The organism is Saccharopolyspora erythraea NRRL 2338, from assembly GCF_000062885.1.
GTDB classification, from domain to species: domain Bacteria; phylum Actinomycetota; class Actinomycetes; order Mycobacteriales; family Pseudonocardiaceae; genus Saccharopolyspora_D; species Saccharopolyspora_D erythraea.
The window spans coordinates 1089708-1205050 of record NC_009142.1 but is presented as its reverse complement, the minus strand read 5'-3'; the positions used below and the strand labels follow the sequence as shown (position 1 = coordinate 1205050).

Annotated in this window: 108 protein-coding genes, 2 pseudogenes and 1 riboswitch (1 of these 111 only partly in view); of the genes and pseudogenes, 45 read left to right on the top strand and 65 right to left on the bottom strand. The window is 72.4% G+C overall.

What is annotated here, in order from left to right; all coding sequences use genetic code 11:
* From SACE_RS05300 to SACE_RS05290, 3 genes are all read right to left on the bottom strand, one after another.
* Positions 1-137: the start of a DUF3558 domain-containing protein gene (locus tag SACE_RS05300; RefSeq protein WP_011873250.1), read on the bottom strand. Its footprint begins 367 nt before the window's first position; 137 of the gene's 504 nt are visible here — the first part of the coding sequence; its start codon is at positions 135-137; its stop codon lies off the left edge, out of view.
* A 26-nt stretch (positions 138-163) separates the two neighbouring features.
* Entirely contained in the window at positions 164-577 is a 414-nt protein-coding gene (locus SACE_RS05295; protein ID WP_009946594.1) for a hypothetical protein, read from the bottom strand.
* 279 nt (positions 578-856) lie between these two features.
* Positions 857-2515 carry a DUF2207 family protein gene (locus SACE_RS05290; RefSeq protein ID WP_231849928.1) on the bottom strand — a complete coding sequence of 553 codons (1659 nt, stop codon included), beginning with the start codon at positions 2513-2515 and terminating at the stop codon, positions 857-859.
* Between the two features lie 432 nt (positions 2516-2947).
* On the opposite strand from SACE_RS05290, the gene SACE_RS05285 reads away from it, so the two are divergent.
* A complete protein-coding gene (locus tag SACE_RS05285) occupies positions 2948-4000 on the top strand; it encodes a neutral zinc metallopeptidase (protein ID WP_009946596.1) in 1053 nt (350 codons plus the stop codon).
* A 5-nt stretch (positions 4001-4005) separates the two neighbouring features.
* Here the strand turns inward: SACE_RS05285 and SACE_RS05280 are convergent, their stop codons facing one another.
* Positions 4006-4458: a hypothetical protein gene (locus SACE_RS05280; RefSeq protein ID WP_009946597.1), complete on the bottom strand. Its 453-nt coding sequence runs from the start codon at positions 4456-4458 to the stop codon at positions 4006-4008.
* Positions 4459-4501: 43 nt separating this feature from the next.
* Entirely contained in the window at positions 4502-5593 is a 1092-nt protein-coding gene (locus SACE_RS05275; protein WP_009946598.1) for a potassium channel family protein, read from the bottom strand.
* 183 nt (positions 5594-5776) lie between these two features.
* Between SACE_RS05275 and SACE_RS05270 the strand changes: the two genes are divergently transcribed.
* Positions 5777-6313, top strand: coding sequence for a hypothetical protein (locus SACE_RS05270; RefSeq protein ID WP_009946599.1), 537 nt, complete (start codon positions 5777-5779; stop codon positions 6311-6313).
* A gap of 159 nt (positions 6314-6472) precedes the next feature.
* Here SACE_RS05270 and SACE_RS05265 read toward each other — a convergent pair whose 3' ends face one another.
* From SACE_RS05265 to SACE_RS05255, 3 genes are all read right to left on the bottom strand, one after another.
* Positions 6473-7084, bottom strand: a complete 612-nt coding sequence (locus SACE_RS05265) for a hypothetical protein (RefSeq protein ID WP_009946600.1) — start codon at positions 7082-7084, stop codon at positions 6473-6475.
* Positions 7085-7217: 133 nt separating this feature from the next.
* Complete coding sequence (locus tag SACE_RS05260; protein WP_009946601.1) at positions 7218-10454, bottom strand: ATP-dependent helicase; 3237 nt, start codon at positions 10452-10454, stop codon at positions 7218-7220.
* Entirely contained in the window at positions 10451-13627 is a 3177-nt protein-coding gene (locus tag SACE_RS05255) for an ATP-dependent helicase (RefSeq protein ID WP_009946602.1), read from the bottom strand. The genes SACE_RS05260 and SACE_RS05255 overlap by 4 nt, the downstream gene beginning before the upstream one ends.
* A gap of 196 nt (positions 13628-13823) precedes the next feature.
* Here SACE_RS05255 and SACE_RS05250 point away from each other — a divergent pair, with 196 nt between their 5' ends.
* Complete coding sequence (locus tag SACE_RS05250) at positions 13824-14804, top strand: chitinase (protein ID WP_009946603.1); 981 nt, start codon at positions 13824-13826, stop codon at positions 14802-14804.
* A gap of 48 nt (positions 14805-14852) precedes the next feature.
* On the opposite strand, the gene SACE_RS05245 is transcribed toward SACE_RS05250, so the two are convergent.
* The 7 genes from SACE_RS05245 to SACE_RS05215 all read right to left on the bottom strand — a co-directional run bounded on the left by SACE_RS05245 (position 14853) and on the right by SACE_RS05215 (position 21612).
* Entirely contained in the window at positions 14853-15140 is a 288-nt protein-coding gene (locus SACE_RS05245; RefSeq protein ID WP_009946604.1) for an MGMT family protein, read from the bottom strand.
* 52 nt (positions 15141-15192) lie between these two features.
* Entirely contained in the window at positions 15193-16020 is an 828-nt protein-coding gene (locus SACE_RS05240) for a uroporphyrinogen-III synthase (protein ID WP_009946606.1), read from the bottom strand.
* A 31-nt stretch (positions 16021-16051) separates the two neighbouring features.
* Complete coding sequence (locus SACE_RS05235) at positions 16052-17731, bottom strand: M48 family metallopeptidase (RefSeq protein WP_009946607.1); 1680 nt, start codon at positions 17729-17731, stop codon at positions 16052-16054.
* Positions 17718-18227: a hypothetical protein gene (locus SACE_RS05230; RefSeq protein ID WP_009946608.1), complete on the bottom strand. Its 510-nt coding sequence runs from the start codon at positions 18225-18227 to the stop codon at positions 17718-17720. The genes SACE_RS05235 and SACE_RS05230 overlap by 14 nt, the downstream gene beginning before the upstream one ends.
* An 81-nt stretch (positions 18228-18308) precedes the next feature.
* A complete protein-coding gene (locus SACE_RS05225; protein ID WP_011873245.1) occupies positions 18309-19106 on the bottom strand; it encodes a TIGR02569 family protein in 798 nt (265 codons plus the stop codon).
* Between the two features lie 115 nt (positions 19107-19221).
* Positions 19222-20394 (bottom strand): adenylyltransferase/sulfurtransferase MoeZ, encoded by a 1173-nt coding sequence (moeZ, locus tag SACE_RS05220; protein ID WP_009946610.1) that lies wholly within the window; start codon positions 20392-20394, stop codon positions 19222-19224.
* A 228-nt stretch (positions 20395-20622) separates the two neighbouring features.
* Positions 20623-21612 carry a DUF3152 domain-containing protein gene (locus SACE_RS05215; RefSeq protein ID WP_009946611.1) on the bottom strand — a complete coding sequence of 330 codons (990 nt, stop codon included), beginning with the start codon at positions 21610-21612 and terminating at the stop codon, positions 20623-20625.
* Positions 21613-22076: 464 nt separating this feature from the next.
* Here SACE_RS05215 and SACE_RS05210 point away from each other — a divergent pair, with 464 nt between their 5' ends.
* The gene (locus SACE_RS05210) at positions 22077-22697 is read left to right on the top strand and encodes a TetR/AcrR family transcriptional regulator (RefSeq protein WP_009946612.1); all 621 of its coding nucleotides are present in this window, start codon (positions 22077-22079) and stop codon (positions 22695-22697) included.
* Positions 22698-22983: 286 nt separating this feature from the next.
* Here SACE_RS05210 and SACE_RS05205 read toward each other — a convergent pair whose 3' ends face one another.
* Together SACE_RS05205 and SACE_RS05200 are read right to left on the bottom strand one after the other, a co-directional pair.
* Positions 22984-23982: an alpha/beta fold hydrolase gene (locus SACE_RS05205; protein ID WP_009946613.1), complete on the bottom strand. Its 999-nt coding sequence runs from the start codon at positions 23980-23982 to the stop codon at positions 22984-22986.
* 17 nt (positions 23983-23999) lie between these two features.
* Positions 24000-24899 (bottom strand): AurF N-oxygenase family protein, encoded by a 900-nt coding sequence (locus SACE_RS05200; protein WP_009946614.1) that lies wholly within the window; start codon positions 24897-24899, stop codon positions 24000-24002.
* A gap of 75 nt (positions 24900-24974) precedes the next feature.
* On the opposite strand from SACE_RS05200, the gene SACE_RS05195 reads away from it, so the two are divergent.
* Both SACE_RS05195 and SACE_RS05190 read left to right on the top strand, forming a co-directional pair.
* A complete protein-coding gene (locus SACE_RS05195; protein WP_009946615.1) occupies positions 24975-25742 on the top strand; it encodes a TetR/AcrR family transcriptional regulator in 768 nt (255 codons plus the stop codon).
* 70 nt (positions 25743-25812) lie between these two features.
* Positions 25813-26127, top strand: a complete 315-nt coding sequence (locus SACE_RS05190; protein WP_011873243.1) for a DUF4873 domain-containing protein — start codon at positions 25813-25815, stop codon at positions 26125-26127.
* A gap of 79 nt (positions 26128-26206) precedes the next feature.
* On the opposite strand, the gene SACE_RS05185 is transcribed toward SACE_RS05190, so the two are convergent.
* Together SACE_RS05185 and SACE_RS05180 are read right to left on the bottom strand one after the other, a co-directional pair.
* Positions 26207-26434, bottom strand: coding sequence for a DUF3107 domain-containing protein (locus SACE_RS05185; protein WP_009946618.1), 228 nt, complete (start codon positions 26432-26434; stop codon positions 26207-26209).
* A 163-nt stretch (positions 26435-26597) separates the two neighbouring features.
* Complete coding sequence (locus tag SACE_RS05180; RefSeq protein ID WP_011873242.1) at positions 26598-27299, bottom strand: ferritin-like domain-containing protein; 702 nt, start codon at positions 27297-27299, stop codon at positions 26598-26600.
* Between the two features lie 457 nt (positions 27300-27756).
* On the opposite strand from SACE_RS05180, the gene SACE_RS05175 reads away from it, so the two are divergent.
* The gene (locus tag SACE_RS05175; RefSeq protein WP_044547794.1) at positions 27757-29469 is read left to right on the top strand and encodes a DEAD/DEAH box helicase; all 1713 of its coding nucleotides are present in this window, start codon (positions 27757-27759) and stop codon (positions 29467-29469) included.
* Between the two features lie 203 nt (positions 29470-29672).
* Positions 29673-30884: an Rv3212 family protein gene (locus tag SACE_RS05170; protein WP_011873240.1), complete on the top strand. Its 1212-nt coding sequence runs from the start codon at positions 29673-29675 to the stop codon at positions 30882-30884.
* A gap of 103 nt (positions 30885-30987) precedes the next feature.
* On the opposite strand, the gene SACE_RS05165 is transcribed toward SACE_RS05170, so the two are convergent.
* The 6 genes from SACE_RS05165 to SACE_RS38140 all read right to left on the bottom strand — a co-directional run bounded on the left by SACE_RS05165 (position 30988) and on the right by SACE_RS38140 (position 34763).
* Positions 30988-31626 carry a TetR/AcrR family transcriptional regulator gene (locus SACE_RS05165; protein ID WP_009949755.1) on the bottom strand — a complete coding sequence of 213 codons (639 nt, stop codon included), beginning with the start codon at positions 31624-31626 and terminating at the stop codon, positions 30988-30990.
* Between the two features lie 92 nt (positions 31627-31718).
* Positions 31719-32093 (bottom strand): hypothetical protein, encoded by a 375-nt coding sequence (locus SACE_RS05160; RefSeq protein WP_009949756.1) that lies wholly within the window; start codon positions 32091-32093, stop codon positions 31719-31721.
* Between the two features lie 86 nt (positions 32094-32179).
* A complete protein-coding gene (locus tag SACE_RS05155; RefSeq protein WP_011873239.1) occupies positions 32180-33010 on the bottom strand; it encodes a RecB family exonuclease in 831 nt (276 codons plus the stop codon).
* Positions 33011-33068: 58 nt separating this feature from the next.
* Entirely contained in the window at positions 33069-33947 is an 879-nt protein-coding gene (locus SACE_RS05150; RefSeq protein WP_011873238.1) for a PHP domain-containing protein, read from the bottom strand.
* Between the two features lie 70 nt (positions 33948-34017).
* Complete coding sequence (locus tag SACE_RS05145; protein ID WP_009949760.1) at positions 34018-34581, bottom strand: PH domain-containing protein; 564 nt, start codon at positions 34579-34581, stop codon at positions 34018-34020.
* Positions 34582-34607: 26 nt separating this feature from the next.
* Positions 34608-34763: a hypothetical protein gene (locus tag SACE_RS38140; protein WP_162131611.1), complete on the bottom strand. Its 156-nt coding sequence runs from the start codon at positions 34761-34763 to the stop codon at positions 34608-34610.
* Between the two features lie 173 nt (positions 34764-34936).
* On the opposite strand from SACE_RS38140, the gene SACE_RS05140 reads away from it, so the two are divergent.
* The 4 genes from SACE_RS05140 to SACE_RS05125 all read left to right on the top strand — a co-directional run bounded on the left by SACE_RS05140 (position 34937) and on the right by SACE_RS05125 (position 38042).
* Positions 34937-35350: an NUDIX domain-containing protein gene (locus SACE_RS05140; RefSeq protein ID WP_009949764.1), complete on the top strand. Its 414-nt coding sequence runs from the start codon at positions 34937-34939 to the stop codon at positions 35348-35350.
* Between the two features lie 411 nt (positions 35351-35761).
* Positions 35762-36841 carry a magnesium and cobalt transport protein CorA gene (locus tag SACE_RS05135; protein WP_009949765.1) on the top strand — a complete coding sequence of 360 codons (1080 nt, stop codon included), beginning with the start codon at positions 35762-35764 and terminating at the stop codon, positions 36839-36841.
* A gap of 146 nt (positions 36842-36987) precedes the next feature.
* Positions 36988-37188 carry a hypothetical protein gene (locus tag SACE_RS05130; protein ID WP_009949766.1) on the top strand — a complete coding sequence of 67 codons (201 nt, stop codon included), beginning with the start codon at positions 36988-36990 and terminating at the stop codon, positions 37186-37188.
* A 332-nt stretch (positions 37189-37520) separates the two neighbouring features.
* Positions 37521-38042, top strand: a complete 522-nt coding sequence (locus SACE_RS05125) for a CAP domain-containing protein (RefSeq protein ID WP_009949768.1) — start codon at positions 37521-37523, stop codon at positions 38040-38042.
* Positions 38043-38126: 84 nt separating this feature from the next.
* On the opposite strand, the gene SACE_RS05120 is transcribed toward SACE_RS05125, so the two are convergent.
* The 9 genes from SACE_RS05120 to SACE_RS05080 all read right to left on the bottom strand — a co-directional run bounded on the left by SACE_RS05120 (position 38127) and on the right by SACE_RS05080 (position 49569).
* Entirely contained in the window at positions 38127-39299 is a 1173-nt protein-coding gene (locus SACE_RS05120; RefSeq protein WP_009949769.1) for an ABC transporter ATP-binding protein, read from the bottom strand.
* 5 nt (positions 39300-39304) lie between these two features.
* Positions 39305-40150: a carbohydrate ABC transporter permease gene (locus tag SACE_RS05115; protein WP_009949770.1), complete on the bottom strand. Its 846-nt coding sequence runs from the start codon at positions 40148-40150 to the stop codon at positions 39305-39307.
* Positions 40150-41088, bottom strand: coding sequence for a carbohydrate ABC transporter permease (locus SACE_RS05110; RefSeq protein ID WP_011873237.1), 939 nt, complete (start codon positions 41086-41088; stop codon positions 40150-40152). Before SACE_RS05110 ends, SACE_RS05115 begins: the two co-directional genes overlap by 1 nt.
* A complete protein-coding gene (locus tag SACE_RS05105) occupies positions 41088-42362 on the bottom strand; it encodes an ABC transporter substrate-binding protein (protein WP_193755453.1) in 1275 nt (424 codons plus the stop codon). Before SACE_RS05105 ends, SACE_RS05110 begins: the two co-directional genes overlap by 1 nt.
* Positions 42363-42962: 600 nt before the next feature.
* Positions 42963-43484 carry a YflT domain-containing protein gene (locus SACE_RS05100; RefSeq protein ID WP_009949774.1) on the bottom strand — a complete coding sequence of 174 codons (522 nt, stop codon included), beginning with the start codon at positions 43482-43484 and terminating at the stop codon, positions 42963-42965.
* Positions 43485-43765: 281 nt separating this feature from the next.
* Positions 43766-47218 (bottom strand): patatin-like protein, encoded by a 3453-nt coding sequence (locus SACE_RS05095; protein ID WP_011873236.1) that lies wholly within the window; start codon positions 47216-47218, stop codon positions 43766-43768.
* Positions 47219-47520: 302 nt separating this feature from the next.
* Entirely contained in the window at positions 47521-48483 is a 963-nt protein-coding gene (locus tag SACE_RS05090; RefSeq protein WP_009949776.1) for an HpcH/HpaI aldolase/citrate lyase family protein, read from the bottom strand.
* 161 nt (positions 48484-48644) lie between these two features.
* Positions 48645-49055 carry an NUDIX hydrolase gene (locus SACE_RS05085; protein ID WP_009949777.1) on the bottom strand — a complete coding sequence of 137 codons (411 nt, stop codon included), beginning with the start codon at positions 49053-49055 and terminating at the stop codon, positions 48645-48647.
* Between the two features lie 22 nt (positions 49056-49077).
* Positions 49078-49569, bottom strand: coding sequence for a MarR family winged helix-turn-helix transcriptional regulator (locus SACE_RS05080; RefSeq protein WP_011873234.1), 492 nt, complete (start codon positions 49567-49569; stop codon positions 49078-49080).
* Between the two features lie 168 nt (positions 49570-49737).
* On the opposite strand from SACE_RS05080, the gene SACE_RS05075 reads away from it, so the two are divergent.
* Complete coding sequence (locus tag SACE_RS05075; protein WP_009949779.1) at positions 49738-50877, top strand: Mrp/NBP35 family ATP-binding protein; 1140 nt, start codon at positions 49738-49740, stop codon at positions 50875-50877.
* 277 nt (positions 50878-51154) lie between these two features.
* Here the strand turns inward: SACE_RS05075 and SACE_RS05070 are convergent, their stop codons facing one another.
* Positions 51155-51700: an O-methyltransferase gene (locus SACE_RS05070; protein ID WP_009949781.1), complete on the bottom strand. Its 546-nt coding sequence runs from the start codon at positions 51698-51700 to the stop codon at positions 51155-51157.
* A gap of 417 nt (positions 51701-52117) precedes the next feature.
* Between SACE_RS05070 and sigE the strand changes: the two genes are divergently transcribed.
* The 5 genes from sigE to tatB all read left to right on the top strand — a co-directional run bounded on the left by sigE (position 52118) and on the right by tatB (position 56919).
* A complete protein-coding gene (sigE, locus tag SACE_RS05065) occupies positions 52118-52693 on the top strand; it encodes an RNA polymerase sigma factor SigE (RefSeq protein WP_009949782.1) in 576 nt (191 codons plus the stop codon).
* Positions 52690-53442 (top strand): zf-HC2 domain-containing protein, encoded by a 753-nt coding sequence (locus SACE_RS05060; protein ID WP_029622011.1) that lies wholly within the window; start codon positions 52690-52692, stop codon positions 53440-53442. The genes sigE and SACE_RS05060 overlap by 4 nt, the downstream gene beginning before the upstream one ends.
* A 69-nt stretch (positions 53443-53511) precedes the next feature.
* Positions 53512-54240, top strand: coding sequence for a nucleoside/nucleotide kinase family protein (locus SACE_RS05055; protein ID WP_009949784.1), 729 nt, complete (start codon positions 53512-53514; stop codon positions 54238-54240).
* 182 nt (positions 54241-54422) lie between these two features.
* A complete protein-coding gene (locus SACE_RS05050) occupies positions 54423-56414 on the top strand; it encodes a trypsin-like peptidase domain-containing protein (RefSeq protein WP_081494993.1) in 1992 nt (663 codons plus the stop codon).
* 109 nt (positions 56415-56523) lie between these two features.
* Positions 56524-56919 (top strand): Sec-independent protein translocase protein TatB, encoded by a 396-nt coding sequence (gene tatB, locus SACE_RS05045; protein ID WP_009949788.1) that lies wholly within the window; start codon positions 56524-56526, stop codon positions 56917-56919.
* Here tatB and SACE_RS05040 read toward each other — a convergent pair.
* Positions 56898-58103, bottom strand: a complete 1206-nt coding sequence (locus SACE_RS05040; RefSeq protein ID WP_009949790.1) for an MFS transporter — start codon at positions 58101-58103, stop codon at positions 56898-56900. The genes tatB and SACE_RS05040 overlap by 22 nt on opposite strands.
* Positions 58104-58166: 63 nt before the next feature.
* Between SACE_RS05040 and SACE_RS05035 the strand changes: the two genes are divergently transcribed.
* Complete coding sequence (locus tag SACE_RS05035; protein ID WP_009949792.1) at positions 58167-59093, top strand: LysR family transcriptional regulator; 927 nt, start codon at positions 58167-58169, stop codon at positions 59091-59093.
* 90 nt (positions 59094-59183) lie between these two features.
* Here the strand turns inward: SACE_RS05035 and SACE_RS05030 are convergent, their stop codons facing one another.
* On the bottom strand, positions 59184-60695 hold the full coding sequence (locus SACE_RS05030; RefSeq protein ID WP_009949793.1) for a leucyl aminopeptidase: 1512 nt from the start codon (positions 60693-60695) through the stop codon (positions 59184-59186).
* A gap of 257 nt (positions 60696-60952) precedes the next feature.
* The gene (locus tag SACE_RS36130; RefSeq protein WP_009949794.1) at positions 60953-61120 is read right to left on the bottom strand and encodes a DUF3117 domain-containing protein; all 168 of its coding nucleotides are present in this window, start codon (positions 61118-61120) and stop codon (positions 60953-60955) included.
* Between the two features lie 378 nt (positions 61121-61498).
* Between SACE_RS36130 and SACE_RS05025 the strand changes: the two genes are divergently transcribed.
* Entirely contained in the window at positions 61499-62287 is a 789-nt protein-coding gene (locus SACE_RS05025; protein ID WP_009949795.1) for an enoyl-CoA hydratase-related protein, read from the top strand.
* 271 nt (positions 62288-62558) lie between these two features.
* Here the strand turns inward: SACE_RS05025 and SACE_RS05020 are convergent, their stop codons facing one another.
* From SACE_RS05020 to SACE_RS05010, 3 genes are all read right to left on the bottom strand, one after another.
* The gene (locus tag SACE_RS05020; protein WP_009951433.1) at positions 62559-63140 is read right to left on the bottom strand and encodes a DNA-3-methyladenine glycosylase I; all 582 of its coding nucleotides are present in this window, start codon (positions 63138-63140) and stop codon (positions 62559-62561) included.
* Positions 63137-63484, bottom strand: a complete 348-nt coding sequence (locus SACE_RS05015) for a DivIVA domain-containing protein (RefSeq protein ID WP_009951434.1) — start codon at positions 63482-63484, stop codon at positions 63137-63139. The genes SACE_RS05020 and SACE_RS05015 overlap by 4 nt, the downstream gene beginning before the upstream one ends.
* Positions 63485-63565: 81 nt before the next feature.
* On the bottom strand, positions 63566-63907 hold the full coding sequence (locus SACE_RS05010; protein ID WP_009951435.1) for a PadR family transcriptional regulator: 342 nt from the start codon (positions 63905-63907) through the stop codon (positions 63566-63568).
* A 228-nt stretch (positions 63908-64135) separates the two neighbouring features.
* Between SACE_RS05010 and SACE_RS05005 the strand changes: the two genes are divergently transcribed.
* Complete coding sequence (locus SACE_RS05005; protein WP_009951436.1) at positions 64136-64465, top strand: hypothetical protein; 330 nt, start codon at positions 64136-64138, stop codon at positions 64463-64465.
* 117 nt (positions 64466-64582) lie between these two features.
* Here SACE_RS05005 and folP read toward each other — a convergent pair whose 3' ends face one another.
* On the bottom strand, positions 64583-65452 hold the full coding sequence (folP, locus tag SACE_RS05000) for a dihydropteroate synthase (RefSeq protein ID WP_009951437.1): 870 nt from the start codon (positions 65450-65452) through the stop codon (positions 64583-64585).
* Positions 65453-65603: 151 nt separating this feature from the next.
* On the opposite strand from folP, the gene SACE_RS04995 reads away from it, so the two are divergent.
* Positions 65604-67199 (top strand): CocE/NonD family hydrolase, encoded by a 1596-nt coding sequence (locus SACE_RS04995; RefSeq protein WP_009951438.1) that lies wholly within the window; start codon positions 65604-65606, stop codon positions 67197-67199.
* Between the two features lie 79 nt (positions 67200-67278).
* On the opposite strand, the gene SACE_RS04990 is transcribed toward SACE_RS04995, so the two are convergent.
* Together SACE_RS04990 and SACE_RS04985 are read right to left on the bottom strand one after the other, a co-directional pair.
* Entirely contained in the window at positions 67279-67830 is a 552-nt protein-coding gene (locus tag SACE_RS04990) for an LOG family protein (protein ID WP_009951439.1), read from the bottom strand.
* On the bottom strand, positions 67827-68612 hold the full coding sequence (locus SACE_RS04985) for an LOG family protein (protein WP_009951440.1): 786 nt from the start codon (positions 68610-68612) through the stop codon (positions 67827-67829). Before SACE_RS04985 ends, SACE_RS04990 begins: the two co-directional genes overlap by 4 nt.
* 250 nt (positions 68613-68862) lie before the next feature.
* On the opposite strand from SACE_RS04985, the pseudogene SACE_RS37125 reads away from it, so the two are divergent.
* Positions 68863-69684: pseudogene (locus SACE_RS37125) on the top strand (slipin family protein); the annotation flags it as partial.
* A gap of 753 nt (positions 69685-70437) precedes the next feature.
* On the opposite strand, the gene dapE reads toward SACE_RS37125, so the two are convergent.
* A complete protein-coding gene (dapE, locus tag SACE_RS04975) occupies positions 70438-71523 on the bottom strand; it encodes a succinyl-diaminopimelate desuccinylase (RefSeq protein ID WP_009949317.1) in 1086 nt (361 codons plus the stop codon).
* 80 nt (positions 71524-71603) lie between these two features.
* Here dapE and SACE_RS04970 point away from each other — a divergent pair, with 80 nt between their 5' ends.
* The 7 genes and pseudogenes from SACE_RS04970 to SACE_RS04950 all read left to right on the top strand — a co-directional run bounded on the left by SACE_RS04970 (position 71604) and on the right by SACE_RS04950 (position 76869).
* Entirely contained in the window at positions 71604-71918 is a 315-nt protein-coding gene (locus tag SACE_RS04970; RefSeq protein ID WP_009949318.1) for a hypothetical protein, read from the top strand.
* Positions 71918-73618, top strand: coding sequence for an alpha/beta hydrolase (locus SACE_RS04965; RefSeq protein WP_009949320.1), 1701 nt, complete (start codon positions 71918-71920; stop codon positions 73616-73618). Before SACE_RS04970 ends, SACE_RS04965 begins: the two co-directional genes overlap by 1 nt.
* A complete protein-coding gene (locus tag SACE_RS04960; RefSeq protein ID WP_021341957.1) occupies positions 73618-74130 on the top strand; it encodes an LppA family lipoprotein in 513 nt (170 codons plus the stop codon). The genes SACE_RS04965 and SACE_RS04960 overlap by 1 nt, the downstream gene beginning before the upstream one ends.
* Positions 74106-74369, top strand: a pseudogene (locus SACE_RS40045) (LppA family lipoprotein); the annotation flags it as partial. The gene SACE_RS04960 and the pseudogene SACE_RS40045, both read left to right, overlap by 25 nt.
* Before the next feature lie 43 nt (positions 74370-74412).
* Positions 74413-74676: an LppA family lipoprotein gene (locus SACE_RS39015; RefSeq protein ID WP_081468376.1), complete on the top strand. Its 264-nt coding sequence runs from the start codon at positions 74413-74415 to the stop codon at positions 74674-74676.
* A gap of 185 nt (positions 74677-74861) precedes the next feature.
* Positions 74862-75851 (top strand): 2,3,4,5-tetrahydropyridine-2,6-dicarboxylate N-succinyltransferase, encoded by a 990-nt coding sequence (dapD, locus tag SACE_RS04955; RefSeq protein WP_009949324.1) that lies wholly within the window; start codon positions 74862-74864, stop codon positions 75849-75851.
* 88 nt (positions 75852-75939) lie between these two features.
* Positions 75940-76869 (top strand): CHAD domain-containing protein, encoded by a 930-nt coding sequence (locus SACE_RS04950; protein ID WP_009949325.1) that lies wholly within the window; start codon positions 75940-75942, stop codon positions 76867-76869.
* Positions 76870-77129: 260 nt separating this feature from the next.
* Here SACE_RS04950 and dapC read toward each other — a convergent pair whose 3' ends face one another.
* From dapC to typA, 7 genes are all read right to left on the bottom strand, one after another.
* Positions 77130-78263: a succinyldiaminopimelate transaminase gene (gene dapC / locus SACE_RS04945; protein WP_009949326.1), complete on the bottom strand. Its 1134-nt coding sequence runs from the start codon at positions 78261-78263 to the stop codon at positions 77130-77132.
* Positions 78260-78580: a ferredoxin gene (gene fdxA, locus SACE_RS04940; RefSeq protein WP_009949328.1), complete on the bottom strand. Its 321-nt coding sequence runs from the start codon at positions 78578-78580 to the stop codon at positions 78260-78262. Before fdxA ends, dapC begins: the two co-directional genes overlap by 4 nt.
* 230 nt (positions 78581-78810) lie before the next feature.
* The gene (locus tag SACE_RS04935; protein ID WP_009949330.1) at positions 78811-79191 is read right to left on the bottom strand and encodes a hypothetical protein; all 381 of its coding nucleotides are present in this window, start codon (positions 79189-79191) and stop codon (positions 78811-78813) included.
* The gene (mshB, locus tag SACE_RS04930) at positions 79188-80099 is read right to left on the bottom strand and encodes an N-acetyl-1-D-myo-inositol-2-amino-2-deoxy-alpha-D-glucopyranoside deacetylase (protein WP_009949331.1); all 912 of its coding nucleotides are present in this window, start codon (positions 80097-80099) and stop codon (positions 79188-79190) included. Before mshB ends, SACE_RS04935 begins: the two co-directional genes overlap by 4 nt.
* A 124-nt stretch (positions 80100-80223) precedes the next feature.
* The gene (locus SACE_RS04925; RefSeq protein WP_009949332.1) at positions 80224-81363 is read right to left on the bottom strand and encodes a threonine synthase; all 1140 of its coding nucleotides are present in this window, start codon (positions 81361-81363) and stop codon (positions 80224-80226) included.
* A gap of 48 nt (positions 81364-81411) precedes the next feature.
* A complete protein-coding gene (locus tag SACE_RS04920; RefSeq protein ID WP_011873227.1) occupies positions 81412-83160 on the bottom strand; it encodes an ABC transporter family substrate-binding protein in 1749 nt (582 codons plus the stop codon).
* A gap of 321 nt (positions 83161-83481) precedes the next feature.
* Entirely contained in the window at positions 83482-85407 is a 1926-nt protein-coding gene (gene typA, locus SACE_RS04915; protein WP_009949333.1) for a translational GTPase TypA, read from the bottom strand.
* Positions 85408-85723: 316 nt separating this feature from the next.
* Between typA and SACE_RS04910 the strand changes: the two genes are divergently transcribed.
* Positions 85724-86107, top strand: coding sequence for a hypothetical protein (locus tag SACE_RS04910; protein WP_009949334.1), 384 nt, complete (start codon positions 85724-85726; stop codon positions 86105-86107).
* A gap of 256 nt (positions 86108-86363) precedes the next feature.
* Here the strand turns inward: SACE_RS04910 and SACE_RS04905 are convergent, their stop codons facing one another.
* Entirely contained in the window at positions 86364-86672 is a 309-nt protein-coding gene (locus SACE_RS04905; protein WP_009949336.1) for a YciI family protein, read from the bottom strand.
* 434 nt (positions 86673-87106) lie between these two features.
* Here SACE_RS04905 and trpS point away from each other — a divergent pair, with 434 nt between their 5' ends.
* From trpS to SACE_RS04890, 3 genes are all read left to right on the top strand, one after another.
* The gene (gene trpS / locus SACE_RS04900; protein WP_009949337.1) at positions 87107-88072 is read left to right on the top strand and encodes a tryptophan--tRNA ligase; all 966 of its coding nucleotides are present in this window, start codon (positions 87107-87109) and stop codon (positions 88070-88072) included.
* Positions 88073-88259: 187 nt separating this feature from the next.
* The gene (locus SACE_RS04895) at positions 88260-88865 is read left to right on the top strand and encodes a Uma2 family endonuclease (RefSeq protein WP_009949338.1); all 606 of its coding nucleotides are present in this window, start codon (positions 88260-88262) and stop codon (positions 88863-88865) included.
* 469 nt (positions 88866-89334) lie between these two features.
* Complete coding sequence (locus SACE_RS04890) at positions 89335-89637, top strand: DUF3224 domain-containing protein (RefSeq protein WP_009949339.1); 303 nt, start codon at positions 89335-89337, stop codon at positions 89635-89637.
* A 147-nt stretch (positions 89638-89784) separates the two neighbouring features.
* On the opposite strand, the gene SACE_RS04885 is transcribed toward SACE_RS04890, so the two are convergent.
* The 3 genes from SACE_RS04885 to SACE_RS04875 form a co-directional block, all read right to left on the bottom strand.
* Positions 89785-90633, bottom strand: a complete 849-nt coding sequence (locus tag SACE_RS04885; RefSeq protein WP_231849927.1) for an NUDIX domain-containing protein — start codon at positions 90631-90633, stop codon at positions 89785-89787.
* A gap of 637 nt (positions 90634-91270) precedes the next feature.
* Positions 91271-92659 carry a sensor histidine kinase gene (locus SACE_RS04880; protein WP_009949341.1) on the bottom strand — a complete coding sequence of 463 codons (1389 nt, stop codon included), beginning with the start codon at positions 92657-92659 and terminating at the stop codon, positions 91271-91273.
* On the bottom strand, positions 92656-93339 hold the full coding sequence (locus SACE_RS04875) for a response regulator transcription factor (RefSeq protein ID WP_009949345.1): 684 nt from the start codon (positions 93337-93339) through the stop codon (positions 92656-92658). Before SACE_RS04875 ends, SACE_RS04880 begins: the two co-directional genes overlap by 4 nt.
* A 163-nt stretch (positions 93340-93502) precedes the next feature.
* Between SACE_RS04875 and SACE_RS04870 the strand changes: the two genes are divergently transcribed.
* From SACE_RS04870 to SACE_RS04830, 9 genes are all read left to right on the top strand, one after another.
* The gene (locus SACE_RS04870) at positions 93503-94540 is read left to right on the top strand and encodes a LolA family protein (protein ID WP_009949346.1); all 1038 of its coding nucleotides are present in this window, start codon (positions 93503-93505) and stop codon (positions 94538-94540) included.
* Entirely contained in the window at positions 94537-95499 is a 963-nt protein-coding gene (locus SACE_RS04865) for an ABC transporter ATP-binding protein (protein WP_009949347.1), read from the top strand. Before SACE_RS04870 ends, SACE_RS04865 begins: the two co-directional genes overlap by 4 nt.
* A complete protein-coding gene (locus tag SACE_RS04860; RefSeq protein WP_009949348.1) occupies positions 95496-96335 on the top strand; it encodes an ABC transporter permease subunit in 840 nt (279 codons plus the stop codon). The genes SACE_RS04865 and SACE_RS04860 overlap by 4 nt, the downstream gene beginning before the upstream one ends.
* 405 nt (positions 96336-96740) lie before the next feature.
* Complete coding sequence (locus SACE_RS04855) at positions 96741-98330, top strand: ABC transporter substrate-binding protein (RefSeq protein WP_009949349.1); 1590 nt, start codon at positions 96741-96743, stop codon at positions 98328-98330.
* A gap of 13 nt (positions 98331-98343) precedes the next feature.
* Positions 98344-99294 (top strand): ABC transporter permease, encoded by a 951-nt coding sequence (locus SACE_RS04850; RefSeq protein ID WP_021341970.1) that lies wholly within the window; start codon positions 98344-98346, stop codon positions 99292-99294.
* Complete coding sequence (locus tag SACE_RS04845; protein WP_009949351.1) at positions 99291-100193, top strand: ABC transporter permease; 903 nt, start codon at positions 99291-99293, stop codon at positions 100191-100193. The genes SACE_RS04850 and SACE_RS04845 overlap by 4 nt, the downstream gene beginning before the upstream one ends.
* A complete protein-coding gene (locus SACE_RS04840; protein ID WP_009949352.1) occupies positions 100193-101956 on the top strand; it encodes an ABC transporter ATP-binding protein in 1764 nt (587 codons plus the stop codon). The genes SACE_RS04845 and SACE_RS04840 overlap by 1 nt, the downstream gene beginning before the upstream one ends.
* Positions 101956-103086 carry a serine hydrolase domain-containing protein gene (locus tag SACE_RS04835; RefSeq protein ID WP_009949353.1) on the top strand — a complete coding sequence of 377 codons (1131 nt, stop codon included), beginning with the start codon at positions 101956-101958 and terminating at the stop codon, positions 103084-103086. Before SACE_RS04840 ends, SACE_RS04835 begins: the two co-directional genes overlap by 1 nt.
* A 60-nt stretch (positions 103087-103146) precedes the next feature.
* Positions 103147-103593: a GNAT family N-acetyltransferase gene (locus SACE_RS04830; RefSeq protein WP_009949354.1), complete on the top strand. Its 447-nt coding sequence runs from the start codon at positions 103147-103149 to the stop codon at positions 103591-103593.
* 277 nt (positions 103594-103870) lie between these two features.
* Here SACE_RS04830 and SACE_RS04825 read toward each other — a convergent pair whose 3' ends face one another.
* The 7 genes from SACE_RS04825 to SACE_RS04795 form a co-directional block, all read right to left on the bottom strand.
* Complete coding sequence (locus SACE_RS04825) at positions 103871-104656, bottom strand: ESX secretion-associated protein EspG (RefSeq protein WP_009949356.1); 786 nt, start codon at positions 104654-104656, stop codon at positions 103871-103873.
* A 185-nt stretch (positions 104657-104841) separates the two neighbouring features.
* Complete coding sequence (locus SACE_RS04820) at positions 104842-106383, bottom strand: hypothetical protein (protein WP_009949357.1); 1542 nt, start codon at positions 106381-106383, stop codon at positions 104842-104844.
* A 31-nt stretch (positions 106384-106414) separates the two neighbouring features.
* Entirely contained in the window at positions 106415-106969 is a 555-nt protein-coding gene (locus SACE_RS36110; protein ID WP_231849926.1) for a DUF3558 family protein, read from the bottom strand.
* Positions 106966-107361 (bottom strand): hypothetical protein, encoded by a 396-nt coding sequence (locus tag SACE_RS04810; RefSeq protein WP_009949359.1) that lies wholly within the window; start codon positions 107359-107361, stop codon positions 106966-106968. Before SACE_RS04810 ends, SACE_RS36110 begins: the two co-directional genes overlap by 4 nt.
* 169 nt (positions 107362-107530) lie before the next feature.
* Entirely contained in the window at positions 107531-108748 is a 1218-nt protein-coding gene (locus tag SACE_RS04805) for an ABC transporter ATP-binding protein (protein ID WP_011873225.1), read from the bottom strand.
* 58 nt (positions 108749-108806) lie between these two features.
* A complete protein-coding gene (locus SACE_RS04800; protein ID WP_009950223.1) occupies positions 108807-110444 on the bottom strand; it encodes an ABC transporter permease in 1638 nt (545 codons plus the stop codon).
* Positions 110420-111466, bottom strand: coding sequence for a thiamine ABC transporter substrate-binding protein (locus tag SACE_RS04795; protein WP_009950225.1), 1047 nt, complete (start codon positions 111464-111466; stop codon positions 110420-110422). Before SACE_RS04795 ends, SACE_RS04800 begins: the two co-directional genes overlap by 25 nt.
* A gap of 39 nt (positions 111467-111505) precedes the next feature.
* Positions 111506-111594: riboswitch (TPP riboswitch) on the bottom strand.
* Between the two features lie 147 nt (positions 111595-111741).
* On the opposite strand from SACE_RS04795, the gene SACE_RS04790 reads away from it, so the two are divergent.
* Positions 111742-112041 carry a 4a-hydroxytetrahydrobiopterin dehydratase gene (locus SACE_RS04790; protein ID WP_029622068.1) on the top strand — a complete coding sequence of 100 codons (300 nt, stop codon included), beginning with the start codon at positions 111742-111744 and terminating at the stop codon, positions 112039-112041.
* Positions 112042-112110: 69 nt separating this feature from the next.
* Here the strand turns inward: SACE_RS04790 and SACE_RS04785 are convergent, their stop codons facing one another.
* Together SACE_RS04785 and bioD are read right to left on the bottom strand one after the other, a co-directional pair.
* A complete protein-coding gene (locus tag SACE_RS04785) occupies positions 112111-113064 on the bottom strand; it encodes an FAD-dependent oxidoreductase (RefSeq protein ID WP_031334323.1) in 954 nt (317 codons plus the stop codon).
* Between the two features lie 79 nt (positions 113065-113143).
* Complete coding sequence (bioD, locus tag SACE_RS04780; protein WP_009950229.1) at positions 113144-113818, bottom strand: dethiobiotin synthase; 675 nt, start codon at positions 113816-113818, stop codon at positions 113144-113146.
* 196 nt (positions 113819-114014) lie between these two features.
* On the opposite strand from bioD, the gene SACE_RS04775 reads away from it, so the two are divergent.
* Entirely contained in the window at positions 114015-115178 is a 1164-nt protein-coding gene (locus SACE_RS04775; protein ID WP_009950230.1) for an 8-amino-7-oxononanoate synthase, read from the top strand.
* The last annotated feature ends 165 nt before the right edge of the window (positions 115179-115343 follow it).

Sequence of the window (115343 nt, the reverse complement as noted above, 5' to 3'; positions counted from 1 at the left end):
GGGGTGAAGAATGTGCACGGGTCGAAGGCGGCCAGGCCGGAACCTGGTGTCGCAGAGCTGGACGATTCCGCGTCCTCGTGTCCCGAGGACTGGCCGGTGCACGCGCTCAGTCCCACCAACGCGAAGCCGAGACTCACGGCTACCAGGGACCGGGAAAACACAATCACTTGATACCTCGCTGCATGTCCTGAGAGATCTGCTCGTCGGTGGCACGGTAATCCTTGGCCGCCTCGCGGAAGGCGTCCGCTTGTTTCTGCAGCTCTTCCTGCATCAGACGGATCAACTCGAGCGCGCCTGCGTCCGTGTCGATCGCCTTGTCCTTGAAGCGCCGCGTCAACGACGTTCCGTCCGGGTAGTCCCCCAAGCCGGTGACAGTTCGAATCAGCTGGGCCTCTCGGTGGAGGTCCTGCAGCGCCTCGATCTCCTCCTCGCAGTGCTTGGCGGCCTTCTCGGCCGCCTCGGGGTCGAGGGCGAGCCTGCCCGCGGCGGACTGCTCCTTGATCCAGGCCGTCTGCTTGCCGATCGCGGCCAGCCCCTCTTTCGCGGCCACGAAGCCGACCTGCTCTGCGCTTGTCATCCCCAGCCCCCTCGGACTGTCCTGATCTCCCCAGCAACCTAGGACACATTAGCCTGACGGTGAAGGCGCGGGAACGGTTCCCGTCAAACCGTTACCGCTGGTCAAGGCGCCGCGGGGGCGGACTGGCGGGAAATCGGCGGGTTCTTGTCACACGGGTGGACGAACGCGTAACGAAAAAGGCGACAACGGCGATCAACCGTTATTACCCGTAGTCGATTTTTCGCGTGACGCAAGATTCCGGGACGGCATATCAAGATCAGAAGAATGTGCCGCTACCCGCTACCGGCCGAACGCGGCGTTGAGGGCGGCGACGAAGCGCGGGAACCCGGACCGGAAGCGCCGCAGGTTGGGCACGACGTGGCCGTCCTCGGCGAACTCCCCGTACCAGTACAGGCCAGGCGTGCCGTCGGCGCCCGGGTCGAGCTCGGCGAACTCCTCCAGCCAGCGCTCGGCTTCGCCGAGCACGACGGCGTAGGGCAGCGAGCGGGAGAACACCGTTTCCCGGTCGGTGACCGGCAGCGACTCCGCCGACACGCCGTGCAGGTAGTCGCGCAGCCCGCGCACCTGCGCCACCAGCGCGCTGCCGCGCTCGGTGCGCGCGGGCATCAGCGGCGCACCGAAGGTCATCGCGACGCCGCCGAGCACGACGCCGACTCCCAGCAGCGCCAGGGAACTCGTCAGGGCCAGCACCGCCGTCAGCGCCACGCCACCCGCGGTGAGGCCGATTCCGCCCCACCAGAACAGGTTCCGCTCGCTGTCGGGCCGCCGCGCGAACCAGCCCTTGTCGACGACGTCGGTGTAGAGGTGCTCGCGCACCGCGGTCAGCCGAAGTCCGCGCAGTTGCGAGAGGCGTACTTCGCCGCGTCCGTGCGGCAGGACCAGTTCGTGCACCGCGCGTTCGTACGGACGCAGCGAGTCGTCGGGGGCGTTGACGGCGACGATCCGCCAGTCGCCGCCGTCGACCGCCTGCTCCTCGATCCACAGGTAGTTGCGCACCGCCAGGTCGACGACCGTCGAGGTGACGTCGACGACGTCCACGCGTTCGTCGATCACGGTGCCGATCTGGCCCGGCAGCACCCCGTCGGGCGAGGCGAAGGTGACACCGCCGCGCGAGTCGGTCATCAGCACCTCGACCGGTCCCGCGTCGCCCGCCAGCAGACGCGCGTCACGGCCCCTCGTGTACCAGAGCAGCCCGAACGCGCCGACGAGCAGGAGCCCGATGCCGGTCAGGCCGGCGCCGGTGGCCGGGGTCAGCGAGAACGCGTGCGCGAAGCTGAAACCCTCCTCCACCACCGCGTTCGCCGGCACCGTGCCCGCGGGCAGCTTCAGCAGCAGGTCGACGCGTTCTCCCGGCGCCAGGCCGAAGGTGAGCGCGCGGACCGACTGGGTGTGGCCGATCTCGAAGCGGTCGCACTGGTCGGTGGTGCCGACCTCGCCCGCCAGGCACTCGATGCCGCGCGGCACCTTCGGCGCCAGGAACGACGAAACCTCGACCCGGTCGACCGGGACGTCCCAGCCGCCGGAGACCTGCCACCGCACGTCCTGCACGTCACCGGCGTCGGCGACCGCACCGCCGACGACGTAGGTGAGGGTGGACACGCCGGGGCGCAGGGTGACCGCCAAATCGCGGTCGACGCCGTCGACGGTGCCAGGGCCGTCGACGCGGGCGTCGCTCACGGTGAAGACGCGCTCACTGCCGCTGCCCGCGGGCTGGCGCAACGGGATCCTGCGGTGCACGGGAGCGCCCTCGGGGACGTTGATCCGCTCGGTGACCGAGAGCCTCCCGTCGCGCTCCAGCTTCATGTCGACCTCGCTGGAGACCGTGCCGGGCAGCTCCTCCACCGGTTGTTCCTGCGCGAACGCGGTTCCCGGCAGCAGGCCGAGCAGAGTCGCGGTCAGTGCCGCGGCGAAGGACGTCAGCCCCCGTTTTCTGAACACGGCCCGCACGATAGCGCTCCACGGCTAAGCTCGGCGGCGCAATCGGCGCAACAGGCAAGGGGTACTTCGGGCGATGACGGACCCACGAGCGCTGATCGGCACGCGCCAAATCGTCCACATCAGACACTTTCCTCGCCCGCGCGCCGGGCTCGGGTGTTCGGGGGTCGACCGCCCATGACGCAGCCTCCGTGGCCTCCGCAGCGACCCGGTCCCCAGCAATGGCCCGGCCCGCACCAGCAAGCCGGTCCGCAACAGCAAGCCGGTCCGCAACAGCAAGCCGGTCCGCAACAGCAAGGCGGTCCACAACAGCAAGGCGGTTCGCACCAGCCCGGTCCCCGGCAGCAACCGCCGCAGGGTGCTGCGCCGCCGCGGCGTCCGGTCGCGCCGCCGCCTGCGCGGCGGCCTCTCCCGCCGCCGTCCGCGACCCAGCCGATGTCCAGGCCCTACGCGCCGCAGCAGCAGCCGGGTGCGCCGATGATGCCGCCGTCGGGCGGCCCGCCGCAGTTCCCGCCGCAGCACTTCGGTCCGCGCCCGCCGAAGAAGAACACCGGCGCCATCGTCGCGATCGTGCTCGCCGCGGTCTTCCTGCTCGGCGTGGGAACGATCGGGATGGTCGCGGTGTCCTACAGCTCCTCCAGCAGCGCCTCGGACTACGACGCCACCAGCTCCAGCGAGGCCACCAGCTCCGAGACCTCCTCGTCGGAGACATCGACGACCGGCAGCAGCGAGACCGAGTCACCGACCAGTGACGGGTTCGACACCGACAGCGGCCCGCGGCCGGTCTCCGCGCTCGGCGACAACCCGCTCAACCTCGAGGGCAACGGCGCCGTGAACACCTCGTGCGACCTGCCCTCCTTCTCCACCGACGTGGCGTCGCAGGACGCCTTCTACCAGGCGGCGCTGCCGTGCCTGATGGCCGCGTGGACACCCGCGCTGGAAGCGGCGAACCTGCCGGTGCAGACGCCGACGGTCGTCACGACCGACTCGGACATCGACAGCCCGTGCGGTACGCGGTCGTGGAACCAGACCGCGATGTACTGCCCCGGAAACCACACGATCTACATGACCGCCCGGTACTACTCCGAGGTCGAGGAACGCGTCGACGCCGGCGTCTACCTGGGGCAGTTCGCCCACGAGTTCGGCCACGCCATCCAGGGGATGAGCGGGATCAACAGCGCCTACGGTGACGCGACCTACAACGCAGGCGGCTACGAGACGGCCGCCGGGCTGGAGCTGACGCGGCGTTCGGAGCTGCAGGCGACGTGCTTCGAGGGGATGACGCTGGCCGCGCTGCAGAACGGCGGGGTCAGCAACGACTACATCTTCCCGGCGCTGGAGGACTCGTCCAACCGCGGCGACGAGTACAACCAGCAGCCCGACCACGGCAGCACCGCGACCAACAAGGTGTGGGTCGAGCAGGGCTTCAGCAAGAACCGCGTCACCGAGTGCAACACCTGGCTGGCCGCGCCCTCCGACGTCGACTGACGGTGCTAGCCCGCGACGGCTGAGCGGGGGCGCACGAGGAGTCCGTAGCCGCCGCCCGCGACGCCCGCCAGGGTCGCCAGCACCCAGACCAGCCGCTGGGCGGCCGCCGTGTCGCCGGAGCCCGAGTCGCCTTCGGCGGCCGGGCGGACCACGAAGTCGCTGCCCGGGTCGACCGGGACCCGCACGTCCAGCTGCTGCCCCGCGGTGTGCCCGCAGCCGTCGAGGCGCGCCCGCGTGGTCCGGCCGTCGACGGTGACCTCGACGACGTCACCGGAGGTGCGGGCGCCGCACGGCTCCGAGCTGATCACGGTGGCCTTGACCGGCCGCGTCCGCACGGCCGCCTCGCTCGCGACCGGCACCGACGCGGGCCACCCGGTGAGCACGACCACCGCCAGCCCGAGCACGCCCAGGACGAGCAGGATCAGCGCAACCGATGCCGAACCTCGTCGCCTACCCACAACACCGATATTCCCAGATCTGGGCGCCCGCGCGCCGTCGTCGTCAGCGATCGGCCGGGCTTACCTTCTTCACGTAGAGCAGGCGGTCGCCCTGCTCGATGGCATCGGCCTCCGGCGCGTCCACGCGGTAGAGCCGCCCTTCGCGCACGACCCCGAGCACGATGTCGGGGAGGTGCCGCGGCGAACCGCCGACCTCGCCCTGCTCGACGTCGCGCTCGGCGATCGCCAGCCCGACGTCCGGGGTGAGCAGGTCCTCGAACATCTCCACCACCGACGGCGTCGTGGTGGCCATGCCGAGCAGCCGGCCCGCGGTCTCGCTGGACACCACGACCGAGTCCGCGCCCGACTGCCGCAGCAGGTGCACGTTCTCGGCCTCCCGCACCGCCGCCACCAGCTGCGCCTTCGGCGCCAGCTCGCGGGCGGTCAGCGTCACCAGCACCGCGGTGTCGTCGCGGGCGGGCGCGACGACGATGGCCCGCGCCCGCGGGATGCCCGCCACGCGCAGCACGTCGGAGCGGGTGCCCGACCCGTTGACGGTGACCAGCCCGAGCGAGGACGCCGCCTCCAGCGCGGTGTGGTCGGTGTCGACCACCACGATGCGGCCCGGTTCCAGGTCGTCGCCGAGCAGCGCCTTGACCGCGGAACGGCCCTTGGTTCCGTATCCGATGACGACCACGTGGTCGCGCACCTTGGACCTCCAGCGTTGGATCTTGAACGCCTGCCGGGAGCGCTCGGTGAGCACCTCCAGCGTGGTGCCGACCAGCACGATCAGGAAAAGCACCCGCAGCGGCGTGATGATCAGGACGTTGACCAGCCGCGCCTCCGGGCTGACCGGGGTGATGTCACCGTAGCCGGTCGTGGACAGCGACACCGTGGCGTAGTAGACGCAGTCGAGCAGGCTCAGCTCGCCGCCCGCGGCGTCCCGGTAGCCGTCGCGGTCGAGGTAGACGATCAGCACGCTGGCGGCCAGCGCGAGCATCGCCCCGATGACGCGCCGGACGATCGACTGCACCGGGCTGCTGGTGGCCTCCGGCATCCGGATCACGCCGACCAGCGCGTGGTCGGGCCTGCTGGTCAGCCGGTCGACGGCGGACTCGTCGTCGGACCGCCCGACGATGAACGGGTGGGCCCGCATCCCGCGGCCGCGTGGGCTCATGACCCGTGCTCCGGGAGGCGGTTTCGGTGGTCGGTCACGCCGCGACAGTAACTTCCCGGACCCCGGCCGGTGCAGCGGGAGCGCACTTCTCCACCGACGCCTTCCGCACCCCGGAACGACCGGACTTGTATACGAAGGTGTCCTGCGGATTACCATGCCTGCGTGCAGCACCTGGAGCACGCGGCTACCGCCCTCGGGTGGGAAGGGCATCTCATCCCGGACGTCGAAGTGCTCGGCGCCCGGTTCGCAGCGGTGGCCCGGATCCGCCCGGACGTCCACCGGTGGCGCACCGACAACGGCTGGGAGCCCGAGCTCAACCCCACCTGGTTCCGCTCCTGGTCGGAGCCGAGCATGCACGACCACCTGCCGCTCGCGGCGGTGGACCTGCTCGGGATCATGGTGCCGGTCGCCAAGGCCCGGCACGCGGTGCGCGCCTGCGGCACGCTGATGACGCTCGCGCCCTGCGCGGTGGTGCTCCCCCACGACCACCCGTACAAGCCGTGGCGGATGGTCGAGCTGGACTACTACGGGATCGGCGCCGTGAACGCCGGGCCGGTCGGCCCGGCCGAGCTGGTGCTGCGACCGGAGGACCGGTCGCGGGAGTTCGGTTCGTCGCTTTTCGGCCGCTGGCTGCTGGAAGTCCTGTACTCCAGGGTGCTGGAGCGGCACCAGCACCCGGCGGAGAACACCGGCTGCTGACGGGCTGAGCACCGTCCGAAGCCTGGCCGTGAGCCGGCGCAGCGCCCGCGAACTGCGGAACGGGCCGGCAGGAGCGGCAGCCGGACCCGCCTTTCCCGCAACGGGAAACGAAGACCGCGGTGGAGGGACCCCGCCGTGCCGGGGTCCCCGACGTTCCCGCTAGGCGATCACGTACTCGTGCCAGGCCATGCCCTCGGCGTTCCACCGCATGCCGCGCCCCTCGTTGAGCGCGCGCAGCGCGTGCATCGTGTGCGGCCAGCGGCGGATGACGTTGGCCACCGCGACCGGGGTCATCCGGTCGCTGGTCCGCCGGTGGTCGCCGGGGCCGAGCAGGGCGATGCCGCCCTCGGTGGAGATGATGTCGGCGAGCACGACCTGACCGGACAGCGCCGTCTGCTCCACGCTGACGATGTGGTGCGGGTGCAGATCCGACGGCCACGTCTTGCGGTCCAGGTCGGCCGCGACCGGCTGCTGGCACTCGCCGCACCTGCACTCGAACTCGCCCGTCCAGCCGTGCTGGGTCCACGACCACACCGCGACCGAGCCCGCCTCCAGGTCGGCCAGCGCGCTGACGTGCGGCCACGCCCCGACCACGGCGCTGAGGACGGTCCGCTTGGTGGGGCCTTCCTCGTCGCCCGGGCCGAAGAAGGACCAGCCGCCACCGCCGTCGCGGCGCACCCGGACCAGCGGCACGCGCATGCCGAGGACGTCCTCGGCCACGGCCACTTCGGTGTCCGGCGGAGTCTTCAGCTTCCACTCTTTGTTCTGCACGGCGCGAATGTTGGTCTTCCGCGACAGGCGATCTCAAGCCGCGCCACACGAACGTGTACTCATTTCCCTGTTTTCGCCTGTCCGGGAAAGCGATTCGAACGATTCACGGCCCGATTCCCGGTCAGCCACCGCCCTATTCCGCCGCCGGCACCGAGCGGAGCAGCTCGCGCAGCCCCTCCGCGTCGAGGAGGTCGGCCGGGCGCAACGTGCGGTCGTGGCGCACGTAGTGGAAGGCGGCCCGGACTTTTTCCAGCGGTGCGCCGGAAAGCGCCGACCACGCCAGCCGGTAGGCGGCGAGCTGGACCGACAGCGCGCGCACCTGGTCGCCGGCGGGCACCGCACCGGTCTTCCAGTCGACGACGGTCCAGCCGCCGTCGGAGTCGGCGAACACCGCGTCCATCCGGCCGCGGACCACGACTCCCTCGACCTGCGTCTCGAACGGCACCTCGACGCGGTGCGGGGTGCGTTCGGCCCACGAACCGGCCAGGAACGCCTGTTGCAGCATCTCGAGGTCGTCGTGCGGGGTCGCCGACTCGTCGGCGGCGCCCGGGAGCTCGTCGAAGTCCAGCAGCGCGGTGGAGGTGAAGCGGTGCTCCAGCCAGGAGTGGAAAGCCGTGCCGCGCCGGGTCATCGGGTTCGGCGGGTACGGCAGGGGCCTGCGCAGCCTTCTGGCCAGCGCGTCGGCGTCGTCGGCGAGCTCGACGAGCTGGCTCACCGACAGGTGCTCGGGCAGCCGGACCTGGTCGCGGCGGCGCGCGGCGGCGGCGCGTTCGGCGAGCAGCACGTCGACGTCGCGGGCCCAGCCGTCCTCGTCCTCCTCGTCGGGCGCCGCGGAGTCCACGGCGTCCAGCGCCGCGAGCACCAGGTTCGCGCCTTCCGCGACGGCATCCCGCCGGGTGCCCAGCGGATCCACCGGCCACTCCGCGCTGCGCACGGCCTCGGCGAGCGGGTTCGGCGCGTCTTCCGGCGGCTGCGGCGACCACTGCTCCACGACGCCGACGTCGGGCGACTTGACGACTTCGGCCAGCTGCAACAGGAAGTCCGACGGCCCCTTGGGCTTGTCCCCGCCTTCGGCCCACCAGTGACCGGAGAGCAGCAGCGACCGTTCCGAGCGCGTCACCGCGACGTAGAGGAGCCTGCGCTCCTCGGTGAGCCTTCGGTCCTCGAACTCGTCGTCGTGGGCCTCCAGCGCCTCGACGATCTCCTTGCGGTCCATGCCCTGCAACCGGTCGAGGTCCAGACGCGGCAGGTCCTGGGCGTCCCCGCGCAGCCGCGCGGGCAGCTCGGTGACGGCACGCAGCCACGAGGAAGCCTTGCGCTTGCCGGGGAAGACGTCGCGAACCAGGTGCGGGAGGGCGACGACCTCCCACTCCAGGCCCTTCGCGGCGTGCACCGTCAGGACCTGGACGCGGTCGTCGGCGACCTCCACCTCGCCCGGTTCCAGGCCGTCCTCGGCGCGTTCGGCGGCGGCGAGGTAGTCCAGCAGCGCGGGCAGCGTCGCCGACGGACTCGCGGTGGCGAAGTCGGTCACGACATCGGCGAAGGCGTCGAGGTGGATGCGGCCCGCACCGCCCGGACGGGACAGGCTCTCGATGTCCAGCAGCAGGGTGCGTTCGACGTCTGCCACCAGCTCCGGCAGCGGCTGCTCCAGCCTGCGGCGCAGGTTGGCCAGTTCCCGGCCCAGCCGCCGGATGCGCTGGTAGCCCGGCTCGGAGTACCGCTCGGCGTTGCCCGGGTCGTCGAGCGCGTCGACCAGACCGGCCTGCTCGGCATGTTCGCCCGGCAGCGCCGCGGCCACCGCGGCGGTGGGGTCTTCGGACTCCGGCGCGCCGAAGGCCCGCTCGCCCAGCTCCCTCGCCCGGTCCCACAGCGCGGCGATGTCGGCGGCGCCGAGCCGCCACCGCGACCCGGTCAGCAGGCGCATCGCGGCCGTTCCCGCCAGCGGGTCGACCAGCATGCGCAGCGCGCTGACCAGGTCTCGGACCTCGGCCTCGTCGAGCAGGCCGCCCAGCCCGACCACCTCGACCGGAAGTCCGCGATCCCGCAACGCGGCCGCCAGGTCCGCCATGTCGGCGCGCCGTCGCACCAGCACCGCCGCGGTCGGCGGGCGGCCGTTCTCGTCGAGGGCGGCGTGCCACTGCGCAGCGATCCGGTCGGCGACCCAGTCCCGCTCCTGGCGGACGTCGTCGGCCAGCGCGACGCGGATGTCACCGGCCTCCGCACCGTCCTTGGCGCGCAGCTCCTCGACCTCCAGTCCGGCTTCGCGCAGCGGCGCGGAGACGGCGTTGGCGACCCGCAGCACCTCGGGCGGGTTGCGGAAGCTGGTCAGCAGCCCGTAGCGCCGCGCCGGGGCCATCGAGTCCTTCGGGAAGTCGGTGGTGAAGCGGGGCAGGTTGGCCGCGCTCGCGCCGCGCCAGCCGTAGATGGCCTGCGCGGGGTCGCCCACCGACGTCACCGGCATCGTCCTGCCCTGCCCGAACAGGGAGCGCAGCAGCACGCGCTGGGCATGTCCGGTGTCCTGGTACTCGTCGAGCAGCACCGCGCCGAAGCGCTCGCGCTCCCCCGCCACGACCTCCGGGTGCTCGGCGGCGAGCCCGGCGGCCAGCGACATCTGGTCGGCGAAGTCCATCGCGGCCTCCCGCCGCTTGCGCTGCGCGTACTCGGCCAGCAGCGGCAGCAGCGCGACGCGCAGGCGCTGGGTCGCGACGACCTTCTGCAGGTCCTTGGGCAGCTCGGCCTTCTGCCGCTTGGCCCTCGGCGCGTTCTCGATCGTCCGGCACAGCGCTTCGGCGTGGGCGCGCAGGTCGTCCGGCCGCACCAGGTGCTCGGCCAGTTCTCCGGCCAGCGAGAGCAGGTAGCCGGTCACCGTGGAGGGGACCTTGTCGGTGTCGAGGTCCTCGGTCCAGGTCGACACCACGCGGTGCGCGAGCTGCCACGCCGCGGTCTCGGTGAGCAGCCGCGCGCCCGGCTCGACCGGCACGCGCAGCCCGTGCTCGCCGACGAGCCTGCCCGCGTAAGCGTGGTAGGTCAGCACCGTCGGTTCCCCGGCCAGCACGGTCGACCGCAGCTCACCGCTCGGGTCGACCTCGTCGAGCAGACCGGAACCGGCCAGCCTGCGCAGCCGCGCCCGCACCCGGTCCGCGAGCTGCCTGGCGGCCTTGCGGGTGAAGGTCAGGCCGAGCACCCGCTCCGGGGTGACCAGCCGGTTGGCCACCAGCCACACCACGCGGGCGGCCATCGTCTCGGTCTTGCCCGCGCCGGCTCCCGCGACGACCAGCGCCGGTTCCGGCGGTGCCGCGATGACCTCGGCCTGCTCCGGCGTCGGCGGATGCAGCCCGAGGGCGTGCGCGATCCGCTGCGGTGCGATCACTGGCCGACCTGCCTTCCGGCCGGGTGCACCGGGCAGCAGGTCCGCGCCGGGCAGCGCGGGCAGTCGGCGTTCTCGCTGGCGACGTAGGCGGGGCCGACGCTGGAGGCGGCCGCGTCGTGGACGACGTCGAGCCAGACCTGGACGCGGTCGCGGTCCAGCCCCCGCTGGACCCGCTCGGTCGCGGCACCGGTGCGCGCCTCGGGCTTGGCCACGTAGAGCAGCCGCGCGCCGCCGGGTTCGGTCCAGGCGCCGTCGTTGAAGGCGCCCAGCGCCGCGGCGAGCTGGTATACCGCGAGCTGCGGGTGCTCCTCCGCGTCGTTCTTGCTCACGGGGGTCTTGCCGGTCTTGACGTCGACGACCACGGGACGGCCTTCGCCGTCGGCCTCCAGGCGGTCCACCCGCCCGCGCAGCCGGAGCGACGGCCCGCCGTCGCGTCCCTCGATGGTCAGGTCCAGGTCCCTCTCGACCCCGACCTGGGTCAGCTCGGCGCGCGAGGCGACCAGCCACGCCTGGAAGGACTCGATCATCCGCTCGACCCGGGCGCGCTCCTTGCGCGAGAACCACGGCGCCCCGGCGTCGACCGACTCCCACGCCTCGTCCAGCGCGCGGTGGAGCTGCTCCTCGGTGGCGCCGTCGGCGGCGGCCTGCACCAGCGCGTGCACCAGGGTGCCGGTCACCGACGCCAGTTCCGCGGTGTCCTGGCCGCCGTGGCGCTCGGCCATCCAGCGCAACGGGCACTTCGACAGCGTGTCCACAGTGGATGGCGACACCCGCACCGGCTCGTCGCCTTCCACCAGCGGGCTCTGGCAGGAACTCGGGGGCAGGCCGTACCAGGTGTCCGGGTGCGCGCCGGGCACACCGGCGTCGGCCAGCCGCGCGAGCTGCGCCGCCGCGCGCTCCCTCCGGCGGGCCGGGGCCTGCACGTCGCAGACCACCTGCCGCAGCTCGCCGACCAGCTCGGCCAGCACCAGGCCGCGCTCGGGCCGGGCGATCGGCCGCTCGGCGGAGTCCGGGTCGCTGACCACGCCCTCAAGCTCGTCGAGGAACCGGGACGGCTGCTCGTCCTCCCCGCGCACCGCGCTGACCAGCAGACCGCTGCGCGCGCGGCTGGCCGCCACCAGCAGCAGCCTGCGCTCCTCGGCCAGCAGCGGCGCGGTCGCCGAGACCCGGTCGGCGGCGTCCACTCCGGACAGCACGTCGACCAGCCGCTCCACGCCCAGCAGCGAACCGCGCAACCGCAGGTCGGGCCAGGTGCCCTCCTGCACGCCGGGGATCGCCACGACCTCCCACTCCTGGCCGGCGGCCGCGTGCGCGGTGAGCACCGAGACCGCGTTCTCCTTCGGGGCCGACGGCGCCAGCGAGCTGCCGGCGATCTGCTGGCCGGTCAGGTAGTCGGCGAAGCCCGCCACGTCGGCGCCGGGGAGCCGGTCGACGTACTGCGCCGCGGCCTCGAACAGCGAGACCACGGCGTCGAGGTCGCGGTCGGCCTGCGCTCCGGTGATGCCACCGCGCTCGGCGACGGTCAGCCAGCGCTGCTGCAGGCCGCTGGCCTGCCAGACGCGCCACAGCACCTCCTCGACCGACCTGCCGTCGTCGACCGCCTCCCGCGCGACCTTGAGCAGGTGCGCGACCTTGCGGGCCGGTCCGGCCGAGGAGTCGTCGAGAGCTGCCAGCGCGTCGTCGCCGCGCAGCACCTCCACCAGCAGGTCACCGCTGGAGCGGCTGCCGCCCGCGGCCAGCTCCAGGCGGCGCAGGCCGCGGCGCAGCCTGCGCAGCGCGAGCGGGTCGGCGCCGCCGAGCGACGACGCCAGCAGCTCGGCGGCGGAGTCCGGGTCGAGCGCCTGCGGGCGACCCGCGCAGCGCAACAGCGTCAGCAGCGGTCGGACCGCGGTGCGCTGCGCCAGCGGCACGTCGTCCACCGGCAGCACCAGCGGCACGCTCGCCGCCAGCAAAGCCCTGCGCAGCACCGGCAACGAGAGCCCGGTGGAGCGCACCACCACCGCCATGTCCGACCACGGCACGCCGTCCAGCAGGTGCGCGCGGCGGAGCTGGTCGGCGACCCACGCCGCTTCCTGGGCCTCGGACGCGTGCAGCCGGACCTGCACCGAGCCCCCGGGGCAGTCCTCGGGCTCGGCGAGCCTGCGCTGCGGCCCGGCGCCGGGCAACCGCTCCGCCAGCCGCTGCACGGCGGCGCGGACCGCCTTGGACATCCGGTGGTCGACGGTGAGCACGACGGTGTTGCCGCCGTCGGGGTCGGCGTCGCGCACGCTGCCCGGATCGGCGCCGCGGAAGGTGAAGACGGCCTGGTCGGGATCGCCGGCCAGCACGAACTCGGCCGCCGTCGAGCCGAGGCGCTGGAGCAGCCAGTACTGCTGCGGGTCGAGGTGCTGGGCGTCGTCGACGAGCAGGTGGCGCACCCGCTGCCGTTCGACGTGCAGCAGGTCGGGGTCGGTGTCGAAGGCCAGCAGCGCCGACGAGACCAGCTCGGCGGCGTCCATGCCCGCCGCGTCACCGCCGCCGCGCAACAGCGTGACCTGCTCGTACTGCCTCGCGAAACGTCCGGCGGCGACCCACTCCGGCCGGTCGTGGCGGCGGCCGAGCTCGACCAGTCCGTCCGGCCCCACACCGCGTTCGGCGGCGCGCAGCAGCAGGTCGCGCAGCTCCTCGGCGAATCCGGGGACGCTCAACGCCGGGCGCAACCGCTCCGGCCAGTCCGGCGCGCCCTCTTCCAGGTCGCCCTGCAGGAGATCGCGCACCAGCGCGTCCTGGTCGGGACCGTTGAGCAACCGGGGCGCGGGCATCTGCTCGCGCACGGCCTGCAACCGCAGCACGGCGAACGCGTAGGAGTGCACGGTGCGCACCAGCGGCTCGGGCGCGGTGCGCAGGCCGTCGTCGGAGGCGGTCAGACGACGGGTGATCTCGGCGCGCATCCGCGCGGCGGCCCGCCGGCTCGCGCACAGCACGAGCACGTTCTCCGGCGCGACTCCGCCGTGGCGGATCCGGTCGGCGGCGACCTCGGCGATCAGCGTGCTCTTGCCCGTCCCCGGACCTCCCAGCACCCGCAGGAATCCGCCGTCGCTGTCCAGGACCCGCCTGCCGGCGGAGTCCCAGACCGGCCGCGGCCGGTCGGAGCCGGCGCGGCGCACGAGCACGGGTGCGGACGCGGGAGGCACGGGCCGATCGAATCATGCCGCCCCGACAGGACGGTGAACGGGCACGTCAGACGCGCCGGACTAGATCTTCCTCAGGTGAGTCTTAAGTACGGCTTTTGGTGGTACAAACCAATTTGGACCCGTGCCAGCGTCCATGGTCATCACGGAACCCCCGTCCCGTGACGCCCCGAACAAGTGCGACCCCGTAGGAGGACACGTGGGCAAGCTCAGGAAGAACCTGCTGGCATGGGCCGGAACCGGCGTGGCGGCGGCGTGCGCGGTCACCATGACCGCCGTCCCCGCGCTCAGCACCCCCGAACCCGAAGCCGCGGGCGTGGTCAGCGCCTCGCCGTACCTCTACAACGGCTGGGGCAACCCGCCGAGCCCGACCGAGGTGATGAACGCGTCCGGCATCAAGAACTTCACCCTCGCCTTCATCCTGGCCGACGGCACCTGCAACCCCGCCTGGGACGGCAACCGCCCGCTGGACGGGCAGGACAAGGCCACCATCGACGCGATCCGCGGCGCGGGCGGCGACGTCATCCCGTCCATCGGCGGCTACTCCGGCAGCAAGCTCGGCGAGGTCTGCCAGGACTCGCAGTCGCTGGCCGGGGCCTACCAGAAGGTCATCGACGCCTACGGGCTCAAGGCCATCGACGTCGACATCGAGGCGACCGAGTTCGAGAACGACGCGTCGCAGACCCGGGTCCTGGAGGCGCTGAAGATCGTCAAGGAGGCCAATCCCGGCCTGCGGACCGTCGTGACGTTCCCGACGCTGGTCAACGGCCCCAACGACGTCGGGAAGCGGATGATCGACAAGGCCGCACGGATCGGCTCGGACGTCGACGTCTGGACGCAGATGCCGTTCAACTTCGGCGGCGGGGACATGGCGGCCGACACCATCACCTCCACCGAGGGGCTGGTCGCCCACCTCAAGAGCGCGTTCGGCTACGACGACGCGACCGCCTACGCGCACGCGGGGATCTCGTCGATGAACGGCAAGAGCGACACCGGTGAGACCGTCGACCAGGCCGCGTTCCAGAAGATGGCCGACTACGCCGGGGAGAAGGGCCTCGGCCGGCTGAGCTTCTGGTCGGTCAACCGCGACCGCCCGTGCGACGGCGCCCCCGACGCCTGCGGCGGCATCGACCAGCAGCCGTGGGACTTCACCAAGATCGTGGCGGGCTTGCAGAGCTGACGCCGCACCGGGCTCTCCGGCGGTCGCGCCACCGCCGGAGGGCCCGCTTCAGCCGCCCCAGCGGTACTGGCGCATGTCGATGCGCGCGCCGTCGGCCAGCACTCCCTCGGCGCGCAACAGCTCGAGCTGCCTGCTGCGCAGGTGCTCGGCGACCGTGCCGTTGGCCCGCAGCACCCGGTGCCACGGCAGGTCGGCGGAGTCCTCGGCCATGATCCGGCCCACCAGCCTGGCCGAGCGCAGCCCGGCGAGCTCGGCGACGTCGCCGTAGGAGAGCACCTTCCCCGGCGGGATGGCGGCGACGACGGACCGGACCTGCTCCAGGGTTTCCTCGTCCACGAGCCGAAGGTACCGGCGGCGACCGACCGGGGCAGCCGAGGGCCGAGGTCGGTCAGCGGCCCAGCTTCGGCAGTTCCTCGGCGACCAGCCGCACCAGTGCCCCGGTGCGCGCCCGGTCGGGCATCACGTAGGGCAGGCCCGCGGCAGCGATCGGGGCCGCGGTCACCGGACCGACGCAGGCGATGAGCACCTTCTCCCGCAGCAGCTCGCGGAACCGCCCGCCGCGCCCGGTGCGGTCGGCCCGGTTGAGCAGGTTCGTCGCGGCCGGGGCGCTGGTGAACGGCAGCGCGTCGACCTCGCCCGCCAGCACCGCGTCGATCAGGTCGTCCAGCGCGGGCAGGTCGAGCGGGTCGGTCCAGCGGTACACGGTGACCGGTACGACCTCCGCGCCCGCGTCGCGCAGCTCCGACTGGAAGCGCAGCATCGGGTCGCCGTGGACCTGCAGGACGATCCGGGCGCCCGAGACGCCCCGGGCCAGCAGGTGGTCGAGCACCTCGGCCGACTCCTCCGCCGGGGACGTCCACTCCTCGAGCAGCCCGGCGCCGCGGATCGCGCCCTTGGCCTTGGCCCCGCGCGCCAGCAGCGTCGCCGACCGCAGGTGCTCGACGAGCCGGTCGCGCACGCCGTTGGCCTCGGCGGCCTCCAGCCAGCCCCGGAAACCGACGCCGGTGATGGCGATCGCGATGTCGACCGGCGCCGACAGCACCTCGCTGGTGGCCGAGGCGAGCTCGCCGTCCTCGGGCAGCGGCACCGTGTGCATGGCGGCCCCGTACAGGACGCGGGCACCGCGGCGGGACAGCAGCCCGCCGATCTCCTCGGCCTTGCGTTCCGCGGTGACCCCCACGGTGAAGCCGGTCAGGGGTTGTTGCTCGTCATGCACCCCGACATCGTCACACACCGGTGCCCGCGGTTCACCGGTTCCTCGCCGCCGCCCGGAGCCCCAGGCCGGTCACGAACCCCAGCAGCGGGAACCCCACAACGATCACCGAGGCGGCGAGCAGATACCGCCCGAGAGCGGTGGCCGGATCGAGCAGCGCGCCAAGGTCCACGAGCGCCCGGTGCACCAGCGCCGGCGCAGGGGTCTCGGCGGTCTGGAGCGGAAGCCGCGCACGCAGCAACGGCGCCAGCCAGCTCGTCAGCAGGGCGGCTCCGAACGCGGCGCCGAGCACTGCGGCCACCGGGGCCAGTGGTGCCCGCGTGACCCTCGCCCACGCCGCCGCGGTCAGCGCGATCCACCCCGTCGTCAGCCAGCATCCGCCGACCACCGCGAAGCACCACAGCAGTTCCAGCTCCCATTCCAGGGCCAACGGGAAGATGCCGAGCGCCGAGTGCACCGGTGTGACCACGACACCGAGAACCAGCCCCGCCGCGAACGCCGTGCCGAGCGCGGTGCCCCGGCTCCTCCCGCGACTCATCCGGGCGAACAGCACCGACCGCCACACGGCGAACGCGAGCACGAGGCCGACGGGGACGGTGAGCGCGGCGAGCTGCCAGCCCGCGTACCGCACCTCCTCGGCCAACAGCTCCGGCAGGGCGAGCTGCTGGAGCACGGTCGGCCAGCCCAGCCCCGCGACCAGTCCGAGCGCCAGGAACTCGCCCGCGGTGGACCTCAGCAGCGGATGCCATCCGTTGACCGCGTCCCTGCGCTGGGCCGGGCTCGGGTGCAGGCGCAGCCACCGGTGCGCCCACCGGTCGTGGTCCTTGCGATCGAGCACACCGAGCAGTCCGGCCGCGCTGCCCGCCCAGTGCACCGAACGCAGGTCCGCGTGGTGTTCGCGGCTGCGGAGCACGGAGTTGCGCACGAGCAGGGCGATTCCCGAGGTCAGCACAAGCTGCCAGACGGTGAGCCACGGGTCGTAGCCGTCTGCGAAGTCGTCGTCGAACAGCAGCAGCACCCCGACCGGCACCAGCACGCCGAAGACGAACGACCGCCACACGGCGAGGGTCAGCGTGGTGAGGTCGATGTCGCGGTTGCGGACGTGGGCGAGCTCGTGGAGCACGATCGCGCGGAAGGACTCCGGATCATTACCGGCGAGCACCAGCAGGCCGCGGTTGAGCGCCACGTACCGGCGTCCGGGCAGGCCGAAGGCGACGCCGCCGACGCGCGGATTCAGCACGTCCAGCAGGAAGACGACCCGCACACCGGCCAGCGCGCAGCACTCCCGCAGCGTTCGGTCCAGGCCGGGGATCGAATCCAGCCGCAGGCGCACCAGCCGGCGGCGGCGGATCCGCAGCACCGGGGCGAGGAAATACTGGACGAGCACCAGAACCAGGAGGATCAGCAGCACGAACAGCGGAGTCGGCAGCGGCAGCGGGTTCGGCGCGAAGAAGCACCCGAAGTGCCCGTCCAAGAGCTCCCGGACCGTGGCACCCTCCACTCCCCAGATGGCCCGGCTGTACTGCCACCAGACCTGGAGACAGCCCGGTCCGCCGCCGCCCCATTCGCGGGCCAGCTTGGCCAGGACGTAGGAGTCGGCGGTCCGGGTCGTCGTCGTGATGACGCACAGCAGCAACACGACGAACCGCAGCAACGTGCCCGAGGGCAGCAGGAAAGCCAGCGACCTCTCGTCGCCCCGGCTACTCGGCCCCATCGGGCAGACTGAGGCGGCCCACGATGGCGTCCGCCATGATCCCCGCCTCCCGGCGCGGCACGTGGAACGCCCGCGCCTGCTCGTAGGCGCGTTCCCGCACCCTGCGCAACTGCTCGGGAGTCAGGGCCGGCACCTCGACCTCCACGGACTCCTGCTGGCCCGCGGAGTCGTCCGGTGGTTGCAGCCGCCGGAAGAACCGCTTCGTCCAGGCCCGGATCGTCGACGAGGACTCCTCGCGCACCGACGACCGGACCTCCAGCGCGACGAAGACCGCGGCCGACTGCGCGGCCGCGAGCGCGCCGAAGGTGAGCACCGACAGCGCGGTGTCGAGCCCGAACCCCAGCGGGTCGTCGAAGCCGCGGTCGCCGCGCGCCGGCCGCCGCAGGTACTCGTCGCAGGTCTCCTCGAAAAGCGGCAGCTCGTCGGGCGCGGCCGCCTCCACCGCGCTCCTGCCCAACGCCGCGACCAGCCGCTGCTCCGGTGTGCGTGTCCCCACCCTGCCTCCTCCGCTCGACCCCCGGAGCGAATTATCGGCCACCACAACGACATTCCGTGCCGTTGCGCGACGGGAAAGGGATCAGAGCACTTCGAGGACCATCTGGGAGGCGTGCTCGAGACCGCCGAGCGAAGCCGTCGTGGACCGCGGGTGCAGCGCGTGGACGGCCAGCCGGAACAGCAGGGCGCGCAGCAGCGCCTGCGGCCACTCCGAGAGGTGCGACCAGCGCTCGACGATCGCCGGGTCCGAGCCGCCCCAGGCCAGGGCGTCGATCACCACGACCGCCGAGGCCCACTCGGCGGGACGCCAGTACGGGGAGAAGTCGATGATGCCGGGCGGCGCGTTGCCCGCGAAGAGCACGTTGCCGAACAGGTCGCCGTGCACCACCTGCGGGCGCAGCTCCACCTTGCGGCGGGACGCCGCGAGCACGTCGTAGAGCCTGCCGCCCTTGTCGGACTGCAGCGGGTACTCCTCCTCGCCCCAGGCCATCCGGTCGGCCAGCGCGTAGATGTCCTGGCGCGTGGCCAGGAACCGCGGCCTGGCGAGGAACCGGCTCGCCGCGTGCAGCCGCAGCGACATCGCCACGACCTCGTCGTGGCGGGGCTCCGGGCGGCCCGCAAGGTCCCGGCTCGCCGACCAGCCCGCGACGACCCAACGGCCGTCGGTGGAGCGGACGGGGCGGGAAACCCGGACGTCGTCGGCTTCCAGCACGTCGAGGGTCTGGGCGACCCACGCGGCCTCGGCGGTGTTCGCGGCGGGCTTGAGCACGACGTCGCCGCAACGCCAGGCGACCGCTCCGTCGAGCAGCTCGGGTTCCTCGACGCGCGCACCGAACGCCGCGCGCACGTGCGGCGGGGGCGGCTCCGGCGTAGCAGTCACGGGCGAGACGCTACCTCGACCGAACGCTTTTCCACAGCGGACGCTCCGAGAAGCGCCGCGTGGCCGGGCGATGGATGTCACATCGCCCGGCCACGCGTGGAAAGACCTGCCTCGGTCAGTAGGTCGGCAGGCTGGTGTCGACCTGGTTCGCCCAGCCGAGCACACCGCCGCCGACGTGCACCGCGTCGGAGAAGCCCGCCTTGTGCAGCGCTGCCAGCGCCTCCGCGGACCGGCCACCGGACTTGCAGTGCAGCACGATCTTGCGGTCCTGCGGCAGCTCCGACAGCGCCTCCCCGGACAGGATGCGGTCCTTGGGGATCAGCTTCGAGCCCTCGATCTTGACGATCTCGTACTCGTGCGGCTCGCGGACGTCGATCAGCTCGAACTTCTCGCCGCGGTCGAACATGTCCTTGAGCTCGCGCGGGGTGATGGTGCTGTTAACCGCCGCCTGCTGCGCCTCGTCGGAGACCACGCCGCAGAACGCCTCGTAGTCGATCAGCTCGGTGATCGGCTCGGCTTCGGGGTCCTTGCGGATCTTGACGGTGCGGTAGCTCATCTCCAGCGCGTCGTAGATCATCAGGCGGCCCAGCAGCGTCTCACCGATGCCGGTGATGAGCTTGATCGCCTCGTTGACCATGATCGAGCCGATCGACGCGCACAGCACGCCGAGCACGCCGCCCTCGGCGCACGACGGCACCATGCCGGGAGGCGGCGGCTCGGGGTAGAGGTCGCGGTAGTTCGGGCCGTGCTCGGCCCAGAACACGCTGGCCTGGCCCTCGAAGCGGAAGATCGAGCCCCACACGTAGGGCTTGCCGAGCAGCACGGCCGCGTCGTTGACCAGGTAGCGGGTGGCGAAGTTGTCCGTGCCGTCCAGGATCAGGTCGTAGTCCCGGAAGATGTCGAGCGCGTTCTCCGAGGACAGGTGCGTCTGGTGCAGGTTGACCTTGACGAACGGGTTGACCTCGGCGATGGAGTCGCGCGCCGACTCCGCCTTCGGCCTGCCCAGGTCGGACTGGCCGTGGATGACCTGCCGGTGCAGGTTGGACTCGTCCACCTCGTCGAACTCGACGATGCCGAGCGTGCCGACACCGGCCGCCGCCAGGTACAGCAGCGCGGGGCTGCCGAGCCCGCCGGCGCCGACGACGAGCACCTTGGCGTTCTTCAGCCGCTTCTGGCCGTCCATCCCGACGTCCGGGATGATCAGGTGGCGGCTGTAGCGCGCGACCTCTTCCTTGGTCAACTCCGCCGCGGGCTCGACCAGCGGCGGCAGTGACGTTGCGCCGGACATCTCCCAGCTCCTCCTCCATGGTCGGTGACCCGCGGCCACGTGCGTGCACGCGTCACAGGCACCACAAGCGTTCGCGAAGGCGCCGAAAGCACCTCACGAAATCTGCAACGCCAGCCTGGCGGATCGTCTTCCGAGACCCAAAATACTCCCACCATCCGGGACGGATCCCGGGTCGCGGACGCCCGGAGGGCGGCGTGGGTCACTCCGCACGGCCGGGCGGGGCACCGGTCAGGGGCCGCCGTTGCCGCCGACCGGGAAGGGCCAGGCGTTGTACTTGCACACGAAGCCGTTCGCCGGGATGAACGTGCCCTGGTCGGCGACCTTGTTCAGCTCGTGCAGCTCGTTGTTGGAGACGCTGAAGGTCTGCTGCATCATCACCGGCGCCAGCCCGCCCTGCGCGGGGCACCCGATGTGCCCGTTGCCGAAGACGTGGCCGACCTCGTGGTTGATCGCGTAGCGCCGGTAGCTGCCGGAGTCGCCCTCGAACGACACCGCGCCCCGCACCCAGCGCGCGGCGTTGATGTAGACCATGTCGCCCTTGCGGCACGAGCTGTCGAACGGCACGCCGTTGGAGAAGTCGCAGGCCTCGCGGGCCGTCTGCTGGCTGACCAGGATGACGCGGAAGTCCGGGCGCTGGCCGGTGCGGTCGACCCGCTCCAGCGCGATGCCGCCCGCCTGCGGGTTGGTCCAGCTCCGCGGGTCCGACAGCGTCTCCTGCACGAGGTTGCCGAAGCTGTCGTTGCCCTCGGAGAGCTTGACCCCGACCTCGACCTCGACGGTGTAGCGGTACAGGTCGCCCTGGCCGATCCGCGGCGACGTGCCGGGCAGCACCTCGAAGGTCCGGGCGCCGAACTCCGGCACCGGCGCCCCGGGAGGAAGCTCGGCCGAGAACATCTCCGGCGCGAAGGTCTGCCCCGGCGGCGCCTCGGTCACTATCGGCGCCGCGGGCCCGGTGTCGTCGTTCGGCGGGTTCATCTCGATCGCCCGGCCCCCTTCGGGCGGCCGGACGGCCTGGAACACCGCCAGCGCGCTGACCACGACCAGCAGCGGCACCGCGTAGATCCGCCAGCCGTAGCGCCCCAGAACGCGCCTGCGGCGCGAGGGCTTCGGTGACTCGTCGCCGGCGTCGCCGTCGTGCTCCGCGGTGGGGTGCCAGGAGGCGGCCAGCGGCTCGGCGCTGCGTTGCGAGCGGTGGCCTTCCGTCCGGTTGGAGACCACGCGGCCGCCTCCTCTGCCCGACGACGGCTTGCGGGGTTCGGAGGCGCGCGGTCGGTGGGGCGGGCGGGTCACGGTCATAAGAGTGCCACAGCGCGGGAGGCGTCCCGCCCGAGGCGCTGGGCACTCCGGGTGATCGAATTCCCCCAGATCACACGATATGGCGCAGTTCGGTCATGATCTTCGGCTATCGGGCCGGAGCAGGGCGGGTGAGTTGTCACACCCACCACTTCCGGCACGCCGGTAGCGTCCGGAACGAGTGAGATCGATCCTTCGCGCGAGCGCCGGCGACCATCGCTAACCTCATGCGATCACGGTGCGGAACCGGTCGGCTGCGCCGAGGGCGTCCCGGCTCCACCAGGTCGGGCGATGCGACCTCGGTATCGGGGACTACCGACGAGTAAAGTCAGGACCCGGGGGCCGGGTGGTCACCGGCGAACCACTGAAGGAACCGGGTGGAGGCAAGGATGACGGAAACCGCGCAGCCGACCCGAGGCGTCCGGTTGCCCCGCGACGCGCGCCGGGCCCAGCTTCTCGACGCCGCCCAGCACGTCTTCGTGCACAACGGCTACCACGCCGCCGCGATGGACGACATCGCCGAGCGCGCCGGCGTCAGCAAGCCGGTCCTCTACCAGCACTTCCCGGGCAAGCTCGAGCTCTACCTGGCGCTGCTGGAGACCCACGGCGGCGAGTTGGTCCGCCGTGTGCGCCAGGCCATCGAGTCCACCCCGGACAACAAGCACCGGGTGCGCGCGGCCGTCGCTGCGCTCTACGAGTTCGTCGACACCGAGGGGCAGGCGTTCCGCCTGGTCTTCGAGTCCGACCTGCGCAGCGAGCCGTCGGTGGAGCAGGCGGTGCAGAACGCGCTGTCCGGCTGCATCGACGCGGTGGCCGAGGCGGTGACCGCCGACGCCGGGCTCGACCACGAGCGCGCCCGGCTGCTGGCGGTCGGCCTGGTCGGGCTCAGCCAGGTCACGGCCAGGTACTGGCTCGACGCCTCGCAGACCGTCTCGCGCGACGAGGCGGTGACCCTGATGTCCACCCTCGCGTGGAAGGGCATCTCGGGCTTCCCGCTCCAGGCGGGCTGACCGCCCCCGGAGAGCTCCGGAGGTCGCCCGGAACGACGACGCGGCGCCCGGCGGGCTTGCCGGACACCGCGCTCCGTCCCGGCGGTCTGGGTTCTGTTCACAAGCGGCGGAGCCGCGTGCGGTGTGGGACTCAGCTGGACCACCCGCGGGTCCTCAGCCGTCTTCTCGCGAGGACGTCTTCGACGCCGCGTTCGGACATACGTCAGTCGGAGATCTCGGAGCGAGAAGGCGGCCGAGGTTCCGCCAAGCGACCCACTACGCAAGCCACATCCGAAACATGTCCCAGCTAGGCGCTGCCGGCCTCGGCAGCGCTCGCGGCCTTGGCGGTCTTGGGCCGAGGCTCGGCCTTGGAGCCGCCCCTGCCCTCCGATGCGGAGCCGGTCGCCGCCCGCACCACACCGGCGATGCGGGCCGTGACCTCCACGTCCCGTTCGAGCGGCAGCATGTGCCCCGCCCCCGCGTAGACCGTGAACCTGGCGTGGGGCAGCGCTTCGGCGAGCCGGACGGCGTGCGCGTACGGCGTCAGCCGGTCCGCCAGGCCCACGAGCACCACCGCGGGCACCGACCGGAAGTCGTCCAGCGCGGCGAGCCGGTCGTGCTCGGCGAGCGAGTCGCGGAAGGACGCCATGTTCGACGGGTTGCACCCCGCGACCCAGTCCGCGGCGGACGCGACGTCGGCGGCGGTGGGCCGCTGCCCGAACAGCAGCCAGCGCAGTCCCGGCCGCAGGGCGGCCGACCGCTTGCTGAGAACGCGTCCGCGGGCCGCGGCCAGCCGGACGCGGACCCGGCGCTCCAGGCGGTTGGCGACCGCGGCGACCGGACCGGGCAGGCCGAGGGCCGGCGCCACCAGGTCACCGCAGGACGTCCCGACCAGGGCCACTCCGGCGGCCCGCTCCTCGAACACCGCGCGGTGCCGCTCGGCGAAGGCCATCAGGGTCATGCCGCCCATGGAGTGGCCGACGAACACGATCGGCCCCTCCGGGACGCGTTCGCGCACCACGTCGGCCAGGTCGTCGGCGCACTGCTCGATCGTCGCGCTGCCCGGCGGCGCGGGGTCGCTCTCGCCGTGGCCGCGCAGGTCGTAGCGCACGATGCGGACCGGCGCGCCCACGGCGGCGGGCAGCCCGGCCACCACCCGGTCCCAGGTGTGCTTGGAGAGGGTCCAGCCGTGCACCAGCACCACCGTCACCGGCGCGTCGCGGTCGCCCTCCTCCAGCACCCGCAACCGGGTGCCGTCGCAGGTGGTGAACATGCCCGGCGCGGTGGCGGGCAGCGTCGCGGTCATCGAACTCCCCCGGGTCGTCATCGGATCAGGTTCGCCTTCTTCCAGAACCGCATGCCGGGCTTGCCGACCAGACCCGCCTCGTCGAGGAAGGCCATGATCTTCTCGCCGCCCCAGTGCAGCGTGTCGAGGAAGTGCGGGTTCCGCCACGCCGCCCGGTGGGCGTCGCGGGGGCGCAGGCCGACCGCCTTGTAGACGTTGGGGTTGATGAGGCTGAAGCAGATCGCCCAGGACACCAGCGCGGTCCAGTACTGGTGGTAGGCGCGCTCGGCGGGATTGCACTCGGCCATCCGGCGCACGACCTCCTCGCGGGCGAAGGTGACGTGCCTGGCCTCCTCCAGCACGTGGATGCGGTTGACCATCCGGACCAGCGGCTGGACGTCCTCGTCGTTCATCTGGTCGCGCTGGAACCGGTCGAGGATCTCCTCGGCGACCAGGATCGAGGCGTAGGCCGACGGCCCCTTCAGCACCGCGGGCAGCACGCGTCCTCCGAGGTGCAGCAGCGGGAGCGGGCCGTAGGCCGGGGCGCCGACCCGGTCGACGGCCTTGGCGAACATCGTCGAGTGCCTGCACTCGTCGGCGATCTCGGTCAGGGCGTACTGGGCGTGGTTGGTGCGGGGGTCGCTGACGTAGAACTCCTTGAGCAGCATCTGCATGAGCAGCACCTCGAACCACAGGCCGTTGGAGGCGATGCTGGCGAACTCGTGCTTGGTCAGCTCGATGCGCTGCTCGTCGCTGAGCCCGTCCCACATCGGCGTGCCGTACAGCGAGCTGCGGTGGAACGGGATGTAGGGCTTGCCCTCGGCCAGCGGCGCGTCCCAGTCGATGTCGACCTCGGGGTCGTAGCTTTTCTTCGCCGACGACCTCAGCAGTCTGGCCGCTGTCCTCTCCCGGTCGTTGACCTGCAAGGTCCTGCTCATCTCGAGTGCTCACCTCTCCCTGTCCGGAGGACACGCCGTTGCATGTTACTTCCGGTAACAGTTACCTTGGGTAGCGTGAGCCACATCTCCCGACCTGTCAAGGCCGCCGGCGAGGGGCGCGGGGACGCCCGCCGCGAGCGCTGGCGCGAGCACCGCCAGGCGCGCCGCGCCGAGTTCGTCGAGGCCGCGGTGCGGGCCATCCGCGAGCACGGCGCCGACGTCGGCATGGACGAGATCGCCGCCACGGCGGGGGTCAGCAAGCCGGTCCTCTACCGGCACTTCAGCGACAAGAGCGACCTCTACGTGGCGGTCGGCGAGTGGGGCGCCGAGCTGCTGATGAACCGGCTGCGGCCGGCGCTGGGCGGGCAGGGCAGCCCGAACGAGCGCATCCGCCGCATCATCGGGGTGTACCTGGGGGTCATCGAGGAGTTCCCCGACCTCTACCGCTTCGTGGTGCGGCGCAACTTCACCGACCGGCCGGTGACCCAGGACCCGGTCGTGGCCGAGAAGACCGTGATCGCCAACTCGCTGTCCCGGCTGCTCGGCGAGTACATGCGGGCGCTGGGCCTGGACTCGGGCGGGGTCGAGGCGTGGAGCCACGGCCTGGTCGGCATGGTGCAGGCCAGCGGCGACTGGTGGCTGGACCGCCAGTCGATGAGCAGGGAGAACCTGACCGACTACCTCGCCCAGATCATCTGGTACGGCATCGACGGCGTGCTGCGCTCGGCCGGGATCGTGCTCGACCCCGACGAGCCGCTCGAGCTGGACGCCGTGCTGCGGGTCGTGCCCGACGGGGAGGACGACTCACCCGACGACCCGCCCGGACTGGCACTGCACCGCTGACCGGCGGATGCACAGGACCGGACAGCACCGGACCGGCGGGAACGGCAGCGACGTGGAGAAAGGTGGCGACGTGCGGGAACACGATCACGACGAGGACGACTACCGGGGCCCGGCCACGGTCTTCGACGAGAGCCGGGAGATCGGCGTCCAGGTGGTGCTGCGCGGGCACTTCGAGCCCATCGACGGGCGGTTCCACTGGTACGGCCGCGTCGCCGCGAGCGAGGCGGTCGACGAGCTGACCGGAGGCCGAAAGGCGCAGGTCGTGCTTCGCACCCCGGACGGCGATGCGGTGGGCACGCTCGCGGACCCCGACCCTTGGGGCCGCTACCGGATCACGGGAGTCGGCCGCCCGCCGTTCGCGGTCGAGACCAGCCTCGCCGACTGAACCGGCCAGGCGAAGGCTCCGGGCATGCGAAAGCGGCTTTGGGCTGTGACGTCACAGCCCAAAGCCGCCTGGGCCCGCGTCAGCGGACGCCGAAACCGACCCGGGTCGTCTCGGTCGGACCGATCTCGACGTAGGCGACCTTGGCCGAGGGGACGATGACGCGCTTCCCCTTCTCGTCGGTCAGCGCCAGCACGCCGTCAGCGTTCTTCAGCGCGTCGGCGACCAGCGCTTCGACCTCGTCCTGGGACTGACCGCTGGCCACCGTGAGCTCGCGCGGGCTGTCCACGACGCCGATCTTGACCTCCACGCCGAACCTCCAGTTGGCACTCGTATCCGATGGGCACGGTCAGGCTATCCCAGCTCCGCGCCACCGGGCCGTCCGCGCACCGCGAACACCGGCCGGCGCGACGGACCCCCGCGCCGCCGGCCCTCCGCTCCGCGGCGACGGGCCCTGCGCGGCGCGCGCCCGCTCAGCCCAGGCCCAGCCGGGCCATCCGCTTGGTGTGGTTGTTCTGCAGCCTGCGGAACATCGCCGCGATGCCGGTCAGGTCGCCGGAGCCCTTGATGATCAGCTCCGCCAGCGCGTCGCGCTCGGCGACCACCCGCTGGGCCTGGGTCACCGCCTCGCCGAGCAGGCGGCGGCCCCACAGCGTCAGCTTGTCCTTCAGCGTCCGGTCGCCCGCGCAGGCCGCCTGGACCTCCCGCTCGGCGAACGCCGAGTGCCCGGTGTCGTCGAGCACGGTGAGCACCAGCTCCCGGGTCGCCGGGTCGAGCCACTCGGCGACCTCCCGGTAGAAGTCGGCCGCCAGCCCGTCCCCCACGTACGCCTTGACCAGTGATTCCAGCCACGAATGCGGGGCCGTCGAGGCGTTGAAGTCGTCGAACGGAGCGACGAAGGGCCGCATGACCTCCTCGACCGCGACCCCGCGGCCCGCGAGCTGGTCCTCGAGCATGCGGTAGTGGCCGATCTCGGCCGCGGCCATGCTCGCCAGGGCCGCGCGGCCGGTCAGCGTGGGCGCGGTGCGCGCGTCCTCGGCGAGACGGTCGAAGGCGGACAGCTCCCCGTAGGCGAGCGCCGCGAGCAGGTCGACGACACCTTCGTCGTAGCGGTCCTCCTCGTCGCGCTGGTCGGTTCCCGATGGCGCCCCGGCGCCCTGCTCAGCCTCACTCATGACCGCGAGCGTAACCGGCTGCACCACACATCAGCATGAACTGTGGCGCGAGCAGGTATCCTGGGACCGCATGGTGTCATGCGGTGCGGTTCCTCCCGCGATCCCGCTTCGGGGGCCGGGGCCCGCCAGACCCGCGGTCCAGGCGTCCGGCCTGACCTCCAAGACGGTCCGGGAACCACCGCTGCCAGCGCGTACGCAGCCCGAGTGCGGGGCGGCCGGTGAGCCCGGCGGGCCCGCCGACTCGCAGGTTCCCGCGCTGTGACGCCTGGCTGGAGAAACCTGACAGCGGATCACGCCGCTGATCGAACGAAGGCGCGCACCATCACGTCAGTGAGCACGAGCCGGAAGGGCACAGCCCCGCCAGACGCAGGTCTGGTGGACACGGGCGGTGCGACCACGGCTCAGAGCACGGCCCCGGACATCCGGCGGTCGCCGGGCCGGGAGGCCGTCACGACGGATCGGCCCGAGGCGGGGCGCAGGCGCGCAGGTACCGAGAGAGGCGATCACACTGACGCTCAGCAATGAACGGGCCACCGACGGCCCCGAGGAAAAATCGAAGACAGCTCACGATTTCGAGCACAGCACCACCGCGGCGTCCGACTTCGACGTCGACACCGCGCCGCCGCTGCACGCCGAGGCCCCGGCCACGCCGGACACGCCGACCTTCGCCGAACTGGACGTGAACCCGGAGATCGTCCGGGCGCTGGGCGAGGCGGGCATCGAGCACACCTTCGCCATCCAGGAGCTGACCCTGCCGCTGGCGTTGCGCGGGGAGGACCTGATCGGCCAGGCCCGCACCGGCACCGGCAAGACGCTCGGCTTCGGCGTGCCGGTGCTGCACCGCCTCCAGGTGCCCGGTGACGGCACCCCGCAGGCGCTGGTGGTCGTGCCCACCCGCGAACTGTGCGTGCAGGTCGCGCGCGACCTCACCGACGCGGGCAAGCACCTGGGCATCCGCACCCTCGCCGTCTACGGCGGCCGCCCCTACGAGCAGCAGATCGAGGCGCTGCGCAGCGGCGTCGACCTGGTGATCGGCACCCCGGGCCGGCTGCTCGACCTGGCCGAGCAGCAGCACCTGGTGCTGGGCAAGGTCCGCGCGCTGGTGCTCGACGAGGCCGACGAGATGCTCGACCTGGGCTTCCTGCCCGACATCGAGCGCATCCTGCACATGGTCCCCGAGCAGCGCCAGACGATGCTGTTCTCGGCCACCATGCCCGGCCCGATCATCACGCTGGCCAGGACGTTCCTGCGCCAGCCGACCCACATCCGCGCCGAGCAGGCCGACGCCGGTGCCATCCACGAGCGCACCAAGCAGTTCGTCTACCGCGCGCACGCGATGGACAAGACCGAGCTGATCGCGCGGGCGATGCAGGCCAACGGCCGCGGCCTGTCGATGATCTTCACCCGGACCAAGCGCACCGCGCAGAAGCTCTCCGACGAGCTCACCGAGCGCGGCTTCGCCGCCGCCGCGGTGCACGGCGACCTCGGCCAGGGCGCCCGCGAGCAGGCACTGCGCGCGTTCCGCTCCGGCAAGGTCGACATCCTGGTCGCCACCGACGTCGCCGCCCGCGGCATCGACGTCGGCGGCGTCACGCACGTGGTCAACCTGCAGTGCCCGGACGACGAGAAGACCTACGTGCACCGCATCGGCCGCACCGGTCGCGCGGGCCGGGAAGGCGTGGCGATCACGCTCGTCGACTGGGACGAGGAACCGCGCTGGAAGATGATCAGCGACACGCTCGGCCTGGACAAGCCCGAGCCGGTCGAGACCTACTCGACCTCGGCGCACCTGTTCGCCGACCTCGACATCCCGTCCGACGCCACCGGCAGGCTGCCGCTGTCCAAGCGGACCCGCGCCGGGCTGGCCGCCGAACCGGACGAGGACGCCAAGCGCAAGCCGCGCAGCAAGCCGCGCCGCCGCACCCGCGGCGGAGGCGAAGGCAAGAGCGCCGAGGGCGACGGCGAGACCCGTCCGGCGGGCAGGCGCCAGCGCCGCCGGACCCGCGGCGGCGTGGACGCCGCGGCGCAGCCTGCGGAGGCGAAGGCCGACGCGACCGCGCCGGCCGCCGGTGACGGCGGCGCGGACGGCGGCGGCGAGCGGCCGCGCCGGCGCCGCCGCAGGCGGCGTTCCGGCGAGGGCGCCGGCGAAGCCGGGGCCGCCGAGGCGTGAGGTGGCGGGGTCGGCCCGGAGGGCCGGCCCGCGTCCCGGGTCGGTTCCGGAGGAGCCGGCCCGTCTCGGGCCGGGGCGGCGCGGACGCCCCGCCCACCGGCCGAGCAGCCCTGCCGACGGCGGCGGGCGGGGAGACCGGGCGTCGCCCGATCGGCGGCTAAGCTCGAGAGCGCCAGAGTCAGCGGACTGAGCGGGGAGTCGCAGTGGTACGGCCGGAACGGCGGACGAAAGCCGACCTCGCCGCAGTCGTGCTGATCGCCGTGGCCGTGCTGGCGGCCTCCGTCGTGGTGTGGGCGGGAAGCGACGCCCGCGCCACCATCTCCGAACCCGCCGCCCAGTCCGCCCCGGACCTGCCCGACCCGGAGTCGGTGCGGGTACCCGAGTCGCTGCGCGAGGCGTGGCGGGAGCCGAGCCCGGCCACCCCGGTGCCCGTGGTGGCGGGACCGGCCGTCGTGACCGCCGGGGGCAACGAGGTCGTCGGCCGCGATCCGGCCACCGGCCAGGTCCGCTGGCGCTACGCCAGGGACATCCCGCTGTGCACGGTCGGCGAGTCGTGGAAGCGGGCGATCGCGGTCTACCGCAAGGACCACAACTGCAGCGAAGTGACGTCGCTGCGCGGCTCGAACGGCGTGCGCGGGCCGCAGCGCAACGGCGACGCCGAGTTCGGCACCCGGCTGCTCTCCGACGGAACCTACGTCACCGCGAGCGGCCGCAGGGCCGTGGAGAGCTGGCGCTCGGACCTGGTCCGCACCCAGCAGTACGGCATCCCGCCCGCGATGAAGAACCCGGACAACAACCTCAAGCGCCCGGACTGCCAGTACGGTTCGGTCGCCGTCGGAGACCAGCGGTTCGGCCTGGTCGAGGAGTGCCCCGGCGAACCCGGCGGCCGGATCACGCTGCTCAAGACCAAGCCGGAGGACGACGAGAAGCCCGAGGAGCTGTTCAGCACCGGCCTGGGCCTGCCCGGCGCGAGCGTGGTCGCCGTCTCCAAGGACCACGCCGCCGTGCTCGCGCCCGACCGCTCGCAACTGCTCGTCTACGACGGCAACGCCGCCGTGGTCGGGTCCTTCCCGGTCCGGATCGGACCGCGGGACACCACCGCGAACTCGCGGATCGAAGCCACCACCCGCGACGGCCAGGTCTACTGGTTCACCGGCACCGACACCGTCGCACTGCACCCGGACGACCTCACCCCGCTGTGGACCGCGCCGGACACCCTCGGGCCGGGCACCGTCGTCGGCGGCAAGCTGCTGGTGCCGGTGCGGGACGGGCTCGCCGTGCTCGACCCGGCGACCGGCGCGCGGGAGCGGGTCATCCCCGTCGACCGGCAGGGCTACGCCGGTCCGGTGGGGCTCGACTCGGCGGGTGACGTGCTCGTCGAGCAGCGCGGCGAGACGCTGGTCGCGCTGCGCTGACCGGACCGCGGTCGACTGTGTTCTGTCCACATCGGACTATCGTCCGCCGAGCGGCCGGCCCCGCTCGACCCTCGACACGGCCGGGCTCAGCGCCAGCCCCGGCTCAGTCCGTCCTCGGCGGCGCCGCACTGCTGGCAGACGGATCAGGAAGACCAGCGGCTATCTGGTCCAATGCGTTGCTGAGCAGCGGTTCCAGCAGGCCGGGCGGGTTCACGCTCAGCCAGCGGTGGATCGCCACCCGGCCCGCCGCGCCCACGGCGGCCGCAACCAGCCGCGGGTAGAGGTCCCACCCGGGGTCGGTGCCGGTCCGTTCCCCGACCACCTCCGCGAACTCCTCCTCGGCCAGCGTCTCGGCGCGCAGGAACTCCCCGCGCAGCGCGGGTTCGCTGATCATCAGCCGGACCCCGGCGACCCAGTCCGGTGTCGAACCGGAGGGGTCGCCGGCGTACTGCGAGAGCACCGCGTGGCTGATCGCCGTCCACAGCGCCTCTTCCCGGGGCCTGGCGCGGAACTCCGCGACCGCCCGCCGCGACCGGTCCAGGTGCCGTGCCGCGATCGCCTCCGCCTTGCTGGAGAAGTAGTTGTTGAACGTACGAGCCGAAACCCCTGCCGCCGCCGCGATGTCGTCAACCAGCACGTTCTCCAGCCCGCGCTCCACCGCGAGCCGTACCGCGGCCCAGCTCAGGGCCTGGCGCGTGTGCAGCTTCTTGCGCTCCCGGAGCCCCGGGGCACGGGTGACCATGTGATCGAGAATACCGAAACTTCGCGCCGCGAAAGCGCTGTTGAGCAACGTTTGCGCGGGTCAGCGCATCCGGGCCCGCGGCAGCGACCCGGTCAGACCCACCACCAGAACCACAGCGCGCCGAGCGCGACGACATAGGCGCCCGCGGTCGCCAGACCTCCGGTCAGATCACGCCGCCGGTCCGCGACGGCCTGCAACACCAGCGCCAGCGCCGATGCCACGAAGTGCCCGACCACCACGCCGACGCCCGGTCCCTGCTGGCCGATGCTGGTCGCCCAGTACTGCACGCCTACCAGGAACAGCGACAGCACGAGCAGACCCGTTGCCAGCGCACCGGAAACGCCGCGCGCGGCGGTGCCCGACCGCGTCGGCCGCGACCTGCGCGCGTGCCGTCCGCCGGAACGCGCGGCGTGGTCGCGCCAGGCCCGCAGCTCCTCGGCCTCCTGCTCGGGCAGCGGAGGGCGCATCCGCGGCTTCGTCCGGGCATCGGTGCGGCGCGGAGGGGGCGGCATCGGTGGACGGGCGTCGCGCCTCGGTTCGTTCGGTCGCACGGTCACTCCCCCAGCGACGCCCACGGCGCGACGTCGGGAGCCGCCTGCTTGCCTTCCGGGCAGTGCGCGCGGAAGTCGCACCACGAGCAGTGCCTGCCGGTCACCGCCGGGAAGGCCGCGTCGTCGCCGCCGGCGACGAACGCGTCGGTCGCGTCCTGCAGGCCGGCGGCCAGGGATTCGGCGCGGTCGAGGTGCGCGCGCAGCGTGCCTTCGGTGTGCTCCCAGCCCGCGACCTGCCCGGTGGGCAGGTGGTGCAGCTCGACGCGGCGGCACGGCCGGTGCAGGCTCTTGCGCGCCGCCAGCGCGTAGAGCGCGAGCGCGAGGGAGTCGCGGGCGTCGTCGACGCCGAGGGCGTGCCGCCCGGTCTTGTAGTCGACCACGACGAGCTCGCCGCCGCGCTCGTCGAGCCGGTCCACCCGGCCCTCCGCGATGATCGAGCCCATCGGCGCCGAGACCCACCGCTCCACCGCGACCGGGGCGGCGTCGGGATCGAGCCCCTCGACGTAGGAGGTCAGCCACTCCTGCGCCCGGCGGCGGTGGCGCGCGACCTGCTCGGCGTCGGCGAAGCCGTCGCTCTTCCAGTAGCGGCGCAGCAGGACGGGAACCTGCTCCGGGGTGCGCTTGCCCGGACGCAGCTCGAAGAACGCGCGGAGCACGTTGTGCACGACCGCGCCCAGGGTGCTGTGCGCCCAGGCCCCGGCACGCGGAGGCGTCGGCCGGTCGAGGTAGGTCATGCGGTACTTGCGCGGGCACTGCGCCCAGTTCGCCAACCGAGCCGGCGTGACGCGCACCAGCTTGGTGGGGATGCCTTCAAGTCCGAGCTGCCCCTGCACGCTCACCACAGTACGCAGTTCGCGGCCATTGCCGGGAACTGGCCCGCCGACCGGCGGATCACCCGATGATCTTGCTCCCGGTGCACCGCTGCGCCAGTCGGTCCAGCGACTCCGGCGCGGTGGTCTCCTGGCCGATCGCGATCGTCTTGTTGGTGCCGTGGTAGTCGCTGCTGCCGGTCGGCACCAGGTCCAGCTCGGCGGCCAGCGCCCGCAGCCGGTCCCGCACCTGGGGATCGTGGTCGGGATGGTCGATCTCGACGCCGCCGAGCCCGTGTCCGGCCAGCTCCGCGATGACCTCGGCGGACACCATCGGTCCCCGCGCGGCGGCGAACGGGTGCGCCAGCACGGTCACGCCGCCGGCTTCGGTGATCATGTCGATCGCGCGGTGCACCGGTGTGTCGGTGCGCGGGAGGTAGTAGCTGCCCCGGCCGCCCAGGTACCGGGCGAACGCCTCGTCGACGCTGGCGACGGTGCCCGCGCGGACCAGCGCCCTGGCCAGGTGCGGGCGCCCGCCCGGTGAGTCCGGCGGCAGACCCGCCATCAGCTCGTCGGGATCGACGGGGAAGCCGTCGTCGGCCATCCGCTGCGCCATCGCGCGCAGCCGCACCCGCCGCTCGGCGCGCAGCCGCGACTGCTCCTCCGCCAGCGCGGTGGAGCGCGGGTCGAAGAGGTAGGCGAGCAGGTGCACGGTGATGGTGCGCCCGTTGCCGTCCGGGCAGGCGCAGGAGAGCTCGGCGCCGGGAACGACCCGCAGACGGCCCGGCCCGCGGTGCTCCCGCACCGCCCGCTCCGCCTCGGCCCACCCCGCGGTGGTGTCGTGATCGGTGAGGGCGATGACGTCGAGCCCGGCGGCGATCGCCGTGGCGACCAGTTCCGACGGCGTGTCGGTGCCGTCGGACTCGGTTGAATGCGTGTGCAGGTCGATTCGCACACCCATCAGTGTGGCCGATGGCCCCGGAGCGCCGCGCACCCCTGCCGGGCGGGGCCGTTGTCCCGCCCGCGGGACTCTAGAGCTTGGCCTTGCGCCTGCCGACGGCGGCGCGCCTGGCCTTTAGCATCGAGAACCGGTCCTGCTGGGCCTTCTTGTCGCCGAAGACCAGGCCGGAGATGGCCTCCTCGACGCGGTCCGGGTTCGGCACGTACTCGATGCGGTTGAGCGCCTGGATCTGACCGGCGGACTCGACGATCAGGGTGCCGTAGCCGAGCATGCGGCCCAGCAGCGTCCGCCGGAACGTGAGGTCGGTGACCTTGGTGATCGGCATCATCGCCACGTTGATGTCGAAGACACCGGTGGTGATGAGGAACCTCTTGTCGGTCACGACGATGCGCTCCACGTACCAGCTGAGGATCTGGTACGTGAAGCGCAGCAGCACGATCAGACCCGCGTACCACAGGACGTTCACCGGCAGCGTGCTGCCGCCCGGTAGCAGGTACGAGACCATCACCAGTCCGGCGAGCAGCCCGAACGCCTCGAAGAGGTCCCACACCAGGAACGCCCAATGACGGCGAACCCGGATGACCCGTCGCTCGGACTCGAGCAGGTACTCGTCGGGATCCTTCGGAGCGAACACGGCAACCGCCTCCCGCGGCTCGCGGTTTACTGGAAGAGGTTCTGCATGAACGTGATGACCGACTCCGCAGCCCCGCGAAGGCTGTCGAGGATTCCGGTTACGGTCGCGCTGGCCTGAGCCGGCGCTGAGATCAAGAAGAACAGGAGGAACGCGATCCCGGCCCAGGTCAGGATTTTCTTCATGTTCACTGTGACGCACCCCGTCCGAAATGCCCGTTAGTAGCCGATGGCGCCTGCTGATCCGTTGTACCGCACGCGGCCGTCTTACGGCAGCTTTGTACCGCACTTGGGTCAGTCGTTCGCGGGCAGCCTCACTCCGGCTACCCTCCGTGTCGATGATCGTATAGGAGAGCCACGTGATCCGTTGCGTCGGCGCTGTGATCCACGACCCACAAGGCCGGTTGCTGCTGGTCAAACGTGCCCGTGAGCCGGGTCGGGGCAAGTGGTCGCTGCCGGGCGGCAAGGTCGAGCCCGGGGAAACCGACCAGATGGCGGTACACCGCGAAGTCCTGGAGGAAACGGGACTCTCCGTCACTGTCGGCGATCTCGTGGGCCGTGTGCTGCGGCCCGCACCGAATGGCACCTTCGAGATCCTCGACTACTCCTGCTGGAGTAGTGGGTCGTCGCTTTCCGCTGGTGACGACGCTGCGGACGCCCGCTGGACGGACAGTGCGACTTTCGCCACACTGGAGCGGGAAAACGCGCTCACGGAGGGGCTCGCCGACGTCCTGCGAAGCTGGGGCTGCCTACCTCGCGACGGTGACACCTGAATTGAGGCGGCCGGTCGCCCTGCCCGCGGCGGCCACCCGGGGTTTCGTCACGTACCCGCTGGTAGTCGTGAGCGTTTCTCCGCAAGGCGGATAATTCACCCGTTTCGACTGCGGGCTGTGACCCCCGAGGCCATCCGTTGCGCCGTCCGTGGACGTGGGGAGTATTCTTGTCCGTCGGCTGACCAACCCACCGCGACGGTGGTCGAGTTCCGGGAGGTGAGGGATCGTTGAACAGCAGTTCTGACAGCGCACTTCCGTGCAGTACCAACCGCATCCCCGCCTGGAGGACCAGCCGGTAGGCGAACTTCCCCGGAGTCCACGCCACACGGTGGACCTCGATGTGCCGGCCGGGATGCGCGAGCGGTTTCTCGACCCTGCTTTCCCGGTACCAGCGTTCCTGGAGGTCCGCCCATGCCCAGCCTGTCCTCGCTCGGCCTTCGCAACCGCCGCAACGGCGGCACCCGTCCCGCGCAGCGCCTCCCCACACCGGTGTCGGCCTACGTCGTCGACTGCGCCATCTACGTCGACGGTGAGCGCCTGGAGGGGTCCTGGACCCACACCGATGCGATCGACGAAGTGCGCCGCCGCGGCTCCGGGTTCGTCTGGATCGGCCTGCACGAGCCCAGCGAGGAGCAGATCAACGGCCTGGCCGAGACCTTCGGTCTGCACGAGCTCGCCGTCGAGGACGCCGTGCACGCCCACCAGCGGCCCAAGCTGGAGCGCTACGACAACACGCTGTTCATGGTGCTCAAGACGGTCCGCTACATCGCCAACGAGACGCTGTCGGCCAACAGCGAGATCGTGGAGAGCGGCGAGCTGATGGCCTTCGTCGGCCGCGACTTCGTCATCACGGTCCGGCACGGCAAGCACGCGGGCCTCGCGCAGGTCCGCCACCAGCTCGAACAGGACCCGGAGCAGCTCGCGCTCGGGCCGTCGGCGGTGCTGCACGGCATCGCCGACCACGTGGTGGACACCTACCTCGAGGTCACCGACGCCATCCAGGACGACATCGACGAGATGGAGGCCGAGGTCTTCGCGCCCCGGACCAAGATCGACGCCGAGCAGATCTACCTGATGAAGCGCGAGGTGATGGAGCTCCGCCGGTCGGTGATGCCGCTGGCCAAACCGTTGCAGCGGCTGGCGGAGGGCTACACGCCGATGGTGCCGGAGGAGGTCCGCTCCTACTTCCGCAACGTCGACGACCACCTGGCCACCGTCTCCGAGCGGGTGGCGTCCTTCGACGAGCTGCTCACCACGCTGGTCGACGCGACGCTGGCCAAGATCACGCTCCAGCAGAACACCGACATGCGCAAGATCTCGGCGTGGGTGGCGATCATCTCGACGCCGACGATGATCGCCGGGATCTACGGGATGAACTTCGACGTGATGCCCGAGACCCGGTGGACGTTCGGGTATCCGGCGACGCTGCTGGTCATGATGTCGGCCTGCGTCGTGCTGTTCAAGATCTTCCGGCGGAACAAGTGGTTGTGATGATCATGGGGTGTAACGATTCCGCCCCAGCGGACGACATCACCACCGGGGTCACTCATCGCACCGGCGGTCGCCGTAGCGAGTTCCGCCGTTCGCAAACCGCCCGGCGCACCGGGTATCGGACAACGGCAGGTGAGGAGGAAGCCATGCGTCTCACGGCGACGCGCTCTGCACGAGCCGACCACGGGCGGCTTCCCGTCCTCGGCGACCTGACCGCTCGGCGAAGTCCCGGCGCGCACCGGGTCCTCCTCGAGCAGCGGTTCCGGCACACCGCGTGGATCGAGCGAAAACCCGGTGCGATGTGGGACGCGGTCCCCGCCGCGCCGCGCGCCGCAGCCGCGCGCTGACGCCCCGGGCCGGCACCGCGGGCCACATCGTGAGTCGAACGAAATCCGTAGATCTTCGTTTCTCACGCTGGGAGGAAACCCGCCATGACCCGCTTGGTCACCAACAAGCTCGCCGTCCTTTCCGCACTGATCATGGGGTGGATCATCACCCTGTTCGTGATCATCGCCAACCAGATGTGACCGCACCGCACCACCGGCCCGCCACCGGTCCGGGCCCGTGGTGCGGTGTCCGGCCACTCCCCGTTCCCTCCACTATGGACCCGAAAGTGTCGGCGGCCGCTGCGGTACAACTGCACGCGGAGCCGCTGGACGAGGTCGGGAGGGTACGTCGCATGGGAGTTCTGCGCAGCGCCGCGCGGATGTTCGGTCTTGTCGCCCCGGAAGCCGGGCGACGCCCCGGAAACGACCCCGCAGCCGAAGAGCCGCCGCGGGCCGGGGATGCCCCGGAGGCACCCGGGTCGCGGACCGACGCCGAACGCATCCTCGAACTGACCAACCAGGCCCGCTCCGAAGCCGGTCTGCCGCCGTTGCGGATCAGCGACGCGCTGAACCGCGCCGCGGCGGCGCACAGCGCGGACATGGCCGCGCGGGACTTCGTGTCCCACACCGGCAGCGACGGCAGCGACCCCGTCGACCGGGCGAAGGCCGCCGGCTACGTCCTCGCCGAGCTCGCCGAGAACCTCTCGGCGGGCACGGGCGATGCGGAGTCGACGTTCCGGCAGTGGATGCGCAGTCCCGAGCACAGCGGCAACATCCTCGACGCAGGCTTCACCGAGCTCGGTGCCGGCCACGCGCAAGGCGACGGCACCCGGTTCACGCACTACTGGACGCAGGTGCTCGCCCGGCCGAGCTGACCGGCCGGACAGACGGGCAGCGTCTGCACGTTCCCACCGTCGAACGAGGGGCCGGGCACGTTCCCCCGGCCCCTCGTCCCGCGCTCACGTCAGGATGCGGCCCGTCGACGGGTCGAACAGGTGCAGCTTCTCCGGGTCGAACCACACCGTCACCTGCTGGTTCTCCCGCGCCCCCGACTCCACCGAGAGCCGGGTGACCAGGTGCCCGTCGTCGCTGGGCACCTCGGCGGTGCCCGCGTCGGCTGCCAGCTCCTCCAGCTCCGCGCTGCTGGCCCGCCCGCCGCGCAGGGTGAAGTAGACGTACTTGTCCGAACCCATCTCCTCCACGACCTCCACCTCCTCGGTGAAGGTCGCGCCGGAGCGCTGCAGGGCGTCGTCGACCAGCGCGGCGTCCTCGAAGTGCTCCGGGCGGATGCCCAGGATCAGCTCCCGCGGCGCGTCGGCCGACTCCAGCGCCCGGCGGATCCGGTCGGTCAGCGGCAGGTCGCCGAGCGCGCAGCGCACCGAGCTCTCCGCGACCTCGGCGGGCAGGAAGTTCATCGCGGGCGAGCCGATGAACCCCGCGACGAACAGGTTCGCCGGGTGCTCGTAGAGGTGCTGCGGCGCGCCGATCTGCTGCACGACCCCGCCGCGCAGCACCACGACCCGGTCGCCGAGGGTCATCGCCTCGGTCTGGTCGTGGGTGACGTAGACCGTGGTGGTGCCCAGCCGCTTCTGCAGCTTCGACACCGAGGTCCGCATCTGCACGCGCAGCTTGGCGTCCAGGTTGGACAGCGGCTCGTCCATCAGGAACGCCTTGGGGCTGCGCACGATCGCCCGCCCCATGGCCACCCGCTGCCGCTGCCCGCCGGAGAGGTTGGCGGGCTTGCGGGACAGGTGCTGGGTCAGGTCCAGGACCTTGGCGGCCTCCTCGACCTTCGAGCGCACCTCGGCGTCGCCCACCTTGGCCAGCCGCAGCGGGAACGCCATGTTCTCGAACACCGACATGTGCGGGTAGAGCGCGTAGGACTGGAACACCATGGCGATGTCGCGGTCCTTCGGCGCGCGGTCGTTCATCCGCTCGCCGCCGATGCGCAGCTCGCCGGAGCTGATGTCCTCCAGCCCGGCGATCATGTTCAGCGTGGTGGACTTGCCGCAGCCCGAGGGCCCCACGAGGATCACGAACTCCCCGTCGGCGATCTCCAGGTCCACCGAGTCCACCGCGAGCGCCCCGTCCGGGTAGCGCTTGGTCACCTTGTCCAGAACGATCTCGGCCACTTCACTTACCCCTTCACTGCGCCCGAGGTCAGCCCCGAGACGATGCGACGCTGGAAGAACAACACGAACACGATGATCGGGATGGTGATCACCACGGCCGCCGCCGAGATCGATCCGGTGGGATCCTCGAACTGCGAGTCACCGGTGAAGAACTGCAGCGCGACCGGCACGGTGCGGGAGTTCTCCGTCGAGGTCAGCGAGATGGCGAACAGGAAGTCGTTCCAGCAGAAGATGAACACCAGGATGGCGGTGGTGAACACCCCGGGCGCCGCCAGCGGGGCGATCACCTTGGCGAACGCCTGGCCGGGGGTCGCGCCGTCCATCTTGGCGGCCTTCTCCAGCTCCCACGGGATCTCGCGGAAGAACGCCGACAGCGTGTAGATCGCCAGCGGCAGCGAGAACGTGATGTAGGGCAGGATCAGGCCGGTCCAGGAGTCGAACAGCCCGAGTGTGCGCTCGATCTCGAACAGCGGCGAGACCAGCGACACCTGCGGGAACATCGCGATCAGCAGCGAGACGCCGACCAGCAGCCGCTTGCCGGGGAACTCCAGCCGGGCGATGGCGTAGGCGGCCATCGTGCCCAGCACCACGGCGATCGCGGTGGCGATCAGCGCGATGCCGATCGAGTTCAGCAGTGCCCGGGTGAACTCGGTGGTGGAAAAGATCGCCGCGTAGTTCTCCAGCGTCCACTCGCGCGGGATCAGACTGCCGTCGCCCAGGGTCGCCGGCGTCTTGAACGACAGCGACAGGATCCACAGCACCGGAAGCAGTGCGTAGATCACGACGACGATGTTGAGCACCGTCCACCCGGCTTTGCGCCCCGGGGTCTCGGCCCCGCCCACGCCGGCCATCAGGGCCTCCCCTTGTCATCGCCGCCGGGCGCGGCGGCGCCGAACAGCTTCACGAACAGGAACGCGATCAGCGCCACCGCGATGAAGATCAGCACCGACATGGTGGATCCGATACCGAGGTTGAGGCCCTTGATCAGGTTGTTGTAGGCCAGCACCGACACCGACGAGGTGTCCTGCGAGCCCGATGTCAGCACCACGATGTTGTCGAAGACGCGGAACGCGTCGAGGGTGCGGAACAGCAGCGCGACCAGGATCGCCGGCTTCATCACCGGCAGCATCACCTTGACGAACCGCTGCCACGGCCCGGCGCCGTCCATCGCGGCGGCCTTGAGCAGGTCGTCGGGCACCAGCGCCAGGCCGGCCATCAGCAGCAGCGCCATGAACGGCGTGGTCTTCCAGATCTCGGCCAGGATGATGATCGCCAGCGAACCCGCGCGGTCGGTCAGCGGCGCGGACTCCGGGGCGAACAGGTTCGCCAGGTACCCGGTGTCCGGGGTCCAGGCGTAGCGCCAGCTGAACGCGGCGACCACCGTGACGATGCCGTACGGGATCAGGCTGACCGTGCGCACCAGGCCGCGCCCGACCAGCGCGCGGTGCATGATCAACGCCAGGCCCATGCCGAGCACGAACTCGATCGCCACCGACACCACGGTGATCAGCAACGTCACCCAGAACGCGGTCCACCAGTAGCCGTTGGTCAGCACGGTGACGTAGTTCTCCAGCCCGACGAACTCCCGCTGGTCCGGGTACTTCAGGTCGAAGCGCTGGAACGACAGCCACACCGCGTACAGGATCGGCCAGCCGGTCACCGCGACCATGACCAACGCCGCCGGCGCGCACAGCAGCCAGCCGAGCCGGCGTTCGGCCTTCTTGCCCTCGCTGATCGCCCCGCCTTCCCGAATGTCAGCGGCGGGGTCCGCTCTCCTGGTAGACACCATCACGGCATCACGCCCTTGGAGTCCAGTGCGTTCTGCACCTCGGTGCGCATCTTCTCGGCCGTCTTCGGCGGGTCGATGGCCGCGACCGGGGCCAGCAGGTTGGTGAGCACGGTCGAGAGGTTCTGCGCCGCCGGGGTCACCGGCCGCACGCCCGGGTCCTTGAGCCCCTCCAGGATCGTCTCCTTCATCGGGTACTCCGCGTCCATCGCCGGGTCCTGGTAGACCGACTCGATCGTCGGCGGGACACCGTCGTTGATCGCGGAGAACTTCTGGTTCTCCGGGTTGCGCATGCACAGCGCCGCCTCGAAGGCCAGGTCCGGCTTGGTCGAGTACTGGCTGACCGCGAGGTTGTAGCCGCCGATGGTCGACTTGCTCGGCACGCCAGGCGTCACACCTGGCAGCCGCGCCCACTTGACCTTCTGGGCCAGCTCCGGCTTGTCCTCCTGCATGGAGGGGTAGACGAACGGCCAGTTGAGCTGGAACGCCGCCTCGCCGTTCTCGAACTCCATGCGGACGTCGTCCTGCTTGGCGTTGTTCATCGCCGGGCTGGTCACCCCGGCGCGGCCGAAGTCGCGCAGCACCTCCAGCGCCCGCACCGCGCCCGCGTCGATCTCGGCGCGCTTGCCGTCAGCGGAGACGATGTGCCCGCCCGCGGACTCCACCAGCGTGTTGAAGTGCACGAACAGGCCCTCGAACTGGGCACCGCTGAACGAGATCCAGTACGGCTTGCCCTCGCGCTTGAGCCGCTGCGACTCGGCGATCATCTCGTCCCAGGTCGCGGGCGGCTTGTCCACCAGGTCGGCCCGGTACCACAGCAGCTGCACGTTGGTGTTCTTCGGCGCGGCGTAGAGCTTGCCGCCGGAGCGGGCCGTCTCCAGCGGGCCCTCCAGCGTGCCGCGCTCGGCCTCCTCCTTGTTGCGCCCGGTCCACTCCCGGATCCAGTTCGCCTCGGCGAACTCACCGGTCCACGTCACGTCCAGCCCGAGGACGTCCATGCCCGGGTCCTGCGCCGCGAGCCGCCGCACCATCTGCTCCCGCTGGCCGTCGGCCTCGCGCGGGAGCTTGTTGTAGACGATGTGGTACCGGCCCTGGGACTGGGCGTTGCAGCGGTCGACGACCGTCTGCAGGTTCTCTTCGGGGGCGTAGTACAGGTTCACCGTGTTCGCGCTCGACGCCGGCGCGCACGCCGTCAGCGCCGAAGCACATGCCAGGGACGCCCCGAGCGCGGCCGTCAGCCGCCTCCGCCGCCTGGTCCCGCCACCGCGAGGTCTCACGTCGTGGCCCTCCAGTCTGATCTCCTCCGACCGCACAGGAGGGCGCACGGTGTCCGGCGCCTCCTTGCGCTGCCACCACCGCGCCTGGGCACACCGGGTGCGGTGGGTGAAACGTAGGTCGGTAGATCGATCAAGGCAAGCCTTGTTGCCAACCCGTGAACGACCACGCCGCGGCGGCCGCCGCGGCGCGCGGACGCCGGCGAAGCCGATGGTCCGTTCGGCGGTTCGAAGACTGCTCCGGACACGCCGGCTCCGTCGCCGCCGCGCGGAGGCGGCTCGGACGGTCGTGGTGCGCTGCGGGCCGGCGCCCTGGCGGGCGAGGTGCTCTGACGACTCGCGCGACCGTGCCCTCCAGTGTGCGCCCCGCAGGTCGCGCGCGGTGCGCACTCGGACGGGCGCGGGAGCGTCTGGCCTGGTCAGTCGTGTCCGTGCGGTCCGGGGCGGCTGTGCGCGCTCGGACGTCAGTCACGCACCCCGGCGTGGGTCGGTTGGTCAGCCGAGCGGCGCGGGCCGCCCCCAGAGCGCGCATACGCGACGACCCCGGCCGCACCGGACCGGGGTCGCTTCAGCGCTGACGGGAGGCGGGCGCCCGCCTCGGGCTCACTGCGCCGACGGCGGGCGCATGGCGAGCTTGGCGAGCAGGTTGCGGCCCTCCTCGGCGTGCTTGGGCTGCGCGAGGACGTCGTAGCGGCCCGCGACGAGCTGGCTGGCGGAGGAGAAGTCGCGTCGGCCGCGCGTGGAGGCGTAGCCGACCGCGGCGAAGACGAGCCCGAACACCACACCGGTGCCCAGGCCGACCAGCACCGGGCCGAGCCAGCTGCCCTGCGGGGTGAACATGCCCAGGATGAGTCCCACGAAGAGACCGAACCACGCTCCCGACGCGGCGCCCCCGCCCAGCACCCGGCCCCAGCTCAGCCGGCCGGTGACCCGCTCGACGAGCATCAGGTCGACGCCGACGATGGTCACCTCCTGCACCGGGAAGTCGCTTTCGGCCAGGTGGTCGACGGCGCGCTGGGCCTCCTCGTACGTTCCGTAGGAGCCGATCGGCCAGCCGGTCGGCGGCGTCGGCAGACTCGGTGTACCCGCCGACTGCCGACCGGGGCCGGTAAACGGGTTGGACACCGCGGACACCTCCGTAGGCTCGCTGCCGCGCGACGCGGACGTGCGTCCGCCTGCGGCAGGGGTTCGTCGTCCGGCGCCGGAAGGCACCGGCCGAGTGGTTCGTCGAGTGGTTCCGGCAGGTCCGATTCCTGCCGATTGTCCTCTCCCAGGCTACTCCACGCCGAGATCATCTATCCGCCAACACGGTACGGCCGATGGCCGCGGGCAGCACCCCCGTCGCGCCGACCGGGCACGCCCGGAACGCGATCGACGACGGGACCGGGCCCCGGACGGTGAGCGCGCTATCCGCTCGGACGGGGCCGCGGTCGTAGCAGATCGACGGTGGCCAGCAGGAGCACGTGCGCGTAGCCGGTCAGGGCGATGGCCGCCAGGATCCAGCCGCCCTCGGGCGGCGCGTCGGCGACCCACGCCAGCGTCGCGGCGAACACCACCGCCGTGACCGCCACCGCCGCGATCCGGGCCGTGGTGCGGTAAGCCAGGGTCGCGGGCCAGGTCAGCACGGCGGCGACCAGCACCAGGCCGAGCGCGGTGAGCCGGAAGCCGGTGCTCCACAGCCATCCCTCCGCTCCGAGCAGCACCGCGGTGATGAACAGCGCGGGCAGCCACCGGGCCAGCCCGCTGGCATGTCCCATCAGCGCCCGGCCCAGCCACACCGCGAACAGGATCGTCAGCAGCATCGCCCACAGCACGCCGACGCCGAAAGAGGTCCCGCTGAAGTCGGCGAGCCCGAACCAGTTCGGCGCGCCTGCCGCCGCCGGCTCCTCCCCGCACGGGGCTCCGCCGTAGTCGGCGAGCGGACAGCCTGAGAGGTCCCGCACCGCGCACGCGGCGGCGGCTCCGGTCTCGTCCGGCGGCGAACACCACGAGATCGTCGTCTGGAAGGCGCTCTCCGCCTGGTCGTTCGACAGGAGCTGCAAGCCCGGCACGGTCGGCCCGTACCCGGTGAACATCACCGCCGAGGCGGCGACGAACGCGACGAGCGAAACGCGCCTGGGTGCGGCGAAGGCGAGCAGCACCGCCAGCAGCAACGGCTTGACCAGCGTCAGCGCCAACCGGCCAAGCCTGTCCAGGACACCGGTCCCGTCGGGTCGCACCGCCCGGTAGGCCAGCAGCCCGAACCTGGTCGCCAGCGCCGCGATCCGCTTCTCGCCTAGGTCCGGCAGCCGTTCCCGGCCGACGCGGTAGCGGCGCACCTGGTCGGTCAGCTCGGGCGGGGGCGGGGTCGCGGGCTCCCCGCCGCCATCGGTGTCGGCCCCCGGCTTCACCGTCGCCACGAACGGCAGCTCGCACGCGACGATCGTCCAATGCAGACGCTCGATGAGCAGCTTGCGGGTCTGCTTGAGCGCGTGCTCGTCGTCCGGGTCGGCGAACAGCGCGTCGAGCTCGGCGCGCACCTCGTCGGCGTGCGCCGACCACAGCTCGGCGAGGAACCCCCGCCACTGCGCGGCGCGCTCCTCGTCGAGGTCGCCGAGCTCCTGCGGGGCGGGGTCGCTGACGATGGCGCGCAGCGCCTCGCGCAGTCCTCCCGCGCCGAGGTGGGCGTTGCGCTGGGCGAGCCGGCGCGGATCGGTGAGCAGGCCGACGAGGCTGGCCGCCGCGTCCATCCGGCCCCACATCCAGTCGTTGGCCCGCCACCTGGCCGACAGGAAAGCGCCGAAGTTCGACAGGTCCGCACCGCGGATCTTGTCGGCGATCCGCAGCGGGATGTCGGCACCGCGGCGCAGGGCCTCGAACGGCAGCGAGCTCTGCTCGTCGCTGACCACCCGCAGCAGGTTGATGCGGGTCCCCGGGGTCCGGCCGACATCGAGCGGCGCGGTGAGCACCACCAGCGGGCGCAGCGCCCGCGCACCTGCTTCCTCCAGCAGCGAATAGCCGAGCTGTTCCGGTTCGTCCAGGTGCACCCTCTCGCCCGCGGCGGCCGCCAGACGGTCGGCGATGCCGTGCAGCACCGCGGTCGCCTCCGCCACCGCGTCGACCCCGCCGGCGTCGTCCGGAACCGCGTCGGCCCCCGAGGACTCCACGATGGACAGCAGCTCGCGGGCGAACCCGGTCAGCTCGTGCTGGAACCCCTCGCCGCCCTCCACCGACGCCAGGACCGAGCCGAGCAGCGGCCGTACCGGCGAGGGCAGGTGGTGCTGGAGCCGCTCGCGGCGCCGGAGCACGCGGTCGATCCAGCCGTCGAGCTCGTCGGACTCCACGATCGGCTCCAGCCGGGCGCCGTTGAGCCAGTACCGGTCGGCGTGGCCTTCCAGCACCTCGGCGAACACCCGCAGCCGGTACAGCGCCGACTTGCACCGCCCGATCCCGGCGGGCGCGGCCGACCAGCGCTCGATGTCGCGCGCCCAGCCGATGCACTCCTGCACTCCCGACAGCAGACCGCGCACGTCGTCGAAGACCCGGGGCGTGGCGTGCGCGGCCATCCGCCGCGACAGCCGCCTGCCGAGCAGGTGGCGCGCCCGCGCGGACCAGCCGGCCAGCGGGTCGCCGGGCACCGGCGGGAGCAGCCTGCCGTCCTCGGTGCCCGCGGGCTCCTCGAGCAGCCGTCGCACGGCCTGCGCGTCGAGCTCGCAACGCACCACGGCGTGCTCGGTCTCGACCTCGGCCGCCTCGCGCACGAGCAGGTCCTGCCGTTCCGCGGGTTCGGCGGCGCGCAGCCGGGCGAACAGCGCCCTACGGCGCAGGCCGGTCCGCTCCACGACCCGGTTGTGCTCGTCGAGCGCGTCGAGGTCGCTCAGCAGCGACTCCTGGCTCAACCGCGCCCGGATCGCGGCGGAGGCGACCGGCAGCCCGGCCCCGTCGGCGCGCTCGGTGTCCGACGCCGCGCCCTCCGGGTTCAGGTAGAGCAGCCAGCGTTGCGTGGGCCGGTCGGCCGGGGCGGCGGCGATGGCGTCGACCGCGGCGGCGACGGGGATGTTGTCCAGCACCCCGCCGTCGATCACCCGGTACGGCGAGCCGGTGGTGTTCAGCTCGGAGAACAGGCCGCTCATGTTCGGCTCACCGGGCGGGACCTCGCCGGTCGACGAGTACACCCTGGACGGTTCGAACGCGAACGGGAACGACGACGTCGTGCGCGCCGCGTGCGCCAGCCGCCGGACCGTCTCGTCGAACGCGGTGCCGGTCCCGAAGTCCGACAGCGGGTCCCCGGCCTCGCCGCGGTGGCGGAACCGGAACGACGCGGTGCGCCGCTCCTGGGTCAGCGGCCGGGAACGCCCGTCGAAGTGCCGCTCGATCACCGGGTCCAGCAGGGTGGCGGTGAGCAGCAGGTCCGCGCGCCGGCTGACATCGCGCGCGCCGTCGCCCTCCGCGACGCCCTCGGAGATGGTGCGCGCCAGCTCGGTGCGGAAGTAGCCGTCGCCCTCCAGCAGCGACGGCGGGCGGGCGTCCCAGAGCTTCGGCACCTGCCGGGCCATCGCCTCCAGGTCGGCCAGCCGCACCCACATCCGCCGCATCCGGTCGAAGGGCATGCCGTAGACCATCGACGTCGAAAGCAGGGTCGCGTTCAGCCCGCCCGCCGACGCCCCGGCGAGGACGTCGACCGCCACCGAGTCGTAGCCGGCCAGCCGCGCGAGCGCTCCCCAGGGATGCCGCGCCGGACCGGGCTCGGCCAGCGCCGAGCGCAGGTGGTTGATCTCGGCGACCGCGCCGCCGATCCACACCGCGAGGCTCGCACCGCCGCGCATGGCCAGCGCCAGCCGCAGTTCCTGCTCGTTCTCCTGCACAGGCCCGGTGGCCACGTCGAGGCCCGCCCCCTCGGTCGGTGATCGGTGCTGCCTCGGAAAACTACCGCGTGCCGGGCGCTGGACGAAGATCGACTCGGGTCGGTCAGCCCACCGGCCCAGCAGCTTGGTCTGTTGGTGGCCGCCATCGGTCGGCCGACGTCAACCGGCTGTCGGCGGAGGTCCGCAATCGGTCCGCGTCAGCTCGCCGCCGACTGCGGTCGGCGTGCCGGGGGCTTCCGGCGATCGGCCCGAGTGCGGTGGCGTCGAGCGGCGGATCCGCATCAACCCACTGCCGACAGCCCAATCGCCGGTCCGCGTCAATCCGCTGCCGGCGGGGTCCAGCGATCGCTCCGCGTCATGCCCGCCGCGCGCCCCTTGCCCGCGATCACCAGAGCCATCTTGCGGGAGGCCTCGTCGATCATCTCGTCGCCGAGCATTGCCGCGCCGCGCTTGCCACCGGCCTCGGAGGTGTGCCACTCGTAGGCGTCGAGGATGTTCTCGGCGTGGTCGTAGTCCTCCTGGCGCGGCGAGAAGATCTCGTTGACCGCATCGACCTGCGCCGGGTGCAGCACCCACTTGCCGTCGTAGCCCAGCGCGGCCGAGCGCCCGCCGACCGCGCGCAGCCCGTCGACGTCCTTGATCTGCAGGTACGGGCCGTCGATCGCCTGCACGCCGAACGCGCGCGCCGCCATCAGCATCCGCATCAGCACGTAGTGGTAGGCGTCGCCGACGTCGTAGCCCGGCGGCTGCTGGCCGACGACCAGCGAACGCATGTTGATCGAGGCCATGAAGTCGGCCGGGCCGTAGACCAGCGCCTCCACCCGGGGCGATGCGGCGGCGATCGCGTCGACCTCGACCAGTCCCCTGGCGTCCTCGATCTGCGGCTCGATGCCGATCCGGCCCACCGGCAGGCCCAGCGCCCGCTCGATCTGGGTGAGGGTGAGGTCGAGCCAGCGAACGTGGTCGGCGACGCTCACCTTCGGCAGGATGATCGTGTCGAGGTTCGCGCCCGCGCCCTCGACGACGCGCACCACGTCCTGGTAGGTCCACTCGGTGGTGAGGTCGTTGACCCGCACCGTGCGGATCTTGCCGTCCCAGCCGCCCTCGTTGAGCGCGCCCACGATCCGGTCCCGCGCCTCGGCCTTGGCCAGCGGGGCGACGGCGTCCTCGAGGTCGAGGAAGAACTGGTCGACCGGCAGGCCGCGGGCCTTGTCGATCATCTTCGCGCTGGAGCCGGGCACCGCCAGGCAACTGCGGCGGGAGCGTGGGCTGTCGGGCACGTGTCCTCCTCGGTCCGGGTCGCACGCCGTGTCTACCACGCACGACGGCGGGTGCACTGTGATCAGCGTCCCGTCCGGCGGGCACCCGGCGCAGGCAGCAGCCGCCGTCGCCGCAGGAGGCTCCGGCTCGACCGAGGGCGGCCGGGAGCAGGCGAACCCGGTCAGGCCGTGGCCGACTCGGCTTCCAGGTCGCGCAGCAGCGCCACGACCGCGGGCGCGGTCTCCGGTTGCGCCAGGTACTCCGCGCAGGTCATCCAGGCCATCTCGGCGATCTCGGCCGCCGGTTCGGGCACCCCGCTCAGCTCGGCCGAATAGCAGCTCAGGTCCACCCGCACACCCTCGCCCTGCCCGTAGGCGTCGGTGACGTAGCGGCCGACGAAGCGCTCCGTGCCCGCGACCAGGCCCGCCCCGAGCTCCTCGTCGACCTCGCGGTGCAGCGCCTCCAGCTCGCTCTCGCCCGCCTCGATCTTGCCTCCCGCGAGGTAGAACGCGGCGTGCCAGCGGGCGCGCACCAGCAGCACCCGGCCGTCGACCCGGTGGACCAGTCCGACTACGCGAAGGGTCTCGCTCACCGCTCCATGCTGGCGCACGCGCTCACGCCTGCGCGCGCTGCCCCGGAGGGGCCGGCACTCCCCCGTCGGCCAGGCGCTCGCACCAGCGCGTCAGCTCGGCGAGCTCACCGCCCTCGGCGGCGGACAGGAAGTAGCGGGCGACGCCGTTGCGGTGCGTGGCCGACGCCGTGCGCAGCCGGTGCTCGCCGCGTTCGGTGATCACGGCCTGCACGCCGCGCCCGTCGGTGTCGACGCGCACCCTGCGCACCAGCCCGAGGCGCTCCAGCCGGTCCACCAGCCGGGTCACCCCGGAGCGGGAGAGCAGCACGGCGTCGGCGAGCTCGGTCATCCGCAACCGCTGCTCGGGGGCCTCGGTGAGCGCTTCCAGCACGTCGTAGGCGGCCAGGGTGAGCCGCTGCTCGGCGATCAGGTCGCCTTCCAGGCAGCGGGTGACCCGTGCGTGCGCACGCAGGAAGGACCGGTACGCCAGCAGTTCGGTTCGAGTGGGTAATCGATCAAGACCCGTCTCGGTCACGTCGGGCGATATTACGGACCGCGTTCGAGTGACTGCGAAGCGCCCCCGGCGTTCACGGAGCGGACGCGCTCGACCGGCCTGCCCTGCGGTCACTACTGTCGGCGGGCTACCGGTCCGTAGCATGGAGGCAGCAGCGCAGACGCGCAGAAAGGTCGGTGTCAGGCAACCGTGACCACTACGCAGTCCACACCCGCCGAGGAGGCTGTCCGGCGGGCCCTGAGCAAGGTCCTGGACCCGGAGATCAACAAACCGATCACGGACCTGGGCATGGTGAAGTCGGTCTCGATCGGCTCCGGCGGCGACGTCACGGTCGAGGTCTACCTGACGGTCAAGGGCTGCCCGATGCGGGAGACCATCACCCAGCGGGTCGACTCCGCGGTCTCCGAGGTCGAGGGCGTGTCGTCGGTGCGCGTGGAGCTCGACGTGATGAGCGACGAGCAGCGCAGCGAGCTGCGCAAGAAGCTGCGCGGCAACTCCGAGGAACCGCGCATCCCGTTCGCCGAGCCCGGCTCGATGACCCGCGTCTACTGCGTCGCCTCCGGCAAGGGCGGGGTCGGCAAGTCCAGCGTCACGGTGAACCTCGCCGCGTCGATGGCCCGGCGCGGGCTTTCGGTCGGCGTCGTCGACGCCGACATCTACGGCCACTCGGTGCCCCGCATGCTCGGGGCCTCCGGCAAGCCGACCCAGGTGGACAAGATGATCATGCCGCCGCAGGCGCACGGCGTGAAGGTCATCTCCATCGGCATGTTCACCCCGGGCAACACCCCGGTCGTCTGGCGCGGACCGATGCTGCACCGCGCGCTGCAGCAGTTCCTGTCCGACGTGTTCTGGGGCGACCTCGACGTCCTGCTGCTGGACCTGCCGCCCGGCACCGGTGACGTCGCGCTCTCGACCGCGCAGCTCATCCCCAACGCCGAGATCCTGGTGGTCACCACTCCGCAGCAGGCGGCGGCCGAGGTCGCCGAGCGCGCGGGCGCGATCGCGATGCAGACCCGTCAGCGGCTGGCCGGGGTCGTGGAGAACATGTCGTGGATGGAGATGCCCGACGGTTCGCGCATGGAGGTCTTCGGCTCGGGTGGCGGGCAGATCGTCGCCGACTCGCTGACCCGCTCGGTCGGCTCCGAGGTCCCGCTGCTGGGGCAGGTGCCGCTGGACCCGCGGCTGCGCGAGGCCGGTGACGGCGGCACGCCGCTGGTCCTGGAGGCACCGGAGTCGCCGGCGGCCGTGGTGCTCGACGGCATCGCCAAGCGCCTGTCCACCCGGGCCCGCGGCCTGGCAGGCCAGCTGCTCTCGGTCTCCCCGGCGTAGGACGTGTTTCAGATGTGGCTTGCGTAGTGGGTCGCTTGGCGGAACCTCAGCCGCCTTCTCGATGCGGGATCTCCGACTGACGTATGTCCGGATACGCGGCGTCGAAGCTGCCCTCGCGAGAAGACGGCTGAGAGCCCGCGGGTGGTCCAGCCAGGTCCCACACCGCCCTTTTGAAACCGAACCCAGCCCCGATGCGACGCCGCCCGCGAGGCAACGCGGGCGGCGGCTCGGCTACGGGCGCGCTCAGGGCTCGTGGGTTCCTGTGCGCGCGAGCCGCTCAGCTCTGCGCGATGGCCAGCAGGCCGTCCCCGACCGGAAGACCGACCGTGACCAGCGTTTCGTCCTCCTGCACCCGCCGGGCCAGCTCCCGCAACGCCATGCTCTCCGGGTCCCGCCCGTGCTCGCGCTCCTGCCCCGGGCGGATCCCGCCGAACACGATCACCCCGCCGGGCCTGAGCAGCCTGAGCCCCAGCTCCAGGTAGGCGGGGTAGTCGGTCTTGGCGCCGCCGACCGAGACCATGTCGTAGCCGCCCTCGGTCAACCGCGCCATCACCTCGGTCGCCAGCCCGGTGATCAGCCTGGCGCGTCCGGACGGCATGCCCGCCTCTGCCAGCACGCGGCGCGCGTTGCGCTGCGCGACCGGGTCGAGGTCGATCGAGGTGAGCACGCCGTCGGGAACCATGCCCCGCAGCAGGGACAGCGACCTCTCGCCGTCGCCCGTGCCGATCTCGACGACGGCCCGCGCGCAGAGCGCCGCGGCGAGGAACCGCAGCACCTGCCCCGGCGTCATGTCGCCGGTGGCGTCGTCGCCGTCCCCGGGCACTGCGCCGGGCCGGCGCCCGCCGGATAAGCGGCTGCGCGCGGACTCCCGGCCGACAGGCGCGGGACCGATCGGTGTCTCGGGTATCACAACGCGCAAGGCTAACGGCGAGCCCTCCGGCGGCGAACACGCGCGGGCACATTGTTAGGCCCCCGTTTCCCGTCCCGACGTCCCTTAGCCCGATGGTGTGAGCTGCACATCACGACCCGTTCGGCGGTTCTCAGGCTGCTCTCAGGCACCTTTCATGGCCTCCTCACCAGCGCGGAGGAGATTGGTGACGCACAACCGGGCGTCTCCCGCTCCCGGCGGGTGACGCACCGCAGGAACAAAGCGACCGGTACGCACGTTCACCCTTGTGCAGCCGCCCGCATGGAGGTGGGTACCCGCCCGATGGCAACAAAGCCGATGGCAACTCAGCCGATGAGTTCGACCGAAACCGAACAGCACGCGACCGTGCCGGTCGAGCAGCCGTGGACACCCCCGTCGTGGGACGAGGTCGTCCGGCAGCACGCCGACCGCATCTACCGGTTGGCCTACCGGCTCACCGGCAACCAGCACGACGCCGAGGACCTCACGCAGGAGACCTTCATCCGGGTCTTCCGCTCGCTGGCGTCCTACAAGCCCGGCACCTTCGAGGGCTGGCTGCACCGCATCACCACGAACCTGTTCCTGGACATGGCCCGCCGCCGCGCCCGGCTGCGGATGGAGGGGCTGCCCGAGGACACCGACCGCCTGCCGGGTGGTGGCCCGAGTCCGGAGCAGGTGTTCAACGACACCCACCTGGACCCGGACCTGCAGGCCGCGCTCGACGAGATGCCGCCGGAGTTCCGCGCCGCGGTCGTGCTCTGCGACGTGGAAGGTCTTTCCTACGAGGAGATCGGTGCCACCCTCGGCGTGAAACTCGGTACTGTGCGAAGCAGGATCCATCGCGGTCGCCAGATGCTGAAGGCCACCTTGGAAGCTCGGCGCGAGCACGCTCGGGAGGACTCCGAATGACGGTTATGCGTGGGTGGGGGTTGCCGGAGCAGCACCTCGCGCTCGACGCGCTGGTCGCGTTCGTCGACGGTGAGCTCAGTCCGAGCGCCTACGACCGCGCCGCGTCCCACCTCGCCCGCTGCCCCGCCTGCGCCGCCGACGCCGCCGCCCAGCGGCAGGCGCGGGCCGCCGTGCAGGCAGCGGACACGCCGTCGATCTCCCCGCGGCTGATGCAGGCGCTGCAGGCCATACCGTCCCAGGCCGAGCTGCCCTCGCAGCCCGACGGCCTGGCGCTGACCCCGGACGGTCAGCTCGTCGCGCTCACCCCGGGAGCCCGGGGAAAATCGTTCGGCACCGGGGCGGTGCTCGGTGCCGGCACACCCCTCGGCGGCTCCCGCCAACCGCTGGGCAGCTCGACGCCGCTCGGCGGCGACGGAGTGGAGGCCGAGCCGCACGCGCGCGGTGACGCCAGGGGCCGCCGCACCCGGCAGGGCGCGGGCGTGGTGTTCTCCGGCCTGGTGCTCGGAGCCCTCGCGCTGATGAACCTGCCCGCCGACGACGAGCGGCTGCCGACCACGACCAGCCCGCTGCCGCTTCCCGGCGGCGCCTACGGCAACGTCGTCATGCCCGCTTCGGCGACGACGACGAGCGTCGCGCCGGAGTCGTCGGCCGCCCAACCCGCGACGGCGCAGCCCACGACGGCTCAGCCCGCAACGGCACACCCCAGCGCCGCGCCTCAGGCCGCCGCGCCGGCGGCGCCGCGGCCCTGACCTGTCATCCCGCCCGGCATCCGACCGCCGTGTGCGGAATCGCCCACGAACGCGGCTAGCTTGTCGCGCGTGCACGCGTACGAATCCGTGTCGACGTGGCGGCAACCCGAACCGGCACCGGCCTCCGATGCCCGGACAGCGCTGGTCGGCGGGATCGCCGAGACGGTGTCCCGCCGCTCGCCCGGCCGCCTGCGGGTCGCGATCGACGGCTTCACCGCTTCGGGCAAGACGAGCTTCGGGCACGAACTCGCCGCCGCGCTGCGCGGACTGGGCCGTCCGACGCTGCGCGCGACCATGGACGATTTCAAGAACCCGTGGCGCGAAGCCCGCGAACGGGGCTACGACCGCATCAGCGGTCCCGGCTACTACCGCAACGCCTACGACTTCGTCTCCGCCCGGGAGCTGCTCCTGGACCCCGCGGGCCCGGAAGGGTCCGGGGAGGTCGTGCTCTGCGCGCACGATCCGCTGACCGGGGAGGACCACCGCGACAAGGTGGTTCGTGCGGCCGGCGACGCTGTGCTGGTGGTCGACTCGGTCTTCGCCTTCCGCCCGGAGTACGACGCCTGCTGGGACTACCGGATCTGGCTGGAGGTCGACGCCGGGGTCTCGCCGGCCCGCGGGATCGCCCGCGACGTCGCCATCGAGGGCGTCGGCGAGGCCACCCGCCTGCACCGCGACCGGTACCACCCCGCGCTCGCGCTGTACCTGGAGGAGGTCGGCCCGCGGGGCCGCGCCGACGTGGTCATCGACAACACCGACTTCGCGAATCCCCGCATCGTGCCTGCTCCAGGTCCCTGACCACGACTTTCGGCGTTCCCCTGGCGATCACGACCGGTTCGGGCCACCCGAACGCCACACGAACTTCACCTCCGCCGGTGCAGGATGGGGACGAGCGGCTCACGTGCCGGTGACGCGTGCGTCCCGAACGTGTGATCCACTCGGACAGTGGTGTTGAGTCGATTGCGCATGCCCGGGGAGCGATGAGCGAGCAGTCAGGAAGGCCCGCGCGGGATTCCGGTGGCCGGCGCCCGGTCGACGGCGAGTCCGGGACCGGCTCCGGTGACCAGGTGACGCCAGGCAGCGGCGCGGGCAACGGCCGCCCTGCCGAGCCTGTACACCCCTGGCAGGGTGCCGCACCGGGCGCACGCGGTGTTCCCGCGGACCGCTTCGCCCCGCCACCGCCACCGGCGGGCAACGGCCGACCAGCGCAGCCCTCCTCCCCGCACGGACCGCAGCCGACCGCGGCGGACTCCCGGTCCGCGCCGCGGCAGCCCACCCAGCCTCCGCACGCGAGCGCACACTCCCCGCAGCACGGACCCGTCCAGCCACCGACCGGCCAGCCGCAACAGCACGGCCCCGGCCAGGCTCCGCAGCACGGCTCCGGCCAGCACCCGAGCGCACAGCCCGCGCACTCCAGCGCCACGACTCCACAGGCCCAAGCCGCTGCCGGACCGCAGCCCACCCAGCAGGACGGGTCCGGGCAGGCGTCGCCCAAGGCGCAGCCGCGGCTGGCGCCCCGCCCGATCCAGCGCCCCGGGGTCGACCCCGCCCAGTCCGCGGTGTTCGGCCGCCCGAAGGACGTCGAGGGCAGCTTCGACCCGGCGCGACCCGACACCCGCACTACCCGGGGCATCGAGCAGACCGCGCCGCCACCGGAGGCGCTGGCGAAGGCGTTCGGCCGCCCCGAAGGCTCCACCGAGCTGCTGCAACGCGCCCCCGGCGAGCAGCCGCCGACCGCCGACCGCGACGACCCCGCTTTCTGGGAGGACAAGGCGGAGCGCGATCCGTGGCGCGATCCCGCCTCGGCCGCCGTCATCGGCCCGCCCGCGGTGCGCGAGGACCCCGCGGAGAAGCAGTCCGAGGCCGAGGAGGGCCCGCTGCTGAGCACCCGCGAGGTGCTGTTCGGCCGCCGCGTCTCACCGCGAGCTCTGGGTGCGCTGGCCGGAGTGGCGCTGCTGCTCTCCGTGGTCGGAGGCTTCATCGGAAGGCTCACCGCCGAGGAGGGCAACCCGCTGACCAACCCGGACGTGACGCTGGCCGAGGTGGAGCAGGGCGAGGACCGCCCGGCGGGTGCCGTCGCGGCGGTCGCCCAGCGGGTCGTGCCCGCCGTGGTGTCGGTCGAGGTCCGCGTCGGTGCGCAGGGCGGTGCCGGCTCGGGCGTGGTCATCGACGGCAACGGCTACGTGGTGACCAACAACCACGTGGTCTCGATGGCCGCCGACACCCCCGGCTCGCAGGTCTCGGCCGTCTTCCACGACGGCACCCGGGCCCAGGCCCGGATCGTCGGCCGCGACGTCAAGACCGACCTGGCGGTGCTCAAGGTCGAGGTGGCCAACCCGACCGTCGCGCAGCTCGGCGACTCCGACCGGCTCGCCGTCGGCGACGACGTGATCGCCATCGGTTCCCCGCTCGGGCTGTCCGGGACGGTCACCACCGGCATCGTCAGCTCGGTGCACCGGCCGGTGCGGCTGGCGGGCGAGGGCACCGACACCAACGCCGTCATAGACGCCATCCAGACCGACGCCGCGATCAACCCGGGCAACTCCGGCGGTGCGCTGGTGGACGGCAACGGCGCGGTGGTCGGCATCAACAGCGCCATCCGGACCCTGGGCTCGGGCGGCGAGGGCGGCTCGATCGGCCTGGGCTTCGCGATCCCGATCGACGACGCCCGCCGGATCGCCCAGGAGCTGATCCGCACCGGCCAGGTCAGGCACGCCGACCTCGGGGTCAACGCCAAGTCGGTCAGCGACGGCGTCGCCGACGGGGCGCAGGTGCAGAACGTGCAGGACGGCAGCGCGGCAGCGGCGGCGGGCATCGCCGAGGGCGACGTGATCATCCGGGTCGGCGACCGCAGGGTCGGCAGCGCCGACGAGCTGATCGTCGCGGTCGACCGCAACCCGGTCGGCGCGACGGTGCCGGTCACGGTCGTCCGCCAGGGACGTGAACTGGTCCTGAACGCCCAGTTGCGGTAGTGCGCGGCGTGGAGCCGGCACCGGATTCGTTCCGGTCACCCGGCGGGTGTAGGTACGCTGGGCGTCGGCAGGTCGCCGCGCAGGATCCAGGAACCCGGAGGTAGGCGGGGTGTTCGAGAACATCGGCTGGGCCGAGTTGCTGGTCCTCATCGTCGCCGGGCTGTTCATCCTCGGGCCGGAGCGGCTGCCGCAGGGCGCGGCCTGGCTGGGGCGCACGGTCCGCCAGGTCAAGGAGTACGCGACCGGCGCACGCGACCAGCTGCGCTCCGAGCTCGGTCCCGAGTTCGACGAGCTGCGCAAGCCGCTGGAGGACCTGCGCGGCATCCGCAACTTCGACCCGAAGCGGGCGATGACCAACCACCTGTTCGACGGGGAGAACCCGCTCGACGGGGTCACCCGCAACGGCAGCACGCCGTCGTCGCCCTCCGCCTCCGCGCCCCGGCCCGCCGACCAGCGTCCGCTCGCTCCGGGCGAGAAGCCCCCTTACGACTCCGACGCCACCTGAGCCGTCAGGGTCCGCGCCGCGGGCCGGCGGTGGGCGAGCGCGACACCGGTCGCGGCCAGCGCCAGCCACCCGCAGAGCAGCACCGTCATGCCCGGCCAGCCCCACGCCGCGTAGGCGGAGCCGCCGACGACGCCTCCGACGCTGCTGCCGCCGTAGTAGGAGAACTGGTACACCGCCGAAGCCTGCCCCCGCGCCGACGACCGGGCCCGCGCGCCGACCCACCCGCTGGCGACGGCGTGGGCGGCGAAGAACCCGCCGGTGAACACGACCAGCCCGAACAGGATCGCGGGCAGCTCGTCGGTCAGCATCACCAGCAGCCCGGCGACCGTGGTGGCGAGGCTGAACAGCAGCGTTCGGGTCCGGCCGAAGCGGTCGGCGGCCCGCCCGGCGACCGCGGAGGTGGCGGTTCCGGCCGCGTAGGCCAGGAAGGCCAGCGCGGCGAGCGCGGGCGGCACCAGCAGCGGCGGGGCGATCAGCCGGAAACCGAGCACGTTGTAGACCGTCACGAACGCGCCCATGCCCAGCGCGGCAACCAGGTACGGGACGTAGAGGACGGGGTCGCCGAGCGCGCTGCGCAGGCCCCCGAGCAGCGGCGCCCAGCGCAACGCCTGGCGCGTGTGGGCGCGTTCGGCGGGTAGCAGCAGCACGAACAGCACCGTGCAGACCGCGCCCAGCACCGCGACGGTGAGCACGCCGCCGGTCCAGCCCGTGAAGTCGCCCGCGACGCCGCCGAGCAGCCTCCCGGACATGCCGCCGATGGTGGTGCCCGCGACGTAGAGACCCATGAGCGCGCCGAGCCGGTGGCCGCCGGTCTCGTCGGCGAGGTAGGCGGCGGCGACGGCGGCGAGCCCCGCGATCGCCACGCCCTGCACCAGCCGCAGCGCGACCAGCAGCGGGAAGTGGTGCACCCACGGCAGCAGCAGGCCGAGGGCTTCGGCCAGCAGCAGCGAGCCGACCATCATGCGCCGCCTGCCGACCGCCTCGGAGAGCATGCCCAGCGGGATCGCGCCGACCGCGAGCCCGAGCGTCGCCGCCGACACGGTCAGCGCGGCTGAGCCGGGGCTCAGTCCGAAGTCGTCCGCGAGCTGCGGCAGGACCGGCTGCGGCGCGTAGAGCAGCGCGAACAGTGCCAGGGCGCCCAGCAGCATCGAGATCCGGATCCGTCGGAGGCGTGCGGTGTCCACGCCCCTGAAGCTAAGCCGGGCTAACTAATGCGTCCAATGCGTGAAGTGGTAATAATCGATGCGATGACGTATGAGACCGCGCTGTCCGAGGACGCGTCGCAGCTCGCGGCGCATCTGAGCCCCACCCTGGCACTGCTGCGCGCGGTCGCGTCCGAGGGCCATCTCACACGCGCGGCCGAGCAGCTAGGCATCCCGCAGCCGACCGCGAGCCGGACGCTGGCGCGGCTGTCCGACGAGATCGGCGCGCCGGTCATCGCCCCGCACGGGCGCGGTATCCGGCTCACGCGCACCGGTCGGCTGCTCGCCTCCGCCGCCACCGACGCGCTGCGCAGCCTCGAAGCGGGCTGCCGCGAGGTCGTCGAGGAGATCTCCCCGGAGCGCGGCCAGGTCGTGCTCGGCTTCCAGCACACCATGGGCGGCACGTTGGTACCCGCGCTGATCAGGGGTTTCCGGGCCGATCATCCGCAGGTGCGGTTCGGGCTGGCCCAAGGCGCGCGCGTCGACATGCTCGCCGGGATGCTCGACGGCCGCATCGACTTCTGCCTGATCTCCCCGCCGCCGGATCCGGACCCTGCGCTGGAGTGGGTGCCGCTGCGGGCGGAGCCGCTGCTGGCCGTGCTGCACACCGGGCACCGGCTCGCCGGACGCGCCGCGCTGGCGCTCTCCGAGCTCGCCGACGACGACTTCGTCGTCACCCGGCACGGCTACGGGCTCCGGCAGATCTTCACCGAGCTGAGCGACCGCGCGGGTTTCGCGCCCCGGGTGGCGTTCGAGAGCGAGGAGGTCGACACCGCCCGCGGGCTGGTCGCCGCCGGGCTCGGCGTGGCCCTGCTGCCGCCCGCGGTGCCGGAGGCGGTGCCCGGCACGGTGGAGATCCCGCTCGACCCCGCCGAGCACCGCACGATCTGCCTCACCTGGCCCGCCCACCGGGCGCTGCCGCCCGCCGTGCGCGCGTTCCGCGACTTCGCCTCCCACCGCGGGCTCGACTGACCGGCGGCGGATCGACCCACCGCGCCCGCGCGAGAGCCGGTCACGCGGTGGGGCCACGGCCCGCACCGCGCCGCCCCACCGCGCCGAGCCCTAGCCCTGCTCGGCCAGGCTCGCGACGAACTCGACCAGGCTCCGGGCCGCGAATCCGGTGCCGCCCGCGACGACCTCGGCGTAGTTCTTGTCCGCCCGCGCCGGTCCCGCGATGTCCAGGTGCGCCCAGGGCAGCCCCTCGGTGAACTCCCGCAGGAACAGCGCCGCGGTGACCCCGCCCGGACCCGGCGGGGTCTGGTTCACATCGGCCAGCTCGCCCCGGACCGCCTCGGTGTGGTCCTCGATCAGCGGCATCGGCCACCACGCCTCTCCGACCCGGTCGCCCGCGTCGCGCAGCCGCCGCGACAGGTCCGGGTCGGTGGCGAACACACCGCCGGTGCGCAGCCCGAGCGCGACCTTCATCGCACCGGTGAGCGTGGCGACGTCGACCAGCAGGTCGGCCTCGTGGTGGCGGACACCGTAGACCAGCGCGTCGGCCATCACCATGCGCCCCTCGGCGTCGGTGTTGCCGACCTCGGTCGTCTTGCCGCCGTAGTGGCGCACGACGTCGCCGGGCCGGTAGCTGCTGCCTGAGAGGTGGTTCTCGGCCGACGGCACCAGCGCGGTGACCCGCACCCGCAGCCCGAGCCGGGCCACGGCGAGCATCGCCCCGATCACCGCCGCGCCACCGGACATGTCGGTGCGCATGAGGTGCATGCCCTCGGCGGGCTTGAGCGAGATGCCGCCGGTGTCGAACGTGATGCCCTTGCCCACCAGCACCAGGTGCGGCCCGGTGGCGTCGGCGGGCCGCCAGGCCAGTTCGAGCAGCCGCGGCGGCGAGGCGGAACCGCCGCCGACGGCGAGGATGCCGCCGAAGCCGTGGTCGGCGAGCCACTTCTCGTCCCGCACGGTCGCGGTCAGCCCGTCGACCTCACCGGCCAGTCGCGCGGCCAGCCCGGTGAACCAGTCCGGGTCCTTGACGTTCGACGGCGAGTTGGCCAGGTCGCGGGCCAGCGCGGTCGCCGCCGCCCACTCCCGGGCCCGCGCGACCGGCTCGCGCAGCTCCTCGTCGTCGGTCACCAGCAGCGCCTTGCGCAGTCGCGGCGGGGCGGGCTGCCCGGTGACGCGGAAGCGGTAGTCGCCCAGCGCCAGGCCGAGCGCGAGCGCCGACACGGCGTCCTGGCCGATGCCGGCGGGCAACCTGATCTGGAGGTACTCGGCCTCCGACGGCTCTCCGAAGTCGACGGTGTCGCCCTCGGCCTCGCCGGTCTCACCCAGCTTCTCCCGGGTCGCGCGGGCCAGCGCGGCGCCCGCGGTGCGCCACTGCGCGGCCTCGCCGGAGCCGATGCCGACGACCCAGCCGAAGCGCCCCTCCGGCAGCGGCACCGTGCGGACGTCACCGGCGGCGGACTTGACGCCGATGGCCTCCAGCAGCGCGATGTCCACTTCGAACGCTTCGGCCACCGGGGCCAGTTCGGGACCGGACTCGCCGTCCGGCAGCGGCACCGCCGTGGGCACGCCGTCGCGCGGACGCCGCACGACGTCCACTTCGACCAGTGACGTGGGGATCACCGGCAGTACCGGGTCGTCTTCCCCACTCCCCCGAGCTGAACCGAATCTTGAGGCACCGGACACAGAAAAACCCTTCCGCGCGGGACACCCACGCCTGTCGAACCGCGGGCCGACGACGGCCCCGGCACCCACGTCCGAGATGCCGGGGCCTGGTCAATGTGTCGGCGAACGCGCTGCGCACCGAACGCCGGCCCGCGCAGTTTGTCGCCTGGCCACCGGGGCAGGCGACGACCACCCCGATCACCTTCCCAGCGGCCTCAGCCGGTGGCCGACTCCAGCGCGTCGCCCAGGTTCTTGGCCTCCTCGACCGACATCTCGACGACGAGCCGCCCACCGCCCTCGAGCGGGACGCGCATCACGATCCCGCGCCCCTCCTTAGTCACCTCGAGGGGACCGTCACCGGTCCGGGGCTTCATGGCCGCCATAGCGTGCTCCCTCCGTGAACTCTTGCCCGCACCTGGTCGCCACAACCAGCCGGGTCCGGTCCCATTCTCCCCCATCCGGACGCAGCCGCGAAACCGAACCGATCAACTGGTGTCGCTCGTGCGCTGGTCGAATGCCCTCGCCGGGTGGCAGACTCGACCGTCGTGCGGGGTTGTCCGGCGCCTGTGCGGCGCCATTCGCCGCCGCCGATCGGGGGCCCGCTCCGGTGAGCCGCCCGCTCCGGCGCGGCGACGGCGATCGCGTGCGGCACTAGGCGGAACCGCACTGTCTACTCGGGACCCGGGCCGCTGCCGAAGTCGTCCACTGTGGAGAACGCGGTCGGCGCGGCACCCGGTCCACCACCGACGAAAGGGCGAGAAGTGTCCGACGTACTGCTGACCCAAGACACCGAGGGTGTGCGCCTGCTCACGTTGAACCGGCCGGAGAGCTTCAACTCGCTCAACGTCGAGCTCAAGCAGGCTCTGATCGGCGCGCTGCGGGAGGCCGCCGCCGATGACGCGGTCCGCGCCGTCGTGATCACCGGCGCGGGCAAGGCGTTCTGCGCGGGCCAGGACCTCAAGGAGCACATCGCCCTGCTGCAGGCCGACGACCCGGCACCGCTGCGGACGGTGGAGGAGCACTACAACCCGATGATCCGCGCGGTCACGACGATGCCCAAGCCGGTGATCGCGGCCGTCAACGGCAGCGCGGCCGGCGCGGGCGCCTCCCTGGCCTACGCGTGCGACCTGCGGGTCGCCTCCTCCGACGCGAAGTTCCTGATGGCCTTCGCCAGCGTCGGGCTGTCCACCGACTCCGGCGTGTCGTGGACGCTGCCCCGGCTGATCGGCTACGGGCGCGCGATGGAGATGCTGCTGCTCGCCGAGCCGGTCGCCGCCGAGGAGGCGCTGCGCATCGGCATGGTCAACCGCGTGGTCGGCGAGGGCGAGGCGGCCATGGCCGCCGCCGAGCTGGCGTCGCGGATGGCCGCCGGACCGACCAGCGCCTACGCCCGCATCAAGGAGACCCTGCTCGCGGCGGCGGCCGAGGGCCTCGACGAGGCGCTCGCCGTGGAGGCCGGCGCGCAGGCGGAGGCCGGTCGCACCTCCGACCACCGGGAGGCGGTGGCGGCCTTCACCGAGAAGCGGAACCCGAACTTCACCGGGCACTGAGCCGCGAGCCGGCCGCGCCGTTCCGCGCGCAGCGGACCGGCGCGGCGGCGGGGGCGGTGTGGCGGCGGGGGCGGCGGGACAGCGGCTTTGCGCCCGGCGCGGGCGGGCAGCGGGGGGCGCTCAGTGGCGGACCGGCGCGACCGGGCGGCCCTAGCGGCCGGCGCGGGCGGGCAGCGGGGGGCGCTCAGTGGCGGACCGGCGCGACCGGGCGGCCCTAGCGGCCGGCGCGGGCGGCGATAGGTCACAGGGCGGGCCACACGCGGAGGGCCCTTCAGCCGGCGGCTCGCCAGCAGCCCTCGAGGTGGTCGTCGACCATGCCGGTGGCCTGCATCAGCGCGTAGCAGGTTGTGGGCCCCACGAACACGAACCCGCGGCGCTTGAGCTCCTTGGCCATCGCGGTGGACTCCGGTGTCGTCGCGGGCACGTCCGCGCCCGCCGCCGGTCGCGTCCGGCCATCTGCGGGCGGCGCGAACGACCACAGCAGCTCGTCCAGCGGCCGGTCGAGCTCCAGCACCGCCCGGGCGTTGCGGATGGCGGCGTCGATCTTGGCGCGGTTGCGCACGATCCCGGCGTCGGCCAGCAGCCGCGCGCGGTCCTCCTCCCCGAACCCGGCGACCCGCTCGGGGTCGAAGCCGGCGAAAGCAGTTCGGAAAGCTTCGCGCTTGCGGAGGATGGTCAGCCACGACAGACCGGACTGGAACGACTCCAGCGTGATCCGCTCGAACAGCGCGCGGTCGCCGTGCAGGACGCGGCCCCACTCGGTGTCGTGGTACTCCACGTAGTCCGGCGTGCTCGCGCCCCACGGGCAGCGGGCACGTCCATCGGCCCCGACGACGACGTCCCGCGTGCTCACAGCTCCTCCTCGGCGCGCCCGGCCCGGGCCCGCCTGATCTCCTCACCGGCCGCGTCGAGCTGGCGTTCCAGCACGGCGATGCGGCCGCGGAGCTCGTCGAGCTCCCCAGCGACCCGCTCCAGCGCCCAGTCGACCTCCGCCGCCTTGTAGCCGCGCAGCACCTGCTGGAAGCGGAGCGCGCGCACGTCGGAGCCCTCGACGTCGGCGGGTGGCAGCCGGGTCGGGGTCGAGCCGGGCGGCAACGCCTCCAACTGCTCGCCGCGGCCGAAGACCAGCGAGGCGAGCAGGTAGATCACTGCGGCGACCGCGAGCACGACGAGCAGGTAGATCAGCGCACTAGCCACACCCAGATCGTGGCACGCGGCGCGCGAGCCGCACGGCTCGGCCTGCGCGGACGCGGCGAGCAGGCGCGGCGCGGTACCCGGCTAGGCCTGCACGGGCGTCGGGGGCCGCTTGACCAGCACGCCCTCGATCGCCGTGGTGAACTCGCGCCACGCGCGGCGTTCGGCCTGGAGGGTCTGCACCCCGGAATGCGTCAGGCGATACGTGCGCCGTTGCCTGCCGCCGACCGTGCTCCACGAGCTGAGCACGTACCCGGCTCGTTCGAGCCGGCGCAGGGCGGGGTAGACAGTGCCGGTGGGCAGGTCGAGGGCACCCCCGCTGCGTTGTTGCAGCGCCTCGATGATGGCGTACCCGTGAAGCTCCCTGCCGTCGAGCGTGGCGAGGAGCAGAGCGTCCAGGTGACCGCGCAACGCATCAGCCTTCACGAGTAGCGACTCTACGGATATTTCCGACCACTGTCATCGCCTGCTCGCAAGGGGACCTAGGTCCTTTCGCGATCTGGACCGGTGATGACGTGCATCACATCGCCGCAAGCGGTTCGCCGGAGTTGCCCCGATCGGTTGAATAACGTGGCGACATCCCCGTTCGTGCCCACCGCTGCAGCAGACTTCGGGATCGGCCGGTACCCGCGAGCGATCTAGGAGCTTCCCGAAGTGCGCGACGACAACGACCGCTCGGACCAGGCCGGCGCGCCGGCCGACGCCGCCACGGCGGTCGGCGGCAACAGCGCGCTCGACCGGCTCCGCACCTACGTCAACGCGCTGGTCGACGTGATCGCCGCGCACCCCGACCCGAGCCTGGAACGCGACGAGGCTCAGTGGCGGCTCGAGGAGCTCGCCGACGAGCTCGCCGCGGCGAAGCCCAGCGCCCCCAGGGTGAAGTCGCGGTGGATCAGGCTGGCACCGGTGCTGCTCGTGGTCCGCCCGGACGTCCCGGCCGACGGCGTGTCCGAGCTGGTCGACCTGGCCTTCCGCGCGGGCTGACCACCGGGCCGCCCACCGCGTCCGTCCTCCGACCGCCGCGCCACCGCCGACCGCAGCGCCTTCGACCTGGCGCCGTCTCCGACCCGCGCGGCAGCCGAGCGCCGCGAACGGGTCCCGTCAGCCCAGGGCGCGGAGCACCTGCGCGGGTGGCCGGGTGCCCGCGATGCTCGCGACCATCTCCACCACCCGCCGCGTCTCCCGGACGTGGTGCGCCCGGAAGACCCGCGCACCGCCCCACGCGGCGACCGCGGTCGCCGCCAGGGTCCCCTCCAGCCGCTCGTCGACCCCGGCGCCGAGCGTCTCGCCGACGAAGTCCTTGTTGGACAGCGCCATCAGCACCGGCCAGCCGGTCGCCACCAGCTCGTCGACGCGGCGCAGCAGCGCCAGCCCGTGCCAGGTGTTCTTGCCGAAGTCGTGCGTCGGGTCGATCAGCACGCCGTGCGCGGGCACGCCGATGCGGACCATCCGCTCCGCGCGCTCGACGAGCTCGGCGGTCACCTCGGCGACCACGTCGGCGTAGCGGACGCGGTGGGGGTCGGTGCGCGGCGGCAGCCCGCCGGTGTGGGAGCAGACGACGCCGACGCCGAACTCGGCGGCGACCTCGGCCAGCCTCGGGTCCGCGCCGGCCCACGTGTCGTTGAGCAGGTCGGCACCGGCGTCGCAGACGTGCCGGGCGACCTCGTGGCGCCAGGTGTCGACGCTGATGACCAGCTCCGGGTGGCGCTCGCGCACCGCCGCGACGAAGGGCACCACGCGGCGGGCCTCCTCGGCCGCGTCGACGGTCTCGCCCTGCGCCCCGGCGCGCACGCCGCCGATGTCGACGATGTCGGCCCCGTCCGCGACCGCCCGGTCGACGGCCTCCGCCGCGGCGGACGTCTCGAACGTGCGCCCCCGGTCGTAGAAGGAGTCCCTGGTCCGGTTCACGATCGCCATCACCAGCGGGCGATCTGCCGGCAGGTCCTTGTCACCGAACCGCAGTGGCTTCACCCGTCAAATCCTGGCATGGACGCGCGGCGGCGCGGCACGCCCAGGTGCGTGGCGTCGGTTCACCTGGGCCTGCTAGCCACTTGCTACCCGAGAGTAGGTTCATGTTTACTGCTGATCGCTGTGCCCCACGCCACTCGACAAGGAGGTCGGTGTGCGCCGCCTGCTCACCCTCGCGACCGCGGCCGTCGTCGCGACCCTCGCCGTTCCCGTGGCCGCCCCGACCGCGTCCACCGCCCCGCCGGGCGTCACCGTCAGCCACGAGACCATCCCCGGCGCCGACGGCGTCGCCCTCGACGCCAAGGTGATCGAGCCGGCCGGTGACGGTCCGTTCCCGCTGCTGGTGATGCCCGCGAGCTGGGCCACGCCGAACCTGGAGTACGTCGGCGCCGCGGCCGATCTCGCCTACAACTCCGGATACGTGGTCGTCACATACACCGCGCGGGGCTTCTGGGCATCCGGCGGCGCGGTCGAGGTCGCCGGGCCGGAGGATGTCGCCGACGCCTCGAAGGTCATCGACTGGGCGGGGGCCAACACCGGGGCCGACCCCGGCCGCGTCGGCATGGCCGGGATCTCCTACGGCGCGGGCATCAGCGCCCTGACCGCCGCCGCCGACCCGCGCGTGCGGGCCGTCTCGGCGATGAGCGGCTGGGCGGATCTGGAGAAGTCGCTGTACCCGAACGGCACGGTGAACGCGCAGGGCGCCGAGCTGCTGCTCGGGGCGGGCCACCTGACCGGCCGGTTCGGCTCGGACCTCGCCGAGCTGGAGCGCGCGTACCGGGAGGGCCGGATCGAGGACGCCCTCCACCTGGCCCCGGAGCGCTCCCCCACCACCGTCGTGGACGCGATCAACGCCAACGGCACCGCCGTGATGATCGCCAACGCGTGGGAGGACTCGCTCTTCCCGCCACAGCAGATGGCCGACCTCTACGAGGACCTGAGCGGACCCAAGCGCCTCATGCTTTCTCCCGGCGACCACGCGACGCCGGAGATGTTCGGCGCGGCCGGCCTGCCCAACGACGTCTGGGACTCCACCCGGCGCTGGTTCGACCACCACCTGCGCGACGTCCCCAACGGCATCGACGGGGAGAACCCCGTGCAGCTCAAGCCGATCAACGGCGGGCCGTGGCGCGGGTACCCGGACTGGGCCTCGGTCACCGGCCGGGTCGACACCCGCTACCTCGGCGCGCCCGAACCGCGCCACCCGCTCGCGCCCGTCACCGGCGAGCTGAGCCCCGGCCCCGGGGCAGGCTGGCGGCACTCGATCTCCGCCGGAGTGCCCACTGCGGCCGACAGCGGCCCGGTGATGATCAGCGGAATGCTCCAGGGCTTCGGCATTCCCGTCGGAGTGCTCACCCCGCTGGTCGACCGCCGCGGCGCCGGGGTGTGGGCCACCGACCCGTACCCGAGCGCGGTGACGGTCAGCGGCACGCCGAGGCTCAGCACCGCGGTCTCCGCCGGCTCCGGCGACACCACGCTGTTCGCCTACCTCTACGACGTGGACGCCTTCGGCGCGGGCAGCCTTATCAGCCACAAGCCCGTGACGCTGGACGGCGGCGCGGCGGGCGGCCCGCGGCGGGTCGAGCTGGCGCTGGAGCCCGGGCTCTGGACCGTGCCTGCCGGGCACCGGCTGGTGCTGGTCGTCGACACCGTCGACCCCCGCTACGGCAGCGGCGCGGAGGCGGGCTCGCGGGTCGGCTTCGAGTCCCCGACCGGTGCGCCGTCCCGGCTGGACATCCCCCTGGGCTGACCTTCCCCGCAACGGCCGGCCACTGGCCGGGCCCCGGGGCCGCGCGGGCGGTCACCACGCCCGCGTGGCCCGGGAGCGTTCACGGCGCGCAGGCGTCGAGCGCGGCCTCCACGTCGGTGACGACGCTCAGCGCCTCCAGCGAGCTGCTGCTCGCGAAACCGCTGTCGACCATGCCGCGCAGCCAGTCAAGCAGCCCGCGGTAGTGGCCGTCCGGGTCCAGCAGCACCACCGGCTTGGCGTGCATGCCGAGGTAGCGCGAGGTCCACACCTCGAACAGCTCCTCGCACGTGCCGATACCGCCCGGCAGGGCCATGAACGCGCTGGCGTGCGCGTCCATAAGGCCCTTGCGCTCGCGCATGGTGTCGACGACCAGCAGCTCGTCGGAGTCGCTGTCGGCGACCTCCAGGTCGACCAGCGCACGCGGGATCACGCCGACGGTCCGCGCGCCGCCCGCCCGGGCAGCGCGCGTCACCTCGCCCATCATGGACACCCGGCCGCCGCCGGAGACCAGCGACCAGCCGCGCTTGGCGATGCCGGTGCCGACGTCGGCGGCCAGGTCGAGGTACTGCTGCGGGACCGGGCGGGACGCGCAGTAGACGCAGACCGCCGCGGTTGCCGGCTCCTCGTTCAATGCGTGGCCTCCCAAGCCTGGTACGCCTCCTCGACGATGCTCACGGCATCATCGATGTCGTCGGTCAGGTGCAACAAGCCCATTTCCTTCTCGCCGATCTTGCCGGTGGCGAGCATGCTGTCGCGCACCCAGTCGTACAGGCCCTGCCAGTAGGACTTGCCGAAGAGCACCACCGGGAACTTGGTGACCTTCTTGGTCTGCACCAGCGTCAGCGACTCGAACAGCTCGTCCATCGTGCCGAAGCCACCGGGCAGGCAGATGAACGCCTGCGCGTACTTGATGAACATCGTCTTGCGCGCGAAGAAGTAGCGGAAGTTGACGCCGAGGTCGACCCACGGGTTGAGCCCCTGCTCGAAGGGCAGCTCGATGCCGAGCCCGATCGAGAGGCCGCCCGCCTCCGAGGCGCCCCGGTTGACCGCCTCCATCGTGCCGGGGCCGCCCCCGGTGATCACCGCGCAGCCGATGGCGGCCAGCGCCGCGCCCAGCTCCATCCCCGCGGCGTACTCGGGGTGCTCCCGCGGGGTCCTGGCCGACCCGAAGACGGTCACCGCCCGCGGCACCTCGGCCAGCGCGCCGAAGCCCTCGACGAACTCCGCTTGGATCCGCAGCACCCGCCACGGATCGGTGTGCACCCAGTCCGACGGGCCGCGCGAGTCGAGCAGGCGCTGGTCGGTCGTGGTGGGCTCGGCCAGCCTCGACCGGCGCAGGACCACCGGTCCGCGTTGCTTCTCCTGCGGGTGCTCGGCACCGTTCGGCGTGCCCCAGGGGCCCTCAATCGTCATGCGATCGAGAGTAAGCATCCGCGGCGAACGGCGGGTGAGCCATCAGTGTCACGGGCGTGCCGCGCCGGTCTCGCCGAGCCGACGATTCCGCTGTTCAAGAGCTTCGCGGCGGTGCGTGCGCGGCGTACGATACGAGGGGTAGATCGAGTGAATTCGGCGATCCGTCGCCGACACGGGCGATCATGGCGGTTCACGCGGGGACGGGACGGATCGCCGGGCACGACCGCGAATCGAGCCCGGGGAGCCTGCCATGATCATCGAGGGGTTGCTCGTAGCACTCGTGCTCGTCGTTGTCTACGTGGCGTCCGCGGTGAAGGTCGTCAAGCAGTACGAGCGCGGCGTGGTGTTCCGGTTCGGCCGGCTGCAGGAGCACACCCGCGGGCCGGGCCTTACCACGATCGTCCCGGCGGTGGACCGGCTCCGGAAGGTCAACCTCCAGATCGTCACCATGCCGGTCCCGGCGCAGGAGGGCATCACCCGCGACAACGTGACCGTGCGGGTCGACGCCGTCGTCTACTTCAAGGTGGAGGACGCCGCGCGCGCCATCGTCAACGTCGAGGACTACCTGTTCGCGGTCGGTCAGGTCGCGCAGACGTCGCTGCGCTCGATCATCGGCAAGAGCGACCTCGACGACCTGCTGTCCAACCGGGAGCGGCTCAACCAGGGGCTGGAGCTGATGATCGACAACCCGGCGCTGGGCTGGGGCGTGCACATCGACCGGGTGGAGATCAAGGACGTCTCGCTGCCGGAGTCGATGAAGCGCTCGATCGCCCGCCAGGCCGAGGCCGAGCGGGAACGGCGCTCCCGGGTCATCGCCGCCGACGGCGAGTACCAGGCGTCGCAGCGCCTCGCCGACGCCGCGACCGTCATGGCCGACACCCCGGCGGCGCTGCAACTCCGGCTGCTGGAAACGGTCGTCGAGGTGGCGGCGGAGAAGAACTCCACGCTCGTGCTGCCCTTCCCGGTCGAGCTGCTGCGGTTCGTCGAGAAGGTCAAGTCGGATCAGGGCGGTGGCGAGGCCGCGCAGCCTTCGGCGGCGCCGGAGCCGCGGCGCCCGGAGCCGGACCGGCCGGCGGAGCCGGCCTGGCCGACGGGCGCGGAGCGCCTGGCGGGCGCCGGGCCGGCCGACGCGGAGCGGCCGGCGGGCGCGGAGCGCCTGGAGGCCGGCGGGCGGCAGGAGGAGCTCGGGGCGGCAGCCCCGGCGCCCGGGGAGGCCCCGGCACGCGGGGAGCAACTGGCGCAGGAGGAGGCTCAGGAGCAGGACGAGGACCTGGTGCGGCAGGCCGACCCAGCGGATGACGAACCCGGGCGGCGTTCACGTATGGCCGGCGAACCCGGCAATGCCGAGACGCCTCAGCCCCGGCAGGTACCGGACGACGAAGAACCCGGCTTCTCGGACTTCAGGCCTGATTCGCACCGACCCCTCGGCCAGTCCTGGACCACGACCGGCGCCGACTGACCCGGCTCTCGCCCAGCGACCGACGCGGCGGCGGCGATACCGACACGCGCATCCGACCACGCTCGCCTCGGCGAGTCGGACAGCCCCAGCACCCTGACCAGGGCGCGAGTCGGTGTCCCCACACGCGCACGAACCGCACGCACATCGGACTACAAGCTTCTCGGCGTCTCGGTCCGCGACAACACCGCACCCGACCACGCTCGCCTCGGCATGTCGGCCGATCCCAACGACCGCCGCCCCACCGACACACGCACCCGACCACGCTCACCTCCGCGTGTCGGTAGCCACCGCCGCAACCGAAGCGCGCCCGCCCACCTCGTCCGGCGAGCGGGAGAGAACCCCGGGACCTCAGCCCTCCTGGCTGAGTCAGCCCTCCTGGCTGAGGAAGCGGCGCAGGGCCTGGGCGCAGTGGCGGATCTGCGACACAGGCACGTGTTCCTGCTGCGTGTGGGCCAGCGTCGGGGAGCCAGGGCCGAAGTTCACCGCGGGCAGCCCGCGCGCTGCGAACCGCGCGACGTCGGTCCACCCCAGCTTCGCCACCGGCGCCTGACCGGACGCCGCGACCAGTTCCGCCGCCGCGGGGGCCGTGAGCCCCGGCAGCGCGCCCTGCGACCCGTCGGTCAGGGTCACCTCGAAGCCGTCGAAGACCTCCCGCACGTGCGCCTCCGCCTCGGCCAGGGAGCGGTCCGGGGCGAAGCGGTGGTTCACCGTCACCACGCAGCTGTCCGGGACGACGTTGCCCGCGACGCCACCGGCGATCCGCACCGCCTGCAGCCCCTCGTGGAAGTGCAGGCCGTCGATCGTGGGCTGCCTCGGCGTGTAGTCGACGAGGCGCTTGAGGATCGGCTGCGCCGCGTGGATGGCGTTCTCGCCCATCCACGCCCGCGCCGTGTGCGCCCGCGCGCCCTCGGTGCGGACCTCGACCCGCAGCGTGCCCTGGCACCCGGCCTCGATCGCCGCGTTCGACGGCTCCAGGACCACCGCGAGGTCGCCGTCGAGCCATTCCGGCAGCTCCCGCTCGATGCGGTTCAGGCCGTTGCGCTCGGCCTCGACCTCCTCGCAGTCGTAGAACAGGAAGGTCAGGTCGTGGCGCGGGTCGGTGAGCCCGGCGGCGATGCCGAGCATCACCGCGTCGCCGCCCTTCATGTCGGTGGTGCCGCAGCCGTGGAGCAGCTCGTCGTCGCCCGAGCCGCTGCGGTGCGACGGCAGGTTGTCGTTGACCGGCACGGTGTCCAGGTGACCGGCGAGCACCACCCGGGAGCCGCGGCCGAGGTTCGTCCTGGCCAGCACGGCCTCGCCGTTGCGGATGACCTCCAGGTGCGGTGCCTGCTCGCGAAGCGCGTGCTCGACGGCGTCGGCGATGAGCTTCTCGTCGCCCGAGACGCTCGGGATGTCCACCAGGGCGGCGGTGAGCTCGACGGGATCTGCGGTGAGGTTCAGCTCGGCGGTCACGTCGGGCAGGCTACCCGTATTCACCGAATCGCCCCTCCCGAGCCACTTGATCGGGATAGCCTGCCCGCCGGAGGTGGGCAGTGAGCTACGAAGCCGCCACGCAGACCCTTCGCCAGGCCGCCGCGAAGGCGAAGTCCGCCGGTGACCAGGCCGCCGGGACCGACCTCGGCTCCGCCGCGACCGACCTGGCCGCCGCGCTGCCCGGCGGCCGGTCCGCGCAGGCCGCGGACCGCGTGTCGCGGAGCTGGAGCGAGACCATCCGGGCGTGGAGCCGCGGCGCGGGCGACCACGGCGCGGCCCTGGACTCGGCCGCCGCGGAGTACGGACGCAACGAGCAGGCCGGTGCCGACGCCTTCGGCCGCATCGCCGCGGACATGAAGGAGCAGGCCGGCTGATGGTGTCGCTTTCCGACGTCCGCAGGTGGGAGCCGGACGCGCTGGAGAAGGTCTTCGCCGCCCTCGGCAAGCACAAGGACCGGCTGGTCGGCCTCGACGACGAGCTCGAGGGCTCCGCGCGGCCCGAGGGGTGGCGCGGCCAGGCCGCCGACGCCGCGGCGCAGAGCCACGCGGGACTGACGCGGGTGATGCGTGAGCTGGTGGTCGAGGTGGCGGGGGTCCGCCGCGCGGTCGCGGAAACCACGGACGAGGTGGAGGCGATCCGCCGGTTGCTCCGCGAGTCCGACGACCTGGCCGAGGGCCACGGCTTCGAGATCACCGCCGAGGGCGGCGTCCGCGACGTCGCACCGCCCGACGACGTGCCCGAGGACCAGGTCGAACAGGTCAAGCAGGAGCGCATCCGCATCCGCGACCAGATCGTGGAGAACATCCGCACGGTCCTCCAACGCGCCAACCGGGCGGACGACGAGCTGGCGAAGGTCCTCGCCGACGCCGACAGGAACCTCATGGACCCCGGCCGCGGCGGCTCGCTCGCCGACGACGCCGCGACCGGCGACTCCCGCGGCCTGGCCGCGACCATCGACGCCCCGCGGAACGGCACTCCGGAGGAGAACGCCAAGTGGTGGAAGTCGTTGTCACCGGAGGAGCAGGAGGCCCTGCGCAAGGCCCCGCCCGCCTGGCTCGGCAACCGCGACGGCATCCCCGCCCAGGTCCGCGACGTGGCCAACCGCAACCGCATCGACGACGAGCGCGAAGCGCTCAACGCCGAGAAGGCCGAGATCGAACGGGGCGGTGTCTCCGACGACGAGCGCAAGCGGCTCGAGGAGGTCACGCACAAGATCGAGTCGATCGGCGCCGTCGAGAAGACCTTGGAACGGCAGCCGTCCAGGCAGCTGCTGGTGCTGGACTCCAGCGGAGAGCGCCTCAAGGCCGCGGTGGCGGTCGGCGACGTGGACACCGCCGACCACGTCTCGGTGTTCACGCCGGGGCTCAACAGCACGGTGAACGGCACCCTCGAGGGTCTCGACCACCAGATGAACCAGCTCCGCGCGCAGTCCCAGCACGAGAGCGACCGCCACGGCGAGGGCGGCCAGGTCGCCGCGATCAGCTGGATCGGCTACGAAACACCGCAGGACCACGAGCACGCGCCGTGGCACGAGAACTCGGTGACCCGGTCCGACGCCGCTGAGAACGGCGGCGCGAAGCTGAACGAGTTCTTCAAGGGCATCAACGCCTCCCGCGACACCGACCCGCACCTGACCGCGCTCGGGCACTCCTACGGTTCGACCACGACCGGATACGCGTTGCAGGGCGGCGGCCACGGCGTGGACGACGCGATCGTCTTCGGCTCGCCAGGTGTCGGCACCGACGACGTCGAGGACCTCCACGTGCCCGAGGGGCACACCTACCGGATCGAGGCGCGCAACGACCCGGTCGCCGACTTCGGCCGGTTCGGCGGAGACCCCACGCACATGGAGGGCGTCCAGGACCTCTCCGCCAAGGAGTCCACCGAACCCGATGGCCGGCAGAAGCTCAGCGAGTCCACGGGGCACAACGGTTACGTCGCCGACGACAGCACCAGCCAGCACAACATGGCCGCCGTGGTCGCCGGCCTGCCCGACCGCACTGTGCGCGGCGAGGGCCGAGGCGTCGGTGACTACATCTCGTGGGCACCCTCGAAGATCCGGGACCTGTTCTGATGAAGAAGCTAGTTCTGTTCACGCTTTGCGCCGTGCTCGCCGCGGGATGCGCGGGCCGGCCGGGCACGACCCCCGGGGGAGATGTGGAAGACCAGCGCGCGACCCTCCAGCAGCGGCCGAGCATCGAGGAGGCGAGCGCCCGCTACGACGAGATGCAGCGCGCGGTCCGGGAGCGGCTGTCCGCCGAGATCGGGTCGCTGAACTGGACCCCGCGCGAGCCGATGAGCAGCGCGGGCTGCGCGGACTTCCCCAACCTCGGCGGCGAGACCCGCGTGCTGGAGTCGTGGCGCTCGGCCGGCAATCTCCCCGACGCCGACTGGCCGCGGGCGGTCGAGATCGTCGCCGAGGTGACCGCCCAGTACGGCTTCGGTGCCGTGGAGGTCGTCGTCGACCGCGCCGGTGACCACGAGATCACCGCCACCGACCAGTACGGCGCCAGCTACCTGTTCGGCACCGCGAAGAACACCCTTCTGACCGTCAGCACCGGCTGCCACCTGCCACAGGGCGGATAAACCCCCTCGACGCGCGTTCGACGGCAGGCATTTCGGCAGCGCTGATCCTCACCGCACTGCTGGCCGCCGGGTGTGCGAGCGCGCCCGATGACGGTGCCGCGCTGCGGCAACGCCCCTCCATCGAGGAGGTCGGCGACCGCTACGACCGGATGCAGCAGGAGCTGCGCGACCGGCGGGCCGCGGAGCTCGGCGTGTCCTCGTGGGTGAACGACGGGGAGGCGAGCCGGGCCGGTTGCGCGGAGTCCCCGGCGTCACCGAGGCCGAGAGCCGGACCCTCGACCGGTGGACCCGCGAGGCGAACATCCCCGACGAGGCTGGCCGGAGGCAGTCCGGGTCGCTGCCGAGGTTCACCGCCGGTTACGGGTTCGGGGCGCCAGGCCGGTCGTGGACCGTCCCGGCGACCACGAGATCGAGGCCACCGACGGGTTCGGGGCGGTCTACCGGTTCAGGACGGCGAGCAACACCATCCTCAGCCTCAGCACCGGGTGCCACCTGCCGCAGGGCAGCCTGGGCCGACGCACCCGGCAGTCGGCCGCGGACCTGTGATGCCGCCTACACCGCTGCCGCCGACTGCCCGCCCCGGGGCCGCCGACCCACCCGGGACGCCACGGAAAACAGCAGGTGAGAGCCCCGGGTGAAGCCCCGACCGGAGGCTCGGCGAGGCGCCTGCGGCCGGTCTTCGCGCGACCCTTGCTAGCAGTGGTCACCAGCGCCGATTACGGTTTTCAGCCATGAGCAGTGCACTCACTCCCGACCCGCAGACCACCGGAGCCCACGGCGTCGGCCTGGCCACCATCACCGATGACGGCACCGTGCTGGACACCTGGTTCCCCACCGTCCGGCTCGGCGAGCCCGGGGAGTCGGGCACCCGGCGCCTGTCCGCCGAGGAGGCCGCGCAGTCGCTCGGCGAGGCCGGCGCTGCGCTGGTCGGTCGCGACGACGCCCGGGGCGTCGACGTCGTGGCGGTGCGCACCGAGATCTCCCGGCTGTCCGACGAGCCCGCCGACGCGCACGACCTCTACCTGCGCCTGCACCTGCTGTCGCACCGGCTGGTGCGCCCGCACGGCCAGAACCTCGACGGCATGTTCGGCCTGCTGTCCAACGTCGTGTGGACCAACCACGGCCCGTGCCCGGTGGAAGGCTTCGAGGCGACCCGCCTGCGGCTGCGCGCCCGCGGACCGGTCACCGTCTACAGCATCGACAAGTTCCCGCGCATGGTCGACTACGTGGCGCCGTCGGGCGTGCGCATCGGCGACGCCGACCGGGTGCGCCTCGGCGCCCACCTGGCCAGCGGCACGACCGTGATGCACGAGGGCTTCGTCAACTTCAACGCCGGCACGCTGGGCGCCTCCATGGTCGAGGGCCGCATCTCGGCCGGCGTGGTGATGGGCGACGGCTCCGACCTCGGCGGCGGCGCCTCGATCATGGGCACGCTGTCCGGTGGCGGCAAGGAGGTCATCTCCGTCGGCGAGCGCTGCCTGATCGGCGCCAACGGCGGCGCGGGCATCTCCCTCGGCGACGACTGCGTGGTGGAGGCCGGCCTCTACGTCACGGCGGGCACCAAGGTCACGCTGCCGGACGGCACGATCACCAAGGCCCGCGAGCTGTCGGGTTCGACCGGGCTGCTGTTCCGCCGCAACTCCAGCACCGGCGCGGTCGAGGTCGCGCCGCGCACCGGCGGCAAGGTCGAGCTGAACGCCGCCCTGCACGCCAACGACTGAGCGCCATAGCACCGCTGCGACGGCGGGCGGGTCGGCTTCGCCTGGAAGAACCAGGCGAACGACCCGCCCGCCGTTCCTATAATCGGGAATGGTTTCCGCCGGGCAGCAGGTGTGGCAGAGCAGGGACGTCGCGGGCGCGATCGGCCTCGACGAGCCCATCACCGCTGGTCGCGACGCACCCGTCAGAGAGCACGTCCGCGCCGGGCTGGACGTCCGGTTGCGCGCGATGGTCCGCCACGACCCCGGCACGAGGCTGGGCGAGGACCCCGAGGAGCTGCACCAGATGCGGGTCTCGGTGCGGCGGATGCGGGCGATGCTCAGGTCCGGCCGCCCCTTCCTGGACCAGGACTGGTCGGAGCCGCTGCGCGCGGAGCTGGGCTGGCTCGGCCGCGCGCTGGGACCGGTCCGCGACCTCGACGTGCTGATCGACCGGCTGCGCCAGGAGACCGCGGACCTCGACGCCGAGGAGCGCGCCGCGGCGGCCCGGCTGCTCTCCGGGCTGGAGGTCGAGCACGGCGAGGCCCGCTTCGAGCTGCTCGCGGCGCTGGACAGCGACCGGTACATGACGCTGGTGCAGTCGCTGGCCGCGGCGGTGCGCAGCGAACTCCCCGGGTCTGATCTGGACGGACCGGACGAGCTGCGGCGGCTGGTCGACAAGGAGTACCGGAAGCTGCGCAAGGCGGTGGGCAAGCTCGGCGACGACCCCTCCGACGAGGAGCTGCACGCGCTGCGCATCCGCGGCAAGCGCCTGCGCTACACCGCCGAGCTGGCCGAGTCCGCGCTCGACGTCAAACCGCTGCTGAAAGCCGCGAAGCGGTTCCAGGACGTGCTCGGCGAACACCAGGACGCGTGCGTCGCCGGTCAGCGGCTGCGCGACCTCCTGCGCGCGCTCGGCGACGGCGCGGACGGCACCGTCGCCTTCGTGGCCGGACGGCTCGTCGAGCGCGAGGAGGCCCGGCGCCGCGACCGCCGCGCCGAATGGCCGGCGGCATGGCAGGACCTCAGCAACGCCGCGTAGCGGCGGCACCGCCGCGCCAGCGACGGCGACCACGAAACGCCAGAGACATGTTGCCGCCGCTAAGCGGCGGACTCCGCAGCTTCGCAGCTCTCGGGTTTAAGCCGTGGGTGCGACTGTGACCACGAAAGGCCGGAGAGGTGTTGCCGCAGCTCCGCTGCTCTGGGTTTGGGACGTGGCTACGCCTGCGACTGCGAAAGGCCATGTTGCCGCCGCTACGCGGCGGCGGACCCCAGCCGCTACGCGGCGGCGGACCCCAGCCGCTACGCGGCGGCGGACCCCAGCCGCTTCGCGGCGGCGTCGATGCGCTCGTCGGATTCGGTGAGCGCGATCCGCACGTGCCGCTGACCGGAGGGTCCGTAGAACGTGCCCGGGGCGACCAGGATGCCCCGCTCGGCAAGCCAGTCCACGGTTTCCAACGCGGGCTCGCCGCGCGTGGCCCACAGGTACAGGCCCGCTTCGGAGTGCTCGACTGTGAAGCCCGCGGCCTCCAGCGCGGGTCGCAGCACCGCTCGCCGCGCCGCGTACAGCTCGCGCTGCACGCGCACGTGCTCGTCGTCGTCGAGGGCGGCGGTCACGGCCTCCTGCACCGGCCTCGGCACGATCATGCCCGCGTGCTTGCGCAGCTCCAGGAGCCGCTTGACCAGCGCCGGGTCACCGGTGACGAAGCCGGCCCGGTAGCCGGCGAGGTTCGACGACTTCGACAGCGAGTGCACCGCGAGCAACCCGGTGAAGTCCTCGGTCACCGAGGGGTGCAGCACCGACACGGGCTCGGCGTCCCAGCCCAGTGACAGGTAGCACTCGTCGGAGGCCACCACCGCGCCCAGCTCGCGCGCCGCGCGCACCGAGGCGCGCAGCCGGTCGGCGTCCAGCACCCGTCCGGTCGGGTTGGACGGCGAGTTCAGCCACAGCAGCGCCGTTCCCGGCGGCGGCGGGTCGTCGGGTCCGAGCCGCACGACGGTCGCGCCCGCCAGCTTCGCGCCGACCTCGTAGGTCGGGTACGCCAGCTCGGGGATCGCGACGACGTCGCCCTCACCGACGCCCAGCAGCATCGGCAGCCAGGCGACGAGCTCCTTCGAGCCGATGGTCGGCAGCACCGCTTCCGGGTCCACGCCGCGGATGCCGAACCGCCGCTCCAGCGACCCCACGGCGGCGGCGCGCAGCTCCGGCGTGCCGTGCGTGGCCGGGTACCCGGGACGGTCCGCGACCGACGCCAGCGCCTCGCGCAGGCGCGCGGGCACCGGGTCGACCGGTGTGCCGACCGAGAGGTTGACGATGCCGTCCGGGTGCGCCTGGGCCCGCGCCTTCTGGCCGGCGAGGGAGTCCCACGGGAAGTCCGGAAGGCTCGGACCGCGGTGCCCGGCCGACGGGCCGGCCGGGCCGGTCCCCGATGTCATTCGCCCTGCGGGGGAAGGCTGCTGACCGGCTCCACGTCGCGGTCGACCTTGCCCACCTTGGCCGCGCCGCCGGGCGAACCGAGCTCGTCGAAGAAGTCCACGTTCGCCTTGGTGTAGGCGGCCCACTCGTCCGGGACGTCGTCCTCGTAGTAGATGGCCTCCACCGGGCACACCGGCTCGCAGGCACCGCAGTCGACGCACTCATCGGGGTGGATGTAGAGCATCCGCCCACCCTCGTAGATGCAGTCGACAGGGCACTCCTCGATGCATGCCTTGTCGAGCACGTCGACGCAGGGCTCGGCGATCACGTAGGTCACGGTTGCTCTCCTGCTTGAAGCGTTTGTCCTACCCGCGCGAGGAATCTCCCGGCGCGGCTGCTGACAGTATCCCCCGAGCCGGGTTGCCCGGGGAACTGGTCCCACGACGTGGAGCGGGTTGCGGCACCGCACAACGCTGTTAACGGCGTGTACCGGGCAGGTCACTTGATCGTTCGACCAGGTGACCAGCATCGGAGCGACCGCGGAGTGTTGTTCGACACACCGTCAGGTCAGTGCGCCGTCCGCCCGGCCTCGACGGCGTTGCGGGCCAGCACGATGCCCAGCATCATCGCGCTCGGCAACGCGCCGGCGGCGATGAACAGCAGTGCACGCCAGTCGCCGACGAGCACCACGTCCCCGCCCGGGCCGAACAGCCCGAACACGAACACCGCGAGGAACCACACCACCAGCGGCGCGGCGGCGACACCTCGGTGCTGCGAGAGCCTGCCCGCCGCCGAGACCAGCAGCGGAGTGGTGACCGCGGCCACCGCGGCCATGATCGGGAACTGCACCGGGCCGATCCACAACGGCAGGAACAGCAGCTCGACGATGGCCAGGACCAGCGCGTCGAGCAGCAGGAAGCCGAACAGGACGCGGTCGGCAGCCGTCAACGGGCGCCCACCGGCTCGGTACCGCTCACCCCGAGTCCGCCGAACAGGTCCGTCTCGCATCCCTGCTGGTCACCGGTGGCCAGCACGTAGTGCTCGGTGTTCACGACCGGCTGCGCGACGCCGTTGGACAGCGCGTACGCGGCCACCCCGGCGCCGTTGTTCCACTGCTCCAGCCACATCTTGACCTGGGTGCCGTGCGCCCGGAGCGCGCTGATCTTGGCGGGCAGGTGCTCGCCGACGTCGACCACGGTCGTGATCCGCTCGTCGGGCACGCCGGGCAGCTCGTGCGGCTCGGGCAGCTCGAAGGGCATCCCCTCGGCCTCGGCCAGCGCCGCCAGACCTTCCTTCACCACGCCCTGCGAGGGTACGGCGTGGAAAACCCGCAGCACGTCCGGGACCTTCGCGGCGGCGGCCATCGTCACCTCGTGGGCGCGGATGTGGTCGGGGTGGCCGTAGCCGCCGTCGGCGGCGTAGGTCACCACCACCTGCGGCCGGAACTCCCGCAGCAGCTCCTCCAGGGCGTCCGCCTGCTCATCGGCGTCGCCGACGGCGAAGGCGCGCGGGTGCGCGTCCGGCAGCGCACTGGCCTGACCCGGCTTCTCCCAGAGCATGCCGGAGTCGCGCCAGCGGCCGACGCCGCCGAGGAACCGCTGGTCGGCGACGCGCAGCGCGGCGCACGCCGAGCGCAGCTCGCCGACCCGGTAGCCGCCGAGCTGGTCGGCCTGGTCGGCGGCGAGGCCGCGGAGGTTGTCCGGGATGACCTCGCCTTCCTCGCCGAGGGTGCAGGTCACCACGACCACCTGCACTCCGCGCGCGGCGTAGCGGGCGATCGTCCCGCCGGTCCAGAGGGTCTCGTCATCGGGGTGTGCGTGTACCAGCAGCAACCGCGGTGGGGCCGTCAGCGTCACCGGTCCAGCCTAGTTGGCGTGGTGCGGGCGTCGGCGGAAGGTAGCGGCATTGACCCGAACGTCCGTTTCACGAAGGCGCTGACAGGCGCATCGGCATGCGACCGAACGGCCCAGCAGGGCTGCGTCATCGGAGGGTGCCGGGTTGGTTCGCGGCATGCGAGGTCACCAGCGCGACCGCCCGGTCGCCCGGTTCCAGCAGCGAGTCGCGGCGCAGCGCGTCGATCCCGACCAGCCCGGCGGCCGAGCTGAGCTCCACCCCGACACCGGCTCTGCCCAGCCGCTCGGCCGCCTCGTGCAGGTCGGCGTCGGTGCACGCCACGGCGGTGCCGCCGGACTCGCGGATCACCCGCAGCGACATGACGGTGGCCTGCGGGTTGCTGATCGAGGTGGCCTCGACCGGCCCGGCGACGTCGCCGGCCGGGGGCGGTTCGGCACCCTCGCGCAGCGCGCGGCTCAGCGACGGGTAGCGCTCGACGGCGACCATCCTCGGGGTCCTCGACACCACGCCGAGCTCCCGCAGCTCCTGGAAGCCCAGCCACATCCCGGCGAAGCCGTCGCCGCGCGACACCGGCGCGAGCACCACCTCCGGCACGTCGCCGAGGTCGCGCACGATCTCGTAGGCGATCGTCTTGTAGCCCTCGATGCCGACCCACAGGCTGCTGACCGGGACCTCGGAGGTGTTGGTCAGCACCGTCCACTCGTCGGCGTGCTCGCGCAGGATCGCCCAGCGCTGCTCCGGGGTGTCGCCGAACAGCAGCCGCCCGCCGAACCTGCGGACCAGCCCGCTCGAGGTGCCGCTGATCTCACCGGTGGTGACCACCACCGACTCCAGCCCGGCAGCGGCGGCGTAGGCGGCGGCCGCGACACCTGCGTTGCCGCTGGAGGCGACCGCCACCGTGCTCGCGCCCGCCTCCCTGGCCCACGACACGGCGGTGGTGAAGAAGCGGTCCTTGAAGCTGCCGGTCGGGTTGCGGCGCTCGTCCTTGAGCAGCACGCCCTCGTCCAGTTCGAGCAGCGGCGTCGCGCCCTCGGCGAGGGTGACCGCCTTTGCCGCGTCGACCGGCAGCAGCTCGTGGTGCGACCACAGCCCCGGCCTGCGGCGCGACCACTCCGCCCACAGCGCCGGGCCGTCGACCCCGCTCAGGCCGTGGTCGGCGACCAGCGCTGACGGCACGCCCGCGGCCCGGCAGCCGGAGCATCCCGAGGTGTCGTACCGCAGCCCGGTCCGCTCGCCGCACCGGACACAACGCAAGCCCCGCAGCACCCGCCCACTCCTCACGTGTTCCGGTCGTGCCTGTTCACCGCTGGTGAGCTACCAGCCGTCGTTCTTGGCCGGTGTCCCCAGCCACTGGTCGGCGGTGGAGAAGGGCCCGGCGAAGCCGTGGCCGGGCTGCACCCCGCGCACGTCGCGGCCCAGGGCCAGCACCTGCGCCTGCTGGTACAGCGGCACCGCGACCGCCGCGTTCCACACCGCGGGCTCGACCCGCGCCGAGGCCGCCGCGAACGGCAGCCGCCCGGTGATCGCGGCGTCGACCGTCGGCTGGAGCAGCTCGTCGCAGAACCCGGCCGCGTTGTAGGGGAACGGCTGTTCGCTGTCGGGGGCGACGCCGGGGCAGCCGAAGGAGGCGGCCATCATCGCGGCCGGGTCGCCGCCGGCGGGCCGCGGGGCGATCGCCATGTCCACCGACACCGCCGAACCCGGGTCCTCGGTCTTCGGGTTGGCCGCGAGCATCTCGCCGAAGAGCTGGTCGCCGGTCGGGGTCGTCACGGTCGCCTGGATGCCCTGGTCGCGCAGCTGGCGCGCGGCGGTCTCGGCGATGCGCACGTACTGCTCGTGCTCGAAGGGCGCGGCGATCAGCAGGTTCAGCGGACGCCCGTCGCGCGACCACACGCCCCCGACGCGCTGGTAACCGGCCTCGCGCAGCAGCCGGTCGACCCGCGCCGGGTCGGGCCGCTCCGGGAAGGCGCCCGCGGGCTCGGTCGGGACGTAGCCGGGCTCGGACGGCGCGAGGACCTGCGCGTGCGCCTGCAACTGGTCGGCGGGACCGCCACCGGTGCCCGCGTCGATCAACGCGCCCCGGTCCAGCGCGGCGGCGACGGCGTTGCGGACCCGGACGTCGGAGAGCTGCCTGCTGCTCGGACGCAGCAGCAGCTGCATGGTCGCGGGCCTGGGCACCGTGATCAGCTGCACCCGGTCGCCCATCTCCCGCAGCGCGTTCATGGTCTCGGTGTCGGCGCCGAACACGGCCAGGTGCGTGTCACCGCTGCGCAGCGCCGCGAGCTGGCCCTGCTTGTCGGCGGCCCGGAACACGATCCGGTCCGAGACCGCGGGCGTGCCCCACCAGCGCTCGTTGCGCTCCAGGATGATCTCGCCGCGGTCCAGGTCCACCTGGCGGATGGCGAAGGGCCCGCCGGAGGCCGGGTAGCCCTCGTCCAGCGCGGTCGCCCAGCCGCGGGGCGCGTCGCGCAGCAGGTGCGCCGGGAGCAGGTTGTTGAAAAGCGTCTTCCAGCCGGGGAACGGCTTGGCGAAGGTGACCTCGACGGTCTTGCCCGCCTGCCGGGACGCGACGTCCTCGATGAGCTGGTATCCGCCCGGGTCGGCGACACCGGGCTGCGAGCGCAGCTGCTCCCACAGGTAGACGAAGTCCTCGGCGGCGATCGGCGCCCCGTCGGACCAGCCCGCCTCCTTGCGGATGCGGTAGCGGACGGTGAACTTGCCCGCCTCCGGCACCACCTCGGCGGACTCCATCAGCGTGGTGTCCAGCTGCAGGGAGCCGTCGGCGGCCGGGCGGAACACCGACGGCAGCATCAGGCTCGACAGCGCCGACGAGGTCGGTGAGAGGTCGGCCAGCGTGTGCGGGTTGAAGCCGCCTTCCAGGTGGTCGAGCCCCACCACGACCTCGGTCGGCATCGGCTGGCCCGAGGACGACGTCGTCTCCGGCGCCGAGGTCGTGGGCTCCACGAGGGGCGGCGGCGGTGCGTTCGTGCAGGCAGTCACCAAGCTCAGCAGCGCCACCAGCAGAACGGCCGCGGTGAACGGGCGGCGTCGACCGTGCGACACGACGTGCGAACCTCCCCTCACCGCACCACCGGCCGGAGGTGCGTCCGAGACAGCCAACCGCGCTCTCGCGGTAATGGACGTGCCGAAGTCCCCCATGGTTGCTTCCGCCTATCCGGTGGACGACACCGGGGGGGCCACCGCGCAGCGTTGACCAGCGCAGCATGTCAACCACCCGAAGGCGTGAAGGAGGACCGGTGACTCGCGGGCACCGCCGTGGCGGCCCGGCGCCGTCCACCCGCCGGGCGGGCCGAGCCGACCGGGCGGTCCGGCTCGGCCTCCCACATTACGCAGCGGCCGAGCCGGCCACCCGGCAAGCCGCCGCTACGCCTGGTTGTCGCGGGCCTTCTGGCGGGAGCGCTCGCGGCCGCGGGTGGTGCTGTCCAGGATCATCTTGCGCACCCGGATCGCCTCCGGCCCGACCTCGACGCACTCGTCACCGGAGCAGAACTCCAGGGCCTCCTCCAGTCCGAGCTTGCGCGGGCGGGCCAGCCGCTCCAGCTCGTCGCCGGTGGCCGAGCGCATGTTGGTGAGCTTCTTCTCCTTGGTCACGTTGATGTCGAGGTCCTCGGCGCGCGGGTTCTCCCCCACGACCATGCCCTCGTACACCTCCGCGCCGGGCTCGACGAAGAAGCTGCCGCGGTCGGCCAGCTGAAGCATCGCGTAGCTGGTGACCGAGCCGGACCGGTCGGCGACCAACGAGCCGCTGTGCCGGGTGCGCAGCTCACCCACCCACGGGAAGTAGCCCTCGAAGACGTGGTTGGCGATGCCGGTGCCGCGGGTCTCGGTGAGGAACTCGGTGCGGAAGCCGATCAGGCCGCGCGACGGGATGACGTACTCGAGCTTGATCCGCCCGGTGCCGTGGCCGTCCATCGTCTCCATCCGGCCCTTGCGCCCGGCCAGCAGCTGGGTGATCGCGCCGAGGTGCTCCTCCGGCGAGTCGATCGTCAGCCGCTCGAACGGCTCGCACAGCTTGCCGTCGATGGTCCTGGTCACCACCTGCGGCTTGCCGACGGTCAGCTCGAAGCCCTCCCGGCGCATCGTCTCCACCAGCACCGCCAGCGCCAGCTCGCCGCGGCCCTGGACCTCCCAGGTGTCCGGGCGGTCGGTCGGCACGACCTTGACGCTGACGTTGCCGATCAGCTCGGCGTCGAGCCGGTTCTTGACCAGCCGGGCGGTGACCTTGGTGCCGCCGTTGCGGCCGGTCAGCGGCGAGGTGTTGACGCCGATGGTCATCGAGATCGCCGGGTCGTCGACGGTGATCCGGGGCAGCGGCCGCGGGTCCTCGGGGTCGGCCAGGGTGTCGCCGATGGTGATGTCGGGGATGCCCGCGATGGCGACCAGGTCGCCCGCCGAGGCCTCGGCGGCGGGCACCCGGTCCAGGTTCTCGGTGATCAGCAGCTCGGTGAGCTTGACCTTCTCCACGGTGCCGTCGGCGCGGCACCAGCCGACGGTCTGGCCCTTGCGCATCGTGCCGGAGTGGATCCGGCACAGCGCAATCCGGCCGAGGAAGGAGGAGGCGTCGAGGTTGGTCACCAGGGCCTGCAGCGGCGCGTCGGCCTCGGCGACCGGCGCAGGCACCCGGTCCAGCAGCACGTCGAACAGCGAGGTCAGGTCCTCGTCGGCGGGCAGGTCGCCGTCGGCGGGAGCGGTCAGGCTCGCTCGGCCGGCGCGCGCGGAGGCGTAGATCACCGGCAGGTCGAGGATCTGCTCCATGTCGATGCCGCCGCCCTCGCCGTCGAGCTCGGAGGCCAGGTCCAGCAGCAGATCGTGGGCCTCGTCGACGACCTCGGCGATCCGGGCGTCGGGGCGGTCGACCTTGTTGACGACCAGGATCACCGGCAGGCCGGCGGCCAGCGTCTTGCGCAGCACGAACCGGGTCTGCGGCAGCGGGCCCTCGCTGGCGTCGACCAGCAGCACCACGCCGTCGACCATGGACAGGCCGCGCTCGACCTCGCCGCCGAAGTCGGCGTGGCCGGGGGTGTCCACCACGTTGATGGTCACCGGGCCGTCCGGGGTCATCCGGCGGATGGCCGTGTTCTTGGCCAGGATCGTGATGCCCTTCTCACGCTCCAGGTCATTGGAGTCCATCACGCGGTCGACCAGCTCGGCGCGTTCGGAGAAGGCGCCGGACTGCCGCAGCATGGCGTCGACCAGGGTCGTCTTGCCGTGGTCGACGTGCGCGACGATGGCGACGTTGCGCAGGTCACTGCGTACCTGCTGGGTGGGGGCGACGCTCGTGGCGGACACGCGGGTACTCCTGTCGGACTGAAGGTGGCGAACTGAGTCGATCCTGGCTGCGGCGGTTCTCGTCGACTCGGGTTCGGCCGCGGCTCCGCTGTGTTGGTCGCCGCTGCGGAGCGGATGACGGCACCTCCGGGGCCCGGCGGTGCGGCGCGATGTCGACGCGCGGCTCGCTCCAGCGTAGTGCAAGGTGATTGCGAGACCGCCGACACGTGCTCAGCGCAACATCCAACACCGCCCCCAACATCAAGTTCGCCCGAACGGGTTAGGTTCGCCTAGCCTGTCCGCGACGCACCCGAGGGACCGGAAAGACCAGAGCAGCGTGGGTAAGACGATCAAGGTCAAGAGCAAGTGCTGCCGTTCGCGGCCACCGTGCAAGAGCTGCCCGATCGTGGTCCTGCGGGAGGTCCTCCGCGAGGCGAAGGCCGAGGACCTGCGCAAGGAGCGCAAGAAGGCGCGCAAGCACGCGGACAAGGCCGCGAAGGCCCCCGCCGAGGACGCGGACCTGGCCGGCTGGGAAGCCGAGCCGGGCGGCGACAACGGCCTGGACACCGAGGCCGGCAACGGCGGCGGCCCGAAGAAGGACGGCAGGAAGAGCGACAAGAAGGCCGCGAAGAAGGCCGGGAAGAAGGCCGCCGCGAAGGACCGCGAGCAGAAGGAGTCCGGCAAGAAGAAGCCGGGCAAGAAGGGCGCGGGCGGGAAGTAGCCCCGGCCGGTACCGGAAGTCGGCTCCGGCGAGCCCGGTGCCGGCAAGATCACTTCGGGGTTCCGCCGCGATCGATTCGGCGAGATCGACTCCGGCGAGATCGATTCGGGTAGCTCACTTCGGCGAGATCAGTTCCGCCTTCGGCGATCAGTTCCGGCGCGGACGGATTCGACGAAAGATTCCGGCAATTCCAACAAAAAGCACGAACTCGCATGGCCCTCGGCGCCGGGGCCGGGGCGCGGGCTTCTCGCTGCGGTTATTCGCGCGCCGGAGCCAGGGGGTCGGCGTACCTGGCCAGCTCCGGCACCGTCCGCAGGGCCTGGAACTCGATCACCTCGTGCCGGGTCAGCTTGTGCAGGGCGAACGGGTCGGTCGCCAGGATCGCCTCCAGCCTGCCGCGGGGCATCGCCCTGGCGATGATGACCGCCCCTGCCATCGGCCTGCGGTGCCCGGTAGCGATGAAGTCGCCCGCGTCGTAGTGCTGGGTGACCCATTCGTAGTGATCCACCAGCCATGCGTCGATGTCTGCTTGCGGGGCCGTGTAATTCAGCAGAACCACGTACATATCTTCAAGGTAACTCCGGCACCGGCGCACCGCCGCCGACTCGGCCGCCGAATTCCCGCGGATCTTCGGCCGTCGATCACGCGACTTCCACCGATCTTCAGCGAGGGCGCTTTCGGTGACCGCGAACGCCTTTCGGCTCCTCCGGACATCGTTTCCGGCGCTGATACCCGTATCCGAGCCCTCGGTTGCCCGTCGCCGGCGCCGCGGATCTTCAGCCCGGGTCGAGGCGGTCCGCCACCGCACGCGGAAAAGCTTGACCGCCACCACTTGCCGAGCGGTAGGCTTCCGGACATGCGCGAGCACCTGAGCATGTGGTGGGCCGCCCACGGGCGGCCCGGACGCTTCGCGCACTGACCAACGCGAACCGGTCGCCATCAGGCGGCCGACGCGAATCGCGGTCATCCTGGTGGCGGCAAGGACCCCAGGAGATCATCATGACCCGTCTTTCCGGCATCACCCCCTCCGGCCACGTGCACCTCGGCAACCACCTCGGCGCGGTCCGCCGGTGGGCGGCCGAGCGGGAGCCGGAGGACCTGTTCTTCGTCTCCGACCTGCACGCGATGACCGCCCCGCACCGCCCGGAGCGGCTGCGCTCGCTGACCCGCGAGGTGTTCGCGGTGCTGCTCGGCGCGGGCATCGAACCGGACTCGGTGTTCGTGCAGTCCGACCTCGCCTACGAGCTGGGCGCCCTGAACTGGGTGCTGGAGTGCACCTGCACCTACGGCGAGGCGGCCCGGATGATCCAGTTCAAGGAGAAGGGCGCCGGGCAGGAGTCGGTCCGCGTCGGCCTGCTCACCTACCCGGTGCTCATGGCCGCCGACATCCTGATGCAGGGCGCGTCCGAGGTGCCGGTCGGCACCGACCAGGACCAGCACGTCGAACTGGCCCGGACCCTGGCCAGGAGGTTCAACTCCAACTACGGCGAGGTGTTCGTCGTCCCGCGCGCCGTGGTGCCCAAGACGGCGGCGCGGATCCGGGACCTCGGCGACCCGAGCCGCAAGATGGCCAAGTCCTCGCAGCAGTCCCCCGGCAGCGTGTTCGTACTCGACGAGCCCGACGCGATCCGCCGCAAGTTCCGCCGGGCCGTGACCGACGGCGGCGACGAAGTCCGCTACGACCCCGAGGCCAAGCCCGGGGTGGCGAACCTGCTGGAGATCCTCGCGGCGTGCGGCGGCACCAGCCCGTACGCCGCGGCCGACTCCGTCGGCTCGTACGCGGAGCTCAAGGACACCGTCGCGGAGGCGGTCGTCGAGGAGCTGCGGCCCGTGCGCGAACGCGCGCGGGAGCTGCTCGACGACTCCGCGGAGCTCGACCGCGTGCGGGCGCACGGCGCGAAGCGCGCGGCGGAGCGCGCGCGCCCGCGGCTGGAGGCCGCGCTGCGCGTCTCCGGGCTGCGCTGAAGGACCGCGAAGCGCCCTGAACTGCGGCGAAGTGGGTCAGGGCGCTTGCACCCGCGGGCATTCGTTCACCAGTTCGAGTGGATCACGATCGGATTCATGGCACTCCCCTGAGCGGTCCCGCCAACCTGGATGCATGGGTACTGTGGTGGACCAAGGGCAAACGAGGGTTTTCGAGAGGAGCGCTGTCATGGCCGCACCAGCGTTCGACCCGACTGCCAGGTTCGACCCGCTGGTCGATCTCGACGGTTTGTGGACCCCCCAGCTCGCCGACCGGTACCTGCCGATCCCGGGAATGCCTCCGGCGAAGTACGAGTGCCTGGACGGAAAGCTGCTCGTGAGCCCTTATGAAGGTACTGCCAACGCTTACGCGGCGGACGAGCTCCGCCACCTCCTGCGCGACCCCGCCCGGTCGAAAGGGGGCGCCGCCTACACCACGATCAACGTGCAGCTGGGCCAGCAGCGGTGGATCGAACCCGACTTCGTCGTGCTGGACCAACCCGGCCGCGGCAGGGTGTGGGTCCCGGCGGAGAACGTGCTGCTCGTCGGCGAATGCGTGTCACCGTCCAGCCGGAAGAACGACCGCATCGACAAGCCGGCGCTCTGCGCTCAGGCGGGCATCCCGTACTTCATGCGCGTAGAGGTTTCGTACGCGCGCCAGCGAGTCGAGGTCGAGCTGCTGCGGCTCGTGGACGGCGAATACCGCGATCAGGCCAAGGCCCTCGACGGGCAACGCTTCGAAACCGACCTGCCGTTCGAGCTGTCCTTCGACCCGGGCGAACTCCTCGAACCCTGAGGGCTGTTCGGGGTCCGGCGGCGGGCTGGGCGGTTCACGGCGGGGAACGGAGCGGGCCGGCGGTTGGGGTCGGGGGCCAGGCGTTTGGAAGCCCGGGGGACCCAACGGGGTCGGGCGGGCAAGCCGGGGCGGCGGTTCACGGCGAGGGACGGTCAGTGCGGCTTGGAAACCGAGGCACCCAACGGGCTCGGGCGAGCAAGCCGGGGCGGCGGTTCACGGCGAGGGACGGTCAGTGCGGCTTGGAAACCGAGGCACCCAACGGGCTCGGGCGGGCAACCCGAAGCGGCGGTTCACGGCGAGGGACGGAACAGGCAGTGCCGTTTGGGGTTGGGCAAGTCAGGCCGGGCGGTTCGGGAACCTGGGGACTTCGCCCCGGAGACCATTGCCGCACTAGCAGGCGCGCTCGTGGGCAATCGCTCCCAGCAATTCGGAGGCGGGTTGTCAGACTGACCTGGCATGCTCCGCGCTCATGACTGGCACCGGCACTCCGCGAACGATCCAGGCCGAGTTCGAGATCGATAGCTGGGAAGAGGTTCCCTATCACGAGCCGGACGAAGGCCCGAAGCTGACCAGGATCGTGATCCGCAAAACCTACCGAGGCGCTCTCGAAGGGACCGGGGTCGTAGAGGTACTTACCGCGCAGGGCACCAAAGGCAGTGGCTACGTGGCCTCGGAACACATCCACGCGTCCCTGGACGGCCGGCGCGGCACGTTCGTGATCCAACACGGCGGTCTGGCCGACGGCAAGACCAAAGCACTTTCGGCACTGTGATCCCGCACTCGGGTACGGCCGGCCTTGCCGGACTGTCTGGTGAGGCTACGGAGGCCACCATGGGCGTTCTGACTCTCACCTACACCCTCGAGAAGTAGCGTTGTGGAGCATCACGGGTGCTTTCTGGTCAGCAATCGGGGCTCTGCTTCAGCTCTTGTCGACCAGTTCCCGGAGTGAGTGGACGAGGACTCGGTCGGCGTCAAGCCAGTCCAGGGCGGGCAGGTCGGCCGCCTTCACCCAGCGGACGTCGTGGTGCTCGACGGCCTTCGGGACCGCGGCCGCTTCGACCAGTTCGGCGCTGTGGATTCGCAGGATCATTCCGTTCGACAGAGGCACGTCGGTGCCGACCCGGCCTGTGGGGCGCACTTCGACGTCGAGTTCTTCCTTGCACTCGCGGACGACCGCTTCGCGTTCTCCCTCCCCCGGCTCCACTCGGCCGCCCGGCAACTCCCAGCGGCCCGCGTGGTCGGCGGGATAGCGGCGCTGCTGCGCCAGTAGGAGTCCACTTCGGACGATCGCGGCGCCGACGACCACCTTCCGGCCAGCCCACGACTCCGCGAGCTCCCGCACGGCCCTGACCCGCTGGGCCTGCACCGCGAGCACCTTGCGGCGCAACAGCGCGACGTCCGCCAGGCGCCCGGGGCCGCCGAGCGGCGTCTTCCAGTGCACCGAGTCGGTGATCAGGGTGCGGTCACCGACGGCGGCGAGGACCGCTTCGTGTCGCAGCTCCCGCAGTGGCCCGGCGACCAGCACTGAAGTGAGGGCGTCCGCATCGGCCCGGACGATCCGCGTGCGCAGCGAGACCGGCACTCCGAGCACCGGCATCCGGAACGAAAGCTCGTCCCCCGGCACGAGCAGCGCCGACGCCTTGCCCACAACGCGGGCGCGCACCCCGAGCTCGGCCAGCCCGTGTTCGGCGAGCGGGATGTCGCGGAGCGCACCCCCAACGGTCGGCAGCGGCGCGTCGATCAGGGCCGTGGTTCGCAAGACTGGCACGTGATGACATCTTGCCCCACCGGGTCTCCGTCCAGTTGGTGAGATGGGCGATGACCACATCGCAACGGGGCACCTGGTCTGGCGGTGTGGACCACCAGCGACGACTCGGGCGTGGGCGGACGAAGGCCCACTCGACCAGGAACGACTCGGGCGTGGACGGACGGAAGGCCCACCCGACCAGGAACGACTGGGGGCGTGGACGGACGGAGGGGCCTCCGACTAGGACGCCAACAGCGCGAACGAAGAACGGGCCGCCCGACTGCTGACGGCTCTTGGCGTGCAGAGCTGAAGCCCGGGCGTGACCACCGACGACTCGTGCGCAGAACGGCGTGGGACGGCGCGCCTCCCTATGACCGCCGCTTCCGCGCGGCCCGCACTACCACCGCCGCCGTCTGCCAGCCCGCACGTCCGCCGCCGTCGTCCCACAGCGCGCCCCCTACCACCGCGGCCATCTCACAGCCCGCACTACCGTCACGGCCGTCCCACATCCCGCACGTCCGCCACCGCCGTCCCACATCCCGCACGTCCGCCACCGCCGTCCCACAGCACGTGCCCTGCCGCCGCCTCACAGCGCGCCCCTAGCGCCGCCGCCGACTCGCCGCCCGCCCCCGCGCCCCTACGGCCGCCCGCCCCGCCGCTACCGCCGCGCGTCGTCGCGGCGGACGGCGGGCAGGAGCGGGCCCGACAGGGGCCAGCGCGCCTCGATGCGGGCGCCGCCCTCCGGCGACTCGCCCGCGCGGACGGTGCCGCCGCGGCGGCGCACGGCCTCGGCCACGAGCGCGAGACCGAGGCCGCTGCCGCCGGTGCTGCGGGCCCGGTCGGCTTCGACGCGGTGGAAGCGGTCGAACACCTGCGCCCGGTGTTCGGCGGGGATGCCGGGGCCGTCGTCGTCGACCAGCAGCCGCACGGAGTCCGCCGCGGGCAGCAGCGACACCCGGACCAGCGCACGGGCGTAGCGCAGGGCGTTGGAGACCAGGTTGTCCAGGACGGTGGCCACCTCGGCAGGGCTGGCGGAGACCACCAGCGCCGCCGCCGAGGTCTCGACCTGGACCCGTGGCCGGGCTCCCCGCATGTTGGCCCGGTCGGCCGCCGCGCGCACCGCCGCGACCAGGTCCACCGGTCGCGGCGGCGGCTGGCTGCCGCGCTCCGCGCGGGCCAGCGCCAGCAGGCCGTCCACCAGGTCGGAGAGCCGCTTGGTCTCGTCGGCGATCTCCTGCAGCGCCTCCTGCGCCTGCTCCGGATCGGGGTGCACCACCGCGACCTCGGCCTGCACGCGGATCGCCGAGACGGGGTTGCGCAGCTCGTGCGCGGCGTCGCCGGTGAAGCGGCGCAGCCACTCGGTGTCGGCGTCGCGGCGGGCGAGCATGCTGTTGAGCGCTTCGGCCAGCGCCCGCAGCTCGTCGTCGGCCTCGGGCACCGGCAGCCGCTCGCCCTCCGGCAGCGTCCCGGCCGCCACCCGCAGCCGCTCGACCGGGCGCAGGGACCGGCGCACGACGATCCAGGTGGCCAGGCCGATCGCCGCCGCCGACAGGATCGAGCCGGAGACGAGGAAGCGCCCCGCGGTGCTGAGGGTGTCGCGGTACCCGACGAGCGGCGTGCCCGCCAGCACCAGGCGGGGCTCGCCCCGCGGGTCGGGGACGACCACGCCCACCCAGCGGCGCCACTCGGCGTGGTCGCGGTGCTCGATGACGCCCTCGCCCGCCTTCAGGTCGTCGATCTCGCGACCGCCGACCGCCGGTGCTGGCAGACCGTCGACGGGGGTACCCGCGACGTCGAGCACCCGCAGGTCGGGGCCGACCAGCGCCGCCGGGTCGGCGCCCGAGGCCAGTTGCGAGGTCGCCGCCGTGGCCCTGCGCTGGAGGTCGGTGTCGACCGAGTCCAGCAGCAGCCAGCCGACGAAGCCGGTGCTCGCGTGCGCGATGGCGCCCAGGGCGCAGAGCGCGACGACGGTGGCGACCGCGCTGGTCCGGAACTGGATCGTGCGGCGCGACCACCACGACCGCAGCGGACGGGGCAGCCTGATCATGACGGCTCGTCGCTGACCCGGTAGCCGTGGCCGCGCACGGTCTGCACCAGGTGCCCGGCCCCGGCGGCGGCCAGCTTGCGGCGCAGGTAGCCGACGTAGACCTCGACGACGTTGCGGGTGACGAACTGGTCCTCGCCCCACACGGTGCGCAGCAGGTCCTCCTTGGACACCACTGCCCCCGACCGGCCCGCGAGCGCGACGAGCAGCCCGTACTCCCGGGGTGAGAGCGACACCTCGGTGCCCGCCCAGCGCACCTCGCGGCTGCCGCGGTCGATCAGCAGCTCGCCGACGCGCAGCTCACCGCGCCCGGCCGCCTCGCCGCGCCGCAGCAGGGCGCGGACCTGGGCCACGAGCACCAGGAACGAGAACGGCTTGACCAGGTAGCCGTCGGCGCCCAGGTCGAGCCCGTCGGCCTGGTCGACCTCGCCGTCCTTGGCCGACAGCAGCAGGACGGGCGTCGCGACGTCGTCCGCGCGCAGCCGTTCGAGCACGCGGTAGCCGGAGAGCCCCGGCAGCATGATGTCGAGCACGACGACGTCGAACGCGCCGGTGCCCGCCAGGCGCAGTGCCTCCACCCCGTCGGACGCGACAGTGACGTCCATGCCCTCGGCCGACAGCCCCCGGCGCAGCGCCGAGCGGACTCCCGGTTCGTCGTCGACCACCAACACCCGCGCCGCCATGGTTCTCAGCATGCCGAGGGCGGGCTCCGTCGTGCACCGTCTCTAAGAGAGTTCTCAGCTGCGGAGGCAGGTCTCAGGCTCTTCTCAGCGTCGGCGGTTCACTCTGGCAGTCCGGGAGCCGCGGCTCCCGCAGGGGGAACGGACAGCGACAGGAGACAGTCCCATGAAACGAACCCACGTCACGCTCACCGCGACGGCAGGGGTGGTGGCCGGGGTCGCCGGGCTCACCGCGCTGGCCCTGCCGACCGGCGCGGGCGCCGACCCCGTGCTCCCGCCGGTCGCGCCGGAGGCGCTGGTGGAGTCGGTGATGACGGCCGCGCCGCCCGCCCTGTCCGGGACGGTGGAGGTGAACAACTCGCTGGGCCTGCCGATGATCCCCGGCCACGACGCGAGCACCTCCGTGCTCTCGCAGAGCAACAGCGCCTTCCAGGTGTGGGCCGACGGCCAGGGCAGGCACCGGGTGTCACTGCCGTCCCCGGCGGGCGAGAACACGATCGTCAACGACGGCGCCACCGTGTGGAACTGGAACTCGGCGGAGCGCACCGTCACCAGGGCCGCGCACGACAGCGCCCCGAAGCCCGAGCACCAGGCCCCCGCCGACCCGGCCGCCATGTCGCGGCAGCTCATCGACGCCGTCCGCCAGACCAGCGAGGTGTCGGTCGACGGCACGGCCAGCGTCGCCGGCCGCGACGCCTACGAGCTGGTGCTGAAGCCCAAGCCGACCGAGCGGACCGTGCTGCGCGAGGTCCGGATCGCCGTGGACGCCGAGAAGCGCATCCCGCTCGCGGTCACGGTCGGCACCAACGGCTCCGACAGCCCCGCGCTGCACGTCGGCTTCTCCAACCTGGACCTGGCGCAGCCGGACCCGGCGCTGTTCCGCTTCACCGCTCCCCCGGGCGCGCAGGTGCGCGAGGCGGAGGAGACCGGGCCGCACGGCAAGCCCGGCCCGGAGGCCGAGCACCCCGAGCCGACCGTCATCGGCGACGGCTGGGACATGGTCGTGCGCACCGAGCTGCCCAAGGGCGAGGGCGCCGAGGGCAACCCGATGGCCGTGGTCGAGCAGATCGGCAAGCCGGTCAGCGGCCCGTGGGGCCAGGGCTGGCTCATCGAGACCAAGGCCGGTTCGGCGCTGGTGACCTCCGACGGGCGCGCCGTCGCGGGCGCGGTGCCGGAGCAGGTGCTGACGGCCGCGCTCGGATGACCGGGGTCGTCGAGTCCGCCGGGGTGGCGGCCGCCGCCCCGGCGGGCGGTTTCGCCGCCCGCACGACGGGCCTGCGCAAGACCTACGGGGAGACCGTCGCCGTCGCAGGGGTGGACCTGGCCGTCCCGCGCGGCGCGGTCGTCGGCGTCCTGGGCCCCAACGGTTCCGGGAAGACGACCACCATCCGGATGCTGCTGGGGTTGACCCGGCCGACGGCGGGCACGGTCGAAGTGCTCGGCCACCCGATGCCCGACGGCGCGGCGCACGTGCTGCCCGGCGTCGGGGCGCTGGTCGAGGGTCCCGGTTTCCACCCCTTCCTGTCCGGGCGGGAGAACCTGACGCGCTGCGCGGCCGTGGAACCCGCGCTCGCCACCGGCCGGATTCGGGACGCCGTGGCGGACGCGCTGGAACGCGTCGGGCTCACCGCTGCCGCGCACCGCCGGTACAAGGGCTACTCGCTGGGCATGAAGCAGCGCCTGGGGCTGGCCGCCGCGCTGCTGGTGCCGCGCGAGCTGGTGGTGCTCGACGAGCCGACCAACGGCCTGGATCCCGCCGGGACGCGGGAGATCCGGCGCATCATCGCCGACCTGCACTCGGTGGGCACGACCGTGGTGGTGTCGTCGCACCTGCTGTCCGAGGTCGAGGCGACGTGCACGCACGTCGCGGTGATGACCCGGGGGTCGCTGGTCGCCCAGGGCGATCTCGGGGAGCTGCTGGAGTCGGGCCGGCCGCACCTGGTGGTGTCCACCGCCGACGTCGAAGGCGGCCTGCACGCGTTGCGCGACCACGGGATCGCGGCCCGGGAGGAGGACGGCCGGCTGCGCGTCGAGCTGACCGACGTCGACCCGCCGGAGGTCATCGCCGCCCTGGTGCACGCCGGGGTCGGGGTGCACGAGGCGCGCCGCGGCAGGGCGGGTCTGGAGGATCTGTTCGCCCAGCTCACCGAGGAGGCAACATGACCGCGGTCGCGGTGGAACGCACGTCGGCGCCGCTGGGCAGGGTGCTGCTCGCCGAGCTGAGATGGGTGCTGCGGCGCCCGCGCAACCTGCTCGCCCTGGTGTTGCTGGCGGCCCTGCCCGTCCTGATCGGCATCGGGATCGTCCTCACCGGCGGACCGGAGGGCGGTGACGGCCCGCCGGTGCTCGCCGCGGTCGCGGGCAACGGGCTGGTCCTGCCGGTGGCGACCCTCGTGCTGGCGCAGACGATGCTGCTGCCGCTGGTCGTCAGCATGACCGCGGCGGACGCGCTGGCAGGCGAGTCCGCGCACGGCACGCTGCGCGGACTGCTGCTCGCGCCGGTCGGGCGGGTCCGGCTGGTGGGGGTCAAGGCCGCCGGGGTGCTGGCGATGGTCCTGCTGTCGGTCGGCGTGATCGCCGTCAGCGGCGTGCTGACCGGGCTGGTCATCGTCGGCGGCGACGGCATGGTGTCGCTGTCGGGCACGACGCTGCCGCTGGGCAGCGCGCTCGGCCGGGTGGCGCTGGCCGCGGCGTGGTCGGCGACGCAGATGGCCGCGATCGGCGCGATCGCGCTGGCGATCTCGTCGCTGACCGACCACCCGCTGGTGGTCATGGCCGCCACGATGGGCACGCTGATCGTTTTCGGCGTGCTGGGCAGCCTGCCCGCGCTCGACTGGCTGCAGCCGCTGCTGATCACCACCGGCTGGACGTCGGTGGTCGACGTGCTGCGCGACCCGGTCGTCACCGGCGCGCTCGTCGACGGCCTGCTCCGCGCCGGGTGCTACCTGTTGATCGGCGTCTCGGCGACCGTGCTCCGCATCACGACGAAGGACGCCTGACACGGCGAACCCGACCGGACCGGGCACGCTCCGCAGTTCCCCGACCGCCGTCCGCAACCGCGGGCGGCGGTCGGTTCGTGATCGGGCCTCCCTTCCCAGCCGCCGCACCCCCTTGAAGCCGGTGGCACCGAAGCCGCCGACACGCCCCGGCGGACGGGGTCCCGGCCCGGCGAATCCGTTGCGCGACACCACTTTCCACCGCCCACCAGCGTTGCGAAAGTAGCAAGACAGCACAACGTCGTAACGACATCGCAACCCCTCCCTTGACATATACCCGCTGCATATGGCGTCTTGACAGCCGAGTTGAGGTCGGCAATGGTCGATGCGATCGATTGACTCATCAATCAGTCGCAGGCCGAGGACGCAACACGGGCGGGGCTTCCCGCCCCAGGGAGGTTTCGCCGGATGCCGAGCAGAGGGCGGCCGATCACCGGTCCGAGTCGTCGCGACTTCTTCCGTTACGTCGCGGCGGGAGCGACCGCGGCCGGGGCGGGAGCGGTCGCAACCGGATGCGCCGGGGGCGCGGTCCGCAAAGCACCGCTGCCGTCCGGGCCACCGCGCTACGGAGGCCGGCTGCGCGTCGGGATCGTCGGCGGCTCCAGCAAGGACACCCTCGACGCGCACGCTCCGGTGACCCACCCCGACCAGGCCCGGGTCTTCCAGCTCTACGACACGCTGCTGCGCTTCAACGACAACTACGAGATCGAGCCGTCGCTGGCCGAGTCGGTCGAGTCCGACCCGCAGGCGGTCACCTGGACGATCCGGCTGCGCGAAGGCGTGGAGTTCCACAACGGCAAGCCGCTGGACGCCGAGGACGTCATCTTCACGCTGCGGCGCATCAGCGACCCGGCCAACCCGCAGAGCGGCGCGGTCGGCCTGACCGCGCTGGACCGCGACTCGCTGCGGGCGCTCGACAGCCGCACGGTCCGGTTCACCATGCTGCGCCCGGACGTCACGCTGCCCGACCAGTTTGCCCAGTACGCCAACGGGATCGTGCCGGTCGGCTACGACCCCGACCGGCCGGTGGGCACCGGACCGTTCGCCTTCGACTCCTTCGAACCCGGCCAGCAGAGCGTGTTCACCAAGCACCGCAACTACTGGCGGGAGGGCGAGCCCTACCTCGACGAGCTGGTCATCAGCGACTTCCCCGACGACACCGCGCGGGTCAACGCGCTGCTCGGCGGCCAGGTCGACGCCATCGACCAGGTGCCGCTGGGCCTGCTGCGGGTGCTCGACGCCGACCCGAACCTGCGGCTGCTGGAGTCGCAGACCGGTGCGTGGCTGCCGTTCACGATGCGCGTCGACCGCCCGCCGTTCGACGACGTCCGGGTCCGCCAGGCGTTCCGGCTCGTCGTCGACCGGCAGCAGATGATCGACCAGGTGCTCGGCGGGCACGGCACGGTCGGCAACGACCTCTACTCGCCGCTGGACTCGATGTACAACTCGTCGCTGCCGCAACGAACCCGCGACGTGGCCAAGGCCCGTCGGCTGCTCAAGGAGGCGGGCAAGGAGAACCTGAGCGTGGAGCTGGTCACCTCGCCCGTGGCGGCCGGGACGGTCGAGGCGGCGCAGGTGTTCGCCCAGCAGGCGGCCGAAGCCGGCATCAGGGTCAGCATCCGGAGGCTGGACCCCGGTGAGTTCTTCGGTGACCAGTACCTGTCGTGGGACTTCGCGCAGGACTTCTGGTTCACCCGCAACTTCCTGTCGCAGGCGGGCAACGGCAGCCTGCCCGAATCCCCCTACAACGAAACGCACTGGGCGCACCCGGAGTTCACCGACCTGGTCCAGCGCGCGCGGGCCACGACCGACCCGGCCGCGCGGCGCGAACTCATCTGGCGCGCGCAGCAGATCGAATGGGAAAGCGGTGGTCACATCATCTGGGGCTTCCCCAACCAGCTCGACGCGCACAGCGTCCGCGTCGCCGGTCTCGGCGTCGACCGCAGCGGAATCCCGCTGAACTCCTACGGCTTCCGGCGCGCGTGGCTGGCGCGGTGAGGACGGTGCTTCGATGAATCGGTTGCTGCTCAAAAGAATCCTGCTCGGGGTCGTGATCCTCTGGGCCGTCTCGGTCGTGGTCTTCCTGGCCACCCAGGCGCTTCCCGGTGACGCGGCGCGGGCGATCCTGGGTCGCGAGGCCACGCCGGAGCGGCTGGCGGCGCTGCGCGAACAGCTCCAGCTCGGGGAGCCGCTGCACGTGCAGTACCTGTCGTGGCTGGGAAACCTGGTGCAGCTCGACCTCGGCACGTCGTTCTCAAACGGGATGCCGGTGTCGGAGCTGCTCGGCGAGCGGCTGAACAACTCGCTCGCGCTGATGCTGTGCGCGACCGCGATCAGCGTCCCGGTGGCGCTGCTGGCCGGCACCTACAGCGCGCTGCGCAGGGACAAGGCGTTCGACCACACGACCTCGGTGCTGACGCTGGTCCTGGCCGCGCTGCCGGAGTTCGTGGTCGGCATCGTGCTGGTGCTGGTCTTCTCGACCGGCGCGCTCAACCTTCTGCCCGCCGTCTACGTGATGACAGAGTCCGGCTCGGCGTGGAGCGATCCGGTGCAGTTGGTGCTGCCGACGATGACCATGGTCCTGGCCGTCTCGCCCTACATGGTGCGCATCATGCGCGCGACCATGATCGAGGTCCTGGAGAGCGAGTACGTGCAGCAGGCCCGGCTCAAGGGCCTGCCGGAACGCACCGTGATCCTGCGGCACGCGCTGCCCAACTCCATCGGCCCGGTCGCGCAGGTCGTCGCGCTGCAACTGGCCTGGCTGGCCGGCGGCGTGGTGATCGTGGAGTTCCTGTTCCGCTTCCCCGGCATCGGGTTCGCCCTGGTCGACGCGGTCAACAACCGCGACCTGCCGGTGGTGCAGACGCTGGCGCTGGCGATCGCCGCGGTCTACATCGTGGTGAACCTGCTGGCCGACCTGGTGAGCCTGGCCGCGAACCCGAAGGTGAGGTCCGCGCGATGACCGCGACGACGAACGCACCCACCGAACCCGCCGTCCAGCACGTGCCCCGCGCCGCCGGCGTGCTGCGCACCGCGCTCCGCCTGCCGCGCAGCAAGGTCGGGCTCGGGCTCGCCGCCCTGGTCCTGCTCGTCGCGGTGGCCGGTCCGTGGATCGCACCGCACAGCGCGACGGAGTTCGTCGACACCCCGTTCTCCGACCCGGCCGCCGGTTCCTGGTTCGGCACCGACAACCTCGGCCGCGACGTGCTGACCCGCTTCCTGCACGGCGGCCGCACGCTGCTGATGCTCGCCGCGGTGGCGACGCTGCTCGGCGTAGGCCTCGGCGCACTGCTGGGCATGTACGCCGGCTACCGGCGCGGGTGGCTGGACGAGTCGGTGATGCGCGTGGCCGACATCGTGCTGGCGTTCCCGCAGGTGGTGCTGGCGCTGCTGTTCGTCAGCGTGGTCGGCCCCGAGCTGTGGCTGCTGGTGCTGGTGGTCGCGGGCGGTCACCTGCCGCGCGTGATGCGGGTGGTCCGGGCCGCCACGCTGGCGGTCGCCGAGCGCGACTTCGTCAAGTCGGCGGAGGCGATCGGGATGTCGCGCACCCGCATCCTGCTCGGCGAGATCCTGCCCAACGTCACCGGCACCGTCCTGGTGGAGCTGGGGCTGCGGCTGAACTACTCCATCGGGATCGTCGCCGGACTGAGCTTCCTCGGCCTCGGACTGCAACCGCCGACCGCGGACTGGGGACTGATGATCAACGAGAACAGGATCGCGCTGACCGTGCAGCCGTGGGCGGTGGCGCTGCCGGTGCTGGCCATCGCGGTGCTGACCATCGGCACGAACCTGGTGGCCGACGGGCTGGCGCGGTCGGTGGCCGGCGTCGACCGCGGAATCGAGAAGGGAGGCCGGAGCTGATGACGACTGCGCTGAACGCCGCCGGCGTCGAGGTCCGCGGCGTGCCTTCGGAGGCCGCGATCGTCGCCGACATCGACCTCACCCTCGCTCCCGGCGAGATCCTGGGCCTGATCGGCGAGTCGGGTTCGGGCAAGACCACCCTCGGGCTGGCGATGCTGCGCTACTGCAAGCGCGGCACGCGCATCGCCGGTGGGCGCATCAAAATCGGCGGCACCGACCTGGTGGGGCTGTCTCCCGCGGAGGCCGCGGCGATGCGCGGCAGGCGGGTCGCCTACATCCCGCAGTCCCCGGCTTCGGCGCTGAACCCGGCGCTGCGGCTGCTGACGCAGCTCTCCGAATGCGTGCACGACGTGTCGGGACCGCAGGCGCGCGAGCGCATCCGCCAGGTGCTGGCAGAGGTCGCGCTGCCCGGCGACGACGAGTTCCTGCGCCGCTACCCGCACCAGCTCTCGGGCGGGCAGCAGCAGAGGATCGCGATCGCGATGGCCTTCGTCGGCCGCCCGGAGGTCGTGGTGCTCGACGAGCCGACCACTGGGCTCGACGTCACCACGCAGAAGCGGGTGCTGACCACCATCCGCGAGATGTGCGAACGGCACGGCACCGCGGGCGTCTACATCTCGCACGACATGGCCGTCGTCGCCGAGCTGGCCGACCGCATCGCGGTGATGTACTCGGGACGCATCGTCGAGACCGGGCCGACCGGGCAGGTGCTCGCGCACCCGCGCCACCACTACACCGCCGGGCTGGTGCTGGCCGTGCCGGACCTGGACGGCTCCCGCGCGATGCAGGCCATCGACGGCCACGCGCCGTCGCCGCTGGACCGGCCCGACGGATGTGCCTTCGCGCCGCGGTGCGCGGCGGCCACCACCGGATGCCGCGACGAGGTGCCGGAGCTGGTGGAGGTGTCGGCGGAGCACCTGATCCGCTGCCTGAACCCGCGTTCCGAGCAGTTGGAGGCGACGCCGCGCGACCCGGATCCGGCAGCCGGGGAAGCGAAACCGGTGCTGGAAGTCGAGGGAGTCGGTGCCTGGTACACGAAAACGCCCGTGCTGCGGGACGTGACGCTGTCGGTGCCCGCCGGGTCGTGCCTGGCGCTGCTCGGCGAGTCCGGCAGCGGCAAGACGACGCTGTCGCGCTGCCTGGCCGGGCTGCACCCGAAGCACCGGGGGTCGGTGCGCCTGCACGGGACGGAACTCGCGCGCAGCAGCGCCAAACGCACCCGCGAGCAACGGCGCCAGGTGCAGTACGTGTTCCAGAACCCGTACGAGTCGCTGAACCCCCGGCGGCGGGTGCGCGACCTGGTGGCGCAGCCGATCTCGGTGCTGGGCGACGGTTCCCCGGAAAGCGCCGGCGACCGCGTCATCGAGGCGCTGGAGCTGGCGGCGCTGCGGCCCGACATCGCCGAGCGCTACCCAGACCAGCTCAGCGGCGGCGAGCGGCAGCGCGTCGCGATCGCGCGGGCGCTGGTCACCAGGCCCGAGGTGCTGATCTGCGACGAGATCACCTCCGCGCTGGACGTCTCGGTGCAGTCGGCGATCGTGGACCTGCTGCGCGGACTCCAGGAGAAGATGGGGCTGTCGCTGGTCTTCGTCACGCACAACATCGCACTGGTGCGCAACATCGCCCAGCAGGTCGCGGTGCTGCAGGACGGCCGGATCGTCGAGCAGGCACCGGTGGAGGAGCTGTTCTCCGACGCGCAGCACGAGTACACGCGCTCGCTGCTGGCCGACGCGCCGAACTTCCAGGTCGAAGGGGCGCTCTGATGGCGGTGGCGCACGGGCGCTGCGACGAGGGGTTCGACCGCGTCGCGGCGGAGTTCGCGGCGGTCCTCGACGCCGACGGCGGCGCGGGCAGCGCCTTCGCGGTGTTCCGCGACGGTCGTCCGGTCGTGGAACTGCACGGCGGGCACCGCGACCCCGGCGGCGAGCAGGCGATGACGGCGGACACGCTGATGCCGGTCTTCTCCGGCACGAAAGGCGTCGTGTCGACCGCGATCGCGCTGCTCGTCGAGCGCGCGGCGATCGACCCGGATGCCCGGGTCGCCGAGTACTGGCCGGAGTTCGCGGCGGCGGGCAAGCAGGAAGTGCTGGTGCGGCAGGTGCTTTCGCATGCCGCCGGGCTGCCGTACCACGAGCAGCGGGTCAGTTTGGAGCAGTGCCTGGACAACCGGGGCATGGCCGCATTGCTCGCGCAGCAGAGTCCACTGTGGCCTGTCGGCGAACGGGTCGCGTACCACGCCCTCACCTTCGGCTGGCTGGCAGCCGAGCTCGTGCGCCGCACCGACGGCCGCGAGATCGGGCACTTCGTACGCGAGGAGATCACCGCCGCGCTCGGCGTCGACGTGTGGCTCGGCCTGCCGTCGTCCCAGTGGCGCCGCACCGGGCGGTGCTGGCGCTCCCCCGACTACCGGGTCGCGAACCGCCTGGACACCCCGGAAAGCCGCGCCCACACCGAAAGGGTCTACGGCAACCCGCCGTCGCTGGTGGGCGACGGCACGCCGTGGAACACCGAACGGTGGTGGACCGGCGGGGTGCCCGGCGGCGGAGCGATGGCCACCGCCGGAGGCATGGCGGGCGTGTACGCGGCGCTGGTGAGCGGCGGCCTCGTCAGCCCGTCGACGCTGGACCGCGCGCACCGGGAGGAGAGCCGCGGCGAGGACCCCGGCACGGGTCGCCCACTGTGCTTCGGCCTCGGCTTCGAGGTGCAGGACCCGCTGGGCACCTACGGCCCGGAACCGGTCGCCTTCGGCCACAGCGGTGCCGGCGGCTCCGTCCACGGCTGCTGGCCGCACCGCGGCGTCGCCTTCTCCTACGTGCCGTGCATGATGCGCCCGGAGGAGGACGACGGCCGAGCCCAACGCCTGCTCACCGCCCTGCACAGCTGCCTGGGCTGACGTTCTGTCCCGACCGAAAAGGGTGGACCGGCACGCCGTCCCGCGCCGTAGTCTTGGCCGATGGACTTCGAGTTGGACGACTCCCTCGACCGCGTCGACCGGGACGTCCTGTGGGACTTCCTGTCCAGCCAGGCGTACTGGAGCCGCTGGCGCTCCCGCGATGACCTGGAGCGCCAGCTCGCCGGCGCGTGGCGCGTCGTCGGCGCCTACGAGCGGCCCGGCGGCCGGATGGTCGGCTTCGCCCGGGCCTTCTCCGACGGTGTGGCGAGCGCGTACCTGGCCGACGTGTTCACCGTCCCGGAGGCCCGCGGCCACGGCGTCGGCAAGGCGCTGGTGCGGACGGTGATCGACGAGGGTCCGGGACGCGAGTTCCGCTGGATGCTGCACACCGACGACGCGCACGGCCTGTACCGCGGTTTCGGCTTCGCCGAAGCCGACCAGACCTACATGGAGCGCCGGCCGTCCGGCAGCCGTGCTCAGCCCACGGCCGGCGGTGTTGAGGGCTAGCTGTACTGGGTCGTCAGGCTGGTCTCATCCGGAGACGGGGGATGCCTTGGTGGGCGAACCAGGCGGCGGCGGGACGGAGGAATCCGGCGCAGGTGGTGGCTTTCTCGTCGGGCACTGCACCGGCTCGCCCGACCAGTGTCGGCCACCGAAGACCTCCAGGTATGGGGTGCAGACCGTCATCTCCACCGCACCTGCAGGTCCTTCCTCGTGATCAAGCAGACACACCCCCGGCCACGTACCCCAGGACCCAGTCCAGCCAGTCCGGCGCCGCCGGGAGTCAGCCCGCGAGCTGAGCGAGCTGCTCGTCGAGGTAGCGGACCATCTTCGGGATGTCGGCGGCGGCGAAGGTGTTCCACCGCTCGCCGGCCTGGTTGCGCCGGGTCGTCACGCTGTAGCGGCCGTCCTCGGTGTCGCGCCAGCCGATCGCGGGCAGCCGCATCCGCCGGCCCGCGCCGTCGTGGCCGCTGACGACGAAGTAGCCGACCCGCAGCAGCGGCAGGGCCATGATCGCCTGCGCCTTGCGCAGCTCGCTCCCGCTGCGCCCCGCGGCCGAGGCCTGCACCGCGCCGAGCCAGGACTGCTCCTCGGCGTCGGCACGGTGGTTCGCCGGTTCCGGTGTCCCGGCCGACACGGTGGCCGCCTCGAGGTGTCCCTCGGGATGGGCGGGCAGCAACTGCGCGCAGATCCGGGCCAGGCCGCGCACGTCGATGTACTCGAACCGCACGCCCCGCGGTTCCTGCCGCGCGAGCACGCCCGTGCGACCGGAAACCGCCACGCAGCCGCGGAACACCTCCTCGGACCCGACTTCGTAGGAGGTGATCGCGATCGACATGTCCGAGCGGTCGACGAGCTTCACCGCCGTCTCCACATCGGGTTCCGGACGGCCGTGGTCGGCCAGTCCGCGACTGCTCAGTTCGGCCCAGACCTCCCGGCGGATCCCCGCGCGTTGATCGAGTGTCGTGCCGAAATGGGGGACCTCGAACGGGAACCGCCGCAAGTTGACTCGCAGGTCTTCGCCCAGGATGTCGGCCGCCTCCAGCGACAACGTGAACGAATCGACCATCACTTCTCCCTTCGGGCACGACGTCTTTCCCCGGGAAGCCCAGCTCCCCGGGGAAAGACCCTGTTCGCAGTTCCTTCTTCGCGGCGGTCGCCACCACGACGGCGGGTTCCGGCGACTAGGTCGTCACCGGAATCGCCTTTCGCCGCTCAATTCCCTTTGGCGGTTCGGTTTTCGGCGAATTTCCCTCATTCACCGAACACCGGTGGCGCGACCTGGGGCAACCCGAGGTCGTCCCACGCCTCGTCCGTTTCCACCATGTATTTGTTCTGGTGCTCCTGGTCCTCTTCGGAGTCGCCCTGGCCGCCCCGACCGGCTGCGCCACCGCCCATCGCACCGCCGCCGCGGCCGCTTCCGGACCCGGAACCCGTCGCTGAGCCGCCGGCTCCGACACCTCCGAGCGCCCCGGCCCCGGCTCGGCCTCCGGCACCTAGCTGCCCGCCGGCTCCGACACCGCCGACCCGGCCACCGGCGCCCACGCCTCCGCCAGCGCCTCGGCCGCCGCCGCTCCCTGCGCCTCCACCTGCACCGCCACCACCGGCACGGCCACCGCCGGTCCCAGGCGCGCCCCGACCTGCTCCCGTCGGCGGACCGCCCCTACCTGGCTGCTGTCCTGGCGGAACTGGCGCCCACCGGCCGTTGTAAGGATTGCGCCGCTCCCACTGGCCCGTCTTCTCGTTCCACCTCATGTCCGAGTTGCCAGGCCGCGAGGTGTTCGTGTGCTGGAGCCACTCCGGAGTGGTGGTCGTCGGCCTTCCGGTCGTGTCACGCGTGAACGACGTCGGATCGTCCGTTCCCACCCGGGCCCACGAGGACTGCGTCGTGGCAGGCGTGCCCGTGGTGTTGTGCGTGCTGGTCGACGTCGTGGAGGTCGTCGAACTCGTAGTGCTGCTCGTCTCGTTCGGCTCTTTGAACGTCGAGGTCGGCTTGTACTCGCTCCGCAGCTCGCAATTGGTGGGCTCGATCGGCGGGGGCGGCGGCGGGGCGAAGGACGGCGTGCCCGCCGCGGCCTCCCCGAAGCTGCCTTCCATGGTCTGCATGACCTGGGCGGCTTCGGCATGCGCGGCCTGGCTCTTCTCGTGCTTCTCCACCATGTCGTTGACCCGGCTGATCATGGTGAACGGATCGCCGCTGGCGGCGACGCCGGCCATCTCCTTGCCGAGGTCGAACTCGACGACCTCCGGCATCGAGTACCTGGCCCGCTCGGCGGCCTCGGCCTGCATCCCCATCTGGTTCGCCGTCAGCTGCGCGGCCTGACCGGAGCTGCCCATCCGGTCGGCGACACCGGTGACGTGCGCACGCATCGCGTCACCGGCCTGGCCCTTCCAGGTCTCCTCGGTCTTCGTCGCGGCCTGGCGGATGCGGTTGGAGAAGTCGATCAGCGTCTGGCCGTGCCCGTGGTAGATCCTGCCCACGTCGTGCACCGCACCGGGGTCGAAGTTCTCCTTGACGAACCTGTCGAGTTCCTTGTGCTCGAACGACAGGTAGTGCGTTCCCCCGAGCGCCGCCGGGCGCTCCCGCAACTCCTGGTTCGCCGACAGCTCCGCGGCCTGCTGCCGGGCGTACTCGGAGGCCGCGTTCCGCGCCTCGGCCAGCGACTTCACCTCGGCGATCACGTTGCCGAGGCCGAAGAGCTTGCCATCCAGATCGCGGTTGTCTTCCCGCGCCTGCTCATACGCCGAGCGCTCGTGATCGGCGACGTACTCCGACCCCTCGTACGGCGACGTCATCCTCGCCCCTCCCCCTCCATCCCCTCGGCGGCTACCGGGGAAGCTTCGCTTCCACGAACGGCGCCGCCTTCTGCGCCAACTGGCAAGCCGTCTCGTTGTTCATGTCGTCGGTCGTTCCGCTGATACCGGCGGAGGTCGACGCCGTCACCTCGACGAGGAGTTCACAACTGCCGTCCTGCTCGTTCGGCCGCACCAGCTTGGCCTTCCGGCCGTTCAGCGACGTGTCCTCGACCTGCTCCCCCGACACGTTGAGCTTGTCGAGGGCACGGTCGGGGTGCAGGCTCACCGCCAGCAGTCCCTCGGGGGTGTCCCAACGGCATCCTTGGCTACCCGCGACATCCCTGCGCGTTCCAGGCCCCTCGGCTCCGAGTTGAGCTGCCTCACCGCTGCTCAGCGTTGTGCAGGGATCCAAGTCTCCGAGAGCGTTCGCCTGGGACGAGTTGGTGGTACCAGATCCCGTATCTCCGGAGGGCGCCTTCGCTGGGGCTGCCCCGCATGCCGACAGCGTCAATGCTGCGACCACCAAGCCGGCGGCGGACACGGAGCTCAAGAACGTACTGGTCAAGATGACAGTCCTCAATCTCATACCTGCACGCCGAAATTGGCGTTGCCTTCATCGACTTCCTGGTAGAGCTGGATGCCCCTGCGAATCGACTCGATCACGAGCGGTACGCGCTCGCGTATTTGTCTGAGCATCTCTTCGTAGGACCGTCCATCACCCCCGGCGGCCACCTGCTGGTTGAACTCGGAAATCGCCGTCCCCGCAGGGCTGTCGCCAAGTGGGGTCTTGCGCTTCAGATCCGCCATGTCCCGCCACATGTTCCGAAGCTGTTCCGCCAACTCTTCGAAGGTGCGGATGAGTTCGTCGCCTGCTTCGGGGGTGATCTGGAACTGGCCGCTGTTGGCGGCGCTGATGATGCCCTGCATGGCGCTGTCCGTGGCGGCCAGTCCCGCCGCGGCACCGACTGCTTCCGTCATCGCCGATGTCCCCCAGGAAATCCGGTATTCAGCTCTCAAGCCAGGAGCAAGCTACCACCAGGTGTGCACGGAAAGTGTTGGCATGCGGTGGATTCAGTGACTCGAGGTCAGGTCACACCCGAACGGAGCAGTGCCGGAACGGGAGGAGTGGAACCGAGGCCGTCTGCTACTACGGCCCCACTACGGCGATGCCGTCGGGGTCGATGGTCAACCGTACGGCTTCGCCGACGCCCGGCGCGTCGGCCGTTCCGGCGACGGCCTCCACACGGCCGGCCTCCGGTGCCTCCGGCACCGTGACGGTCAGGCGCACGTGGTCGTGGCGGTGCACGCGCTCCCGCACGGTGCCGACCACCGCATCCGTCGAGGTCACGGACCCGGTGCGCTGCCGCACCCGAACGGCGACGGGGTGACCACCATCGCCGTTCCCCAGGCTCGGCGATGCAGCGCCGCCGCCATCCGCGCCTCCCGCGGCGCCGCCCCCGACGCCCCCGGCGTCCACGCCGCCGCCGCCATCCGCGCCGACGCCCCCGGCGGCGGCGCCCGCGCCGACGCCGAGCCGCTCGGCCCGCACGCCTGCGGCGCGCAGGCCGAGGCGCGCCTCGCCGTCGGGCTCCGCCACGGCGACGGCGCCGAGGGCGCAGGTCGCGACTCCGTCGCGGACCTGCGCCGGCAGCAGCGTCGTGCAGCCCAGGAACTCGGCGACTTCGTCGCCTGCGGGGCGCTGCCAGAGGCGGGCCGGGGTGTCGAGCTGCAGGATCCGCCCCCGCGCCATGACGGCCACCCGGTCGGCCAGGGTGAACGCCTCGTCGTGGTCGTGGGTGACGACGATGGCGGTGGCGTCGTCGCGGGCGAGCAGCGCGGCGAGGTCGACGGCGAGCTGTTCGCGCAGCATGCGGTCGAGGGCCGACAGGGGTTCGTCGAGCAGCAGCAGCCGCGGGTCGGCGGCGAGGGCGCGGGCCAGCGCCACGCGCTGCGCCTCACCGCCGGACAGCTCGGTCACCCGGCGCCGCTCGTAGCCCGCGAGGCCGACGAGCTCGAGCAGTTCCGCCACCCGCGCGGCGCGCCGCGCGCGGCTCACCGAGCGCATGCGCAGGCCGAACTCGACGTTGCCCGCGACGTCGCGGTGCGGGAACAGCTGCCCGTCCTGGAACACCATGCCGAAGCCGCGGCGGTGCACCGGCACCCGCGCGAGGTCGGTGCCGTCCCAGTGCACGCTTCCCGCCGACGGACGTTCCAGTCCGGCGACGGCGCGCAGCAGGGTCGACTTGCCGCAGCCCGAAGGTCCGAGCAGCGCCAGCACCTCGCCGTCGGCCAGCTCCACGTCCACTTCGGACACCGCGGTCACCGGACCGTAGCGGACGGACAGATCACGGACGTCCAGCCCCATCAGAAGCACCCCAACGACAACTTCGAAGCACCGACCGCCAACGACACCACCGACCGCATCAGAACTCCCCAACCGACTCGGTGCGGCCCCGCACGCGCTCGATCGCGATCACCGCGACGATGGTGACGATCATCAGCAGCGCGCACGCCGCGTAGGCCATCTGGCTGTTGAGCTCCCCCGGCCGGGAGACGAGCCTGCCGATGGCGACCGGCAGCGTCGGCGTGTCCGGCCGGGCCAGGAAGCTGGTCGCGCCGAACTCGCCGAGTGCCACCACGAAGCCGAAGCCGGCCGCCGCGACCACCGCCCGCGCCGCGAGCGGCACGTCGATCTCCCACCGCACCCGCCAGGGGTTCGCGCCGAGGGTTGCCGCCGCCTGCCGCAGGCGGGTGTCGATGGACCGCAGCACCGGCAGCACCATGCGGATCACCAGCGGCGTCACGACCAGTGCCTGCGCGAAGGGCACCAGCAGCGGCGAGGTGCGCAGGTCGCCGGGCAGGGCGTCGAGCGTGACGAGGTAGCCGAAGCCGACGGTCACCGCCGACACGCCCAGCGGCAGCATCAGCACCGTGTCCAGCACCTCTGCCGTCGTCCTGCGCTGCACGCCGATCAGCACGAACGAGGCCAGCAACCCGATGAGCAGGGACAGCCAGGTCGCGTCCGCCGCGGTGCGCACCGAGTTCAGCGCCGCGTCGATGCCCGACACCTGGAGCGTGCCGCGCTCGCCGGTGCCCGCCAGGGCGCGGTAGCCGGCCAGGCTCCAGCCGTCCCGGGTGGACACCGACCGCAGCAGCAGGCTCACGACCGGTGTGGCCAGCGCTGCGACGACGACGCCCGCCGCGCCGACGACCCACCATTCGCCGCCCTGCGGCGGGCGCGCGGTCTCCTCGGCCTTGCGCAGCCGCAACGCCGTTTCCCGTCGCCGGCGCGCCAGCGCGGCGATCACCAGCGACGCGACGACGGCGGCGAGTTGCAGCAGCGACAGCGCCGCCGCGCCCCGCAGGTCGAGCAGTTGCACCGTCCGCAGGTAGATCTCGGTCTCCAGGGTCCGGTACTGGCCTCCGCCCAGCACCAGCACGACGCCGAAGCTGGTGGAGCAGAACAGGAAGACCACCGCCAGCGCCGATCCGAGAGCGGGCAGCAGGGCGGGCAGCGTCACCGACGTGAAGGCCCGCAGCCGCGAGGCTCCCAGCGACCTGGCGGTGTCCTCAACCCGGCGGTCGAGGTGCGTCCACAGGCCGCCGACGGTGCGGGCGACGACCGCGACGTTGAAGAAGCCGTTGGCGAGCATGATGCCCAGCACGCTGACGCCGTCGGCGCCGCCGAGCAGCGCCCGGAAGGCCATGCCGACGACCAGGGTCGGCAGCACGAACGGCACCATGATCATGGCCCGCAGCACGGCCTTGCCCGGGATCGCGACCCGTGCCAGGACGTAGGCGAGCGGCATCCCGGCCAGCAGCGCCAGCAGCGTCGAGCCCGCGGCCTGGCCGAGGGTGAACGCGACCAGCCGCCACGTCGCCGGATCGGCCAGGACACCGGTGACGCCGCCGCCGGCGCCGAGGCCCAGGATCGCCGCGACCGGCCACGCGAAGAACAGGCCGAGGAAGCCGAGCACCACCGCCGCGGCCACCCCGACCGCGGTCCGGTGGCCGCTTCCCGCCCGGGCGGGCGCGGTCAGCCCCGCACCACCGCGCGCCACTGCTCCACCCAACGGTCGCGGTTCTGCTCCACCTGCTGCGCGGGCAGCTCGGCGGGTTGCGGCGGCAGCGGGGCGCTGACCACCCAGCTCTGCGGCAACGGCACGTCGCGCACCGACGGGTAGACGTACATGGTGTCGGCGACCTGCGCCTGGAACTCCGGTGAGAGCAGGAAGTCGACGACCCGGCCCGCCGCCTCCGGGTCCTTCGCGCCGCGCAGCACGCCCGCGTACTCGACCTGGCGGTAGCAGGTGCCGGTCAGCGCCTTCGTGCGTGGCGAACCGTCCGGGTTCACCTCCGCCGCGGGCGAGGACGCGTAGGACAGCACGATCGGCCGCGGCCCCTTGCCCGCCGATCCGGAGAAGTCCTGGTTGTACGCCTCCTCCCAGCCCGACGACACCTTCGTGCCGTTGGCGGCGAGCTGGCGCCAGTAGTCCTGCCAGCCGTTCTCGCCGAAGGCGGCGACGGTGCTGAGCAGGAACGCCAGGCCGGGTGAGGACGTCGTCGGGTCCGGGACGGAGAACAGGTCGCGGTAGCGGGGATCGGCCAGGTCGCGCAGGTTCGCCGGCTCGGGCAGGCCGCGCTGGGCGAACCACCCGGTGTCGATGTTGACGCACACGTCGGCGACGTCCACGGCGCTGAGCCGGTTCTCCGGCTCCAGCGCGTAGCGCTGCGGCCCCTGGTCGGCGTTGGGCGCCCGGTGCGGTTCGAACACGCCCTCGCGCAGCGCGCGGGAGGCGAAGGTCGAGTCGACGCCGTAGGCGACGTCGCCGATCGGGCTCGCCTTGGACAGCACCAGCTTGTTTGTCAGCTCCCCGGCGTCACCGCTGTTGAGGACGTTGATGCGGATGCCGGTGGTCTCCTGGAACTTCGCCAGCAGCTTCTCGTCGGCGACGAACGAGTCGTGCGCGACCAGCGTGACGGTGCGCGCGGACTGGTCCTGGTTCTGCGTGCCGGCGAGCGAGCAGCTCGCGGTCAGCGCGGCCAGCGCTGCGGCCCCGGCGAGTCGCAGGAAACGGTTCAACGGTCCTCCCGATGTCGCGCCACGCGTCCGGCATCGAGGGCCTCCCTGCGCCGGCATGATCCGGTTCAGGTTCGTACGGTCGAGGGGCTCGCCCCTCCTCTCAGCCCAGCGCGCTGGACTCCCGTGGCGACCCCGGAGTCTACGTCAGGCCCCGCCGCCGTCGGGGACCGCGGGCCCGGACCGCCGATGGACCGAACGCGGTTTGCGCAGCTCCGACGGCTCGTCGTGGCGCGGGAAGGTCGCGAAGAGCGGCTTCGTCCACCATCATGGTCGACATGGCAGAGCTGCTGACCGACGACCAGATCTCCAGTGCCCTCGAACACCTGCCGGAGTGGCGGCACGAGGAGGGCGAGCTCACCCGCAGCGTCGAGCTGGCCAGCTTCCCGCAGGCCATCCAGGTGGTGAACCGGATCGCCGAGATCGCCGAGCAGGAGAACCACCACCCCGACATCGACGTCCGCTGGCGGAACCTGACCTTCCACTGCGTCACGCACTCCAAGGGCGGGATAACGCAGGCCGACGTGTCGATGGCCCAGGAGATCGACTCCGCCATCGACGCCTTCCAGCAGAGCTGAGCCCTGACACCGGCCGTCTGACGAGACGCCGGGCGCCCGCATTCGCGCGGGCGCCCGGCGCGCCGGCCGTCAGGCTCCGACGAGGTCGGCGACCTCGAAGGCGCAGCCCCAGGACAGGGCGACCCCGCACCCGGCGTGGCCGTAGTCGTGCACGATCCGCGAGCCCTCGAAGTGCTCGACCTCCAGCCGGACCTGCTCGCGCCCGGGGCGCAGTCCGACGATCTCGTCTCGGACCTCGGCGCCGTCGAGCTTCGGTTCGACCTCCGCGCAGCGGCGCAGGATGCCCTCGCTCACCGTGCGGGACGGCACCAGGTTCCAGTCGTGCTCCACCGCCACGCCGCCGAGCACCACCCGGTCGCCGTGCGGCATGTAGCCGGTGAACTCGGAGTCCGTGGTCAGCTCGATGAAGTACTCCTGCACGCCCGGGTTGGCCACCACCACGTGCTGGCCGCGCACCGGGTGCACGGCGGGGTCGCCGACCAGCTCGCGGGCCCCGACGCCGGTGCAGTTCACCACGACCCGCGCCTCGGCGACCGCCTCGCCCAGCGTCGGCACCGGGCTGACCACCAGTTCGCCGCCCGCGGCCCGGAAGCGGTCGACGAGGTGGTCCAGGTACTTCGGCATGTCGATGAGCGGCACGGTGGCGTGGTAGCCGCTGACGAAGCCCTCCGGTAGCTCGTCGGGCGTGCATTTGCGCAGGTCGTCGAGGAGATGCGCTTCCGGCGGGACGACGTCGCCCAGGTCGAAGCGGGCCGCCATCCGGCCCGGTGCCAGGTGCACGCCCGACGCGCTGTCGCGGCACAGCGCCGTGAACTCCGCATACGAGCGGGTGACCCATCGCAGGACGCGGTCGGCCGGCCGGAGCATCGCCGGTCCCCACATGGCGCCCGCGACGGCGGAGGTGGTGTCGCGGGGACGCTCGGCGGTGCGGATGCGGACCGGCACCCCGGCTTCGGCGAGGACGATTCCCGAGGTCAGACCCTGCACCCCGGCTCCGATGACGAGCACGGGCTCAGCGCTCACGCGTCCACGCTAACAGCACCGCACGGCGTCGCGACCCCTCGAACAGGGCATTCCGGCCGTTCGCGGCCACCGACCGGAGTCAGCGGCTCCACCGACCGCCGAGGGCCGGGGCGAGGCCCGCCCGCGCGATGTCGCCGAAAGCGGCCGGGTCGGCGGCGGCGCCTTCGGGCAGGACGCCGAGCAACGGAGCCCCCGTCACCTCCGGCAGGTCGTCGAGGTTGCACCGGCACGCCAGGTCCGGAGCCGAAGGCCAGCTCCCGACGACCACGCCCGCGCACTCGACACCGCGCGCCCGCAACGCCTCGGCGGTGAGCGCGGCGGCATTGAGCGTGCCCAGGCCCCCGTGGGCTACGACCAGCACCGGCGCCGATAACGCGACCGCGACGTCGGCGAGCGTGCCGCCGTCGTCGTACCGGACCAGCAGTCCGCCCGCGCCCTCGACGAGCACCAGGTCGTGTTCGCGGTCCAGCTCCCGGGCCGCCTCGGCGACCTGCGCCGGCCGGACCGGCGGCGCGCCCGCTCGGCGGGCGGCCGTGGCCGGGGCCAGCGGCTCCGGGTAGCGGGCCAGCTCGACCGCCGTCACCGGACCCGCCAGGCGCGCGACCTCGGCGACGTCGCCGTCCTCGCCCGCGGCGACACCGGTCTGCGCGGCCTTCAGCACCGCCACGCGACCGGGTGCGAGAGCGGCTATCGCCGCCGTGACGACGGTCTTGCCGACCTCGGTGCCGGTACCGGTGATGACGAGAACGGACATCCGTGGACTCCAGGAACCTTGTCGGGACGACGGCGTATCGGGCTCGATCGCCTCCTGCGGCAAGGAGGTCGACGGCATGCGCCGAGATGCCGCACGCAGCGGCCCGGGCACCACGCCGGCGCAGAAGAGATCCAGCCCAGCGCCATTGTGCACATCGGACACTGGATTCCCGGCGCGTGCCGTGCCAGAGTGCGGCATGCCACCGATCAGCCGGGAGTCGGCGTTCGCCTGGATCGACCGCGGTCTCGACGAGCGGGACCGCGCCGGGTTGACCCGCACGCTGCTGCCCCGCGACTCCGCGGACTCGCTGCTCGACCTGGCCGGCAACGACTACCTCGGCCTGTCCCGCCACCCCGCCGTGATCGGCGCCGCGGCCGAGGCCGCCGCCCGGTGGGGTGCCGGTTCGACCGGCTCGCGGCTGGTCACGGGTACCACGGAGCTGCACCACGAGCTCGAGGAAGAGCTCGCGGCGACCTACGGCACCGAGGCCGCGCTGGTGTTCTCCTCCGGCTACGCGGCGAACCTGGCCGTGCTCACCGCGCTGACCGAACCGGACTCGCTGATCGTCTCCGACCAGCACAACCACGCCTCGCTGGTCGACGGCTGCCGCCTCTCCCGCGCCCGGACCGAGGTGTTCCCCCACGCCGACGTCTGGCGGGCCGACGGACTGCTGCGCGCGCACGACGGGCCCGCGCTGGTGGTGACCGAATCGGTGTTCTCGGTCGACGGCGACGTCGCCGCGCTGCGCGAACTGCACGACGTCGTCGGTGCGCACGGTGCGGCGCTGTTCGTCGACGACGCGCACGGCTTCGGCATCATCGGGCCCGGCGGGGCCGGCGCGTTCAGCGAAGCCGGCCTGGTCACCCCGCCCGACGCCGTCGCCACCGCCACGCTGTCGGAGGCCCTCGGCACGCAGGGCGGTGCGGTGCTCGGGCCGCGCCGGGTGATCAGGCACCTGACCCAGACCGCACGCACGTTCGTCTTCGACGCCGGTCTGGCGCCCGCGTGCGCGGGCGCGGCGCTGGCGGCGCTGCGCGTGCTGAGCCGCGAACCCGGCCGCGGGAAGCGCGTCCGGCTGGTCGCCGAGCAGTTGCACGAGGGCCTCATCAACGCCGGACTGGTCGTCAACCCGCCAGGTGCGGCGGTGCTGTCGCTGCCCGCCGGGTCACCGTCCAACGCGGTGGAGTGGGCCGCGGCGTGCCGTGCCGGCGGTGTCGCCGTCGGATGCTTCCGCCCGCCCGCGGTGCCGGACTCGACGTCACGACTGCGCCTGACCGCCCGCGCCGACCTCACCGAGCAGCAGATCGCGCAGGCCGTGCGGGTCATCGCCGACGCCGCACCACACCACCTGCGCCTCTGAGGCCGGACCGGATCCGTCCCGGGTTGCAGAAGCGATTGCCGGGCAACGCCGCGCGGGCAACACATTTGGTTTCGACCCGATTCCGATCAGTGCCGAGAATTGCGCCCACGGAAAACGATCATTTTCCCCACGCACGGCCCGGACAACATCCAACAGATCGCGCTC

Bases quoted from the DNA above. Each gene is read 5' to 3' on its own strand.
- SACE_RS05295 (WP_009946594.1), bottom strand. From the start codon at position 577: ATGACAAGCGCAGAGCAGGTCGGCTTCGTGGCCGCGAAAGAGGGGCTG.
- SACE_RS05285 (WP_009946596.1), top strand. From the start codon at position 2,948: ATGTCCAGGCCCTACGCGCCGCAGCAGCAGCCGGGTGCGCCGATGATG.
- SACE_RS05275 (WP_009946598.1), bottom strand. From the start codon at position 5,593: ATGCGGGCCCACCCGTTCATCGTCGGGCGGTCCGACGACGAGTCCGCC.
- SACE_RS05235 (WP_009946607.1), bottom strand. From the start codon at position 17,731: ATGGGGCCGAGTAGCCGGGGCGACGAGAGGTCGCTGGCTTTCCTGCTG.
- moeZ (WP_009946610.1), bottom strand. From the start codon at position 20,394: ATGTCCGGCGCAACGTCACTGCCGCCGCTGGTCGAGCCCGCGGCGGAG.
- SACE_RS05210 (WP_009946612.1), top strand. From the start codon at position 22,077: ATGACGGAAACCGCGCAGCCGACCCGAGGCGTCCGGTTGCCCCGCGAC.
- SACE_RS05205 (WP_009946613.1), bottom strand. From the start codon at position 23,982: ATGACCGCGACGCTGCCCGCCACCGCGCCGGGCATGTTCACCACCTGC.
- SACE_RS05200 (WP_009946614.1), bottom strand. From the start codon at position 24,899: ATGAGCAGGACCTTGCAGGTCAACGACCGGGAGAGGACAGCGGCCAGA.
- SACE_RS05180 (WP_011873242.1), bottom strand. From the start codon at position 27,299: ATGAGTGAGGCTGAGCAGGGCGCCGGGGCGCCATCGGGAACCGACCAG.
- SACE_RS05165 (WP_009949755.1), bottom strand. From the start codon at position 31,626: ATGGTCACCCGTGCCCCGGGGCTCCGGGAGCGCAAGAAGCTGCACACG.
- SACE_RS05160 (WP_009949756.1), bottom strand. From the start codon at position 32,093: ATGCGCCCTCCGCTGCCCGAGCAGGAGGCCGAGGAGCTGCGGGCCTGG.
- SACE_RS05150 (WP_011873238.1), bottom strand. From the start codon at position 33,947: ATGGGTGTGCGAATCGACCTGCACACGCATTCAACCGAGTCCGACGGC.
- SACE_RS38140 (WP_162131611.1), bottom strand. From the start codon at position 34,763: ATGAAGAAAATCCTGACCTGGGCCGGGATCGCGTTCCTCCTGTTCTTC.
- SACE_RS05135 (WP_009949765.1), top strand. From the start codon at position 35,762: ATGCCCAGCCTGTCCTCGCTCGGCCTTCGCAACCGCCGCAACGGCGGC.
- SACE_RS05130 (WP_009949766.1), top strand. From the start codon at position 36,988: ATGCGTCTCACGGCGACGCGCTCTGCACGAGCCGACCACGGGCGGCTT.
- SACE_RS05125 (WP_009949768.1), top strand. From the start codon at position 37,521: ATGGGAGTTCTGCGCAGCGCCGCGCGGATGTTCGGTCTTGTCGCCCCG.
- SACE_RS05115 (WP_009949770.1), bottom strand. From the start codon at position 40,150: ATGGCCGGCGTGGGCGGGGCCGAGACCCCGGGGCGCAAAGCCGGGTGG.
- SACE_RS05110 (WP_011873237.1), bottom strand. From the start codon at position 41,088: ATGGTGTCTACCAGGAGAGCGGACCCCGCCGCTGACATTCGGGAAGGC.
- sigE (WP_009949782.1), top strand. From the start codon at position 52,118: ATGAGTTCGACCGAAACCGAACAGCACGCGACCGTGCCGGTCGAGCAG.
- SACE_RS05060 (WP_029622011.1), top strand. From the start codon at position 52,690: ATGACGGTTATGCGTGGGTGGGGGTTGCCGGAGCAGCACCTCGCGCTC.
- SACE_RS05050 (WP_081494993.1), top strand. From the start codon at position 54,423: ATGAGCGAGCAGTCAGGAAGGCCCGCGCGGGATTCCGGTGGCCGGCGC.
- SACE_RS05035 (WP_009949792.1), top strand. From the start codon at position 58,167: ATGACGTATGAGACCGCGCTGTCCGAGGACGCGTCGCAGCTCGCGGCG.
- SACE_RS36130 (WP_009949794.1), bottom strand. From the start codon at position 61,120: ATGGCGGCCATGAAGCCCCGGACCGGTGACGGTCCCCTCGAGGTGACT.
- SACE_RS04985 (WP_009951440.1), bottom strand. From the start codon at position 68,612: ATGACGATTGAGGGCCCCTGGGGCACGCCGAACGGTGCCGAGCACCCG.
- SACE_RS04965 (WP_009949320.1), top strand. From the start codon at position 71,918: ATGGTGTCGCTTTCCGACGTCCGCAGGTGGGAGCCGGACGCGCTGGAG.
- SACE_RS04960 (WP_021341957.1), top strand. From the start codon at position 73,618: ATGAAGAAGCTAGTTCTGTTCACGCTTTGCGCCGTGCTCGCCGCGGGA.
- dapD (WP_009949324.1), top strand. From the start codon at position 74,862: ATGAGCAGTGCACTCACTCCCGACCCGCAGACCACCGGAGCCCACGGC.
- SACE_RS04950 (WP_009949325.1), top strand. From the start codon at position 75,940: ATGGTTTCCGCCGGGCAGCAGGTGTGGCAGAGCAGGGACGTCGCGGGC.
- dapC (WP_009949326.1), bottom strand. From the start codon at position 78,263: ATGACATCGGGGACCGGCCCGGCCGGCCCGTCGGCCGGGCACCGCGGT.
- SACE_RS04905 (WP_009949336.1), bottom strand. From the start codon at position 86,672: ATGTACGTGGTTCTGCTGAATTACACGGCCCCGCAAGCAGACATCGAC.
- trpS (WP_009949337.1), top strand. From the start codon at position 87,107: ATGACCCGTCTTTCCGGCATCACCCCCTCCGGCCACGTGCACCTCGGC.
- SACE_RS04895 (WP_009949338.1), top strand. From the start codon at position 88,260: ATGGCCGCACCAGCGTTCGACCCGACTGCCAGGTTCGACCCGCTGGTC.
- SACE_RS04890 (WP_009949339.1), top strand. From the start codon at position 89,335: ATGACTGGCACCGGCACTCCGCGAACGATCCAGGCCGAGTTCGAGATC.
- SACE_RS04880 (WP_009949341.1), bottom strand. From the start codon at position 92,659: ATGATCAGGCTGCCCCGTCCGCTGCGGTCGTGGTGGTCGCGCCGCACG.
- SACE_RS04875 (WP_009949345.1), bottom strand. From the start codon at position 93,339: ATGGCGGCGCGGGTGTTGGTGGTCGACGACGAACCGGGAGTCCGCTCG.
- SACE_RS04870 (WP_009949346.1), top strand. From the start codon at position 93,503: ATGAAACGAACCCACGTCACGCTCACCGCGACGGCAGGGGTGGTGGCC.
- SACE_RS04865 (WP_009949347.1), top strand. From the start codon at position 94,537: ATGACCGGGGTCGTCGAGTCCGCCGGGGTGGCGGCCGCCGCCCCGGCG.
- SACE_RS04860 (WP_009949348.1), top strand. From the start codon at position 95,496: ATGACCGCGGTCGCGGTGGAACGCACGTCGGCGCCGCTGGGCAGGGTG.
- SACE_RS04855 (WP_009949349.1), top strand. From the start codon at position 96,741: ATGCCGAGCAGAGGGCGGCCGATCACCGGTCCGAGTCGTCGCGACTTC.
- SACE_RS04850 (WP_021341970.1), top strand. From the start codon at position 98,344: ATGAATCGGTTGCTGCTCAAAAGAATCCTGCTCGGGGTCGTGATCCTC.
- SACE_RS04845 (WP_009949351.1), top strand. From the start codon at position 99,291: ATGACCGCGACGACGAACGCACCCACCGAACCCGCCGTCCAGCACGTG.
- SACE_RS04840 (WP_009949352.1), top strand. From the start codon at position 100,193: ATGACGACTGCGCTGAACGCCGCCGGCGTCGAGGTCCGCGGCGTGCCT.
- SACE_RS04835 (WP_009949353.1), top strand. From the start codon at position 101,956: ATGGCGGTGGCGCACGGGCGCTGCGACGAGGGGTTCGACCGCGTCGCG.
- SACE_RS04830 (WP_009949354.1), top strand. From the start codon at position 103,147: ATGGACTTCGAGTTGGACGACTCCCTCGACCGCGTCGACCGGGACGTC.
- SACE_RS04825 (WP_009949356.1), bottom strand. From the start codon at position 104,656: ATGGTCGATTCGTTCACGTTGTCGCTGGAGGCGGCCGACATCCTGGGC.
- SACE_RS04820 (WP_009949357.1), bottom strand. From the start codon at position 106,383: ATGACGTCGCCGTACGAGGGGTCGGAGTACGTCGCCGATCACGAGCGC.
- SACE_RS36110 (WP_231849926.1), bottom strand. From the start codon at position 106,969: ATGAGATTGAGGACTGTCATCTTGACCAGTACGTTCTTGAGCTCCGTG.
- SACE_RS04810 (WP_009949359.1), bottom strand. From the start codon at position 107,361: ATGACGGAAGCAGTCGGTGCCGCGGCGGGACTGGCCGCCACGGACAGC.
- SACE_RS04805 (WP_011873225.1), bottom strand. From the start codon at position 108,748: ATGGGGCTGGACGTCCGTGATCTGTCCGTCCGCTACGGTCCGGTGACC.
- SACE_RS04790 (WP_029622068.1), top strand. From the start codon at position 111,742: ATGGCAGAGCTGCTGACCGACGACCAGATCTCCAGTGCCCTCGAACAC.
- bioD (WP_009950229.1), bottom strand. From the start codon at position 113,818: ATGTCCGTTCTCGTCATCACCGGTACCGGCACCGAGGTCGGCAAGACC.
- SACE_RS04775 (WP_009950230.1), top strand. From the start codon at position 114,015: ATGCCACCGATCAGCCGGGAGTCGGCGTTCGCCTGGATCGACCGCGGT.